Origin of the sequence: Cellulomonas hominis, from assembly GCF_014201095.1 — a bacterium.
GTDB classification, from domain to species: domain Bacteria; phylum Actinomycetota; class Actinomycetes; order Actinomycetales; family Cellulomonadaceae; genus Cellulomonas; species Cellulomonas hominis.
The window spans coordinates 1249842-1360258 of record NZ_JACHDN010000001.1 but is presented as its reverse complement, the minus strand read 5'-3'; the positions used below and the strand labels follow the sequence as shown (position 1 = coordinate 1360258).

Annotated in this window: 130 protein-coding genes and 1 pseudogene (2 of these 131 cut by a window edge); 101 read left to right on the top strand and 30 right to left on the bottom strand. The window is 75.1% G+C overall.

Translation table 11 applies throughout. From position 1 onward, the window contains the following. Window positions 1-1126 carry the 5' portion of an NAD-dependent malic enzyme gene (locus HNR08_RS06480; protein ID WP_146840389.1) on the bottom strand. It extends 314 nt beyond the left edge of the window, so 1126 of the gene's 1440 nt are visible here — the first part of the coding sequence; the start codon lies at window positions 1124-1126; its stop codon lies beyond the left edge, outside the window. A gap of 145 nt (window positions 1127-1271) precedes the next feature. On the opposite strand from HNR08_RS06480, the gene HNR08_RS06475 reads away from it, so the two are divergent. After that, window positions 1272-2123 carry a Fic family protein gene (locus tag HNR08_RS06475; RefSeq protein WP_276509382.1) on the top strand — a complete coding sequence of 284 codons (852 nt, stop codon included), beginning with the start codon at window positions 1272-1274 and terminating at the stop codon, window positions 2121-2123. 14 nt (window positions 2124-2137) lie between these two features. Here the strand turns inward: HNR08_RS06475 and HNR08_RS06470 are convergent, their stop codons facing one another. The 3 genes from HNR08_RS06470 to HNR08_RS06460 all read right to left on the bottom strand — a co-directional run bounded on the left by HNR08_RS06470 (window position 2138) and on the right by HNR08_RS06460 (window position 6700). Continuing rightward, window positions 2138-3727, bottom strand: a complete 1590-nt coding sequence (locus HNR08_RS06470; protein ID WP_146840388.1) for a class I adenylate-forming enzyme family protein — start codon at window positions 3725-3727, stop codon at window positions 2138-2140. A gap of 71 nt (window positions 3728-3798) precedes the next feature. Further along, window positions 3799-5076: an L-lactate MFS transporter gene (locus HNR08_RS06465; RefSeq protein WP_146840387.1), complete on the bottom strand. Its 1278-nt coding sequence runs from the start codon at window positions 5074-5076 to the stop codon at window positions 3799-3801. A gap of 67 nt (window positions 5077-5143) precedes the next feature. Further along, on the bottom strand, window positions 5144-6700 hold the full coding sequence (locus HNR08_RS06460; protein WP_146840386.1) for an acyl CoA:acetate/3-ketoacid CoA transferase: 1557 nt from the start codon (window positions 6698-6700) through the stop codon (window positions 5144-5146). Window positions 6701-6891: 191 nt separating this feature from the next. On the opposite strand from HNR08_RS06460, the gene HNR08_RS06455 reads away from it, so the two are divergent. Genes HNR08_RS06455 through HNR08_RS06435 form a run of 5 tightly spaced genes read left to right on the top strand, consistent with a single transcriptional unit; the run spans window position 6892 to window position 11431 of the window. After that, a complete protein-coding gene (locus HNR08_RS06455) occupies window positions 6892-8034 on the top strand; it encodes an acyl-CoA dehydrogenase family protein (protein ID WP_146840385.1) in 1143 nt (380 codons plus the stop codon). A gap of 46 nt (window positions 8035-8080) precedes the next feature. Then, a complete protein-coding gene (locus HNR08_RS06450; protein WP_146840384.1) occupies window positions 8081-8857 on the top strand; it encodes an electron transfer flavoprotein subunit beta/FixA family protein in 777 nt (258 codons plus the stop codon). A gap of 32 nt (window positions 8858-8889) precedes the next feature. Then, entirely contained in the window at window positions 8890-9831 is a 942-nt protein-coding gene (locus tag HNR08_RS06445) for an electron transfer flavoprotein subunit alpha/FixB family protein (RefSeq protein ID WP_146840383.1), read from the top strand. A gap of 5 nt (window positions 9832-9836) precedes the next feature. Further along, the gene (locus tag HNR08_RS06440) at window positions 9837-11150 is read left to right on the top strand and encodes an FAD-dependent oxidoreductase (RefSeq protein ID WP_146840382.1); all 1314 of its coding nucleotides are present in this window, start codon (window positions 9837-9839) and stop codon (window positions 11148-11150) included. Continuing rightward, window positions 11147-11431, top strand: a complete 285-nt coding sequence (locus HNR08_RS06435) for a ferredoxin family protein (RefSeq protein ID WP_210737440.1) — start codon at window positions 11147-11149, stop codon at window positions 11429-11431. The genes HNR08_RS06440 and HNR08_RS06435 overlap by 4 nt, the downstream gene beginning before the upstream one ends. Here HNR08_RS06435 and HNR08_RS22255 read toward each other — a convergent pair. Beyond that, window positions 11389-12180, bottom strand: a complete 792-nt coding sequence (locus tag HNR08_RS22255; RefSeq protein WP_221286318.1) for a TetR/AcrR family transcriptional regulator — start codon at window positions 12178-12180, stop codon at window positions 11389-11391. The two genes, HNR08_RS06435 and HNR08_RS22255, sit on opposite strands and share 43 nt — an antisense overlap. A 382-nt stretch (window positions 12181-12562) precedes the next feature. After that, a complete protein-coding gene (locus HNR08_RS06425) occupies window positions 12563-13444 on the bottom strand; it encodes an HAD family hydrolase (protein ID WP_146840380.1) in 882 nt (293 codons plus the stop codon). Between the two features lie 466 nt (window positions 13445-13910). On the opposite strand from HNR08_RS06425, the gene HNR08_RS06420 reads away from it, so the two are divergent. Then, window positions 13911-14612: a CpaE-like family protein gene (locus tag HNR08_RS06420; protein ID WP_146840379.1), complete on the top strand. Its 702-nt coding sequence runs from the start codon at window positions 13911-13913 to the stop codon at window positions 14610-14612. Continuing rightward, complete coding sequence (locus HNR08_RS06415) at window positions 14609-15556, top strand: TadA family conjugal transfer-associated ATPase (RefSeq protein ID WP_338075782.1); 948 nt, start codon at window positions 14609-14611, stop codon at window positions 15554-15556. Before HNR08_RS06420 ends, HNR08_RS06415 begins: the two co-directional genes overlap by 4 nt. Here the strand turns inward: HNR08_RS06415 and HNR08_RS06410 are convergent. From HNR08_RS06410 to HNR08_RS06400, 3 genes are read right to left on the bottom strand one after another with little or no spacing between them, the layout of a single operon-like run. Beyond that, window positions 15553-17058 carry a recombinase family protein gene (locus HNR08_RS06410; RefSeq protein ID WP_146838550.1) on the bottom strand — a complete coding sequence of 502 codons (1506 nt, stop codon included), beginning with the start codon at window positions 17056-17058 and terminating at the stop codon, window positions 15553-15555. The two genes, HNR08_RS06415 and HNR08_RS06410, sit on opposite strands and share 4 nt — an antisense overlap. Before the next feature lie 16 nt (window positions 17059-17074). Further along, entirely contained in the window at window positions 17075-17491 is a 417-nt protein-coding gene (locus HNR08_RS06405) for an ImmA/IrrE family metallo-endopeptidase (protein WP_146838548.1), read from the bottom strand. Window positions 17492-17516: 25 nt separating this feature from the next. Next, window positions 17517-17924: a hypothetical protein gene (locus HNR08_RS06400; RefSeq protein ID WP_146838546.1), complete on the bottom strand. Its 408-nt coding sequence runs from the start codon at window positions 17922-17924 to the stop codon at window positions 17517-17519. A 78-nt stretch (window positions 17925-18002) separates the two neighbouring features. On the opposite strand from HNR08_RS06400, the gene HNR08_RS06395 reads away from it, so the two are divergent. From HNR08_RS06395 to HNR08_RS06360, 8 genes are read left to right on the top strand one after another with little or no spacing between them, the layout of a single operon-like run. Further along, entirely contained in the window at window positions 18003-18275 is a 273-nt protein-coding gene (locus tag HNR08_RS06395; protein ID WP_146838544.1) for a helix-turn-helix domain-containing protein, read from the top strand. Next, entirely contained in the window at window positions 18272-18583 is a 312-nt protein-coding gene (locus tag HNR08_RS06390) for a hypothetical protein (RefSeq protein ID WP_146838542.1), read from the top strand. Before HNR08_RS06395 ends, HNR08_RS06390 begins: the two co-directional genes overlap by 4 nt. Beyond that, on the top strand, window positions 18580-18906 hold the full coding sequence (locus HNR08_RS06385) for a hypothetical protein (protein ID WP_146838540.1): 327 nt from the start codon (window positions 18580-18582) through the stop codon (window positions 18904-18906). The genes HNR08_RS06390 and HNR08_RS06385 overlap by 4 nt, the downstream gene beginning before the upstream one ends. Then, window positions 18903-19214 (top strand): hypothetical protein, encoded by a 312-nt coding sequence (locus HNR08_RS06380; protein ID WP_146838538.1) that lies wholly within the window; start codon window positions 18903-18905, stop codon window positions 19212-19214. The genes HNR08_RS06385 and HNR08_RS06380 overlap by 4 nt, the downstream gene beginning before the upstream one ends. Continuing rightward, the gene (locus tag HNR08_RS06375) at window positions 19211-19375 is read left to right on the top strand and encodes a hypothetical protein (RefSeq protein WP_183834878.1); all 165 of its coding nucleotides are present in this window, start codon (window positions 19211-19213) and stop codon (window positions 19373-19375) included. The genes HNR08_RS06380 and HNR08_RS06375 overlap by 4 nt, the downstream gene beginning before the upstream one ends. Next, window positions 19372-19542 (top strand): hypothetical protein, encoded by a 171-nt coding sequence (locus HNR08_RS06370; RefSeq protein ID WP_183834876.1) that lies wholly within the window; start codon window positions 19372-19374, stop codon window positions 19540-19542. The genes HNR08_RS06375 and HNR08_RS06370 overlap by 4 nt, the downstream gene beginning before the upstream one ends. Next, entirely contained in the window at window positions 19539-19898 is a 360-nt protein-coding gene (locus tag HNR08_RS06365; RefSeq protein ID WP_146838536.1) for a hypothetical protein, read from the top strand. Before HNR08_RS06370 ends, HNR08_RS06365 begins: the two co-directional genes overlap by 4 nt. After that, a complete protein-coding gene (locus HNR08_RS06360) occupies window positions 19895-20173 on the top strand; it encodes a hypothetical protein (protein WP_146838534.1) in 279 nt (92 codons plus the stop codon). Before HNR08_RS06365 ends, HNR08_RS06360 begins: the two co-directional genes overlap by 4 nt. A 14-nt stretch (window positions 20174-20187) precedes the next feature. Here the strand turns inward: HNR08_RS06360 and HNR08_RS06355 are convergent, their stop codons facing one another. Further along, window positions 20188-20712, bottom strand: a complete 525-nt coding sequence (locus HNR08_RS06355) for a hypothetical protein (protein ID WP_146838532.1) — start codon at window positions 20710-20712, stop codon at window positions 20188-20190. Between the two features lie 95 nt (window positions 20713-20807). Here HNR08_RS06355 and HNR08_RS06350 point away from each other — a divergent pair, with 95 nt between their 5' ends. From HNR08_RS06350 to HNR08_RS06170, 37 genes and pseudogenes are all read left to right on the top strand, one after another. Then, window positions 20808-21386 carry a hypothetical protein gene (locus HNR08_RS06350; RefSeq protein WP_146838530.1) on the top strand — a complete coding sequence of 193 codons (579 nt, stop codon included), beginning with the start codon at window positions 20808-20810 and terminating at the stop codon, window positions 21384-21386. Beyond that, window positions 21383-22951, top strand: coding sequence for a DNA-methyltransferase (locus HNR08_RS06345; protein ID WP_146838528.1), 1569 nt, complete (start codon window positions 21383-21385; stop codon window positions 22949-22951). Before HNR08_RS06350 ends, HNR08_RS06345 begins: the two co-directional genes overlap by 4 nt. Further along, window positions 22948-23193 (top strand): hypothetical protein, encoded by a 246-nt coding sequence (locus HNR08_RS06340; protein WP_146838526.1) that lies wholly within the window; start codon window positions 22948-22950, stop codon window positions 23191-23193. The genes HNR08_RS06345 and HNR08_RS06340 overlap by 4 nt, the downstream gene beginning before the upstream one ends. A gap of 3 nt (window positions 23194-23196) precedes the next feature. Next, a complete protein-coding gene (locus tag HNR08_RS06335; RefSeq protein WP_146838524.1) occupies window positions 23197-23970 on the top strand; it encodes a 3'-5' exonuclease family protein in 774 nt (257 codons plus the stop codon). Next, on the top strand, window positions 23967-24272 hold the full coding sequence (locus tag HNR08_RS06330) for a hypothetical protein (RefSeq protein WP_146838522.1): 306 nt from the start codon (window positions 23967-23969) through the stop codon (window positions 24270-24272). Before HNR08_RS06335 ends, HNR08_RS06330 begins: the two co-directional genes overlap by 4 nt. A 776-nt stretch (window positions 24273-25048) precedes the next feature. Next, window positions 25049-25267 (top strand): annotated as a pseudogene (locus HNR08_RS06325) (DNA translocase FtsK); the annotation flags it as partial. A gap of 32 nt (window positions 25268-25299) precedes the next feature. Then, window positions 25300-25563: a hypothetical protein gene (locus HNR08_RS06320; RefSeq protein ID WP_186812771.1), complete on the top strand. Its 264-nt coding sequence runs from the start codon at window positions 25300-25302 to the stop codon at window positions 25561-25563. Continuing rightward, window positions 25560-25730 carry a hypothetical protein gene (locus HNR08_RS06315; RefSeq protein ID WP_183834874.1) on the top strand — a complete coding sequence of 57 codons (171 nt, stop codon included), beginning with the start codon at window positions 25560-25562 and terminating at the stop codon, window positions 25728-25730. The genes HNR08_RS06320 and HNR08_RS06315 overlap by 4 nt, the downstream gene beginning before the upstream one ends. Continuing rightward, window positions 25727-26023 (top strand): hypothetical protein, encoded by a 297-nt coding sequence (locus HNR08_RS06310; RefSeq protein WP_146838516.1) that lies wholly within the window; start codon window positions 25727-25729, stop codon window positions 26021-26023. Before HNR08_RS06315 ends, HNR08_RS06310 begins: the two co-directional genes overlap by 4 nt. A 106-nt stretch (window positions 26024-26129) precedes the next feature. After that, window positions 26130-26723 (top strand): HD domain-containing protein, encoded by a 594-nt coding sequence (locus tag HNR08_RS06305; RefSeq protein ID WP_146838514.1) that lies wholly within the window; start codon window positions 26130-26132, stop codon window positions 26721-26723. Then, window positions 26723-27205: an ASCH domain-containing protein gene (locus HNR08_RS06300; RefSeq protein ID WP_183834872.1), complete on the top strand. Its 483-nt coding sequence runs from the start codon at window positions 26723-26725 to the stop codon at window positions 27203-27205. Before HNR08_RS06305 ends, HNR08_RS06300 begins: the two co-directional genes overlap by 1 nt. Before the next feature lie 35 nt (window positions 27206-27240). Next, on the top strand, window positions 27241-27684 hold the full coding sequence (locus tag HNR08_RS06295; protein WP_183834870.1) for a hypothetical protein: 444 nt from the start codon (window positions 27241-27243) through the stop codon (window positions 27682-27684). Continuing rightward, complete coding sequence (locus HNR08_RS06290; protein WP_146838510.1) at window positions 27684-27911, top strand: hypothetical protein; 228 nt, start codon at window positions 27684-27686, stop codon at window positions 27909-27911. Before HNR08_RS06295 ends, HNR08_RS06290 begins: the two co-directional genes overlap by 1 nt. Then, window positions 27911-28219, top strand: coding sequence for a hypothetical protein (locus HNR08_RS06285; protein ID WP_146838508.1), 309 nt, complete (start codon window positions 27911-27913; stop codon window positions 28217-28219). Before HNR08_RS06290 ends, HNR08_RS06285 begins: the two co-directional genes overlap by 1 nt. Next, on the top strand, window positions 28216-28623 hold the full coding sequence (locus tag HNR08_RS06280) for a VRR-NUC domain-containing protein (RefSeq protein ID WP_246803091.1): 408 nt from the start codon (window positions 28216-28218) through the stop codon (window positions 28621-28623). The genes HNR08_RS06285 and HNR08_RS06280 overlap by 4 nt, the downstream gene beginning before the upstream one ends. Then, the gene (locus HNR08_RS06275; protein WP_146838506.1) at window positions 28620-28955 is read left to right on the top strand and encodes a hypothetical protein; all 336 of its coding nucleotides are present in this window, start codon (window positions 28620-28622) and stop codon (window positions 28953-28955) included. Before HNR08_RS06280 ends, HNR08_RS06275 begins: the two co-directional genes overlap by 4 nt. Then, window positions 28952-29920 (top strand): hypothetical protein, encoded by a 969-nt coding sequence (locus HNR08_RS06270; protein ID WP_183834868.1) that lies wholly within the window; start codon window positions 28952-28954, stop codon window positions 29918-29920. Before HNR08_RS06275 ends, HNR08_RS06270 begins: the two co-directional genes overlap by 4 nt. Next, the gene (locus tag HNR08_RS06265) at window positions 29917-30096 is read left to right on the top strand and encodes a hypothetical protein (RefSeq protein WP_183834866.1); all 180 of its coding nucleotides are present in this window, start codon (window positions 29917-29919) and stop codon (window positions 30094-30096) included. The genes HNR08_RS06270 and HNR08_RS06265 overlap by 4 nt, the downstream gene beginning before the upstream one ends. Further along, window positions 30093-30518 (top strand): hypothetical protein, encoded by a 426-nt coding sequence (locus HNR08_RS06260; RefSeq protein WP_183834864.1) that lies wholly within the window; start codon window positions 30093-30095, stop codon window positions 30516-30518. Before HNR08_RS06265 ends, HNR08_RS06260 begins: the two co-directional genes overlap by 4 nt. Before the next feature lie 172 nt (window positions 30519-30690). After that, on the top strand, window positions 30691-31641 hold the full coding sequence (locus HNR08_RS06255) for an HNH endonuclease (RefSeq protein WP_183834862.1): 951 nt from the start codon (window positions 30691-30693) through the stop codon (window positions 31639-31641). A gap of 46 nt (window positions 31642-31687) precedes the next feature. Then, complete coding sequence (locus tag HNR08_RS06250) at window positions 31688-32728, top strand: hypothetical protein (protein ID WP_146838502.1); 1041 nt, start codon at window positions 31688-31690, stop codon at window positions 32726-32728. Window positions 32729-32830: 102 nt separating this feature from the next. Beyond that, the gene (locus HNR08_RS06245) at window positions 32831-33160 is read left to right on the top strand and encodes an HNH endonuclease (protein ID WP_146838500.1); all 330 of its coding nucleotides are present in this window, start codon (window positions 32831-32833) and stop codon (window positions 33158-33160) included. A gap of 194 nt (window positions 33161-33354) precedes the next feature. Beyond that, window positions 33355-33690, top strand: coding sequence for a hypothetical protein (locus tag HNR08_RS06240; RefSeq protein ID WP_146838498.1), 336 nt, complete (start codon window positions 33355-33357; stop codon window positions 33688-33690). A gap of 68 nt (window positions 33691-33758) precedes the next feature. Then, window positions 33759-34151, top strand: coding sequence for a hypothetical protein (locus HNR08_RS06235; protein WP_146838496.1), 393 nt, complete (start codon window positions 33759-33761; stop codon window positions 34149-34151). Then, a complete protein-coding gene (locus tag HNR08_RS06230; RefSeq protein ID WP_146838495.1) occupies window positions 34096-35691 on the top strand; it encodes a terminase in 1596 nt (531 codons plus the stop codon). Before HNR08_RS06235 ends, HNR08_RS06230 begins: the two co-directional genes overlap by 56 nt. Beyond that, on the top strand, window positions 35688-37118 hold the full coding sequence (locus tag HNR08_RS06225) for a phage portal protein (RefSeq protein WP_246803090.1): 1431 nt from the start codon (window positions 35688-35690) through the stop codon (window positions 37116-37118). Before HNR08_RS06230 ends, HNR08_RS06225 begins: the two co-directional genes overlap by 4 nt. Next, entirely contained in the window at window positions 37102-37842 is a 741-nt protein-coding gene (locus HNR08_RS06220) for a VG15 protein (protein ID WP_146838494.1), read from the top strand. Before HNR08_RS06225 ends, HNR08_RS06220 begins: the two co-directional genes overlap by 17 nt. Window positions 37843-37912: 70 nt before the next feature. Continuing rightward, window positions 37913-38398, top strand: coding sequence for a hypothetical protein (locus HNR08_RS06215; protein ID WP_146838492.1), 486 nt, complete (start codon window positions 37913-37915; stop codon window positions 38396-38398). A gap of 24 nt (window positions 38399-38422) precedes the next feature. Then, window positions 38423-39337 (top strand): phage major capsid protein, encoded by a 915-nt coding sequence (locus HNR08_RS06210; protein WP_146838490.1) that lies wholly within the window; start codon window positions 38423-38425, stop codon window positions 39335-39337. After that, entirely contained in the window at window positions 39337-39627 is a 291-nt protein-coding gene (locus HNR08_RS06205) for a DUF7302 family protein (RefSeq protein WP_146838488.1), read from the top strand. Before HNR08_RS06210 ends, HNR08_RS06205 begins: the two co-directional genes overlap by 1 nt. A gap of 15 nt (window positions 39628-39642) precedes the next feature. Then, a complete protein-coding gene (locus tag HNR08_RS06200) occupies window positions 39643-40137 on the top strand; it encodes a hypothetical protein (RefSeq protein WP_146838486.1) in 495 nt (164 codons plus the stop codon). Continuing rightward, window positions 40134-40472, top strand: a complete 339-nt coding sequence (locus HNR08_RS06195; RefSeq protein WP_146838484.1) for a hypothetical protein — start codon at window positions 40134-40136, stop codon at window positions 40470-40472. Before HNR08_RS06200 ends, HNR08_RS06195 begins: the two co-directional genes overlap by 4 nt. A gap of 8 nt (window positions 40473-40480) precedes the next feature. Then, a complete protein-coding gene (locus HNR08_RS06190; RefSeq protein ID WP_183834860.1) occupies window positions 40481-40831 on the top strand; it encodes a hypothetical protein in 351 nt (116 codons plus the stop codon). Continuing rightward, the gene (locus HNR08_RS06185; RefSeq protein WP_183834858.1) at window positions 40828-41259 is read left to right on the top strand and encodes a minor capsid protein; all 432 of its coding nucleotides are present in this window, start codon (window positions 40828-40830) and stop codon (window positions 41257-41259) included. The genes HNR08_RS06190 and HNR08_RS06185 overlap by 4 nt, the downstream gene beginning before the upstream one ends. Next, window positions 41256-42011 (top strand): phage tail tube protein, encoded by a 756-nt coding sequence (locus HNR08_RS22620; protein ID WP_183834856.1) that lies wholly within the window; start codon window positions 41256-41258, stop codon window positions 42009-42011. Before HNR08_RS06185 ends, HNR08_RS22620 begins: the two co-directional genes overlap by 4 nt. Before the next feature lie 85 nt (window positions 42012-42096). Further along, entirely contained in the window at window positions 42097-42612 is a 516-nt protein-coding gene (locus HNR08_RS06175; protein WP_146838480.1) for a DUF7426 family protein, read from the top strand. 65 nt (window positions 42613-42677) lie between these two features. After that, on the top strand, window positions 42678-42833 hold the full coding sequence (locus tag HNR08_RS06170; RefSeq protein ID WP_183834853.1) for a hypothetical protein: 156 nt from the start codon (window positions 42678-42680) through the stop codon (window positions 42831-42833). On the opposite strand, the gene HNR08_RS06165 is transcribed toward HNR08_RS06170, so the two are convergent. Further along, window positions 42821-43114 (bottom strand): hypothetical protein, encoded by a 294-nt coding sequence (locus tag HNR08_RS06165; RefSeq protein WP_146838478.1) that lies wholly within the window; start codon window positions 43112-43114, stop codon window positions 42821-42823. The two genes, HNR08_RS06170 and HNR08_RS06165, sit on opposite strands and share 13 nt — an antisense overlap. 32 nt (window positions 43115-43146) lie before the next feature. Between HNR08_RS06165 and HNR08_RS06160 the strand changes: the two genes are divergently transcribed. Genes HNR08_RS06160 through HNR08_RS06120 form a run of 9 tightly spaced genes read left to right on the top strand, consistent with a single transcriptional unit; the run spans window position 43147 to window position 51923 of the window. Beyond that, window positions 43147-46251 carry a tape measure protein gene (locus tag HNR08_RS06160; protein ID WP_146838476.1) on the top strand — a complete coding sequence of 1035 codons (3105 nt, stop codon included), beginning with the start codon at window positions 43147-43149 and terminating at the stop codon, window positions 46249-46251. Beyond that, window positions 46251-47093: a hypothetical protein gene (locus HNR08_RS06155; protein WP_146838474.1), complete on the top strand. Its 843-nt coding sequence runs from the start codon at window positions 46251-46253 to the stop codon at window positions 47091-47093. The genes HNR08_RS06160 and HNR08_RS06155 overlap by 1 nt, the downstream gene beginning before the upstream one ends. Next, window positions 47093-48301 (top strand): hypothetical protein, encoded by a 1209-nt coding sequence (locus HNR08_RS06150; RefSeq protein WP_146838472.1) that lies wholly within the window; start codon window positions 47093-47095, stop codon window positions 48299-48301. The genes HNR08_RS06155 and HNR08_RS06150 overlap by 1 nt, the downstream gene beginning before the upstream one ends. Then, window positions 48294-49223 carry a hypothetical protein gene (locus HNR08_RS06145; RefSeq protein WP_146838470.1) on the top strand — a complete coding sequence of 310 codons (930 nt, stop codon included), beginning with the start codon at window positions 48294-48296 and terminating at the stop codon, window positions 49221-49223. The genes HNR08_RS06150 and HNR08_RS06145 overlap by 8 nt, the downstream gene beginning before the upstream one ends. Window positions 49224-49242: 19 nt before the next feature. Then, entirely contained in the window at window positions 49243-49833 is a 591-nt protein-coding gene (locus tag HNR08_RS06140) for a hypothetical protein (RefSeq protein WP_146838468.1), read from the top strand. Next, window positions 49833-50717, top strand: a complete 885-nt coding sequence (locus tag HNR08_RS06135) for a M15 family metallopeptidase (protein WP_146838466.1) — start codon at window positions 49833-49835, stop codon at window positions 50715-50717. Before HNR08_RS06140 ends, HNR08_RS06135 begins: the two co-directional genes overlap by 1 nt. Window positions 50718-50731: 14 nt before the next feature. Continuing rightward, complete coding sequence (locus HNR08_RS06130; protein WP_183834851.1) at window positions 50732-51166, top strand: hypothetical protein; 435 nt, start codon at window positions 50732-50734, stop codon at window positions 51164-51166. Between the two features lie 5 nt (window positions 51167-51171). Next, window positions 51172-51507: a hypothetical protein gene (locus HNR08_RS06125; RefSeq protein WP_146838462.1), complete on the top strand. Its 336-nt coding sequence runs from the start codon at window positions 51172-51174 to the stop codon at window positions 51505-51507. Further along, complete coding sequence (locus HNR08_RS06120; protein WP_183834849.1) at window positions 51504-51923, top strand: hypothetical protein; 420 nt, start codon at window positions 51504-51506, stop codon at window positions 51921-51923. Before HNR08_RS06125 ends, HNR08_RS06120 begins: the two co-directional genes overlap by 4 nt. 60 nt (window positions 51924-51983) lie before the next feature. On the opposite strand, the gene HNR08_RS06115 is transcribed toward HNR08_RS06120, so the two are convergent. From HNR08_RS06115 to HNR08_RS06100, 3 genes are all read right to left on the bottom strand, one after another. Beyond that, window positions 51984-52487: a DUF6941 family protein gene (locus HNR08_RS06115; protein WP_146838460.1), complete on the bottom strand. Its 504-nt coding sequence runs from the start codon at window positions 52485-52487 to the stop codon at window positions 51984-51986. Between the two features lie 483 nt (window positions 52488-52970). Further along, a complete protein-coding gene (locus HNR08_RS06105) occupies window positions 52971-53447 on the bottom strand; it encodes a PIN-like domain-containing protein (RefSeq protein WP_276509370.1) in 477 nt (158 codons plus the stop codon). Next, window positions 53362-54030, bottom strand: a complete 669-nt coding sequence (locus HNR08_RS06100; RefSeq protein WP_183834845.1) for a DUF433 domain-containing protein — start codon at window positions 54028-54030, stop codon at window positions 53362-53364. Before HNR08_RS06100 ends, HNR08_RS06105 begins: the two co-directional genes overlap by 86 nt. A 148-nt stretch (window positions 54031-54178) precedes the next feature. Here HNR08_RS06100 and HNR08_RS22615 point away from each other — a divergent pair, with 148 nt between their 5' ends. Then, window positions 54179-54373 (top strand): ANTAR domain-containing protein, encoded by a 195-nt coding sequence (locus HNR08_RS22615; RefSeq protein ID WP_183834843.1) that lies wholly within the window; start codon window positions 54179-54181, stop codon window positions 54371-54373. Here HNR08_RS22615 and HNR08_RS06090 read toward each other — a convergent pair. Further along, on the bottom strand, window positions 54370-54696 hold the full coding sequence (locus tag HNR08_RS06090) for a hypothetical protein (RefSeq protein ID WP_146838452.1): 327 nt from the start codon (window positions 54694-54696) through the stop codon (window positions 54370-54372). The genes HNR08_RS22615 and HNR08_RS06090 overlap by 4 nt on opposite strands. Window positions 54697-54818: 122 nt before the next feature. Here HNR08_RS06090 and HNR08_RS06085 point away from each other — a divergent pair, with 122 nt between their 5' ends. The 8 genes from HNR08_RS06085 to HNR08_RS06050 all read left to right on the top strand — a co-directional run bounded on the left by HNR08_RS06085 (window position 54819) and on the right by HNR08_RS06050 (window position 59055). Then, the gene (locus HNR08_RS06085; protein WP_146838450.1) at window positions 54819-55208 is read left to right on the top strand and encodes a hypothetical protein; all 390 of its coding nucleotides are present in this window, start codon (window positions 54819-54821) and stop codon (window positions 55206-55208) included. Window positions 55209-55237: 29 nt separating this feature from the next. Further along, window positions 55238-55525, top strand: a complete 288-nt coding sequence (locus HNR08_RS06080; RefSeq protein WP_183834841.1) for a P-loop NTPase family protein — start codon at window positions 55238-55240, stop codon at window positions 55523-55525. Continuing rightward, complete coding sequence (locus HNR08_RS06075; RefSeq protein ID WP_146833704.1) at window positions 55522-56310, top strand: hypothetical protein; 789 nt, start codon at window positions 55522-55524, stop codon at window positions 56308-56310. The genes HNR08_RS06080 and HNR08_RS06075 overlap by 4 nt, the downstream gene beginning before the upstream one ends. Further along, window positions 56303-56845, top strand: a complete 543-nt coding sequence (locus tag HNR08_RS06070; protein ID WP_146833707.1) for a type II secretion system F family protein — start codon at window positions 56303-56305, stop codon at window positions 56843-56845. Before HNR08_RS06075 ends, HNR08_RS06070 begins: the two co-directional genes overlap by 8 nt. Before the next feature lie 163 nt (window positions 56846-57008). Continuing rightward, the gene (locus tag HNR08_RS06065; protein ID WP_146833710.1) at window positions 57009-57263 is read left to right on the top strand and encodes a DUF4244 domain-containing protein; all 255 of its coding nucleotides are present in this window, start codon (window positions 57009-57011) and stop codon (window positions 57261-57263) included. Between the two features lie 59 nt (window positions 57264-57322). Then, window positions 57323-57640 (top strand): TadE family type IV pilus minor pilin, encoded by a 318-nt coding sequence (locus HNR08_RS06060; RefSeq protein ID WP_210737514.1) that lies wholly within the window; start codon window positions 57323-57325, stop codon window positions 57638-57640. After that, complete coding sequence (locus HNR08_RS22240; RefSeq protein WP_146833713.1) at window positions 57637-58152, top strand: Rv3654c family TadE-like protein; 516 nt, start codon at window positions 57637-57639, stop codon at window positions 58150-58152. The genes HNR08_RS06060 and HNR08_RS22240 overlap by 4 nt, the downstream gene beginning before the upstream one ends. Window positions 58153-58221: 69 nt before the next feature. Next, the gene (locus HNR08_RS06050) at window positions 58222-59055 is read left to right on the top strand and encodes a MerR family transcriptional regulator (protein WP_186812752.1); all 834 of its coding nucleotides are present in this window, start codon (window positions 58222-58224) and stop codon (window positions 59053-59055) included. A gap of 127 nt (window positions 59056-59182) precedes the next feature. Here the strand turns inward: HNR08_RS06050 and HNR08_RS06045 are convergent, their stop codons facing one another. Together HNR08_RS06045 and HNR08_RS22610 are read right to left on the bottom strand one after the other, a co-directional pair. Then, window positions 59183-61894, bottom strand: coding sequence for a DEAD/DEAH box helicase (locus tag HNR08_RS06045; protein WP_146833719.1), 2712 nt, complete (start codon window positions 61892-61894; stop codon window positions 59183-59185). A 41-nt stretch (window positions 61895-61935) separates the two neighbouring features. After that, window positions 61936-62697 carry a FadR/GntR family transcriptional regulator gene (locus tag HNR08_RS22610; protein WP_246802924.1) on the bottom strand — a complete coding sequence of 254 codons (762 nt, stop codon included), beginning with the start codon at window positions 62695-62697 and terminating at the stop codon, window positions 61936-61938. A 255-nt stretch (window positions 62698-62952) separates the two neighbouring features. On the opposite strand from HNR08_RS22610, the gene HNR08_RS06035 reads away from it, so the two are divergent. The 12 genes from HNR08_RS06035 to HNR08_RS05980 all read left to right on the top strand — a co-directional run bounded on the left by HNR08_RS06035 (window position 62953) and on the right by HNR08_RS05980 (window position 75806). Beyond that, window positions 62953-65130, top strand: a complete 2178-nt coding sequence (locus HNR08_RS06035; RefSeq protein ID WP_146833722.1) for a right-handed parallel beta-helix repeat-containing protein — start codon at window positions 62953-62955, stop codon at window positions 65128-65130. After that, the gene (locus HNR08_RS06030; RefSeq protein WP_146833725.1) at window positions 65127-66287 is read left to right on the top strand and encodes a mandelate racemase/muconate lactonizing enzyme family protein; all 1161 of its coding nucleotides are present in this window, start codon (window positions 65127-65129) and stop codon (window positions 66285-66287) included. The genes HNR08_RS06035 and HNR08_RS06030 overlap by 4 nt, the downstream gene beginning before the upstream one ends. A 46-nt stretch (window positions 66288-66333) precedes the next feature. Further along, on the top strand, window positions 66334-67278 hold the full coding sequence (locus tag HNR08_RS06025; protein WP_146833728.1) for an aldo/keto reductase: 945 nt from the start codon (window positions 66334-66336) through the stop codon (window positions 67276-67278). Window position 67279: 1 nt separating this feature from the next. After that, on the top strand, window positions 67280-68248 hold the full coding sequence (locus HNR08_RS06020; protein WP_146833730.1) for an amidohydrolase family protein: 969 nt from the start codon (window positions 67280-67282) through the stop codon (window positions 68246-68248). Between the two features lie 136 nt (window positions 68249-68384). Beyond that, on the top strand, window positions 68385-69083 hold the full coding sequence (deoC, locus tag HNR08_RS06015) for a deoxyribose-phosphate aldolase (protein WP_146833733.1): 699 nt from the start codon (window positions 68385-68387) through the stop codon (window positions 69081-69083). Next, window positions 69073-70035 (top strand): ribokinase, encoded by a 963-nt coding sequence (locus tag HNR08_RS06010; RefSeq protein WP_146833736.1) that lies wholly within the window; start codon window positions 69073-69075, stop codon window positions 70033-70035. The genes deoC and HNR08_RS06010 overlap by 11 nt, the downstream gene beginning before the upstream one ends. A gap of 22 nt (window positions 70036-70057) precedes the next feature. Further along, on the top strand, window positions 70058-70561 hold the full coding sequence (locus tag HNR08_RS06005; protein ID WP_146833739.1) for an RbsD/FucU domain-containing protein: 504 nt from the start codon (window positions 70058-70060) through the stop codon (window positions 70559-70561). A 1-nt stretch (window position 70562) separates the two neighbouring features. After that, window positions 70563-71339: an HpcH/HpaI aldolase family protein gene (locus HNR08_RS06000; RefSeq protein ID WP_146833743.1), complete on the top strand. Its 777-nt coding sequence runs from the start codon at window positions 70563-70565 to the stop codon at window positions 71337-71339. Window positions 71340-71467: 128 nt separating this feature from the next. Then, on the top strand, window positions 71468-72769 hold the full coding sequence (locus HNR08_RS05995) for an MFS transporter (RefSeq protein WP_146833746.1): 1302 nt from the start codon (window positions 71468-71470) through the stop codon (window positions 72767-72769). 141 nt (window positions 72770-72910) lie between these two features. Continuing rightward, window positions 72911-73678, top strand: a complete 768-nt coding sequence (locus tag HNR08_RS05990) for a LamB/YcsF family protein (protein WP_146833749.1) — start codon at window positions 72911-72913, stop codon at window positions 73676-73678. Window positions 73679-73697: 19 nt separating this feature from the next. Next, a complete protein-coding gene (locus HNR08_RS05985; RefSeq protein WP_146833752.1) occupies window positions 73698-75371 on the top strand; it encodes a 5-oxoprolinase subunit B/C family protein in 1674 nt (557 codons plus the stop codon). A 96-nt stretch (window positions 75372-75467) separates the two neighbouring features. After that, entirely contained in the window at window positions 75468-75806 is a 339-nt protein-coding gene (locus HNR08_RS05980; RefSeq protein WP_443092510.1) for an STAS domain-containing protein, read from the top strand. A gap of 77 nt (window positions 75807-75883) precedes the next feature. Here the strand turns inward: HNR08_RS05980 and HNR08_RS05975 are convergent, their stop codons facing one another. The 4 genes from HNR08_RS05975 to HNR08_RS05960 form a co-directional block, all read right to left on the bottom strand. After that, a complete protein-coding gene (locus tag HNR08_RS05975) occupies window positions 75884-76129 on the bottom strand; it encodes a hypothetical protein (RefSeq protein WP_183834839.1) in 246 nt (81 codons plus the stop codon). Continuing rightward, window positions 76126-76575, bottom strand: coding sequence for a sigma factor-like helix-turn-helix DNA-binding protein (locus tag HNR08_RS05970; protein WP_183834837.1), 450 nt, complete (start codon window positions 76573-76575; stop codon window positions 76126-76128). Before HNR08_RS05970 ends, HNR08_RS05975 begins: the two co-directional genes overlap by 4 nt. 75 nt (window positions 76576-76650) lie before the next feature. Continuing rightward, entirely contained in the window at window positions 76651-77793 is a 1143-nt protein-coding gene (locus tag HNR08_RS05965; protein ID WP_146833758.1) for a hypothetical protein, read from the bottom strand. Then, entirely contained in the window at window positions 77790-78323 is a 534-nt protein-coding gene (locus HNR08_RS05960; RefSeq protein WP_146833761.1) for an RNA polymerase sigma factor, read from the bottom strand. Before HNR08_RS05960 ends, HNR08_RS05965 begins: the two co-directional genes overlap by 4 nt. A gap of 192 nt (window positions 78324-78515) precedes the next feature. Here HNR08_RS05960 and HNR08_RS22605 point away from each other — a divergent pair, with 192 nt between their 5' ends. Continuing rightward, window positions 78516-79298: a diguanylate cyclase domain-containing protein gene (locus HNR08_RS22605; protein WP_146833763.1), complete on the top strand. Its 783-nt coding sequence runs from the start codon at window positions 78516-78518 to the stop codon at window positions 79296-79298. On the opposite strand, the gene HNR08_RS05950 is transcribed toward HNR08_RS22605, so the two are convergent. The 6 genes from HNR08_RS05950 to HNR08_RS05925 all read right to left on the bottom strand — a co-directional run bounded on the left by HNR08_RS05950 (window position 79295) and on the right by HNR08_RS05925 (window position 85026). After that, on the bottom strand, window positions 79295-80644 hold the full coding sequence (locus HNR08_RS05950) for a hypothetical protein (protein ID WP_146833766.1): 1350 nt from the start codon (window positions 80642-80644) through the stop codon (window positions 79295-79297). The genes HNR08_RS22605 and HNR08_RS05950 overlap by 4 nt on opposite strands. Beyond that, window positions 80641-81171, bottom strand: a complete 531-nt coding sequence (locus HNR08_RS05945) for a sigma-70 family RNA polymerase sigma factor (RefSeq protein WP_146833769.1) — start codon at window positions 81169-81171, stop codon at window positions 80641-80643. Before HNR08_RS05945 ends, HNR08_RS05950 begins: the two co-directional genes overlap by 4 nt. A 105-nt stretch (window positions 81172-81276) precedes the next feature. Next, a complete protein-coding gene (locus HNR08_RS05940; RefSeq protein WP_146833772.1) occupies window positions 81277-82497 on the bottom strand; it encodes a hypothetical protein in 1221 nt (406 codons plus the stop codon). After that, on the bottom strand, window positions 82497-83036 hold the full coding sequence (locus tag HNR08_RS05935) for an RNA polymerase sigma factor (RefSeq protein WP_146833775.1): 540 nt from the start codon (window positions 83034-83036) through the stop codon (window positions 82497-82499). Before HNR08_RS05935 ends, HNR08_RS05940 begins: the two co-directional genes overlap by 1 nt. 89 nt (window positions 83037-83125) lie before the next feature. After that, entirely contained in the window at window positions 83126-84499 is a 1374-nt protein-coding gene (locus HNR08_RS05930; protein ID WP_183834835.1) for a hypothetical protein, read from the bottom strand. After that, entirely contained in the window at window positions 84496-85026 is a 531-nt protein-coding gene (locus tag HNR08_RS05925) for a SigE family RNA polymerase sigma factor (protein ID WP_146833778.1), read from the bottom strand. The genes HNR08_RS05930 and HNR08_RS05925 overlap by 4 nt, the downstream gene beginning before the upstream one ends. Window positions 85027-85265: 239 nt before the next feature. Between HNR08_RS05925 and HNR08_RS05920 the strand changes: the two genes are divergently transcribed. Genes HNR08_RS05920 through HNR08_RS05910 form a run of 3 tightly spaced genes read left to right on the top strand, consistent with a single transcriptional unit; the run spans window position 85266 to window position 88689 of the window. Further along, window positions 85266-87563 carry a sodium-translocating pyrophosphatase gene (locus tag HNR08_RS05920; RefSeq protein ID WP_146833781.1) on the top strand — a complete coding sequence of 766 codons (2298 nt, stop codon included), beginning with the start codon at window positions 85266-85268 and terminating at the stop codon, window positions 87561-87563. Between the two features lie 44 nt (window positions 87564-87607). Then, the gene (locus HNR08_RS05915) at window positions 87608-88033 is read left to right on the top strand and encodes a hypothetical protein (protein ID WP_146833784.1); all 426 of its coding nucleotides are present in this window, start codon (window positions 87608-87610) and stop codon (window positions 88031-88033) included. Beyond that, entirely contained in the window at window positions 88033-88689 is a 657-nt protein-coding gene (locus tag HNR08_RS05910; RefSeq protein WP_146833978.1) for a histidine phosphatase family protein, read from the top strand. The genes HNR08_RS05915 and HNR08_RS05910 overlap by 1 nt, the downstream gene beginning before the upstream one ends. Here HNR08_RS05910 and HNR08_RS05905 read toward each other — a convergent pair. Further along, entirely contained in the window at window positions 88640-89311 is a 672-nt protein-coding gene (locus tag HNR08_RS05905; RefSeq protein WP_221286317.1) for a YrhK family protein, read from the bottom strand. The two genes, HNR08_RS05910 and HNR08_RS05905, sit on opposite strands and share 50 nt — an antisense overlap. Next, window positions 89308-90720 carry a glutamate decarboxylase gene (gene gad, locus HNR08_RS05900; RefSeq protein WP_146833787.1) on the bottom strand — a complete coding sequence of 471 codons (1413 nt, stop codon included), beginning with the start codon at window positions 90718-90720 and terminating at the stop codon, window positions 89308-89310. The genes HNR08_RS05905 and gad overlap by 4 nt, the downstream gene beginning before the upstream one ends. A gap of 82 nt (window positions 90721-90802) precedes the next feature. Between gad and HNR08_RS05895 the strand changes: the two genes are divergently transcribed. The 14 genes from HNR08_RS05895 to mmsB all read left to right on the top strand — a co-directional run bounded on the left by HNR08_RS05895 (window position 90803) and on the right by mmsB (window position 109938). Continuing rightward, window positions 90803-92362 carry a DUF7059 domain-containing protein gene (locus HNR08_RS05895; RefSeq protein ID WP_146833790.1) on the top strand — a complete coding sequence of 520 codons (1560 nt, stop codon included), beginning with the start codon at window positions 90803-90805 and terminating at the stop codon, window positions 92360-92362. Between the two features lie 717 nt (window positions 92363-93079). After that, the gene (locus HNR08_RS22230) at window positions 93080-94324 is read left to right on the top strand and encodes an efflux RND transporter periplasmic adaptor subunit (RefSeq protein WP_276509339.1); all 1245 of its coding nucleotides are present in this window, start codon (window positions 93080-93082) and stop codon (window positions 94322-94324) included. Then, on the top strand, window positions 94317-95054 hold the full coding sequence (locus tag HNR08_RS05885; protein WP_146833793.1) for an ABC transporter ATP-binding protein: 738 nt from the start codon (window positions 94317-94319) through the stop codon (window positions 95052-95054). Before HNR08_RS22230 ends, HNR08_RS05885 begins: the two co-directional genes overlap by 8 nt. Next, window positions 95051-96283, top strand: coding sequence for an ABC transporter permease (locus tag HNR08_RS05880; protein ID WP_146833796.1), 1233 nt, complete (start codon window positions 95051-95053; stop codon window positions 96281-96283). Before HNR08_RS05885 ends, HNR08_RS05880 begins: the two co-directional genes overlap by 4 nt. A gap of 29 nt (window positions 96284-96312) precedes the next feature. After that, entirely contained in the window at window positions 96313-97200 is an 888-nt protein-coding gene (locus HNR08_RS05875; protein WP_146833799.1) for a DUF5666 domain-containing protein, read from the top strand. Then, a complete protein-coding gene (locus tag HNR08_RS05870) occupies window positions 97193-99202 on the top strand; it encodes an efflux RND transporter periplasmic adaptor subunit (protein ID WP_146833803.1) in 2010 nt (669 codons plus the stop codon). Before HNR08_RS05875 ends, HNR08_RS05870 begins: the two co-directional genes overlap by 8 nt. Before the next feature lie 156 nt (window positions 99203-99358). Beyond that, window positions 99359-100207, top strand: coding sequence for a pyrroline-5-carboxylate reductase (gene proC, locus HNR08_RS05865; RefSeq protein WP_146833806.1), 849 nt, complete (start codon window positions 99359-99361; stop codon window positions 100205-100207). Window positions 100208-100215: 8 nt separating this feature from the next. Beyond that, window positions 100216-101250: a LacI family DNA-binding transcriptional regulator gene (locus HNR08_RS05860; RefSeq protein ID WP_307724243.1), complete on the top strand. Its 1035-nt coding sequence runs from the start codon at window positions 100216-100218 to the stop codon at window positions 101248-101250. A 362-nt stretch (window positions 101251-101612) separates the two neighbouring features. Continuing rightward, on the top strand, window positions 101613-103232 hold the full coding sequence (locus HNR08_RS05855; protein WP_146833812.1) for a xylulokinase: 1620 nt from the start codon (window positions 101613-101615) through the stop codon (window positions 103230-103232). Between the two features lie 45 nt (window positions 103233-103277). Continuing rightward, complete coding sequence (locus tag HNR08_RS05850; RefSeq protein WP_146833815.1) at window positions 103278-104027, top strand: L-ribulose-5-phosphate 4-epimerase; 750 nt, start codon at window positions 103278-103280, stop codon at window positions 104025-104027. Next, on the top strand, window positions 104024-105532 hold the full coding sequence (gene araA / locus HNR08_RS05845; protein WP_146833818.1) for an L-arabinose isomerase: 1509 nt from the start codon (window positions 104024-104026) through the stop codon (window positions 105530-105532). The genes HNR08_RS05850 and araA overlap by 4 nt, the downstream gene beginning before the upstream one ends. Window positions 105533-105969: 437 nt before the next feature. Then, on the top strand, window positions 105970-107115 hold the full coding sequence (gene chvE / locus HNR08_RS05840; protein WP_146833988.1) for a multiple monosaccharide ABC transporter substrate-binding protein: 1146 nt from the start codon (window positions 105970-105972) through the stop codon (window positions 107113-107115). Window positions 107116-107221: 106 nt separating this feature from the next. Next, a complete protein-coding gene (gene mmsA, locus HNR08_RS05835; RefSeq protein ID WP_146833821.1) occupies window positions 107222-108760 on the top strand; it encodes a multiple monosaccharide ABC transporter ATP-binding protein in 1539 nt (512 codons plus the stop codon). Next, window positions 108757-109938: a multiple monosaccharide ABC transporter permease gene (gene mmsB, locus HNR08_RS05830; protein WP_146833824.1), complete on the top strand. Its 1182-nt coding sequence runs from the start codon at window positions 108757-108759 to the stop codon at window positions 109936-109938. Before mmsA ends, mmsB begins: the two co-directional genes overlap by 4 nt. Window positions 109939-110013: 75 nt before the next feature. On the opposite strand, the gene HNR08_RS05825 is transcribed toward mmsB, so the two are convergent. Continuing rightward, window positions 110014-110417: the 3' portion of a magnesium and cobalt transport protein CorA gene (locus HNR08_RS05825; RefSeq protein ID WP_210737216.1), read on the bottom strand. The gene runs 625 nt beyond the window's last position; the window shows 404 of its 1029 coding nt (coding positions 626-1029); the start codon falls outside the window, past its right edge; its stop codon occupies window positions 110014-110016.

Sequence of the window (110417 nt, the reverse complement as noted above, 5' to 3'; positions counted from 1 at the left end):
GCCGTGCGGCGACGACCGGGTCCACCTCCGGCCGGGGGTTCGCCAGCGCGAACACGATCGCGCCCGGTGCCATGCCGGCGACGTCCTCCTCGGTGACGATGTTCGGCGCGCTCACCCCGACGAACACGTCCGCCCCCGCCAGGGCGCCGCCCAGCGGGCCCGTCACGCCGCGCGGGTTGGTGTGCGCGGCGATCCACGCCAGCTCCGGCGACTCCAGCGGGCGGCCGGCGTGCACGATGCCGTCGATGTCCGCGACCACCACGTCCCGGACCCCGGCCGCGAGCAGCAGCTTCAGCACGGCGGTCCCGGCCGCGCCCGCGCCGGACAGCACCAGCCGCACGTCCTCGATCCGCTTGCCGACCACCTTGAGCGCGTTGGTCAGCGCGGCCGTCACGACGATCGCCGTCCCGTGCTGGTCGTCGTGGAACACCGGGATGTCCAGGCGCTCCCGCAGCCGCCGCTCGACCTCGAAGCACCGGGGTGCCGAGATGTCCTCCAGGTTGATCCCCGCGAACACGGGCGCGACCCGGACCACGGTCTCCACGATCTCGTCGACGTCCGTGGTGTCCAGGGCCAGCGGGAACGCGTCGATGCCCGCGAACCGCTTGAAGAGGGCCGCCTTGCCCTCCATCACCGGCAGCGCCGCCAGCGGCCCGATGTCGCCGAGCCCGAGGACCGCCGTGCCGTCCGTGACGACCGCGATGGTGTTCCGCTTGATGGTCAGCCGGCGGGCGTCGTCCGGCCGGGCCGCGATCGCCTCGCACACCCGCGCGACGCCCGGCGTGTACGCCATCGAGAGGTCGTCGCGGTTGCGCAGCGGCACCTTCGACTCGATCGAGAGCTTGCCGCCGAGGTGCATGAGGAAGGTCCGGTCGCTGACCCGCTCGACGTCCACCCCGGGCAGCGCGCCCAGCGCCGCGACGATCTGCACGGCGTGCTCCTCGCCGCTGGTCGCGCAGGTGACGTCCACGGTGATCCGCTCGTGCCCCGAGGCGGTGACGTCGAGCGCCGTGACGATGCCGCCGGTCTGCTCGATCGCGGACGTCAGCTCGGACACGGCGGTCGGCCGGGCCTCGACGTGCAGGCGGGCGGTGATGGACGACGAGACGCTCGGGGTGGAGACCATGGGGCCAGTGTGGCGCGGATCACGTCGGGACGCCCGCAGCGTCCGGCGGCGACGCGGAGTGGACGGTTTGAACCGACACGCGTGCGGCGTGTCCGCTCGGACCTTCCACTCCGGCGTCGTCGGCCCGGCTCGTAGGGTGGCCCGCGTGACCGCCGACCCCCTCGCCCCGCTGCTCGACCTGCCCGGCGTGGGCGACGCCGTCGACCGGGCGCGGGCCGCGTGCGAGGAGCTGCGCTGGCACGAGGCGTTCCGCCGCCGGTGGCGCGAGGTGCGCGCGGAGGCGGACCTGCGGGCCGCCCGGGCGAGCGCCGCCGCGGACGGCGCGCGGGTGCCGCTGGACGCGCTGCGGGCGGTCGCCACCGGTTCGCCGGCGCCGGGCGGAGCGGACGCCGACCTCGCGGCGGGTGCCCTGCGGGCCACCGTGCTCGCCGGGCGCTGGCGGCCGGACCTCGGCGCGCGCTCGGCCCCCGCGCTCCCGCCGCTGGGCCAGGTGCTCGCCCGGCTGCACACCGCCGCCGCCGCGGGCCGGACCCCGGACGAGGACCTGGGCCGGGTGCGCGGCGCGGGGGTGGCGCCCGGGGACCTCGGCGGCCTCGGCCCGGCACCGGGCGGCGCGGAGGCGGCCGCGCGGCTCGCCCTGCTGACGCGGACGGTCGAGGCCACCCGCGCGCCCGCCCTGCTGGTCGCGGCCGTCGTGCACGGCGAGGTGCTCGCGCTGCGCCCGTTCGTCGCGGGCAACGGCGTGGTGGCGCGGGCGGCGGCGCGGCTGCTGCTGGCCGCGCGCGGGCTGGACCCGACCGGCGCGGTCCTGCCCGAGGCGGCGTGGGCCGCGGCGCTGCCGCCGTACCTGGCGGGCGCGGCGCGGTTCGCCACCGGGACCCCGGACGGGGTGGCCGCGTGGGTGGCGGGGTACGCCGACGCGGTCGTGGCCGGCGCGGGCGAGGCCCGGGCGGTCGCGGACGCGGTGCTGGCGGGGCGGCTGACGCCGGCGGGCTGAGGCCCGGCCCGGCCTCAGGCGTCGGCGCCGAACCGCGCGTGCTCCGCCCCGGCGCCGGCCGCCAGCTCCCGCACCCCCGCCCGGTCGACCTTGCCCGTCCCGGTCGCGGGCAGCGCGTCGACCAGCACGAGCCGCCGCGGCAGCTTGTGCCGCCCGATGGTCCGGGCCGCGTACGTCCGGAGGTCGGTGAGGTCCGGCACGGTGCCGGGCGCCGGGACGACGACGGCCGCGACCGTCTCGCCCCAGACCTCGTCCGGGACGCCGACGACGGCGCACTGCCCGACGCCGGGGCAGCCGTCGAGCGCGGCCTCGACCTCGGCCGGGTGCACCTTCTCCCCACCGGTGTTGATGACGTCGCCGATCCGCCCGCGGATCCGGTAGGCGCCGTCGGCGTCCCGCACCGCGACGTCACCGGTGCGCAGCCAGCCCGGCTCGGGGAACGCCCGGGCGGTCGCCTCGGGGTCGCGCCAGTAGCCGGCGGTCACCTGCGGGCCGGACACCCAGAGCTCGCCCGGCTCCCCGGGACCCTCGACGTCGGCGCCGGTGCGCGGGTCGACCAGGCGCAGGCGGACGAACGCGAGCGGCTGCCCGACCGTCGTGCCCCGGTCCGCCACGCGGTCGCGCGGGACGCAGGTGCACGCGGGGGCGGTCTCGGTCATGCCCCAGGACTGCTGCAGCGGGACGCCGCGGTCGAGGAACCGCCGGAGCAGCCCGGCGGGGAGCGGGGCGCCGCCGACCAGCGCGGTGCGCAGGCTCGACAGGTCGGTCGCGTCGAACCACGGCGACCGGGCCAGCGCCGCGTACATGGCGGGCACGCCGAACAGCGACGTGACGCGGTGCCGGGCGACGTCGGCGAGGACGGCGTCGGCGTCGAAGGCCCGCCGGACCACGACGGTGCCGCCGGTGCCGAGCGTGCGCAGCGCGAGCCCGTTGAGCCCGCCGATGTGCGACATCGGCGCGACGGCGAGCGTCGTCCCGCCACGGCCCGTGCCGAAGGCCGCGTCCGCGCCGAGCGCGCTCCACCACAGGTTCGCGTGTGTGAGCCGCACCCCCTTCGGGCGGCCCGAGGACCCGGAGGTGAACAGCAGCAGGGCGGTGTCGTCGGGGCGGGCGCGGTGCCGCGCCGGGGCGCCCGGGTCGCCCGCCGCGAGCAGGGCCGACCACGGCTGCCAGCCGGGCCGGGGCTCGGGCGGGCCGGCCAGGGGGTCGTCGTCGACCTGGACCCGCAGGGCGCCGGCGGCGCCGGGCCAGGCGTCGGCGTCCGCGACGTGCGCGGGCTCGGCGACGACAGCCCGGGGCGCACACCGGTCGAGGAGCGCGGCGAGCTCCGCGGCCGAGGCGCGGAACCCGAGCGGCACCGCGACCGCCCGCAGCGACGCGCACGCGAGCAGCGTCTGGAGCAGCGACGCCCCGTTCCGCCCGACGTGGGCGACCCGGTCCCCGGGCGCGACCCCCGCGACCCCGAGGGCGTCCGCCAGCGCGCGCACCGTCGCCGCGAGCTCGCCCGCGCGCGTGACCGTCGTGCCGTACACCAGGCTCGGCGCGGCGGGGTCGTGCACCGCCACCTGCTCGAGCGCGGCGGCGGTGCTCAGGTCGACGGGCATCGGCTCCTCCGGTACGGGTCGGCCGGCCCGGCCCACGGGGGTGGGGGCCGGGCCGGCCGGGCTTGCGTGGACTAGCGCGCGGCCGCGGGCGCCGGCGCCGGTGCGGCGTCCGCCGCGGCGGTCATCCGCGCGAGGTGCGTGCGCTGGATCCCGCGGAACGCGGTGGCCAGGCCCACGCCGACCAGCGCGAGGACGATCGCGATGACGAACGGGACCGTGAAGTCGCCGCCGCGCTCCGCGGCCATGCCGGACGCGAGTCGCGGGGCGAAGAACGCGGACACCGAGTACGCGACGAACACCATGGCGTAGTTGACCCCCTGGTAGCGGGGGCCGAAGTTCGTCATGGTGAGCGCGGGGAACACGCCCATGACGCCGCCGAAGCAGAGCCCCAGGCCGATGATGCCGACCGCGAACCCGGCCGTCGAGGACACGAGCACGAGCACCAGCAGGCACAGGGCGACGACGCCGTAGATGATCGTCAGCGCGGTGGTGTAGCCGAGCCGGTCGGACACGGCCCCCCAGAGCACGCGGCCCAGGGCGTTGCAGGCGGAGTACACGGAGACGAACACGGCGGCGGTCGCGGCGGTCAGGCCGAACATGTTCTGCCCGATCGGCGACGCGTTGGACGCGATCATCAGGCCGGAGAACGCGCCGAACGCCATCATCACGAAGATCGCCCAGAACGCCGGGGTGGCCAGCGTGCGGCGCCACGGCACGGCGAGCGCCGGGCGGCCGGCGGGCGGCGTCCAGCCGGCGGGGACGAACCCGACCGGGGCGGCGCGCAGGAACAGCGAGGCGACGACGACCACGACGGCGTACGCGGCTCCCATCCAGACGAACGCGGACCGGACGCCCGGGCCGGCGATGATCGCGTTCGCGACCGGTGCGGCGATCACGGACGCGGCACCCATGCCGCCGGTGATGAGGCCGGCGGCCAGGCCGCGGCGGTCCGGGAACAGCTTCATCGTGTTGCCCAGGCAGCCGGAGTACGCCAGGCCCTGGCCCAGGCCGGCGAGCAGGCCGTAGGACAGGTAGAGCGCCGTCAGCGACGTGGCCGCGCCGGTCAGCGCGAACCCGGCGGCGAACATGAGGCCGCCGGTCAGCACCAGCCAGCGGGTCCAGCCCCGGTCGGTGAGGATGCCGCCGACGATCATCGGGATCGGGCCGACCGCGGCGTTGATGGTGAACGCCATCATCACCTGCGGCATGGTCCAGCCGTGGGCCTCGCTGAGCGGGCCGGCGAGCACGGAGAACGCGTAGATCGCACCCGTGCACATCAGCACGGCGACCGAGGACCAGAGGACGGCCCAGCGGTTGATCGAGGGGGTCGACGACGTCGTCGAGGTCATGGCGGTGGTGCCTTTCCGGCGAGAGGGGTGACGCGGGAGAGGTGGTGCGGGTGGTGCGGGAGGCGGGTCAGCCGACGAGGTCGGCGAGCCCGCCCCACTTCTCGGTGAACAGCCCGGCGGGCATGGTCCGCAGGTCGGGGGCGACGTCGGGCACGAAGTCCATGAGGTCGAGCACGTCGCGCTGCAGGTCGATCCCCGGCGCGATCTCGGTCACGGTCATCCGGCCGTCCCGCAGCTCGAGGACGGCGCGCTCGGTCACGTACCGCACGCGCTGGCCGGCCCGGGTCGCGACGGCGCCGGAGAAGGTGATCTGCTCGACGTCGGCGAGGAACTTGCGCGCCCGGCCCTCGGTGACGATCCGCAGCGTGCCGTCGACCACCTCGGTCTCCAGGCCGCCGGCGGTGAAGGTGCCGGCGAACACGAGCGTGCGGGCCGACTGCGAGATGTTGATGAACCCGCCGCAGCCCGCGACCCGGCTGCCGAACTTCGACACGTTGACGTTGCCGTGCGCGTCGGTCTGCGCGAGGCCGAGCACGGCGACGTCGAGGCCGCCGCCGTCGTAGAAGTCGAACTGCGCGTGGTGGTCGACCAGCGCCTCGGGGTTCCAGGCGTGGCCGAAGTCCTTGAGCCCGGCGGGCACGCCGCCGACCGCGCCGGCCTCGGTGGTCCCGAGGATGACGTCGCTGACGCCCTCCTCCGCGGTGACCGAGCCGACGTCGCACGGGATGCCGACGCCGAGGTTGAGGACCGCGCCGCGGCGCAGCTCCATGGCCGCGCGCCGGGCGATCACCTTGCGCTCGCCGAGCGGGATGGACGCGACGGACGACAGCGGGACGCGCAGCTGGCCGGAGAACGACGGGTTGTAGTGCGTGTTCTCGGTCTGGAAGTGGTTCTCCGGCTCGGAGACGACGAGGTAGTCGACCAGCAGGCCCGGGACCTTGACGTCGTTCGGGTCGAGCGAGCCGGCCTCGGCGACGGACTCGACCTGCGCGATGACGATGCCGCCCGAGTTGTGCACGGCCTGGGCGATCGGCAGGACCTCCATCTTGAGGCCCTCCTTGCTCAGGGTGAGGTTGCCGTGCGTGTCGGCGACGGTCCCGCGGATCAGGCCGACCTGGATCGGGAACGACGGGTAGAACAGCCACTCCTCGCCGGCGAGCTCGACGACCTGGACGTAGTCCTCGGTGGTGCACGCCGACATCCGCGCGCCCTCGACCCGCGGGTCGACGAAGGTGCCGAGCCCGACCTTGGTGATGACGCCGGGGCGGTGCGCGGCGATCTCCCGGTAGAGCTGGGTGATCACGCCCTGCGGGAGGTTGTACGCCTCGACCGCGTCCTCGGAGATGAGCTGCGCGAACGCGGGGGAGGCGATCGCGATGCCGCCCATCCAGCGCCGGACCAGGCCGCGGTGGCCCCAGTGGCTCATGCCCTTGTCGCGCCGGTTCCCGACGGCGCTCGCGTGCACGACGTGCAGGCCGTGCGGGGCGCCCGTGGCGAGGAAGCGGCGCTCGACGGCGGCCATCGTCTCCTCGTTGACGCAGGACAGGCCGAAGCCGGACAGGGCGACGGTGGCGCCGTCCGGGATCAGGGCGGCGGCTTCCTCGGCGGTGATGATCTGGGCCACGAGCGGACTCCTTCGTCGGCGGTGAACTGCTGCGCCGACTATTTCGGACTCGGACAGTCGGAAATTGGGACCATCGTCCCCGGACGGGCGCCGGAGGCCGCCGCACGATGGTGCAGCGCGGGCGACCACCGCCCCGCCCGCCCCGGTCGCGACGACGCGCGCCGGCGCCACCACCAGGAGGGTGCAGCACCATGGACTTCGGCCTGACGGACGAGCAGGAGCTCCTGCTCTCGAGCCTCGACGACCTGCTCGAGCGCGAGTGCCCCGAGTCGTACATCGCGGAGCTCGACGCGACGCACACGCCGCCGACGGCGTTCCGCAAGGCCCTGCACGAGGCCGGCTTCGCGTCGCTCGGCTTCCCCGAGGAGTACGGCGGCACCCCCGTCGACGCCACGACGCTCGTGCTGCTCGCCGCGCGGGTGGCCCGGCAGGGGCTGAACAACGGCTACGGCCTCGAGCTGCTGCAGGCGATGGACATCCTCGAGTTCGGCTCCGAGGAGCAGAAGCAGGAGATCCTCGGCCTGCTGGCCTCCGGCGACGTGCCGTTCGCGCTCGGGTTCACCGAGCCCGGCGCCGGCTCGGACAACGCCGCCATGGCGTGCACCGCGGTGCACCACGACGGCATGGTGACCTTCAACGGCACCAAGACGCTGATCACCAACGCCCTGCAGTCGAAGTACCTGCTGCTCATGGCGAAGGACCCGGCCGTCGCGAACCCGCGCGAGGCGATCTCGATGTACCTGGTGCCGATGGACGCGCCCGGCCTGTCGACGAACCGGCTGGAGAAGATCGTCTGGCACATCTCCGACTCCTGCGAGATCTTCCTCGACGACGTCACGCTGCCCGAGTCCTGCCTGGTCGGCGTCAAGGGCGCCGGCTTCAAGCAGCTCATGCGGAACTTCGAGATGGAGCGCCTCGTCATCGCCTCGCAGTGCTGGGGCCTGGCCGAGTGCGCCTACGAGGACGCCGCGACGTACGCCGCCCAGCGCGTGCAGTTCGGCAAGCCGATCGGCCAGTTCCAGCTGATCCAGCAGAAGCTCACGGACATGGCCATCAAGGTCGAGAACATGCGGAACTTCGTGCTGCGCACCGCCTGGATGCTCGACCAGGACGTCCCGCTGAAGAGCCAGGGCGCCATGTGCAAGCGGTACTGCGCGATGGCCGCGTTCGAGGTCGCCGACGAGGCGATGCAGGTGTTCGGCGGCGTCGGCGTCACGGTCGGCACCCGCGTCTCGCGCCTGTGGCGGGACATCCGCGGCCACCGGTTCGGCGGCGGCACCGACGAGATCATGGTGCACATCGCCGGCCGGCAGATCGTCAAGGACCACAGCTGAGCGCCCCGCGCCCCCAGCCCTGACCCCCCGCCCGGAGGAGAACCCCATGAAGATCGTCGTCGCCTGCAAGTGGGCGCCGAACCCCCAGGACGCCGAGGTGCGCCCGGACGGCACCGTCGACTGGAGCCGGTCCAAGAGCGCCGTCAGCGAGCACGACCCGGTCGCCTTCGAGGTGGCCCGCCGGCTCGCGGACGCCACCGGCGGCGAGGTCGTCGCCCTGTCCGTCGGGCCGGCCGCGGCCGACACCCCGCTGGCCCGCAAGGCGATGCTGTCCCGCGGCGCGGACCACCTGGTCCTCGTCGCCGACGACGCGCTGGCCGGGTCCGGCAGCACCGGGACGGCGGCGGCGCTCGCCGCGGCGGTCCGGTCGATCGGCGACGCGGACGTCGTGCTCACCGGGCCGGAGTCCGTCGACAACGGCGACCGGCAGGTGCCGATGACGCTGGCCGGGTTCCTCGGCTGGCCCGCCCTCGGCGGGGTCTGCGACGTGCAGGCCGCCGACGGCGGGCTCGTGGTCGAGCGCGCCACCGACCGCGGCGTGCAGGTGCTCGACGTGTCCGGCCCGGCCGTGCTCGCGGTCGCCGCCGACGCCGTCGTCCCGCGCGTCCCGGGGATGAAGGACATCCTCGGCGCCGCCAAGAAGCCCACCGACGTGCTGCCGCTCGCCGGCCTCGACGTGCCGGCGCCGGCAGCCGTCGCCGAGATCGTCGGCACCGCCCGGCCCGCGCCCAGCGCGCGCGGCCGGCACGTCATCACCACCGCCGACCCGGCCGCCGCGGCCGCCGAGCTGGTCGACGCCCTGCGCGCCGCCGGCGCGCTGTGACCGCCGGCCCCCGGCGAGAAGGAGCAGAGACGATGAACGAGAGCACGCAGGACGTCCTGGTGCTGGTGGACGGCGACGTGGCGGTTGCGGGCCCTGTCGCGGTGGCCCGCGCCGCCGCGTCGCACGGCGAGGCGGTCGTGGCCGTGGTCGCCGGGACGCGGGCGGTGGCCGACGCGGTCGCCGCGTCCGGCGTCGACCGGGTGCTGTGGCTGGGCGAGCCCGGCGACGGGGTGCCGGTCGAGGCGCAGGCTGCCGCGGTCGCCGAGGTGGTCGCGGGAGCCGCGCCGCGGCTGGTCGTGGCCGCCACGCGGGACGCGGGCCGGGCGCTCGCGGGAGCGGTGGCCGCGCGGTGCGGCGCGCCCGTGCTGACCGGCGCGACCGAGGTGGGCATCGCCGGCGACGCCGTGGAGGTGCGCCGGGACGTGCACGGCGGCATCGCGGTCCGCACCGAGCGGGTCACGGGTGGGCCCGCCGTGGTGACGGTCGCACCGGGCGGGGTCGCCGCCCCGGCGTCCGCGGTGCCGGTCGAGGAGGTCGTCACCACGGCGCCGGCCGCCGCCGTGCGGGTCCGCGAGGAGCGGGCCTCCGGCCGCGCCGCCGTCGACCTCGGCGGGGCACGGGTCGTCGTCGGCATCGGCCGCGGGCTGAAGGCGCGCGAGGACCTGGCCGTCGTCGAGCGGCTGGCCGCGGCGCTGGGCGGGGAGGTCGCCTGCTCGCGGCCGCTCGCGGAGGGCCACGACTGGCTGACCAAGGACCGCTACATCGGCATCTCCGGCCAGCACGTCGCCCCGGACCTGTACGTCGCCGCCGGCATCTCGGGCCAGGTGCAGCACATGGTCGGCGTCGCGGGCGCGAAGGTCGTCGTCGCGATCAACTCCGACGCGGACGCGCCGATCTTCGCGCAGTGCGACCACGGCGTCGTCGGGGACCTCTACGCCGTGCTGCCCGCGCTCGCCGCGGCCCTGGAGGCCTGAGCAGCATGGCCGACGATCCCGACTTCGACGTCGTGGTGGTGGGGGCCGGCCCGGCCGGCTCCGTCGCCGCGCACCGGCTGGCGTCCGCCGGCCTGTCCGTCGCGCTGATCGAGCGCGGCGAGGCGCCCGGGTCCAAGAACCTGTCCGGCGGCGTGCTGTACGGGCGCGTCCTGGACCAGGTGCTGCCCGGGTTCGCCGACCAGGCGCCCGTCGAGCGCCGGATCACCCGGCACGTGACGACGTTCCTCACCCCGGACTCGGCGGTGTCGCTCGACTACGCATCGCAGCGGCTCGCCGAGCCGGTGAACGCCGTCACGGTCCTGCGGGCGAAGTTCGACCCGTGGCTCGCGGAGCGTGCCGAGGAGGCCGGGGCCTACCTCATGCCCGGGGTCCGGGTCGACCAGCTGCTCACCGAGCCCGGGTCGACGCCCGGCTCGGTGCGCGTGCTGGGCGTGCGGGCCGGGGAGGACGAGCTGCGCGCCCGCGTCGTCGTGGCGGCGGACGGGGTCAACTCGTTCCTCGCCCGGGAGGCCGGGCTGCGCGCGAAGGAGCCGCTGAACCACCTCGCGGTCGGCGTGAAGGCGGTCGTCCGGCTGCCCCGCACCGTCATCGAGGACCGGTTCGGGCTCACCGGCGACGAAGGCGCCGCGCACGCGCTGGTCGGGGACTGCACGCGCGGCGTCGGCGGCGGGGCGTTCCTCTACACGAACGCCGAGTCGCTGTCGGTCGGGGTCGTGCTGCGCCTCGACGACCTCGTGGCCTCCGGGCACACCGCCGCCGGGATCTTCGAGCACCTGCTCGAGCACCCGGGGCTCGCCCCGTACCTGCGGGGCGGCGAGGTCGTCGAGTACGGCTCGCACCTCGTGGCGGAGGGCGGGCTGGCGATGCTCGGCACGCTCGCGACCGACGGCCTGGTCGTCGTCGGCGACGCCGCGGGGCTCACCATCAACTCGGGCCTCACGGTCCGGGGGATGGACCTCGCCATCGGGTCCGGGATCGCCGCCGGTGACGCCGTCGCCGAGGCCATCGGCGCCGGCGACGTCACCGCCGCCGGGCTCGCGGGCTACCGCCGGCGGCTCGACGAGGGCTTCGTCGGGCGCGACCTGCGCACCTACGCCAAGGCGCCGAAGTTCCTCGAGCGCCCCCGGATGTACGGGGCGTACGGCGAGCTCGCCGCCGACCTGTTCCACGACGTGTTCAGCCTCGACACCACGCCGCGCAAGCACCTCGCGGCGGTCGCCCGGACGGCCCTCGGGCGGTCCGGGATCGGGATCCGGACGGTGCTCAGCGACGGATGGGCGGGGGTGCGTGCCCTGTGAAGGCGCAGACGATCCCGGAGCGGCTCGGGGCCAACCGGTACGAGGTCGACGAGGAGGAGTCCCACATCGTCGTCGACCAGGAGCTCTGCCGGACCACCGGCACGGGGAAGCGGATCATCGCCGTCTGCCCCGCCGGGGTGTACTCGGAGCGGGACGGGCAGATCGACGTCGAGTACGCCGCGTGCCTGGAGTGCGGGACGTGCCTGGCGGTCGCGGCGCCCGGGGCGCTCACCTGGCGCTACCCGCGCGGCGGGTTCGGGGTGCGGTTCCGGGAGGGCTGAGCCCGGGGTGCGGGCTCGGGGGCTCCGCTCGCCGCCGCCGCGGGTGCCGTGGCGGCGGCGAGCTGCAGGTCCACCATGCGCTCGAGGTACGCCGGCATCGTCGAGCGGACCCGGTCGAGCAGGTGCGGCGGCGTGACCAGGACGTGCATGAGCACCGAGCCCTCGATGGCGTCCAGCAGGTGCACGGCCGACGTCCCCGGCGGGAGCTCCCCCTCGCGGATCGCCCGCTCGACGCGCTGCCGCTCGCTCAGCACGAACCGCGTGATCGCCTCGTGCCGGACGTCCGCGAGCGGGACCGGGAACGCGCGCGCCTCGACGTAGAGGCGGAGCATCGCCAGGCCGTCCTTGCCGAGGTAGAGGTCGGCGCGGCGCTGGGCGTGGGCGACGAGGTAGTCGCGGAGGGAGTCGGCGGGGTCGGTGGCGGCGTCGTCGGCGGCCGCGGGGGCGGCGTCGGGGGCGGCCGCGGGGGCGGGGTCGGGGGCGGCTGCGGGGTCCGCCGTGGGGTCGGTGGGCTGGTCGGCGGGCTCCGCCTGCACCTGGCGCAGCGCGTCGGCGAGCATCGCGGCCTTGTTCGGCCACCGCAGGTACAGCGACGACTTGCCGACCCGCGCGCGCGACGCGACCTCGGCGATCGTCAGGCCGGTCCAGCCCTTCTCACCGAAGACGTCGAGCACCGCCGCCAGCGCGCGCTCCTCCAGGTCGGGCGCCCGGGGACGCCCCGGGGGGCGCTGGTCGTCCGGCGAGGTCACCCGTCGGAGGGTAGTCGCCGCGGGCGCCGGGCGAGGACGTGGTCCGGTCCGTGGCGGACCCCGGACACGGACGACGGCGCCCGGTGGGGGACGCCGTCGCCGAACGGGACGACCGCGAGGGTTATCAGGCGTGCACATGGTCAGTCGATGCGGGATCGAGCCCGTTCGACGCGTCCTATGCGTGGACGGATCGCGCGTGGGTTCCCTCGGGTCGTTCAGTTGTGCTCCCCATCACACCCCAGCGCCTCGGGTGGGGGAAGAGCGGGCGGCGAACTCCCAGGTGGGCGGGCCGGTCCGACCGCATCGTGAGAACCGAGTCCGCGACCCGGACCGCCGCCGGGCGGAATGCGACGTTTGTCCTGGTGGTGGCGGGCCGGCGACGTCAGGCCGGACGGCGCCGGAACCACCAGGCGCCGGCGAGCGCGCCGACGACCAGGGCCAGCGCCACGGCCGCGGCGAGCTCGGCGCGCGGGCCTGCGGCGCCCGTCAGCTGGCGGAGCCGGACCGGCCGTCGCCGCGCCCGCACCAGCACCTGCCGCCGGAACGTCACCGTCGACCAGCCGCGCTCCGCCGCCATCCGGCGCAGCGCCCGGTCCGGGTTCACCACGAAGGGATGGCCCACGGCGGCGAGCATCGGGGCGTCGGTGGCCGAGTCGGTGTACGCCGAGGACGCCGCCAGGTCGTACCCGCGCCGGCGCGCGAGGTCCCGCATCGCCTCCGCCTTGGCCTCGCCGTACGCGTAGAACGCGATCTCGCCGGTGTACCGCCCGTCGGCCACCGCCATCCGGGACGAGATCACCTCGTCCGCCCCGATGAGCCCGGCGATCGGCCGCACCAGCTCGTCGCTCGACGCCGAGACGACGACCACGTCGTGCCCGGCCGCGTGGTGCTCCGCCACCAGGTCGAGCGCCTCCGCGTACAGCACCGCGTCGATGGCCTCGTGCAGGCTCTCGGCCACGATCGCGGACACCCGCTCGACGTCCCAGCCGGTCACCATCGCGGACAGCTGCGCCCGCACCCGCTCCGTGCGGCCCTCCGTGGCCGACCCGAGCAGGAACGCGATCTGCGCCCCCGCCGACCGCACCATCGCCCGGCGGCTCAGCAGGCCGCCCACCAGGAACGGGCGCGCGAACGCCGTCGCCGCCGACGTGGCGATGACGGTCTTGTCCAGGTCGAAGAACGCGGCCGGCCGCAGCGGCGGGCGCGCGTCGTCGGGCGTGGCCGGCGGTCCGGGGGTGTCCGGCGCGGCGGGGGTGTCGGTCATCGGGACGGGGCCTCCTGGGTCGAGCGTAACGAGCCGCGGGCCGCCTGCCCGCTCGGGGAGCGGGCACCGACTCCTCCACAGGCGCGCCGGGCGTGCGCGGTCCCCAGGGGCGGGGCGCCGCGGCTGGTGGGGGATGCGGGGGCGGGCGAGGGTCGGGGCGGTGGTGGACCGGCCGGGCGGGGTCGGCGCGGGGAGCGTGGTCGACGGGACGAGGAGGCGGCGGATGCGGGACGGACGCGGGGCGTCGGGCGGAGGACGGCGGAGCGCGGGCGGAGGGCGGCACGGCGCAGGACCCGCGGGGGACCACCGGCCGGTCCGGGGCGGCGTGCTGCGCCCGGACGGCCGTTCGGGCGGGGACGGACCACCGCGAGCGGACGGCCCACCCGGCGGGGACCGCCGCCTGGGCGACGACCGCTCGCCGGGCGACGACGCCCCGCGCACCGGCGGCGTCCGCGGTGCCGACGGCGTGGGCGTCGTCGGGGTGGTGGGCGCCCGCGGCGGTGCCGGGGCGACCACGCTGGCCGCCGTGCTCGCGCGGTCGCTCGCCCGTCGCCGGCCGACGGTCCTGGTGGAGGCGGGCCCGGGCCCGTCGCTCGACACGGTGCTCGGCCTGGAGGCGCATCCCGGGCTGCGCTGGCCCGACCTCACGGGCGCGCGCGGGGCGGTCGACCCCGCGCTGCTCGCCGGGAACCTCATGCGCTGGGGCCGGTGCGCCGTCCTGCCGACCGACGACGACCGGCCCGGCCCGGCGCCCGCGGACGCCCTGCCCGACGTCCTCGCGGCGCTCGCGCGGGCCTACGCCTCGGTCGTGGTCGACCTGGACCGGACCGCCGTGCTGGCGGGGGGCGACGGTCCGGGCGCGCGGGCGCCCCTGGCCGCGTGCCGGAGCGTGCTGCTCGTGACGCCCCGCGACGTGCCGGCGGTCGCCGGCGCGCGGCTGGTGCGTGACGCCCTCGCGGACCGGGTGGCGGGCGTCGGGCTCGTGGCGCGCGGTCCGGCTCCGGGCGGTCTCGGCCCGGACGAGGTGGGCGCGGCGCTGGGGCTGCGGGTCGTCGGGTCGCTGCCGTGGGTGCGCGGGCTGGGTGAGGCGGTCGACCGCGGCGTGGGCCCCGTGCTGCCGGGGGCCGTCGCGCGCGAGGTCGGCCGGATCGCGGAGCGTCTGCGGTGACCGCGGTGACCGCGGTGACCGCGGGGCCCGGGACGCCCGGTGCACCCGGCGCGCTCGACGTGCTCGGCCTCGCCGGGCTGGTCCGCCGCCGGCTCGCGGAGGAGGGCGGCCCCGTGACGGCCGAGCGGGTCGCGGCAGCCCTGCGGGACAGCGGCCGGGTGCTCGGCAGCGCGGCGCTCGCGGAGGTGGAGCCGGCCGTCCGCGCGGAGATCCTGGGCGCCGGACCCCTGCAACAGCTGCTCGACGACCCCGAGGTGACCGACGTCCTCGTGAACGGACCGGGCGAGGTCTGGGCGGAGCGTGCCGGGCGGCTGGTGCGCGTCCCGGTCGACCTGGGCGACGCGGCGCGGGTCCGCGAGCTGGCCGTGCGGCTCGCGGCCGCGGGCGGTCAGCGGCTCGACGACGCGCGACCGGCCGCCGACGCCCGGCTGCCTGACGGCACCCGGCTGCACGCGGTGCTGCCGCCCGTGGCCGACGGCTGCACGCTGCTGTCGCTGCGGGTCGTGCGGCACCGCGCCTTCACGCTCGGCGAGCTCGTCGGCAGCGGCATGCTGGCGCCGCAGGTCGCGGACGTCCTGCGCCGCCTGGTGCGCGCCCGCGCGAACCTGCTGGTCTCCGGGGCGACCGGGACCGGGAAGACCACGCTCCTGTCCACCCTGCTGTCGTGCGCCGACCCCGGGGAGCGCATCGTCTGCGTCGAGGAGGCCGGCGAGCTCGCACCCCGGCACCCGCACGTCGTCCGGCTGCTCGCCCGGCGCCCGAACGTCGAGGGTGCCGGCGGCGTGGACCTCGCCGACCTGGTGCGGGAGTCGCTGCGGATGCGCCCCGACCGGGTGGTCCTCGGGGAGTGCCGCGGCGCCGAGGTCCGCGAGGTCCTCGGGGCGCTCAACACGGGGCACGACGGCGGCTGCACCACCGTGCACGCGCGCAACCTCGGTATCTAGTCCCGGGGGATGGGCCGCGTCGGTTCCGGGCTCGGCTCCCACGCCCCGACGATGCGCACGTCGCACCCGCGCGCGCCTTCGCGCCGGACGACCCACACCGTGCACAGACCGCGCAGCATCGGCGCGAGGTCCTCGGCCGGCGCCGACCCCCACGTCTCGAGCAGGCGCGCCGCCGCCATGGCGTGATCCGCGCTCGCGGAGGCGCGCCGGATGAGCCGCTCGAGGGTGGCCTGCGCGGCGCTCTGCTCGGCGACGAGCGCGTCGCGCGCCGCCTCGTAGGCGGACGTCGGCACGATCCGCCGCGCGTGGTCCACGGTGAGCTGCGCCAGCGCGCGGGCGGCGTCCGTGACCGCCCGTGCCGCCCGCTCCGCCTGCACCTGCGCCGCGGCGGACGACTGCTCGGCGCTCGCGGACGCGGCACCCATCTGCGCCTCGACGGTCGAGAGCCACGCCACGACGGCGGCCTCGGCCACGGAGTACCTGACGGACGAGCGCCGGCAGCCCGCGCGCAGGCACGAGAACCTGGGCGCCTGGGTCCCCCGCTTGCGGGTCTTCTCCCGCTCGTAGGTCAGTGTGTACCCGCACGCTCCGCAGCGGGCGACCCCGGACAACGGCGTAGAGGCGCGCCGGTGCCGCGGTGCGATGGTGGTCCGGTCGGCCCGGGCGTCGAGGTAGGCGTCCCACGTCGCGGTGTCGATGACCGCCGTGTGCGCGCCGGGCAGGTAGGTCCGCTGCGGGCAGCGGCCGACGTCGGTCCCCGCGGGGTGCCGGTCGGTGCAGTCCGGGTCGTGCACGCGCAGCAGCCCGGCGCCGAAGCCGCTGTCGAGCATCCGGCCCAGGGTGTCGTGCGAGTACAGCCCGCCGCGGCTCGTGCGGATGCCGAGCGCGGTGAGCCACGTGCACAGCGCCCGCAGCCCCGCGCCGGCGGAGTACCGGCGGTAGGCCTCCGCCAGGATCGGCGCGGTCTCGGGGTCGGGCTCGAACCGGCCGTCGTCGCCCGGCCGGTACCCGAAGCGCTGCCCGCCCGAGTGCGGCAGCCCGGCCCGGCGCCGGCGGGCGATCGTGGCCTTCCATCCCTCGCCGATGGCCTCGGCCCGGTAGGCGTGCATCTCGGCGAGCATGCCGCGCTGAAACCGGCCCGCCGCCGTCGTCTGGTCGATCGGCTCGGTGGCCGACTCGATCCGCCCGCCCGCGGCCTCGACCTGGTCGAGCGCGACCGCCCACCGCAGCCGGTTGCGCGCGGTGCGAGACAGCTCCCAGACGACGATGACGTCGACCTCGCCCGCCACGACGCGCGCGATCGCGGCGTCGAGCCGCGGCCACCACGCGGACCGAGCCCGCGACCCGGACTCGTCGATCCCCTCGATCGTGTCCACGACCTCGTACCCGCGCCGGGCGCAGTGCTCGCGCGTCGCGTCGCGCTGGAGCTCCGGCGCGATCATCCCCTCGCGTTCCTTGGACACCCGGATGAGGAGCAGCGCCCGCTCGGCGCGCTCCGGCACCGCCCGAAGCCGGGCATCAGCCCGCGACACGCAGATCCCGCCCTCGCTGCGTCGGGATCCCGGCCCGGAGCGCGTCCGCACGCCACGTCTCGACGACGCTCGCCGTCACCCCGAGCTCGCGCGCCAGCGCCCCCGGGTGCGGACCGACCAGCCGCTCCGCCGCGGCGTAGGCCGACGGCGAGATCAGCAGCCGCGCCCCGTGCCGGTCCGCCAGGCGCTCGCGGTGCTCGTGCTCGCGCGGGTCATCGGTCCAGGTGTGCCCGTAGTGCGCGTGCCCGAGCTCGTGCGCGAGCGTGACGCGCTGGACGGTCTCGGTCCGGCGAGGGTTGAGCAGGATCAGCCCGCTCGAGTGGTACTCACCGGCGCGCCGGCCGAGGTCCCGCCACGCGACCCGCACCCCTCGCTCCGTCGCGAGGGCAAGCAGCTCCTCCATCACGACACCGCCCCCTGAACGACCACTAAGGCTGGTCCTGCTGCGCCTCGACCTCGGCGTCCGGGTCGTACCCCTCAGCCGGGTCCGACGCCGCCGGGTTCAGCGTGATGAGCTTGTCGATCTCGTCATCCTCGGAGCGCCCGCGACCGAACGGCAGCACGGTGGCCCCGGCCGCCGCGCGCTCCTCGATCCGCCGCTCCGCCTCGCGCATGACCTCTCCGAGTGACAGGCCGAGCACCTGGGCGATCGCGCCGAACTCGCCGATGCTCGCCGGCGGCGGCTCCTGCCGAAGGATCTTGCCCAGGCGGTTCATGGACATCTCGGCGCTCGCGGCCATGGTGCGCCGGTTCATGCCGGACTTCTCGGCTGCTGCGAGCAGCAGGAACGCGACCTCGCGGTCGAGGTCCCGGATCGGCTTAGCGGATGTAGCCACGTGCCAGAACGTACCCATTTGGGTTCACGGGCGCAACCACCTTGACGCCTGGACCTGGATGGGTTCATTCTGTCCGCCATGCAGATGAACCCATCCAGGTCCAGGGCTCTGGACGCGGCGGTCGCCGCGGAGGTTCGCGCCGAGATCGCCCGCCGCAAGCCGGACATCACGCTCCGCGACGTCGCCGAGCAGATCGGCGCCCGCCGCGCCTCCCTCACCGCGAAGGTCAGCGGCCGCATCCCCTTCGCCCCGGCCGAGCTCGACGCGGTCGCCCAGGTGTTCGGCCTGACGGCGTCGACCTTCGTCCTCCGGGCCGAGGCCGCCTGCGCCTCCACCAAGGCGGCGTCGTGAGCCGCCGTCCGGCGTCCGCGGCGCCGGGCCGCCCCACGCGCGACGAGGTGATCGCCCGCGCCGACGCCCGATTCTCGGCGATCGTCCGCGAGCAGGACGCCCTCTCGATCGAGGACGCCGCGCGCGCCGCGCTCTGGCGCGGCGGCCCGTCGTTCGAGTCGATCGTCGAGCACCTGGCCGCGGTCCGCGACGCCCGGGCGCGCCGCGCTCGCGGCGAGCACGTGCCGCCGATCCCGCCCCTGTCGATCGAGCGCGCCGCGCGCATGGACGCCGCACGTGTCGCCCGCACCCCGGCGGTGGCGGCATGAGCGCCCCGGCCCTGCAGGCCGCGGTGTGGCCGCAGGACGCCCTCGTGCCCGCCGCCCGGGCCCGGGCGGCGCGGCACATCGCGGAGTCGCGCCGTCGCCGCGGCGAGCGCCGTGAGCACCCGATGGTGACGTTCGGCCGGGCGATGGACTGGGCGGCCCGCGACGCGGCCCGCGCGCTGCTCGGCGACGCCTACGGCGGGAGCACCCTCGACGCGATCGTCGACGCGATGGCGTTCGCCGAGCTCGACTCGCGGCAGCGCGCCGCCGAGGCCCGCTACCTCGCGACGCCGTTCGAGCAGCTGCACCCTCGGCGGTCGTCGTGACCGCCCCCCTGACGCGCTGGGCCGGGGAGGTCCTTCCCCCTGCGGCCGCCCCGGCCCGGCGTGACCGCGCGGCGCTGCGTGCCCGCTCGTGGCCGGCACGCGCCCTCGCCGCGGTGGTCGACGTCGTCCTCGCCGCGGTCGAGATCCGGGTGCTGCCGCTGCTGGACGCGCTGGCGGAGCGGGCCGGAGGCGGGCCGGTCTCGCGCCACCCGCGGCACCGCGCCGTGTCCTACGTCGAGCAGCTCGAGCGCGACCTCGCCGCCGCCGACTTCTCCCTGCCCGCCTACCTCGCCAGGGGTGTCCGATGAGCCACGAGTTCCCGAGCTACCACCGCGACTGGGCGCTGCCCGCCGCGGAGCCCCGTGAGCCCGCCGCGTCCCGCCCGGGCGTGAAGGTGGCGGTCCGCGCCGTCGCGCTCGTGGCGCTCGTGTCGGTCGGCGTCGTGTTCGTGCTGGCGGTGACCCGGTGATCCGCGTACTCGTCGTGTGCCTCGTGGCTGCGCTCGCGCTGGTGGTCTGGGTCGTGCTGGACCCGACGCCGTCGCTCGACGGCGCGGTCCTGCCGCCGGCGCTGGTGGTCGTCGCCGTCGCGCTCGTGGTGGCGTCGCACGCCGAGCGGACGCGGGGTCGGCCGTGAGCGCCGCGACCGCGAGCCGCGCGGCCGTCGTCGAGACGACGCTTCTCGACCTGACCGGCGACACCCCGGCGGCCCGGTTCCTTCACGTCATCGAGTCGATCCCGCCCCGGACCCGGTTCACGGTGAACGACATCAGGCACCGCCTCGACGCGGCCGACGTCCCGAACGCGATGCGAGGCGGCCTGATCTCGGCGGCGAAGTCGGCCGGGCTCATCGAGTTGTCGACGATCTCGGCGTGGGGTCAGCGGTACCCCGAGCGCGTCCCGTCGACCGGCGGGTCCGCGAAGCGCGCGACGGTCTGCGTCTACCGCCGCACCAGCCCCGACGCCGACCCGGCCACCGGCGGCGCGTCGTGAAGGGCCAGCGGACCCGGTGCGCGTCGTGCGGCGCCGAGGTCGTGCTGGTGCTCGTCATCCCCGAGCTCCCCTCCCGGTCCGGCCGCAGGCGCATCCCGCTCGACCCGACCTACGACCCGGCGACCGCCGTCCAGCGCCCGTCGCACGCCCTTCCGATCGCGGGCACCACCTGCCGGCCGATCACCACCGACCACCCGCTCATGCCCCACGAGCGCCCCGCCATGACCCACTTCGCGACCTGCCCGTCGCGCCACACCCCGGAGGTGACCTGGTGAATGCCGCGAAGGCCTCAGCGCCGCCACCACCACCGGTGTCGCGCGCTCGGTTGCGGGACTGCCTCCGGCGCCTCACCGAGCTTGCGCCGCAGCACGACGATCCAGGCCAGAACCTTGGTGTAGTCGTGATCCTTGCGAGCCGCGCGGACCTCGAAGCCGAACAGGGCGAACACGGCGAGATAGGTCCCCATCGACACGCCCATGATCATGCGCGCGCCGTCGGGCGCCTCGGCCTGCGTCTCTCCCGTCAGGAGGAGGTAGACCAGCACGGCACCGATGACCACGAGATTGATCATCGCGGTGATCTGAAGGATCCGACTCGCCCGCCGCATTCTGCGAGCGGTCGGCTGCGCGTCACGGACCGCCTCGAGTGCATCGATCTGGAGTTGCAGCGCGAGCGCTTCGTGTCCTCGCCCCGGCGGCGTCTGGTCGAGCAGCTCGCGGTGCCCTGCAGGCTTGCTCGGGCTGTAGCGCCTGACGAGCAGTCCGGCGAGCGCGATGAGGATCGGCACGGCTCCGGAGACGAGTGGTTCGATCACGGATCGGGATGCTGCCACGACGGCGCTCCCCTTCGCGCCGGGTCGAGTCCCGTTCGCTCGAACGGACGCCGCTACGCCCAGATGGCGGTGACCCGATGACCGCCCTGACGCGCCGCGAGCAGGCGCTGCTGCTCGACACCATCGGCCCGGGCTGGATGCTCGCATGGATGCTGCTCGACGACGCCGGCATTGACCACGTCCGAGCGAGCTGGCTCGGCGGGCACGTCCGGTCGCTCCGCTCGGGGATCGCCGACGACGGCCGCACCTTCTTTCAGGTCGGAAAGCGCGGGGTCGCGATCGGGAAGATCGAGCCGGAGCCCGCGGCGTTCGTGGCGGCGGAGACCATCACCTGGGCGAGCATCCGTGCCTACCGGGCGTCGGTCCCGGCTTCCGTGATGGCGGAGATCGCCGCCGCGCGCCGGGCGAGCGCCGAGCACGCCTACACGTCGTACCCGAAGTTCGAGCCCCCAGCGGACCCGGCCGCCTACTCCGACGCCTACTTCGAGCACCAGCGCGCGCTCGCTGACCCCTGGTACGCCGAGTCGAATCGCCTCACGCGCGCACTCGCCGACGCAGTGCTCCGCGCGTTCCCCCTCGCCGCCGCCCCCGTGGCTGACGACGAGCCGCTCGACCTTCTCGCGCTCCTCGCGCAGCTTGAGGGGGTGCCTGCATGACCGCCCCGTACTTCGCCGACGAGCACGTCACGCTCCACCACGGCGACTGCCTCGACGTCCTGCGCGAGCTCCCCGACGCGAGCGTCGACGCGGTCGTGACGGACCCGCCCTACGGCATCGCGTTCATGGGCAAGGCCTGGGACCAGCCCGGGGAGTTCGGGTCGCAGCGGCGCAACGGCCAGCCGGCCGTCCATGCCCGTGAGGCCGGACGTGACCGCGCGCAGAGCGGCGACACCGGCGCGATGGACGCCGGCCGCTACGACCTGTCGCAGCACGCGATGCGGAACTTCCAGCGGTGGTGCGAGGCATGGGCCACCGAGTGCTTGCGGGTGCTCAAGCCGGGCGGTCACTTCCTCGCGTTCGGCGGTTCTCGCACGTGGCACCGGCTCGCCGCGGCGGTCGAGGATGCCGGGTTCGAGATCCGGGACTCGATCGCGTGGCTGTACGGGTCGGGATTCCCGAAGTCGCTGGACGTCGCCAAGGCGATCGAGCGTTCGCAGGACTCGCGCCTGGTCGAGGAGTACCGGTTCACCGAGTGGATGCGCACCACCGGCCTCTCGGCGCGCCAGCTCGACGAGGCGACCGGCACGGTGATGGGCACGCACTACCTCACCGCCGGCGCACAGCCCGCGATCCCGACGGCGCCCCTGTTCGAGAAGATGCGCGGTCTCCTGCCGGAGGTCCCGGCGTGGGTCGAGCAGGTGATCGCGGAGCGGGAGGCGGCCAAGGCCGAGTCGCGGGGCCGCAACGAGGGCGTCCGTGATCGCTTCCTCGCGACGCTGGGAGACGACAGGGATCGCCCCGGCGCCACGAACCCCGCCGCCGAGGCCTGGCAGGGCTGGGGCACCGCCCTCAAGCCGTCGTTCGAGCCGATCGTCGTGGCCCGCAAGCCGCTCGCCGGCACGGTCGCGGCGAACGTGCTCGCCCACGGCACGGGGGCGCTGAACATCGACGCGTGCCGAGTCGCGACCACCGAGGACCGCTCGCGTCCGCCTCGGACCCCGAACGCGATCCTCGGCGGGGGGAAGGGGACCAACCTCACAGCGAGCGAGTCGAACCCGATCGGCCGCTGGCCCACGAACGTCGTGCTCGACGACGACCAGGCCGCCGAGCTCGACCGGCAGACGGGCGTGCTCACCTCCGGGAAGATGCACGCCGGCCAGGCCCGCAAGGGCCGCCAGGGGCAGGTCTACGCCGACATGGCCCCCGACGCGGTCCGCGCCGACACCTACGGCGACTCCGGCGGCGCGTCCCGCTTCTTCCCGGTGTTCCGGTACGAGGCGAAGGCCTCGACGTCGGAGCGGCCGCGCGCCGGCGAGGTCATGCACCCCACGGTGAAGCCGCTGGACCTGATGCGCTGGCTCGTCCGCCTCGTCACCCCGCCGGGCGGCGTGGTGCTCGAGCCGTTCGCCGGGTCGGGGACGACCGCTGAGGCGTGCGTCGTCGAGGGGTTCCGGTGCATCGCGATCGAGCGCGAGGCCGACTACCTGCCGCTGATCGTCGGGCGGCTGTCCAAGCCGATCCAGATGGGCCTCGGCCTGGACTTCGGGGAGGCCACGGCATGACCGCCCTCCTGCCCGTCGGCCTCGACCCCCGCGCCGTCGTGCCCCTGCTGGACCTGCCCGGCCTGCTGCTCGCCCCGACCGGCGGCCCCGAGCACCAGCTCGCCCGCGTCGAGTCGTTCCCGTCCGTCGAGCCCGGCGCCGCGGACCTCGACCTCATCCGCTGCCGCTGCGCCGGCCTGTTCACCACCGCGGCGTTCGAGCTGCACCGCAACGACCTCCACCCCGACGACGAGGAGCACTGACCCATGACCGCACCCCTGGTGTTCGTCGACACCGAGACGACCTCCCTCGCGGACGACCGCCGCGCGTGGGAGATCGCGATCATCCGCGTCGAGCCTGACGACGTCACCCGCGTCGGGCGCGGCATCACCCTGTACGTCGCCGACGTCGACCTCAGCCGCGCCGACGCCCAGGCCCTCGCGATCGGCCGCTTCTACGAGCGGCACCCCCGCTACGCCGACACCCCGAAGGACCCGCGCGTCCCGATGAGGACCCCGGCGCTCGCGGCCGCGCGGCACGAGCGCTCGGTCGTCGTGGCCCCCGAGCGGGAGGTCGCGCGGCTGGTCGAGCGGTGGACCCGCGGCGCGATCGTGGTCGGCTCGAACCCCGGGTTCGACACGCGCGTCCTCGCCTCGATGCTCCGGCACCACGGGCTGACTCCGGCGTGGCACTACCGGCCGATCGACGTCGCGACGCTCGCGGCCGGGTACCTGTACGGCTGGTTCGGCGAGGTCCCGTTCGACGGCCCGGGCGTCCTGCCGGCGACGACCGTCGACGTGGCGACCTTCGCGGACGCTCGGCCGGTGCGCCAGGTCGTGGAGCCCTGGCAGCTCGACACCCCGTGGTCGTCCGAGGCGCTGTCCCGCGCGGTCGGTCTGCCGCCTGCGCCGGAGTCCGAGCGGCACACGGCGATGGGCGACGCCCGGTGGGTGCAGCGCCTGTACAACCTGATCACTCGCGGCCAGGTCATCCCGGCTCTGCCGGCCGCTGAGGCCGAGCCTGTCGGCGGTGCGGCGTGAGCGCCGACGGCACGATCGACGTCCCGGTCTACCTGCAGGTCGAGCCCCGTGACCGCGGGTATAGCTTCGAGACGGGTCGCCACGACGGCACCGCCCGGTCGGCCGCCGTCGTCGCCACGACGGCGAAGCGACCCGCGAAGCCCCGGCCCGGCACGGTCACGGTGAAGGTGACCCTGCGCATCCCCGCCGCGGCGTTCGAGCCGCTGCGCCCCGAGGCCACCGTCGTCATCCCGACCGACCTCACCAACCCGCACCCGGTCGAGGTCGAGGCGCAGGACGCCACGGACGGCGGTGCGGCGTGAGCTCGCTCATCGTGGACCTCGCGGACCTGCGCGCCGCGCTGCAGGCGGTCATCCCGCACGCGTCCCGCGACAAGGACGACCCGTTCCTGCGGCGGGTGCGCCTGACGCCGTTCGGCGTGAACGTCGAGGTCTCCGCGACGGACCGCTCGACGATCGGCCTGGCCGTGGTCTCGCTGCTCGAATCTGACGGCGAGGGCGACGTCGTCGACCTGCACCCGGACGAGGTCGCTCAGGTCCTGACCGTGTTCCCGGCGCCGGCCCGCGGCGAGGAGTCCGCTCTGCGGATCGCGACGACGGACGCCGAGGTGACGTTCACCGATGTCGGGGGCCTGCTGGACGGCAACTCGCTGACCCTCGCGCGGATGACCCCCGAGGAGACGTTCCCGGACCTGCGCCGCATGTTCGCCGGCCGCCTCGAGGGTGCCGACGTCACGGGTGAGGCCTGGTTCCAGTCCGAGCACCTCAAGCGGTTCGCCGCCGCGCAGCGCGCCTACGGACGACCCCTGATCTTCGACCGCGTCCCCGAGCCCGCCCGGATCTGGCGGATCTCGTGCGGCGAGTCGTTCCTCGGCCTGCTGACCCAGGTCCGCACCGATGAGGACGCGACCATCGAGGCGAAGCGGTGGCGTGAGGCGTGGATCGAGCGCCTGGGCGTCGACCCGGTGTCCCGGTCAGCGGGCGTCGAGCTGCGCGAAGCGGGCGGCGTGTACGTCCTGACCGACACCGGCATCACCCGCGTCACCCCGGAGGGTCACGACGACGAGGAGACCGCCCGCCTGGTGCAGGCCGCCGAGCTCGTGATCCGCACCCAGCACGGGTCCACGGCCATGCTGCAGCGCAAGCTCCGCGTCGGCTTCGCCAAGGCCGGGCGACTCATGGACCTCCTCGAGGCCAACGGCATCGTCGGCCCGGCCGAGGGCTCCAAGGCGCGCCCCGTCCTGGTCGCCCCGGACGACCTGGACGCGGCGCTCGCGGCCCTGCGCGGTACATCGTGAGGCGCGCCCCGTCGCCGCGGGACTACGAGCGGATGACCGAGCGCGTGCGGGTGGCGGCCGCGGAGATCGCCGAGCACCAGGCACGCACGCTCGAGGCGGCGCGCGACCGGCTCACGGGTGCGGACTGGCTCCGGCCGCTGCGCGCCGGCGCGGAGGCCGAGCGGCGCGCCGCTGCGGCCCGCCACGCCGAGGACACGCCCGAGACCTGCCGCGACCGCGTGCTGCTCGCGCACCTCGAGGCGGAGGCCGTCGCGTGCAGGAAGCACCGAGCCGCCCGGACCCGGAGGGCGTCGTGATCTTCGACGAGCCGATCCCGGTCGAGTGCGGGAAGTGCGCGCCGTCCACGGCGACCGGCGCCCGCCCGAAGTTCACCGACACCCCCGACGGCCGCCGCGCCCACGCGAGGGTCTTCGGCCACATGCCCGACCACGTCCACCACGACCCGAACGGAGCGACCCGGTGATCGGACACGACCTCACGCCGATGGAGGCCTACGGCCGCCGCCTGTTCGGCATCGACGCCCCCGAGGAGCAGCCGGAGCAGCCCCGCACCACGACCGTCCTCCTCGTGCACGTCGACCTGGCCGCGCTCGAGCAGGCCCAGCGCGACGTCGCCCTCGTGGCCGACGTGGCTGGTCGCTTGTTCGCCCGGCTGAACCGCCGTCTGCGCCGCCTCCGCACGCGCGTCTACGAGACGCCCGAGCGCTCGCAGATGCACGCCGCGTACCGGGCGAAGACCCGCCGGCGGCACCGGTGACCGCCGCGCCGTCGCCCCTGCGCTGGTCGTGCTCGCACCCCGGCTGCAGCGCGACGAGCCCTCTGCACACCCACACCCCGCGCCCGACCAGGAAGAGGAACCGCCGATGACCACCGACCCGATCACCGAACCGGGATGGTCCCGTGGTGCGTGGATGCAGACGCACTCGGGGCGCCGGTTCTACCCGATGGACTCCGTGCCGGCCGACGTCGACCCCAAGGACATCGCGCACGCCCTGTCGCTGCTGTGCCGGTACAACGGCCACGTCGACCGGTTCTACTCGGTCGCCGAGCACTGCGTGCTGATGAGCGAGTATGTCGAGGAGCACCACGGCCCCGAGCTCGCGCTGTGGGCGCTGCTGCACGACGCGACCGAGGCCTACGTCGGCGACATGATCCGGCCCCTGAAGGTCCACATGCCCGCGTACCGGGAGGCCGAGGACCGGGTGATGTGGACGATCGCGTACCGGTTCCGCCTGCTCCGCCCGGGGCAGGCGACGGCCGAGCTCCCGCCCGAGGTCAAGGAGGCCGACTCCCGGATCCTGCTGACCGAGCGCGCCGCCCTGATGTCCGCCACCGCCGAGCCGTGGGACGTCGAGCACCTCGACCCGCTGCCCGTGCCCGTGACCGGCTGGTCGCCGGACCTCGCCGAGGTCCTCTACGCCGAGCGGCTGAGCGAGCTTCTCGCGGGGCGTGCGTGATGCGCGTCCTGACCGTCCGCCAGCCCTGGGCGTGGGCGATCATCCACGCCGGCAAGGACGTCGAGAACCGGGTCCAGACGCTCGGGCCCTACCGCGGTCCCGTGGCCATCCACGCGGGCCTCGGCGAGGTCGACCGGAACAACGACGCCAGTCGCGCACTCCGAGCCGCGCACGGCACCGAGGCGCCGACGCAGCTCCACTTCGGCGCGGTGATCGGCGTCGTCGACCTCACCGACGTGCACCACGACAACACGGTGCGAGGAGCGAGCCTGCACTGCTGCTCGGACAGCGACTGGCACGGGCGTGACCCGCGCTGCCCCGGCATGTGCTCGCCGTGGGCGATGGCCGACCACCACCACCTCGTCCTCGCGAACCCGCGCCCGCTCGCCCGCCCGATCCCGCACCGCGGCGGCCTCGGCCTCCGCCGTGCGCCGGCCGACCTCGTCGCCGCGATCACCGAGCAGCTCGGGGCGGTGGCGTGATGACCTTGGTGGAGACCTTGAGCAGGAGCACGCCCGTGGCGCGCACCGAGCACCCGTGCTCGATGTGCGGGCGCACGATCCGCCCGGGCGAGCGCTACCACCGCTCGTCCCAAGTCAACGACGGGCACGCCTACACCTGGCGCAACTGCGCGCACTGCGAGGTGCTCTCGGAGCTGCTGTGGTGGCTCGACGTCCCGGACCCCGACTACGGCCTCGGCGCGGACGACGTCTCCGAGTGGGAGCCGGAGACCGCCGCCCACCTTCGCCTCAAGGCGCTGTGGGACCGGGGCTGGACCCGCAAGGACGGCGCCCTGCACCCGGTCCCGCGGATCGTGCGGTGCCGCGTGTTCCACCCGTGGCGCGAGATCCCGAGCTGGTTCCAGTGGCACCTGGACCAGGGCGCCGACACGAGCCACTGGGTGCGCGGCACATGGTCGCGCCCAGTGCTCGCCGTCCGCTTCGACGAGGAGCCCGCCTGATGGCCGGCGACCCGACCCTCGCGCACGCCTACGCCGAGGCGCTGCGCCTGTACGCCAGGGACATCACGACGATGGCGCTCGCGGCCGAGTGCGGCACCCGCGACGACCACGCCCGGGCGGCGCTCCGGACGTCGGCGACGTGGCAGAACGAGGTCGAGCCGGCCCGCCGCGCGTGGGAGCTCACGGTCCCGGTCGACTACGAGATCAGCAAGGACCGGGAGGGCTGATGGGCGCGACGGAGAAGCGCGCCGCGGCGTTCCACCCCGGGTCGGGCCCGGGCGGCGCCTCGATGCCCGAACCGAGGGCAGCCACGAGCAGGCTGTGGTCGCGCGTGGCCGCGGCCGCGTGCGGTGTGGCCGTGGCGCTCGCGGCGATCGCGCTGGCGTGGACCGGTCGGTGGGTGTGGGCGGCGCTGCTGCTCGCGGTGTCCTACGCGGTGGGCTGGCTTCGCACGACCTGGGCGTACACGGCCTGGTCCGCTCGTCGGGCACGCCGCCGGTCGGCGAGGCGTACCGCGCGCCGGAGCCTGCTGTGACGGCCCGCCCGCGCTCCGCGGCGTTCCACCCCGGGTCGGGCCCGGGCGGCACCCTGACGACCGCCGAATACGCCGCCGTCCAGGCCGCCGGGATGCGCGAGGCCGACCTGCAGGCCCGGGTGCTGGGCCACGCCCGCGCCCTGGGCTGGCTGGCGTACCACACGCACGACTCCCGGCGCTCGCGGCCGGGGTTCCCGGACCTGGTGCTCGTGAGCGAGCGCAGGGGCCGGGTGCTGTTCCGCGAGCTGAAGACCGAGAGCGGGCGCCTGTCCGACGACCAGCGGACGTGGCTGCGCGCGCTCACCGCGGCCGGGCAGGACGCCGCCGTCTGGCGGCCGGCCGATCTGCTCGCGGGCCGCGTCCTGCACGAGCTGACCAACGACACGAAGGAGCACCGAGCATGAGCACCGCCGAGCACCCGAACCCGCCGCTCCCTCCGCTGACCGCCGAGGACTTCACCAGCGGATCGGGCTACACGTTCCGCGGCGTCCCGGTCATCGAGAACGAGGACGGCACCTACGCCTACACCTTCGGCCACGTCGACCCGGAGACGTTCGCCGCCGCCGTCAGCGACTACGACCGGGAGGTGGCGGGCGAGGACGAGCCGACCGACGCCGACTCCGTCGACCACCGCTACGCGATCACCACCGTGGGGCCGCCCGAGTGGTGGATGACGTGGAAGGACGTCACCGCCGAGACCCCCGGCTCCTTCCCGATCACGGTGGTGTCACGATGACCGCCGACGGCACGAACCCGGTCGTGCGCGCGGGCGTGGTGGAGACGGTGGAGCAGCTCGACGCGCTGCCGTCGTACACGGTCGTGATCGCCAGCCGCACCGGGGAGGCGTGGCAGCGCGGCAACCCGATGGCCGAGGGGTGGCACCTCGCGGGCGGTGACATCTGCGACTACGGCACCGGCGACTTGGTCAAGATGCTCCCCGCCACGATCGTCTACCGCCCCGACGCCCCGCAGCCGGCCACGACGGACGAGGGCCTGGTCACCCGGGCCGAGGTCGAGCGGATGCTCGCCGAGCAGAGCGAGATGGATCGCGCGATGCACGAGGCGTACCGGCCCGAGGTCGTCGCCGAGGTCGCCGTGCACCTGTCCGAGGGGGCCGACTGGGACGCCGTCGCGAAGTGGTGCGGCGGGACGATCTGCACCGGTCAGGAGCCGTCGGGCGAGTACGTGTCCGACATGCACATCCCCGGCGTCGGGACGGCGTGGCAGGGAGCGTGGATCGTCCAGCGGCACGACGGGACGTTCGCGATCCGCGCGGAGGTCGCGGGACCGTCCGAGGCGTCCGTCGCCGCGCTGACCGCCGGTGCCGGGGAGGCGGTGGACCGGGAGGCGCTGGTCGATCTGATCGCTCCGGTGCTGCACGACGACGCGGCCCGGCCGCACGCGTATCGGTCGTACCCGGAGTGCTGCGCTGCGGTGACGAACACCGGGCAGTCGTGCCTCGGGAGGACGCGCCTCACGGCGGGCAAGGTGGCTGACACTGTCCTCGCCGCCCGGGGTGACGCCGCGCCGAGCGTGACCCCGGCACTGCGGGAGCGTCGCCTCCGGGCGTGCGTTGAGCGATGGCCCGAGGCCGAGACCGGCGAGTACAACCCGTCGTGCTGCCGGTTCCCGAAGTCGTGCAGCGCCACGGTGTACGACCCCGAGATGGTCGCAGACGACGACCTGGAGGTACGGCCGTGACCGGCCCCGCCCCGATCCTCGGCTGGGTGCTCATCGCGCTGCTGCTCCTCGGCATCTACATCGGCTTCGCCCGCGCCGTCGGGTCGCGCACCGCCGTCCTGATGGCGTTGAGCCACCTCGCCGTGCTCGCCGTCGCCGTGCTCGCCGCCCACCTCATCCTCGGAGGACCGGCATGAGCGCCGGCCAGCCGGCGGTCTCCGCCGCCCGCACCAGTCAGCCGGCCACAAGGGAGGAGGTGCTGTGCGCGCGGTGCGCGGTCGGTGTCGACGCGGAGCGGGTCGCCGAGGTGACCGCGGTCCTGTCCGCCGCCACGCAGCTCGTGCTGGTGAGCGCGATGCGGCCCGAGGAGGCCATCCGGTCGACCGTGGCCGCCCTCGCTGTCACGCCCGAGTCCCACAAGGCTCCTACCTTGTGCGACGCCGCACAAGGCCGCGACCTCGTCCGCGAGCGCCTCGCCGCCGCCGAGGAGCTGCGCCAGGACATCGGCCGCATCTCGGCCCGGCGCGCCGACGGCGTGACGACCTCGGCTCTGGCCGTGGCGCTCGCGGACGCGGGCTGGGTGAAGGTCCCGCTCGCCGAGTCCTCCGAGGGGAGGTGAGCGAGATGCCCAAGGACGAGACGACCGACCGCCCGCGGGGCCCGCAGCGGTGCGGGTCGTGCGACGGCGTGATCAACCTGGCGACCGGCGAGTGCCGGTGCTCCGACTAGAACGACGAACCATCCCGCAGGCCGGCGCACGCGCCGTCTGCTGCAACTGAGAGGGCGCCCTGGTGGGGTTCTTCCAACTGGACGACAAGGTCTGGGCGGGGCCGAAGTTCGAGGAGCTGCTCGAGCAGGTCGGCCCGGCCCGGGCCGCCGAGGCGATGGGCGTGTGGTCGCTGGCCGGCGCCCGCTGCCGGCACTCGGGGTTCGACGGCCTGATCTCGGAGTCGATGCTCGTCCGCATCTGGGGCGAGCGCCGCATGGTGCGCCGCGCCGCGCAGGCGCTCGTCGAGGTGCGGTTCTGGCACGCCCCGGGGCACGACTGCGAGCGCTGCCCGCAGCCGGAGAAGGGGTCGTGGGTGTTCCACCAGTGGTTCCAGTTCCGCTACCCCACGGGCGAGGCGGAGAAGGTCGCCGTCGCCAAGCGCAAGGAGCTGCGCGACGAGGCGATCGTCGAGGCCGTCTGGGCCCGCGACACCGACCCTGCGACGGGCAAGACGCCGTGCCGCTACTGCGGCCGCGACGTCGCGCGCCCGCGCCACGGGGGCAACCGCAAGACCGAGCTGCTCGGCACGCTCGACCACGTCGACCCGGCGCTCGCGGACGGCGCGAGGAACCTCGTCGTGGCGTGTTCTGAGTGCAACCAGCGCAAGGGTCAGCGGCCGCCGGAGCGTGCCGGAATGACGCTGCGACCTGCACCGACGCGCGTTGCTGAGAACGCTGTTCAAGATCACGGATCAAGTTCCGGCGGTGTGCCCCCCGCGGGCGCGCCCGCGGGGGCGCGCCAGGCGGGGGCTGGGGCGGGGTCGGGTGTGGGTGTCGGCGGGGCGGGGTCGGGCGTGGGCCGGGCAGGGGCTCCGCCGCCGACCGGGGTGCCCGAGGCCGGCTACGGAGGTGGGTCGCCGTGGAAGGGCCACCGCGGACGCGCTCCGGCGCAGCACCTGATCGACGAGGCGACCTGCCCGACCCACCACGAGCCGAGGCCCTGCAGGAAGTGCCACCTGGGAGCGACGCCATGACGACCACGACCACAGCAGCAGCAGACCTCGACGGGAGCACCGACCGATGACGAGCACCGCCCACGTCCACGAGTGGGTCCGCGACGAGCAGCACGACGGCGATCGCGCCTGGGCGTGCACCGAGTGCGAGCAGACCTGCGCGCCGTGCGGCACGTGCGGTCGGCCGTCGGGCTCGTCGCTGCTGCTGTGCCCAGGCTGCGAGAAGCGCGCCGGCGAGATGCTCGACGGCATCGCGCACGCGCTCGACCTGTACGAGCCCGACCCGCGCTCGCCCGTGAAGTCGCCAGGCAACATGCGGCTCGTGCCCGCCGGGCCGCCCGGAGCGCTCAGCTCGCCCGACGAGATCGAGTCCGCGCTGTGGTCGTGGGTCGCGCACTGGGCCGAGTACACCGGCGCCGACAACGCCGCGGCGCTGGACTACCTGCGGTCCCGGCACGTCTGGGCGGCGCACAACCCGGAGGCGAGCGCGTGGCCGGACTACCTCGAGGCGATGCGGGCCCTGCGGGCCGCCGCCCGTCGCATCGCCGGCCTGATGCCCCGACGGCTCGCCGAGCCGTGCGTGCACTGCGGCGGCGACGTCGTGCAGGACTGGGCCGACCGGTCGTGGATGCCCCACGAGGACGGGCTGTCCGACACCGTGCGGTGCCTGCGCTGCCGCACGACGTGGAACGACCGCACGCACTGGCACGACGTCACGGTCGAACACCTCGCCGCGCTGCCCGGCCTTCGCCCCGGCTCGCTCATCACGCTCGCGCACGCCCGGCTGATCTGGCCGAGCGTGCCCGCCGGCACCATGCGCCAGTGGGCGAAGCGGTGGCGCGATGAGGGCGACGAGGCGATCGAGCGGGCCCGGTACTGGTGGGAGCTGCGCTGCGCCCACGAGGCCGGCCGCCGCCCGGCGCTCGTGGGCCCGGACTGGGCCGGGCCGGGAGAGCCGCCGGACCTGCCCGGCTGGCTCCCGCAGCGCGGCACCCGCGACGGCGTCGCGGTGTACCGCGCCGGGGACCTGCTCGCCCTGGTCGCCCGCTGGGAGGAGGCTCGCGCGCGCCGCGCACCCCGGACCTCGCACGAGGCGGCGGCCACCTGATACCGTGCGTAACGCGTAGGGCGTCATCGGCGTACCCGCGAACAGACGACAAGGCCCGGACCGGGACACGGTTCGGGCCTTCGTCGTGTCGGGGAGGTCGCGATGGTCGCCAGCCGCACGGGCAGCACGGCCTACCTCCGAGCTCGTCGGATCGTTCTGACGAGTGCGCGCCGGCAGGGCCTGACGCACTGCCCGGGCTACACCGACGAGGCCGGGGTCTACCACCCGTGCGGGGTCGAGCTCGACTACGTCACGCCGCTGCTGGACAACTCGGCCGAGACCGACCACATCGTCGAGTACCGCCACGGCGGGACGGACGACCCCAGCAACCTCCGGGTCCTGTGTCGCTGGCAGAACCGCGAACGCAGCCGTGAGCGCGCGCCGGTTGCCGTCGCCCCGCCGACCGACTTCCCCGTCTCGCAGGACTGGTGACCCGCGCCGCCGGCCGGCGCCGGCGGCGGGGGTGGGGAGGGTCCCCCCTCGGGGCCAAGGGGGCCCGCCCCCCCGGGGATAGCGGGATCTCTCCCCGCGGGCCGTGGGTGGTTGCGTCCGCGTTTCGTCCGCGTTCTTCCAGGTCAGGGCGCATGCGGTCTGGTCAGCGGCTTCGGTGCGAGAGGGGCGAGCACATGGACGACGGGGAGCGCGCGGAGCGCAGGTTCCGACGCAAGGTCGGTCAGGCGCTGATGGCGGCGCTCGAGGCGGTGCCGGAGATCCGGCCGATGCGGTGCACGATCCACGACCAGGCCCTGTCGGACTGCACGGCCGAGGACCACGAGTGCACGGTGCTCGACGCCGAGCCGTACCCGACGGCGCTGCTGACCGGGTTTGTCGTCACCGTCCAGTTCAACGTCCCGAAGCCGGACCCCGACCACGACCCGACCGAGGGTGCTGCGTTCGTCGCGCCGGACCAGCCCCGCGCGACCACGCTCGGCCTGCTGGCGCTCGCGGGCGAGGCGCTGTGAGGCGCTGAGGAGGTGCCCCGGTGTCACGGACTCCGCCGCCTCGTCGGTGTGCGCTGTGCGGCGGGCCGATGCCGACGCCGAAGGGCACGGGCCGGATGGCGAAGTACTGCTCGGTCGACTGCCGGCGCCGCGCGAACCGCGGGGCCCCGCCGCGCAACCCGGCGACCGAGGCCGCCCGAGCGCCCGCACAGCCCGCCGAGGCGGTCCCCGCCATCTCCGCCCCGCTCGAGGTCCCGGGCACCGGCCGGCGCCTGGACTACCTGCAGCGCCACCGCGACCGGCTCGACCGGCTGCTGGAGAACTGCCCCGCCGACAAGATCGTCCCGGTCTCCAAGGAGTTCCGCGACGTGCTGAACGAGATCGAGACGCTCACGGCCACGGCGCCGCCCGAGGCAGGGAGGCCAGATGAGCCCAGCGGTGGCGGGGCGGGACGTCGATCGTTCGACCCTGCCGCTATCTGAGGTCGCCCGGCACGTTGTGATCCCCGAGGGGATCGTCGACACGCTGTGGTTCCAGGTCGAGGAGCGGTGTCGGGAGTTCGGCGACACCTTCGACACCTGGCAGGACGGTCTGGGGCAGGTCATCCTGGGGTTGCGCGAGGACGGGACGTGGGCCGCGACGGTCGGCGGGGTGGTCATCGCGATCCCGCGGCAGGTCGCCAAGACGTTCATCGTGGGCCGCATCGTGGTGGCGCTGTGCACGATCTTCCCGGGACTGACGGTGCTGTGGACCGCGCACCGCGGCCGCACGTCGACCAAGACGTTCGAGTCGCTCAAGGCGATGGTGCGCCGGCGAGCGGTCAAGCAGCACCTGCAGCCGAGCCGCAACGACGGCATCCGGGGCACGAACGGCGAGCAGGAGATCCGGTTCCGCAACGGGTCGGTGATCATGTTCGGCGCCCGCGAACAGGGCTTCGGGCGCGGGTTCGACGAGGTCGACATCGAGGTGTTCGACGAGGCCCAGATCCTCACCGAGAGCGCGCTCGAGGACATGGTCCCGGCCACGAACCAGTCGCGGTGGCGCCACGGCGCGCTGCTGTTCTTCATGGGCACCCCGCCGCGACCGCGCGACCCGGGCGAGGAGTTCGCGAACCGCCGCAAGGACGCGCTCGCCACCAAGCCGGACGACGTCGTGGTCACCGAGGCCGGCAACACCCTGTACGTCGAGTGCTCCGCGGACCCGGACGTTGGCCAGCCTGGCGGGCCGAGCCTGGACGACCCGGAGCAGATCAAGAAGGCGAACCCGTCCTACCCGCACCGCACGCCGCCGATGTCGGTGGCGCGGCTGCGCGCGAACCTCAAGTCCGACGACTCGTGGCGCCGTGAGGGCCTGGGCGTCTGGGACGAGGACACCGCGGCGACCGTCATCAAGTCCTCGCAGTGGGGCGACCTCGCGATCGACGCCGACATCGCGCCGACCGAGGGGCCGGTCGGCTACGGCGTGAAGTTCTCCGCCGACGGCGAGCGGGTCGGCTGCGGTGTCGCCCGCCTGGCGGAGGACGGCAGCGAGCACGTCGAGGCCCTCGGGGTCGCGCGCACGTCGGACGGCACCGCGGCGCTGGTCGCGTGGCTCGCGGCGCGGGCTCACCTCGGGCGGATCCTGATCGACGGCAAGGCCGGCGCCGGGGACCTGCTGAACGAGCTGCGCGCCGCGGGGGTGCCCCGCCGGCGGGTGGCCGTCATGACCACCGACGAGGCGATCACCGCGCACACCGGGTTCCTGCGGGCGGTGCACGAGGGGTCGCTGACCCACATCGCGCAGCCGGGCCTCGACGCCGCCGTCAAGATCGCGGGCAAGCGGAAGATCGGCCAGGCCGGCGGCTGGGGTTGGCAGGCCGTCACCTCGGACGGCGACGTCACGGCGCTGGACGCGGTGACGATCGCCCGGCATGCGGTGGTCACCGACAAGCGCGCCGCCGCCGCCGGGCGCGCACCGAGCGGCGGGCGCACCGCCGGCGGCAACAGGACGAGCGGACGACGGGCGGGGGTGGTGGTGTCGTGACCTCGCAGATGATCCGCCTCCCCGGCCTGGACGACGACGACGAGCGCGCGCTGAACCACCTGGTGGAGCAGCTCGACCGGCACCAGGGCACGAACCGGCTGCTCGACGCGTACTACGACGCTGAGCGGAACATGCGCAAGATGTTCGGCGGCGTCGTCCCGCAGCAGTACTACCGGCTGGGTCTGGCGCTGGGCTGGTCGTCGAAGGGCGTCGACGCCCTGGGGCGGCGCTGCAACCTCGAGCGCATGGTCTGGGCCGATGGCGATCTCGACTCCTCCGGGTTCCGCGAGGTCTGGGACGGCAACCGCGTCGAGTCCGAGGTCGACCAGGCGATCACCGACACGCTGGTGCACGGCCTGTCGTTCGGCGTCGCCTCTAAGGGCGGGGAGGGCGAGCCTGGCGGGCTGCTGCACTTCTACTCCGCGGTCGACGCCACCGGCGACCGGAACCCCGTCACGCGCCGGCTCGACAACCTGCTGATCGCGCGCGAGCGCGGCGAGCAGAACCGGATCACCGCGCTGTCGCTGCTGCTGCCCGGCCGCACGATCGCCGCGGCGATCGACGGCGGCAGGTGGAAGATCCTGGACGAGTCGGAGCACAAGTTCGGGGTGCCGGCCGCGCCGCTGGTCTACCGCCCCCGCCTGCGCCGCCCGATGGGCCGCTCCCGGCTCACGCGCCCCGTGCGGGGCCTGCAGGACGCCGGCGTGCGGGCCCTCGTGCGCCTCGAGGGGCACATGGACATCTACGCCTACCCCGAGTTCTGGATGCTCGGTGCGGACCCGTCGATCTTCAAGAACCCCGACGGCACCGCGATGGCCGAGTGGATGCAACGCCTCGGGCGGATCAAGGGCATCCCCGACGACCAGGACCTCCTCAAGGAGGAGAACCCCCTGGCCCGGGCGGACGTCAAGAAGTTCGACGCCGCGTCCCCGGCGCCGCACCTGTCGGCGCTGAACGTGTACGCCAAGGCCTTCGCCCGGGAGCTGTCGCTGCCGGACTGGTCGGTCGCCCTGACCGATGTGGCGAACCCGACCAGTGCCGAGGCCTACGACGCCGGCCAGCACGAGCTCATCGCCGAGGCCGAGGGCACGATCCGCGAGCTCACCCCGGCGCTGCGCCGGCTGGTGCCGATCGCGATGGCGATGCAGTCCAACATGGACACCGTCCCGACGCAGTGGTCGTCGATCGACGCGCAGTGGCGCGACCCGCGCTACCAGTCCCGCGCTGCGCAGGCCGACGCAGGGTCGAAGGCGCTCGCGGCGGTCCCTGAGCTCGCGCAGACGGAGGTCGGGCTCGAGCTGCTCGGCCTGACCCCGCAGCAGATCGAGCGGTTCCAGTCCGAGCGGCGCCGGGCGCGCGGGACCGCGACGATCGACGCGCTGCTCGCCGCGGCCCGGCAGGGCGGCACCGGTGGTCTCGCAGGCTGACGGCGAGCGGCTCCGGCAGGTCCAGATCGCCGTCCGCAAGCTCGTGCGCCGCGAGCTGACGGCGTTCTTCGACTACCTGAACCTCTCGCGCCCCGAGGCCGCGCGGGACGCGCTGCTCGAGTTCGTGCCCTACCTGGTCGAGAAGTACGGCGACTCGGCCGCCGCGATGGCCGCCGACTGGTACGACGAGCTGCGCGCCGCGGAGAACGTCCCAGGACGGTTCCGGGCCCTGGCGCAGCCCTCGCCGTACCTCGACGGCGTCGAGGGGACCGTGCGGCGCGCGGCCGGCTCGCTGTTCACCGACACCCCCACGGCCGCCCTGGGCGTCCTGCTCGGCACCACCGAGAAGTACGTGCTGGCCGCCGCTCGGCAGACCATCACGACGTCCGCCGACCGGGACCCCCGCGCGAGCGGTTGGCGGCGGATCACCCGGGCCGGCGCCTGCGACTTCTGCGTGCTGCTCGCCGGGCGCGGTGCGGTCTACAAGGAGCACACCGTGCACTTCGCGGCGCACGGCGGCGCCACCGGCGGGGAGTGCAACTGCGCGGCCGTCCCGGACTGGGACCCCGACGCCCCCGAGGTCGACGTGAAGCTCTACGAGGCCTCCGTGCGCACAACCGCGTGGCGCCTGGCGGCAGCCCGCGGCGACCAGCGCGCCGTCGAACGTCTCGCGCAGCACAACGCGCTCATCCAGCGCGCGATCGCCGAGTACGTCACCCACTGACCTCCCCGCGCTCGTGCGGGGGTACGCCCACGCGTGGCGGTCAACACGCGGTCACCAGGAGGAAGCAGCGATGCCCGATCTCGACAACCCCGAGGGCGGCGACAAGGGCGCCAAGGCCTACGTCCCGCCGGCCACCCAGGCCGACCTCGACGCGATCATCGGCAAGCGGCTCGCCCGTGCCGAGGCCCAGTTCAGCGACTACGACGACCTCAAGGCCAAGGCGGCCCGCCTCGACGAGATCGAGGAGGCCAACAAGACCGAGGCCCAGAAGGCCGCCGACCGGATCTCCGCCGCGGAGGCCGAGGCGGCGTCGGTCCCGGCCAAGGTCGCCGACGGCCTGCGTTCGGCGCTCGTGTCGCTCGGCGTGGTCCCCGAGGACCGAAAGGTGCTGCTCACCGCCACCGACCCCGATGCCCTGCTCGAGCAGGTCAAGGCGATCCAGGGCATCAAGAAGACCGGCGGACGCGACGCGCTCGCCGGGCGTACCCCTTCCACCCCCGGCGGGGCGGACCCGAAGCGTGAGTGGCTTCGCGGGCTGACCGGCCGGGACGACTGATACCAGAGCCCTGAGGAGGCAGCCGTGGCAACCCTGACCACGAGCGACGTCACCCTGCCCACGCAGATCGTGGACGGGATCGTCACGAAGACCAAGACCGGATCGACCATCGCCGCGCTGTCGGGCCAGGAGCCCATGCGGTTCGGTGACGTCACGATCGTGACGTTCGACGACGACCTGACTGCGGAGTTCGTCGAGCAGGGCGGGGCGAAGTCCGAGGACGACGCCAAGCCGTCGAGCGTGGTCGCGAGCCCGCACAAGGCCGTCGTGAACTTCCGCACCAGCGACGAGTTCCTGATCGCCGACGAGGACTACCAGCTCAAGATCCTGGACGAGTTCGAGGACAAGTGCGCGCTCGCCCTGGCCCGCGGCCTGGACCTGGGTGCGTACTTCCGGATCAACCCGCGCACGGGCACCGCGATCACCTCGTGGACCAACTACCTCAACGCGACCACGAACCGCGTCGAGATCACCGCCGACTCCAAGCCCGACCTCGACTTCGAGGCCGCCGCGGGTCTGGTCATCGGGGACGGGTACCGCCCGACCGGTGCGGCCTTCGACCCGTCCTACGCCTGGACGCTGTCGACCGCCCGCTACAACGACGGCCGCAAGAAGTACCCCGAGCTCGGCCTCGGCGTCGACCTGTCCGCGTTCGAGGGCCTGGCGGCCTCGGTGTCCAGCACCGTGTCCGGCAAGGCCAAGGACGGCGACGCGACCGACAACAAGGTCCGGGCGATCGTCGGGAACTACCAGCAGGGCATCCGCTGGGGCGTGCAGCGCACGTTCCCGTTCCGGATGCTCGAGTACGGCGACCCGGACAACACCGGGCGCGACCTGGCCGGCCACAACGAGGTCCTGTTCCGTGCGGAGGTCATCTTCGCCTGGCACGTCTTCGTCGACCAGTTCGCGGTCATCGAGGACAAGGTGGCGAACGCCTGATGGTCCGCCTGATCGCGCCGAACGGCGCCACCGTCAACGTCTCCGACGACAAGGCCAAGCGCCTGCTCGCGGGCAGCGGCTACAAGAAGCCGACCACCCGCAAGACCGCCGACAAGCCCGCCGGCACCTCGCCGCACAGCAAGCTCAAGGTCGAGGACCTCAAGGCGGAGATCGCGCGCCGCAACGAGGGCCGCGAGCCGGACGCCCTGCTGTCCGACGAGGGCACCAAGCCCGAGCTCGTCGCGGTGCTCGACGCCGACGACGCGGCCGCCGCCGGCACCGTCGACTGACAGGAGGCGGTGAGGATGGGCAAGTTCATCACCCCCGAGGACCTCGTCCCGTTCGCGACCATCGCGCCCGCCAAGGCGGACCAGATGATCGCGGACGCCGAGGCCCAGGCCATCCTCACCGCCCCCTGCATCCCCGAGCTGACCGTCGCGCCGGCGGGTGAGTCCGGCCCGAACAAGGCTGTGCGCGAGGCGAAGCTCGCCGCCGTGAAGGGCATCCTGCGCGGGGCGATCCTGCGCTGGAACGAGGCCGGAAGCGGCGCGATCCAGACGCAGATCGCAGGGCCGTTCTCCCAGACCACCCAGTACCAGGGTCGCCGGGCGATGTTCTGGCCGACGGAGATCACCGACCTGCAGAAGGTCTGCGCGACCGGCGAGAAGCCGAGTGCCTTCGCCGTCGACACCGCTCCGGCCTCAGGCGGGCACCCGCCGTGGTGCTCGCTGATGTTCGGCGGCACGACGTGCTCCTGCGGCGTCAGCATCGCCCGCGAGCCGATCTACGAGCCGTGGTGACCGCCATGGACTTCACCCCGCTGCCGGACTGGGCCGCCCCGCACATCGTGCGGATCCGCCCCTACCTCGGCCGGTCCTCCACCGGCCCGGTCTACGGTCCCGCGCGTGACGTGCGGGCGTTCGCCATGGACGAGCGCAAGGTCGTGCGCGACCGCACCGGCGCTGAGGTCGTGTCCGAGTCCGAGGTGCACGTCGACTTCGACCAGGACGTCCCGACCGACTCCTTGGTCACCGTGTGGCCCGGCACCGGGCACGAGCGCGAGGCGCGGGTCATCACCACGTCCCGGCACCACCACCCGACGATCTGGTCGTACCAGACCCTCTCGCTGACGTAGGGGGCGCTGTGGCCGACGACGTCCGGATCACGTGGAACGGGGCGCAGGCCAAGCAGCAGATCCGCCGCGGCGCCGCCCGCGGGGTCCGCCGCGCCGGACAGGACGTGCTCGACGCGTCCCTGCGTGTCGTCCCGCGCGAGGACGACGAGCTCGCCAGGTCCGCCGCCCTCGATGTCGACGACACCGACCTCGTCGCGGCCGTCTCCTACGACACCCCCTACGCCGTGCGCCAGCACGAGGCGCTGAGGCTGCGCCACGACCGCGGCGAGACCGCGAAGTACCTCGAGCGGCCCTGGCGGGCGTCGCAGCGCACGACCGCCCAGACGATCGCCGCCGAGATCCGCAAGGAGACGCAGTGAACACCGTCCGGGTCAGCCACGTCCTGCGCGGCATCGCCGCCCACCTGCACGCCGCCGGCGTCGGCGTCTGGACCGGGCCCGAGGAGGTCGCCCCCGCCGGCAAGACCCTCATCGCGCTCAAGCGGCTGCCGCCGTCTCCGGACCGCGCCCTCGCGATCAGCGTCTACGACCTCGACCTGGACGTCGAGCTCCCGAACACGGGGGTGATGGTCCAGATCCTCTCCCGCGCGCCCGGTGCCGCGGACGAGGTGGACGACCTCGCCGACGACGCACTCGAGGCCATGCACGCCGTCCACCACGCCACCTGGGGCGCACTGCGCGTCGCTCGGTGCGTGCACGAGTCGACCGCCCCTCTGGGCGCGGACGGCAACGGCCGCGAGGAGCGGTCCGACAACTACCGCATCGTCACCCAAGGAGGCACCCCGTGAGCACCCCCACGACCGAGATCGGCTTCTCCTACGAGTACGCCGTCGACGTGAACCTCGCCCTGCCGGGCCAGCCGGACAACTGGCAGCCCATCCGCTTCATCTCCGCGGTGGACCCGCAGGTCACGTCCGTCACCCAGGACGGCGCGACCTACGACGACAACGGTGCCCCGCACCCGATCAAGACCTCGGAGTCCTGGACGCTCGGGTTCACCGTGCAGGCGCACCGCCTCCCGGACGGCACGTACCTGCCCGAGCTCGAGCGCATCCTCGCCCTGGCCGGTCCCGAGGCCGTCGGCAACGCCGCGTCCGGGGTGTTCCGGTGGTACGACGACCCGGTCGGCGCCGAGCCGAACCCGGACGAGGCGTACCAGGGCACCGGCACCGTCGCGGTCACCCGCCAGAACACCGGCAACGACCAGATCGGCGGCTGGACGGTCACCGTCACCGGCCAGGGTCGCCGCCAGCGCATCGCGAACCCGTCGACCGCGTCGTCCGGCGCCGTCCCGACGATCGCGTCCGTGCAGCCGTCCGGCGCCGCCGCCGCCGAGCTGGTGACCATCACCGGCACCGGGTTCGGGTCCGTGACCGGCGCCGCGGGCGTGAAGTTCGGGTCGGCCAACGCCGCCGACTACGAGGTCGTCTCGGGCACGAAGATCGTCGCCTCCCTGCCGGCCGGCTCGGCCGGCTCGGCGCCCGTGACGGTCACCTCGCCCTCCGGGGCCTCCACCCCGGCGGCCTACACCCGGGCCTGACCGCCCCAGACCGCGCGCGGGGCCGGCACAGCCGGGTCCGGCCCCGCGCGCTCCACCCGGCTACCCGGCACGCAAGGAGACCGCCATGGCCCTCAAGGACCTCACCGACTACCTCGACCCCGACCTCGAGATCGCGTACCGCGGGAAGACGTACACCGCCCCGCCGCCGGACAAGGACACCGGCCTCAAGCTCGCCGCCGTCAACGCGATGGGCGTGGCCGTGTACTCCGCTGCGCTCGAGGAGTGCCCGACGTGCGGCCGCAAGGGCTCGCCGGAGGTCCCGGCCGACACGCTCGCGGTGATCGAGTCCATCAAGGACAAGGACGTCGCCGAGCTCGCTCTCGGGGCCGCGCACGCCGAGATGGTCGCCGACGGCGTCCCGGGCCCGCACATCGACCGGTTCGGGCTGTACGCCCTGTACTACTGGACGATGGGCGAGGAGACCGCCGACCAGATCTTCGCGGCCCAGCACGGCGGTGGTGCCACGGGGGGAGCCACCTCGGGGTCTTCGACGTCGCCGCGTGGGCCCCGTTCGGCGTCGGCGAACCGGACCCAGCGACGGGCATCTACCCGCGGTACCGGGGCGTCCCGGCGGAGCTGAAGCCGAAGCACACCCGTCAGCCGGACGGCCCCCGCATCGGCTGGCGGGAGATCCTCGACCACTGGGTGCTCGTCGACGTCGACCTGTCCGACGCCGGCTACGACCTCCACGACCCGGGCCTGGTCCGGCCCTGGCCGTGGTGGCGCGAGCGCATCTGGGCGCTCCTCAGCGCCGACACCCGCCTCAGACGGGCGCTGAGCCCGGACCGTCAGCCGCAGTAGTCCCGGGCCTCAGCGGGGCTGCTTCCGAGCATCGACTGGGTCAGCTCGCAGACGTTCCTGTCGTGGTCCCGCTTCGCCTTGATCGCCGGGAACGCGATGAGCGCCGCGATCGCGAGCACGCCCACGACAGCCCAGAACGCGAGCCAGCGGTTGCCTCGGCGCACCTTCTCGGCCGCGCGCTCCCGCTCGGCCGCCTCGGCCAGCTCGACCTGGCGACGTAGGAGCGCGAGCTCCTCGTCCCGCCGGTCGAGGTCCGGCCCCTCGCCCCCTGTGTCGGTCATGGCGCACATCCAACCACCTGGAGGAGGCGTCCGTGGCTCTGACCGTGGGTGAGCTCGTCGCGTACATCCGGGCGGACGGCCAGCAGTTCGACCAGCAGGTCGACCAGTCGGGGCAGAAGTTCCAGGGTCTCGGCCGCCTGGTTCAGGCCGGCACGAAGGTGCTCGCGACCTCGTTCGTCGCCCTGACCACGGGCGCCGCGGCGATGGGCGCGGCGGTGTTCAAGATCGGCGCGGACTACAACCGGCTGCAGCAGTCCAGCCGTGCCGCGCTGACGACCCTGCTCGGGTCGGCCGAGGCCGCGAACGCCCAGATGGACAAGCTCGACGAGTTCGCGCGCAACAGCCCGTTCGCCAAGCAGGTGTTCATCACCGCCCAGCAGCAGCTCCTGGGCTTCGGGGTCCAGGCGGAGAAGGTGCTGCCGATCCTCGACGCCGTGCAGAACGCCGTCGCGGCGGTCGGCGGGTCGAACGAGCAGGTCTCGCAGGTCACCTACGCCCTGTCCCAGATGCAGGGGCAGGGCAAGCTCACCGGCGAGACTCTGAACCAGCTTGGCCAGTACGGCATCGACGCCGCCGGCATCTTGGGTGCCGCGCTGGGCAAGACCGGCGCGGAGATCCGCGAGCTCGCGTCCAAGCCCGGCGGCATCCCCGTCGACGAGGTGTGGGACCCGCTCGTGGCCGGCCTCATGGAGCGGTTCGGCGGTGCGACCGCGAACATCAAGCTGCAGATGGACGGCGCACTCGACCGGATCAAGGGCGCGATCCGCGACATCGGCAGCGTCATCGCCACGCCGTTCATCGACCCCAAGGGCGGCGGCCGGGCGGTCGAGTGGGCGAACAAGGTCGCCGACGCCCTGCGCGCGCTCGAGACCAAGGCGAAGCCGCTCGTCGCCCTGCTCGTCGACCGCTTCACCCCTGCGCTCGACTCCGTCACCCCGGCACTCGACAAGGTCCGCGGGCTCATCAACACCTGGGACCTGTCCAAGGTCAACGGCCAGCTCGACACCCTCACCGGCTACACCCCGCTCGTCGCGGCCGGCTCGGCGTCGCTGTACGCCTACGGCACCCAGAACATCCCGATCCTGAGCAAGCTCGGGCTCAGCATCAACCCCGTCGTCGCCGGCGTCGCTGCCCTCATCGCGACCTCACCGGAACTGCGGGCTGCCGGGGGCGCCTTCCTCGGCGCGCTGCAGCCGCTCCTCCCGATCGCTGGATCCCTCGCCAAGGCGCTCGCGGACACCGCGATGGTGGCAGGCCGCGAGCTCGCGCCGGCCGCCCGTGACCTGCTCCTGGCGGCCGCCGACCTGGCAGTGCGCGTCGGCACCGACCTGTCCCCGGCGCTGCTGGGTGTGGTTCGAGCGGGCGCCCCGGTGGCCGAGATGCTCGCCGAGGTCGTGTCGTGGATCTCCGAGATCCCGACCCCGGTGCTCGTCGCTGTGACCGCGTTCGTCGCACTGTCCCAGGTCCGCGAGCCGCTCGAGGGGGCGTTCTCCACGCTGCGCGGGGTCATCTCCGCGTTCAGCGAGAACATGGAGGCCTCCCGTGGTGTCGCGCAGGCGCTCGGGCGTGAGGTCTCTGGGGTCGGCACGCTCTCGATCGCGGCTCAGGCCGGTGTGAGCACTCTCGGAGCCGCGCTCAAGACGGCGTTTGTGTCGAACGCCGTCGGGCTCGCCATCACGGGGATCTCCGCGGCCATCAGTGTGTTCATCGGACACCAGGCTGCCGCCAGACAGCGCGTGGACGATTTCAAGAGCTCGCTCGACGAAGCGACGGGGGCGATCACCGAGAACACGCGCGCCGTCGCCTACAACGGCCTCGAGCAGAGTGGGGTGATCGAGAAGGCTCGCCAGCTGGGCGTCAGCCTCAAGGACCTCGTCGATGCTGCGATCGATCCGACGAGCGAGGGCTACCGACGCCTCGCCGAGCGCGGTCGCGAGGCGAACGCCGAGCTCAAGGCCGCCACCGACGCTCACGGAGCCAACGCGGGAGCGATCAAGCCGGTCGTCGACGCGAACGAGTCGCTGTGGGAAGTCCTCCGAGCGGTGGGAGTCCAGCAGGATCAGGTCGCTGAGTCGCAGGCCGCCTGGCGCGCGGAGCAGGACGCGGGCCTCCACGCGACTGACGACCTCGCCGGGTCGGTGGTCAACCTCAACGAGAAGCTGCAGGAGCAGATCCAGACGCAGAAGGACGCCGCCGGCGTCGCGATGTCGCTGCGTGAGGCCCAGATCGCGCAGACCGAGTCGCAGAAGGCCGCGACCGACGCCGCGGCCGCCGGCGCGCAGGTCGCCCGCGACCAGTCCGGTGCGGTCGACCTGAACGCGGAGTCGACGATCGCCGCGGACAAGGCGCTGCTCGACCTGGCCGCACGAAACGCGCAGGTCACCGAGGCGATGACGAAGCAGAACGCGACGAGCCAGGAGCTCTACGCGACGACGGTGCAGCAGCGCGACGCGTTCATCAACACGGCCACCTCGATGGGCTACACCCGCGAGGAGGCGTCGAAGCTCGCGACGCAGTACGGGCTCATCCCGCAGACCGTGACGACGAAGGTCGTCGCGGAGACCACCGAGGCGAGCGGCGCGGTCACGCGGATCGTCGAGTCGCTGAACAACATCAACGGCAAGACGTACCGGGCGGTCGTCCGGGTCGACACCCAGGGGAACACCACGGTGACGACAGGCCTCGGGAACATGATCGCCCAGGCCGACGGTGGGTTCTGGCCGGTGGGCATGCGGGTGCGCCCGATGGCCGGTGGCGGGGTGCTCAGCCGGCAGGCGCAGTTCGCTCCGGCCGGCTCGAACATCCTGTGGGCGGAGGACGAGACGGGCGGGGAGACGTACATCCCGCACGCCCTGTCGAAGCGCGCTCGCGCCACGGAGTTCCTCGACGCGACGGCCCGCGAGTTCGGGTACCGGCTCATCCCGGCGAACGTCCAGCCACGCGCGAACGGCTCGACGGCGGCACCGGTGGAGCCGGTGCCGGCCGCCGGTGGTTGGTCGCGGGCCGATCTGGACTACCTGGCCGAGCGGATCGGGCAGGAGGTCCTGGCCGGCGCCCGCGACGTGTCCGCGCTGACCCTGTCCGCTGCACGGCGCGCCGCCGAAGGCTCGCGCACGACGTCGGGGGTGGTGCGCTGATGGGCCTGTCGCTCGAGGTGCTGCCGGACACCGGGGCCCCGCAGGTCGGGATCACGGTGACGGGGCTGCCGTCGGGGTCGCCGTCGGTGGTGACGGTCGAGCGGTCGACGGACGGCGTGCGCTGGGAGGCGGTGCGCGGTGCGCTGCGAGAGCAGGTCACCGGGTCGGACTTCTTCAGGGACTTCGTCCCGCCCCTGAACGTCCCGGTGACGTACCGGCTGTCGACCTCGGCCGCCGTGACGGGTTCGACGGCCGCGACGATGACCGTTCCGTCCGACTGGGCGTGGCTGCAGGACCCGCTGAACCCGCGCGCCGCGGTCGCCGTGTCCTGGCACCACGGGGACGACGCGATCCGGCTGCTGTCGCGGACCGCAGCGACGATCGCGCGGCGGCAGCCTGCCGACGTCGTGCGGGTGCAGGGCGCGCGGCTGCCCGTGGCGTCGCTGGGGGTGCGTCAGGCCCCGTCCGGGGTGCTGCTGCACCTGCAGGCGCTCGCCGCGGCGCAGGGCGCGCTCGTGAAGTCCCTGCGCGACCTGTTCGAGACGGCGGGGACGGTCGTGGTGCGGGGGCTGCCGCCGGAGCTCCCGATCGACCCCGTCGCGCACGTCATCGCCCCGGACCTCGACGACTCCGCGGTCGTCGGCGGCGTCCTGGGCAACAACGAGTGGCGGTTCGAGGTCACCCAGGTCCGCGGACCGTCCCCGAAGATCGCCGTCCCGTGGTGGACCTACGACCAGGTGCGGGCGCTGTGGACGGCGCACACCTACGCGCAGGTCCTGGCGGCCCGGCCAGGAGACACGTACCTCGACTGGCTGCGCGACCCGACCCCGGAGGCGTCCTGATGCTGCCTGGTGGCGAGCTGCTGACCGACGAGGTGACCGGCACGACCTCCGGCGACCGCGTCGAGGTGAACATCTGGCGCGGCGGCGCGCTCGTCGCGGGCGGACTCGAGGTGTCGTCCTGGTCGCTTGACTGGGACGCCGACCGGCAGGTCCAGGGGCAGGCCACGATCGAGGTCGCGGACCCCGACGGCGAGCTCTCCCCGTGGGGCATGGGCGACCCCCTCGCCCCGGGTGGGTCCCGCGCGCAGCTGACGTGGGTGTCGGGGTCGTCCGACGTGCGGGTGCCGGTGGGCTGGTGGCGGCTGCGCCGCGCCGTGCCGGCCGAGCAGTGGCGACTGCGCTCGGTGATGGACACGACCGGGACCCGCACGGTGACCGCGGGCCGGGTGCCCGGCGGCGGGTCGGTGTCGGTGCGTGCCGACGAGCTGACGTGCATCCCGGCGAACCTCGACCGGCTGGACGCCGAGGGGCAGCCACCGGCGGGCTCGCGGTGCCTGTCCGAGGTCGCCCGGCTGCTGCGCGACATCATGCCCGTGGTCGTCTCCCCGGCCGTCGTCGACCGCGACGTGCCGTCCTCCCTGGTCTACGGCGAGGGACGGATGGACGCCGTGGAGGACCTGCTCACGCAGGTGGACGCGGTGTACCGGATGGGCGGCGACGGGTCGCTGCAGGTGCTGCCCGCGGCCCTGGGGGCGCCGGTCTGGACGATCGACGGCGGCGACGAGGGCGCGCTGATCAACGTCTCCCGGGCGCTGTCCGACGAGGGCGTGTACAACGCGGTCACCTCGACCGGGACGTCAGCCGCCGGCGAGCCTCTCGTCGGGCGGGACTGGCTGCGCGCGGGCCCGCTGAAGTGGGGCGTCACCGAGCCCTACGGCAGGGTCCCGGCGTTCCACCGGTCGATCGCGCAGACGGCGGCCGGGGTTCAGTCCGACGCGGTCGCCCGGCTGGCGTCGCTGTCCCGCTCGGGGCAGATCGACCTGCCGGTGGTGTGCCTGGCGCACCCGGGGATCCAGCTGCACGACGCGGTCACGGTCGTGCCGGCCACGATCGACGGCGACGCGCCGCTGGTGGGGCGGGTGGTGCGCAAGCGCATGGCGTCGGCCGCCGACGGGATCCCCGCCAAGAGCATGGACCTGACGGTGCGGGTCTCCGTCGAGGCGCTCGAGGTGATCGCCGCGCGGGTCGCTGGGCGACGTCGTGGCTGAGACCCCGGTGCGGGTGTCGGCGGGCACCGTCACGACCGCCGGCGGCGCCAGGGTGGTGGTGCTGGACGACGGGACCCGCCTGACACCGCTGTGGCCGGCGATGGTCGTGCTCGTCGACGGCGACCGCGTGCAGGTCGTCCTCGTCGACGGCACGGCCGTCGTCGTCGGGCCGGTCGTGCCGACCCCGCGGCCGATCTCCGGGAGCATCGCCGGGGCCGCCTCGTCCGGGCTGATCCCGGTGACCACGACGGCCGGGACCGTCCAGGCCCGCTACGCCGGGACGGCACCGGCGATAGGGACGCTCGTCGGGCTGGTCTGGCAGGGCGGCGGCGCGCCGCCGTTCCTGCTGCCCGGGACGCTCGCCCCAGTGTCCACTGACCCGCAGCCGCCGCCGGACGTCCCGGCGCCGCCGCCGTCCGGCCCGGACTCCGGGACGCTGCTGGTCACCGCCCAGGGCTCCGGGTCCTGGCGCACCGGCGGGTGGGGGTGGGCGTCCTCCACTGACGTCGTGCAGGGCGGGTCGCCCTACGTCTCCCAGGACTCCCGGGGCGGCTGGTGGTACGGCGACAAGGCCCGCGCCCTGACCGGCCGCACGATCACCGGCTGCCGGGTCCGGCTTGGGGCACGCCTGCGCATCGGCTCCTACAACGCCGCCGCGGTGGTGCACCTGTACCGGACGACGGACGGCTCCCGCCCTGGCGGCGAGCTGAACCGCGTCGCCGGCCCCTACGACGTGACCCTCGCCGCCGGTGCCGGTGCCGGGTGGACCCCGCTCCCGGCGTCCGTCGGTCAGGAGCTCGTCGACTCCGGCGGGGGCCTGGCGATCGCCGGCAGCCCCTACGTCGGGCTCGTCGGCGTGGGCGCTCCGCAGGACGGCAAGGACCCCGAGTCCGGGCAGGTCGCCCTCGACTGGACCCGCTGAGCGGGCAGGAAGGAACCCCATGGCCACCACCGCATCCGGGCTCATCGTCCCCGCGGGCTCCGACCCGTTCGACCCGCAGGGCGACATGGTCGACCTCGCGAACAGCTTCCGCTCCCGCATCCGGGTGCCCGTCGCGAACCAGACCGCGCGCGACCTGCTGCTGTCCCAGATCGACTGGTCGCCCACCGGCGGTCAGCCGCTGCGGGTGACCCGCGGTGACACCGCCGCGCACGAGCACCACGACGGCATCGACTGGCGCACCACCTGGCTGCCCGATGCCGTGGCGACGTTCACCGTGAACGGCAACTGGCTCGTCTCGGGCGTGCCCGCGATCATCCGCAAGGGCCTGACCTGGTACGCGTCCATCACGCTGACCCAGAAGAACGCCGGCGCGGTCTCGTCGGGCACGACCGAGATGGGCACGATCAGCACGGAGGCCCGGCACACGAGCGGCGGCGTCTACTACGGCGCCGCGAAGGTCGTGTTCCCGGACGGCCCGTCGCTCTCGATCTACAACCGCGCGAACGGCAAGGTCGAGATGCACATGCCCGCCTACACCGGCAGCACCAGCACCGTCTTCCTGATCGCCCTGCAGTGGCCGGCCGTCTGATGGCCACCTCGCAGAACGGCTGGCCGGTCATCACGTCCGGGTCCTCCCCGCTGCTGGTCGCGATCCCCAAGATCGTCGGCCGCGTCCGCGCCGGCGACGTCGCCACCGTGCTCGCCTACCTCGTCGCACGGTTCGACGCGGAGGTCGAGGACGTCGACGCCGGACGCGACGACTGGGGCTACGCCTTCCGCCCGATCGCCGGGCAGGCGTCCGGCTACTCGAACCACGCCTCGGGCACGGCGCTCGACCTGAACGCCACCCGCCACGTCCTCGGCCAGCGCGGGACGTTCACGCCCGCGCAGGTCGCCGCTCTGCGCCGCATCCTCGCCGACCTCGGCGGGGTCGTCCGCTGGGGCGGGGACTACACCGGACGTGCCGACGAGATGCACTTCGAGATCGTCGCCTCCGCGGCCCGGGTGGCGGCCGCCGCCGCGCGCATCCGCGGCGGCCAGCTCGTCACCAACCCCGGCCAGGGCGGCGGCCAGATCCCGAGCGCACCGAGCCTGACCGCACCCATCCCGATCGAGGAGGACGTCATGAACGCCGACCAGGAGGCCAAGCTCGACAAGGCCGCCGCCGACGCCGCGGAGGCCCGGCGCATGCTCGGCGTGCTGCTGGGCTGGCAGCCCGCCCAGGGCCCCGAGGGCGACGCCGTCGGCGACCTGCGGCTCGCCCCGCGCGAGACCCGGCGCATGCTCGGCGTGCTGCTCGGCTGGCAGCCGCCCCAGGGCCCGGAGGAGGCCGCCCTGCAGCGGCTCTACGGCGGGCAGCCGCCGACGGTCGACATCGACGAGTCGGCGCTCGCGGAGTCCATCGCCGCGGCCATCCCGGCCGACCTCGCGGGCGCCGTCGCGGACGAGCTCGCCAAGCGCCTGGCCGGCTGATGTCCGCCGCCCGCATGACACCTCGGGCGCGCGCGTACATGACGATCTGCGCGCTGCGGCACCTGCTGCTCGGCCTGATGTGCGTCGTGCGGCCTGGGGACTTCACCTCCCCGTCCTACGACGGCGTCAAGGCCGTGCTGCCGGTCCCGCCGGACGCCGCGCTGATCACCTGGGGCGTCGCGTTCGTGCTCGTCGCGCTCGTCGCGGTGCACGCCGCGGTCACCGGCAGCGAGGAGTCCGCACGGCACGCCCTGACCGGGTCTGTGGTGGTGACCGCGATGTGGGTCGGCGGGTTCGTCTGGTCCATCCTGACCGGCTCCCTGGTCGGTTGGTCCGGGGTCATCGTGTGGACGGCGCTCGCGGCCAAGGATCTGACCATGCTGCGCGACCCGCTGCGCAACCCGTTCGAGGACCTCATCCGGACGGACCCCGCCGGCACCGAGGGGTGACGCCCGTGGCACAGCAGCTCGACCCCGCGCTCGCCACTGTCCTCGTCGCCGCGATCGGTGCCCTCGGCACGTGGCTCGCGGGCCGCGCGACCCGCGCCGGCCGCGCCCGCGAGCAGAAGCTCCAGCAGGCCGCCGAGCGGCGAGCCGAGCGCGACGACCAGTTCGAGTACATGAAGGCCTCGCGCGCCGCGGCGATCGAGGACGCCGAGCGTGAGCGGGCGGCCGCCGACCGGTACCGCATCGAGCGCGACGCGTCCGACGCCCACAACGCCGTCCTCATCCAGGCGCTCATCGCCTGCGGCCAGCCCGTCCCGCCACGACCCACCGGAGGAACCCCATGAGCACGCCCCTGCCCGCTGTCCGTCCCACCGCCGGCGCCACGTCGCTCGGCGACTACGGCGCGTCCCTGCTGCGCACCGCGGTCCCGGCCGCCTGGGGCACCGTCGTGGCCGCGGTGGTCGCCTGGCTCGCCCCGCGCCTGCCCGGCGACGTCGGCGACGCCCTGACCACGCTGCTGCAGTCCGAGGTCGCGCTCGGCCTGCTCGTCACCGTCGCGATCGCCGTCTGGTACGCCCTCGCCCGCCGGCTCGAGCCGCGCCTGCCCGACTGGCTCACCCGGCTCGTGCTCGGCTCCGCCGCAGCCCCGACCTACGCGCGCGTGACCGACGACGGCGCCGCGGTGGTCACCTCGCTCGACGGCCAGGTCCACGTCGGCTACCTGCCTGCCGACGACGAGCCGCGCCACCGCGCCGAGTAGCACAGGCTCAGCTCACCACAGCGCCCCGCCCGACCTCGGCCGAGCGGGGCGCTCCCGGGCCTAGCCGAACGGCAGAACGCCCGGCAGAGCCTGGATGGCGCGGAAGTGGAGCCGGTGCATCTCGGTGCCATCGATCGAGACGACGAAAGCGAACAGCCCAGGCTTCTCGAGCGGGTACCCGTCGATGTTGAGTGCGAACGGGATCAGCTGGGCGTCCCCCGGCATGATCCCCGGCGGCCGCCCCATCTGGAACTGGGCCTCGATAGCCATGGGCGCTCCGAGCGCGTCGCCGGCGCCGGGGGCGGGTGCGCCGAGGGGAAGCTGCTGGCCGTCCTCGGCCTCGAGATGGATGGTGAGCTTGTGGTTCTGGTTCGTCGCCGAGTAAGGGACAGCGACGGAGAGAGCGATCCCGATGCGGGGGAGGTTGGCCGGGAAGGCGGGCAGATGCAGCATGTTCCAGCCGCCACCCTGGACGTACAGCTTGCCCTCGGCCGAGACGGCCGAGTCGCAGAGCCATCCGGTCACGGTGAACTCGGTGATCGCGTTGCGAGAGGTCGGTGCCACGGTAGTGCTCCTCTGGGTTCGACGAACGGGTGCGTATGACAAACCGTACTCCTCCCGGGCGCTTGTGTATACGCCTGAGCGGTAGTTGTATGACAGTCACCCGAACCGAAAGGGAACTCCTATGAACGCTGCTGCGCGAGGCGCGGTCCTGTCGCTGCGCCTCTCTGAGTCCGAACAGAAGACGCTGCGGGCCGCCGCTGACGCTCGAGGCACAAGCGTGTCCGACATGGTGCGCGCGCTGGTGGCGAAGGAACTCGCCCCCACCGCTCGCTCCGCACGTCTCGCCGTGACGGCGTCCGGACAGCCCGCGAGCTCGGCCGTCGGTCAGGGCGTCTTCTGGCAGGCGCAGCCCGTGACGGGGAGCCGTGGCACGCCTGGTGGGCTCGTCACGACCTCGTCGCTCACCTCCTAACGGGCCTCACGCCTCAGGCACGCGACCGCGCCCCCGTCCCTCCTCCGGGAGGGCGGGGGTGCTTCGTCGCGTCACGGGATGTCGTAGGTGATGGTGTCGTCTGGCCTGAGGCGCCAGAAGCACGGTCCGGGCCGGCGGGCTCTCCGGAGGATCCGAAGGAGGTGGCGGCCGAAGATCAGAGCGCGTCCGTCGCGGGTCTGCTGTGCGTTCGCGATGCAGAACACCTTCGCGCCGTGCTCCAGCAGCGCTGCACGCTCGTGCTCCACGGAGATGATCGCGGGGTTGGCCGTGAAGACGATGTACCCGTGTCGCGCGGAGTCGCGCAGCCACTCGGTGTCGGGGATGTGCTGACCGTCGTCGGGGTACACGTCCCGGAGCGTGAGTACGTTGAAGCCGAACGTTCGCAGACCGCGCGCCATCCCCGGGGACAAGCACCGGTCGAGCAGGATCGCCGGCGCGTGCTTACGTGACCGTTGCCAACCAGTCGAGGAGTTCGTTGACCTGTTCGACTTCGGCCCGGCTGAGCGCGTAGTCGATCGCGACTGCATCGATGTCTTCCCCTGCGGACAGCGCACCGGCGACGGCGAAGACCGGCACTCGGTTACGCGTGAAGCTCATCCGACCAGCGTTGTAGCGCGGGTCGATGGTGACTTCGAACGGTGTGAACTCCTCGACCCGGAAGGCCTCGACGAAGCCGTCCGGCCCGATGATCAACGGGCGCAGGTGCTGGTTCAGAACCTCGCGCCATGCACCCTGTCGGTCTCGCAGGCGCACGAGCCCCTCGTTGTCCTCGAAGAACGCGTCGGTGCCGTCGGTGAAGAGCTTCGGGGAGGCCATGGCGTACTCGTCGCCGTACTCGCGGCGGACGTACTCGGCGGCGCTCCGGGCCTGCTGCATGGACATGCCGCCCTGACGCAGCGCGTTCAGCGAGGCGGCCTCGGCGATCCCCACGAGCGGGATGGAGAAGCGCCCGTGGCTACGTGCTGTGTGCACCAGGGGCGCCCGGCCGTTCGTGGGGTGCGCCCAGGACGTAAGTCGCTCCGGCCGAACGCGCACCAGGTTCGCGACCTCGCTACGGGAGGCGATCGCTGAGGAGATCCGGGGGTCACGGTGCAGCAGCGCTGCGCTCATGGGACCCCCCTCCTTCCGCCTCGGTGACAGGTTCAGCATGACAGGTGGCCGGCTGTCGCGGGCGCAATCTGCCGCCGGTACGCAACGGCCTGTCCCACCGCACGGAGCGCGGCTACGTTGGTCTGGCCGGGACTCGGTGGTGGTGGTCGTGGACGACGGACCGATTGTGCTCCCGGACGAGCCCGCTGCGCGCCGAGATGTCGACCTCGCGGTGGGCGTGGTGATGCAGCGGCAGGGCTGCGACGCCGACACCGCGCTGAGGGTGCTCGCAACGATCACCATGTACCGCGGGCTCGCGGTTCACGAGGCGGCGCGCCTCGTGCTCGATATGGTCGCTGACTAGTTCAGTCCCGAGGTCGCCAGCACCCGGCCGTAGTACCGCGGACGCACGAGGTCGGGGCTCGCGACCCAGTCACCCTGGACCGTCAGCCCGCCTACCTCAAGGTATCGCTGCGTGACGTGCAGGACCTCCGCCTCCTCGGGCATGTGCAGGTGGTGGTGACCGAGCGGCCGGCCGGCGAGATCAGTGAGGCCGAGGGTCCAGTTCACGCGCCCGGTGTCCGTGGCTGTCCCGTCCAGGATGACCACCCGTGCCGCACCGCCGAACGGGGAGGCCGTCAGGTGGTCGAGCCTCGACACGAGCGGCCCCATGCCCCTGCAGTCCACGGCAACCCTCCGCCGCTACTCGCTTCGTATCGGCCAAGCCAAGCCCACGAAGCCTGTCACGGCAAGGGTTCGCCGGGGTGATCTCGACCCGCGGTCGCGCGACGCCTGACAGGCTGGTCCACATGGACCGCGACGACCCGCCCGCCGAGGCGTGGCTGACCGCCGACCCCGCGAGCGAGTGGTGGCCGGCGCTCCCGAGCCGTGTCAGCCCCGCGAGCGACGATGACGGGATGGACCTGCGCCAGAGAGTCCCGGGCGGCATGTCGCGCGTGCGCGCCGCCGTCCCGCTGCTGAACGCAAGGCCGGTCCCGAGCGGCGTGCACCACGACGTCGACCACCCGATCCCCGTCACCGTGACGCTGCGGTGGGAGACCGGCGACGAGCAGCTCGACACCGAGGCCGTCGAGTGGTGGGGCGCCGGCGACGCCGCCGTCGTGCGGGTCCGGATGATGGACCTGCGGGTGATGACCGGGGCCGTCTGGTTGCCGGCGGCGGACGTCCGGCGGCGGTGAAGATACCGAGGTAGAGCGCGTGCACGACCGTGCACGCCAACGCCGCGCAGGACGTCCCGGCGCGGCTCGAGGCGCTCGGGGCGCTGGCCGGCCTGTCCCGTGAGGCGCTCACGGCCCAGGCGGCCAGCGCGATCCACGCCGTCGTGCACCTGCGCCGGGAGGCCGGGCGGCGCCGGGTGTCCGAGGTCGCCGTCGTGGAGCGGTCCGTCGGCAGCGCGGGGCTCGTCGTCCGGCCTGCGCTCGCGGTCGCGTCCGACGGCCGGGTGACGGCCGGGCCCGGCTGGCCGGCGCTCGCGGCGCGAGCCGGCGCGGCGTGACCCCGGGCGACCTGCTGCTCGCGGGCGCCGTGGGCCTGGCGGCGCACCTGGCCGGCCGAGCGACCGGCCCTGCTCGTGCGCGGGTGCGGACGCGGCGCGACCGCGGCTCGCCGCCGGGCCGGGGGCGAGCGTGGGCTCGGGTCCGCCGGAGGCCGCGCAGCGACCCGACAGCCGCCCTGGCCGTCGCGGTGACGGCCGTCGCGGCCGAGCTCCGCGCGGGGCGGTCCCCGGGGGGTGCCTGGCGCGCGGCGCTCGGCGTCCCGGTCGGCGGCGACGGCGTGCCGGACGCCGACGACGTGGTCGCCGCGGTGGGCGGGCGGCCGGGTCCGGGCGGGTGGCCCGCGGCCGACGGGTTCCCCGCCGTGCGCGCCCGGCCCGCGCGTCGTCCGGCCGCCGGCGCGGCCCGGGTGGAGCGGCACGTCCTCGCCGTCCTCGCGGCGACCCGGCTGGCGACGTCGATCGGCGCGCCCCTGGGTGCCGTCCTCGAGTCGAGCGGGCGGACCCTGGCGGCCGACGCGGACGCCGAGACCGCCGTCCGCGCCGCGCTCGCCGGTCCGCAGCAGACCGTCACCCTGCTCACGTGGCTGCCCGCGGCGGGTCTCGGGATCGGCACCCTGTTCGGTGCCGACCCGCTGGGGGTGCTGCTCGGCGGCGGCCTCGGCAGCACGGCGGGGTTCGCCGGCGCCGGGCTCACGGTCGTGGGCCGGTGGTGGGTTGCCCGCATGGTGGCAGCGGCGCGTGACGCGGGTGACCGGGCCTCGGGCGGCGGCGGTCGCGGTGGCTGAGCCGCTCCTGGTCGCGCTCGTCGTCGCCGCGACCCTCCTGCTGCGCCCGCCGTCACGCCGGCCGGACCCGTGGACGCGTCGCCGCGCCGGTCCGACGCCCGCGGCCCACGCCGAACCCGACCACGTGGCGGTGGTCGACCTGCTCGCGGTCGCGGTCGAGGCCGGCGCGAGCGTGCCGCGGGCGCTCGAGGCGGTGGGCGTCGCGCTGGGCGGCCGAACCGGCGCCGACCTGGAGCGCGCGGGCGCGGCGCTCCTGCTCGGGGCGAGCTGGCCCGCGGCCTGGGTCCACGCGCCGTCGCTCGGGCGTGCGCTGGCCGGGATGGCGCCCGCCTGGGACTCCGGCACGGCCGCAGGCCCGGCGCTGCGCACGGCCGCCGCGGAGCTCCGCCGGCACCGCGACCGCGCCGCGCGCGAGGCTGCGGGTCGGCTCGGCGTGCGTCTGGTCCTGCCGCTCGGGCTGTGCTTCCTGCCCGCCTTCGTCCTCATCGGGCTGGTGCCGGTCCTGGTCTCGCTCGCGCGGTCGCTGCTCGGGTGACGGCGGAGATGCGCACGATCACGCCTCACCGAGTCCTCCACAGGGCTCGGGCACGTGCGTCGTCCCCAGCCGGCGCGGTCGCGGCGGGTCGCCACGCGGGTGTGGCGGGCACCGTCGTCGTCAGGCGCCGGCACCCGGCCGGCACGAACCCAGGAGGTCCCCGATGAGCCTGCACCGCACCCGGTCCCGGAACCCCCGCGGCGTCACCCGGACACTGCTCCGACTGCGCGACCGCGCCCTGACGGGCCTGCGCGCCCGGTCCGCCGGTGCACCGCGTGACGCCGGCATGGCGACCGCGGAGTACGCGATCGTCCTCATCGCCGCGGTCGGCTTCGCGACCCTGCTGGTGGCGATCCTCAGCAGCGGCGAGGTGCGCGAGATGCTCGTGTCGCTCGTCCGCGGCGCGCTGTCGGTGTGAGCGGTGACGTGCGCGCCGTCCGGAACCGGCCGCACCGCGCGGATCGGGACCGCGGCGCCGTGACGGCCGAGTTCGCCGTGCTCCTGCCCGTCGTCGCGCTGCTCGTCGGCGCGGTGGTCGCCCTGACCGCCAGCGCCGCGATCCAGCTGCGCTGCGCGGACGCCGCCCGGGCGGGAGCGCGCGCGGCGGCCCTCGGCGACGGCGACGCCGATGTCCTCGCGGTCGCCCGGCGGGTCGCGGGGTCCGGCGTGCAGGTCGCGGTGGGCCGGGACGACGGCTGGGTGGTCGTGACCGTCGAGTCGACCGTCGGTCCCACGCTCCCGCTGGTCGGCGGGCTGACGGTCCGGGGAACGGCGACCGGCCGGACGGAGCCGTGAGCCCGCACGCGCCGGGGTGGACCGCCCGGCGGGGCTCCGGTGCTCGGCCCGGTCGCCGGCCCGGTACCGGGCCAGGTGGGTCACGCGGAGCTCCAGCGAGCGCGTGGGCCGCTTCCGGGACCCGCCCGCCTCCCGGCGCCGGCCCCGCCGCCCCGCCCGGCCACGAGCCGGACCGCGGCTCGGGCGCCGTGCTCGTCATCGCCCTCGTCGCGGTCTCCGTCCTGCTCGCGGCCGCCCTGGGCCTGCTCGTCGCGGCCCAGGGCGCTCGCGGCCGGGCCCGGACGGCAGCGGACCTCGGCGCGCTCGCGGCATCGGAACGCCTGCTCGCCGGGGCAGGCGACGGGTGCGGCCTCGCCGGGGAGGTGGCCGCGCGGAACGGCGCGACCCTGCAGGCGTGCACGCAGCACGGCGGCGCCGTCGTGACGGTGCGGGCCGCGGTCGCCCTGCCCTGGGGGACGGCGGTGGCGGAGGCCCGGGCGGGGCCCCGCGGAGCGTCCGTGGCCTCCGGGTGACGGCCAGGGTTCCGGCCCGTGGTCCCGGGGCTGGACCCTCACACCGTGTCAGGGTGTGGGCTCATGGACATGACCCGATCCGAGGCGCGGCTCTTCACCATCGGGGAGTTCTCCCGGCTGGCGCGGATCAGCGTGCGGATGCTCCGGCACTACGACGACCGGGGCCTGCTGCCGCCGGCCTCCGTGGACGCGTCGAGCGGGTACCGCTTCTACGCCCCGGGGCAGCTGCACACCGCGGCGCGCATCTGCGCCCTGCGGGACGCAGGCTTCCCGATCGCGGAGATCGCCCGGCTCCTGCCCGTGCTCGACCGCCCCGCGGTCGTGCGGCAGGCGCTGGACGACCAGCGGGACCGGCTCCTCGCCGACGCGGAGGACGTGCGGCGGCGCATCGAGCGGGTCGACCACCTCATCACCACCCTGGAGGAGTCCGCCATGTCCATCGACGTCCGTCGCACCACCGTGCCCGCCATGACCCTCGCCGCCCTCCGCGACGTCATCCCCACCTACGCCGACGAGGGAGCGCTCTGGCAGCGCCTGCAGCCCGCCTTCGCCGCGTCAGGTGCCGTGCCCGCGCCCGGTGGTGCCGTCGGCGCAACCTTCTACGACGAGGGCTACCAGGAGCGCGACGTCGACGTGGAGATCTGGATCGAGGTCGCCGAGCCGTTCGCCGACACCGACGGCCTCCGCTGCGTCGAGGTGCCGGCGCGCGACGTCGTGGCGGCCACGTCCACCGGTCCGTACGAGCAGGTGAGCGGCGTGACCGCCGCGCTCGGTGACTGGATCGCCGAGCACGAACTGGAGATGGACGGGCCGATGTTCGACGTGTACCGCGTCGGCCCGGGCACCGAGCCCGACCCGGCCCGCTGGGTCACGGACGTCTGCCAGCCGGTCCGCTCCCGCTGACCCCACCCGAGCGGCGCCCGTCGACGGTGGTCGGCGGGCGCCGCCGCGTGACCCGGGGGACTCCCGCGACCGGGTCGGCACCTCGTGCACCCCGCCACCGGGCGATCCCCGACATCACCACCCGCCGCTACACCGAACCACCGTTCCCGCCACCGTCCGGCGCGTGCTCCAGGACGGCGTCGAGCAGCCGCACCGCCGCGGCCTTCTCGAGCGGGTTGTTGCCGTTCCCGCACTTCGGGGACTGCACGCACGCCGGGCACCCGGTGCGGCAGGGGCACGTGGCGATGGCCTCCCGGGTGGCCCGGAGCCACGTGGCCCCGAGGGCGTAGCCGCGTTCGGCGAACCCGGCGCCACCGGGGTAGGCGTCGTGCACGAACACGGTGGCCTGCTCGGTGTCGACGTGCAGGGCGGTGGAGACGCCGCCGAGGTCCCAGCGGTCGCAGGTGGCCAGCAGCGGCAGCAGCCCGATGGAGGCGTGCTCCGCCGCGTGCAGCGCCCCGGGCGCGGTCTCGACGGTGACGCCGGCGCGTTCGAGCACCTCGGCGGGCGCGGTCCACCAGACGGCCGTCGTGGGCAGGGTGCGGGCGGGCAGGTCGAGCAGCTCCGAGCCGAGGACCTCCATGTCGGGGATGCGCTTGCGCTGGAAGCTCAGCACCTGAGTGGTGACGTCGACGGCGCCGAACCCCCACGTCACGGGGCCCCAGCGGCGCTCGGAGGTGGTGGACCGGATCTCGGTGGACGTGACCCAGCGGGCCCAGGTGCCGTAGTCGACGTCGCGGCGGTCCACGAGGGCGACACCGTCGTCGAGGTGCAGCGCGTCGACGACGTAGGTCGCGCCCTGGTGCACGTACACGGCCCCGGCGTGCACGGTGGAGTCGGCGGCGGCGGAGTCGACGGTGCCGAGCAGGCGGCCGGTCGCCGACTCGACGACGCGGACCGGGTCGCCTCCGGTGCCCCGCAGGTCGGTCAGGCGGGCGGCCTGCTCGGCGTGCGTCCAGTACCAGCCGGACGGCCGTCGGCGCAGGGCCCCGCGGCCGACGAGGACGTCGAGCAGCTCGCGGGTGCCGGGGCCGAACAGGTCGAGCTCCTCGGCGCGGATCGGGGTCTCCGCGGCGGCGGCGCACAGGTGCGGCGCGAGCACGTAGGGGTTGCCCGGGTCGAACACCGTGGCCTCGACGGGCGCGTCGAGCGCGGCCTCGGGGTGGTGCACGAGGAACGTGTCGAGCGGGTCCTCGCGGGCGACCAGGACGACGAGCCCGTCGGCTCCCGCGCGGCCCGCGCGACCGGCCTGCTGCCACAGGGACACGCGGGTGCCGGGCCAGCCGGCGATGACGACGGCGTCGAGGCCGGAGATGTCGACGCCGAGCTCGAGGGCGTTCGTCGTCGCCAGGGCGCGCAGCCGGCCCGTGCGGATGGCGTCCTCGAGGGCGCGACGCTCCTCGGGCAGGTACCCGCCGCGGTAGGCGGCGACGGCGGCGGCGAGCCCGGGGTCGACCTCGCGCAGGTGCTCGCGGGTGACGGTCGCGACCGACTCGGCGGCGCGGCGGGACCGGGTGAACGCGAGGGTCCGGGCGCCGGCGGCGGTGAGGTCCGCGAGCAGGTCGGCGACCTCGGCGGTGGCGGACCGGCGCGGGCGGTCGGGGTCGTCGGCGACGAGGTCCTCGCCGGTGCCGAGCGGGCCGGAGCCCTCGCGCGCGGGGCCGATCGTGCCGGCGTCCGGGCCGGGTGCCGGCGCGGCGGTGCGCGCGGTGGGGTCGTCCGCGGGGCGGTCGGCCGACCGCGCGTCCGTCCGCCCGTCCACCTCGGCGCCCGGCGCGCTCCCGGCCCCGCCGCCCGGCGCAATCCCCGCCCCGTCGCCCGGCGCGTCCCCCGCTCTGGCGCCCGCCCCGCCCCCGCCCCGGTCCACGTCCACCGGCGGCTCGTCCAGCGGCAGCGCCCAGGGGTCCTCCTCGGGCAGCAGCCCGCTCCACGGGCCCTCCGCGGCGGGCACCTCGGGCGGCTGCCACAGGGCGACGGTCTTGCGTCCGGCGGGGGAGGCGTCGTCGGCGACGGACACGACGTCCTCGGGCCGGACGCCGATGAGGCGCGCGGCGCTGACGGCGGGCTCGGCGGTGGTGGCCGACGCGAGCAGGAACACGGGGTCGGCGCCGTAGGTCCCGGCGAGCCGCCGCAGCCGCCGCAGGACGGCGGCGACGTGCGCGCCGAACACGCCCCGGAACGCGTGGCACTCGTCGAGCACGACGTACCGCAGGGAGCCGAGCAGCCGGGCCCAGCGCCGGTGCTGCGGGAGCAGCGCGAAGTGCAGGAAGTCGGGGTTGGTGAGCACGACGTCGGCGTGCTCCTGCACCCACCGCCGCTCCTCCTGGGCGGTGTCGCCGTCGCAGGTGGCGACGCGCAGGTCCCGCAGGCCGGCCGAGCCGATCAGCCGGTCCAGGGCGTGCCGCTGGTCGGCGGCCAGGGCCTTGGTGGGGCACAGGTAGAGCACGGAGCCGCGGCGGGTCACGGACTCGATGCGCCCGGGGTCGAGGGTGCGGGCGGCGGCCTGCGCGCGGACGGCGGACAGCGACGGCAGCCAGAACGCGAGCGACTTGCCCGACCCGGTGGACGTGGACAGGACGGTGTGCCGGCCGGACCAGGCGGCGTCGGCGGCGTCGGCCTGGTGCCGCCACGGGCGCTCGACGCCGAGGGCGCGGTACCCGGCGACGAGGTCGGGTTCGGCCCAGGCGGGCCAGTCGGCGGGGGTCCCGGGGCGCGCGGGCAGGTGCCGCACGTGGGTCAGCCGGTCGGCGCGCCGCCCGGAGGCGAGCAGCACGTCCAGCAGCTCACCGGTCCCCACCACGGCACCATCCTCGCCCCTGCGCGGGGGGCGTGCGTGCGGGGTCAGCCGGCGTCCGGGTCGCGCGGGCGCCGGCGGGCCCAGGACCCGAGGATGTGCGCGCGCATCGCGCGGGCGGCGGCGTCCCCGTCGTGCTCGCGGAGGGCCGCGAGGATCGCGAGGTGGTCGGCGTGGGTGGCCTCGGTGTGCGCGCGGTCGGGGCGGCCCTGGTACTGCGCGACGTCGAGCGCCTTGCCCTGGATGCCGTTGACGACGGCCCGGCCGAGGCGGTTGCCGGAGGCCCGCATGATCCGGTCGTGGAAGACGACGTCCTGCCGGGCGTACTCCTCGGGGTCGTCGATCAGCGCGCCCATGGCGTCGAGCACGGCGGCGAGGTCGTCGGCGTCCTGCTCCGACAGCGTCCCGGCGGCGGCGGACGCCATCTCGCACTCGAGCGCGGTCCGGGTGGCGATGAGGCTGTCCAGGAACTCGAGGCGGTCGTCCCGCAGGTAGAGCGCGGCCAGCACCATCGGGTCGAGCAGGTTCCAGCGGTCCTCGTCGAGCACGATCGTGCCGCGGCCCTGCTGGCTGGAGACGAGGCCCTTCTCGGCGAGCGCGGTGGTGGACTCGCGGACGACGGTGCGGCTCACGCCGTACAGCTCGCCGAGGGCGCCCTCGGGCGGGAGCGCGGTGCCGGCGGGGTAGGTGCCGGTGACGATCGCGGTGGTCATCGACTCCGCGACGGAGGTGACGAGCCGGGGGCGGACCCGCGGGGCGGGGGCTCCCGGTCGCGGGGGTGCGCCCGGGGGCGCCGCGTCGGTCGGCACCGGCCGATCGTAACGGGGCGGAGCGGCCGCCACGGCCGGTCGGCGGGCCGGTCCGCGGACAGGTCAGCGAGCCACCCGCGGCCTCCTGGGCCCTTCGACCCACGCCGCACGGCACCGACCCGGAGCTGTGATCCAGATCACTCATAAGACGTATGATGAATCCTTGACCGGCCCGCCGCCGCCGCGCCAGAGTGGCGACCACGACGCCCCGACCGGGGCTGCGCACGGACCGCGAGGGAGCGAGGTGACGACGGCGTGACCACCCTGACCCGGATCGAGCTGCACGCGAGCCCGGCGGGCTCCCCGTACGGCGACGGCTCGGCCGGCTACCCGGTGCGCACGCTCGACGGCGCCCTCCGGATCGCCCGCGAGCGCCGAGCCGCCGAGCCCGGGACGCCCGTCGTCGTCTGGCTGCACCGGGGCGACTTCGTCCTGACCGCGACGCTGGAGCTCGGGCCCGGGGACGACGGCACGACGTTCGCCGCCTGGCCCGAGGACGAGGGGGCGGTCACGGTCTCCGGCGGCGCGACCGTCACCGGCTGGACGCCCGACGTGTTCCGCGGCCGCCCGGTGTGGACGGCGCCCGCCCCCGCGACCGGCGGCCGGTCGCTGTACGTGGCCGGCGAGCGCCGCGAGCGCCCCCGGTTCCCCGCCGCCGGCGAGCTCCGGGTCGCCGGCCAGGACGGGCTCGACCTCGACGCCGACCTGGTCGCGACGCTGTTCGACGGCGCCGACACGTTCACCTACGCCGAGGGCGACCTCCCGGAGCTGCTGGACCCCGAGGGCGTCGAGGTCGTCGTCCCGCACTACTGGATCCAGGAGCGGCTGCCCGTCGCCGAGGTCGACGCCGACCGCCGGCGCATCCGGTCGCCGTACCGGAGCATCCTCGCCCTGCGGGACGGCGACGCCCCGCGGTTCGCCCGGTACTGGCTGGACGGGGTCGTCGACGACCTGGGCCTGGTGCCCGGCCAGTGGTACCTCGACCGGCGCGGGGTCGTCCCGACGGACGCGCACCCCGACGGGGCCGGCGAGCCCGTGCTGCTGTACGCGCCGCGCGCCGGCGAGGACCCCGCGACGCTGACCGCCGTCGTCCCCGGCACCGGCGTGCTCGTCGCGGTGCGCGGCGACGAGCACGCGGGCCGGCCGGTGCGCGGCGTGCGGTTCGAGGGCGTGGCGTTCCGGTACGCGGACTGGCCGCAGGCGCCGAGCGCCAGGCCGCCGTTCCAGATGCGCGAGGACCCGGTGCTCCCGGACGTCGCCTACGCGAGCGACCCGCAGGCCGCGGCCACCGTCCCGGGGGCGGTCGAGCTGACCTTCGCGCGGGACTGCGCGCTGGTGGACTGCACGGTCGAGCACGTCGGCGGCTACGGCGTCCGGCTGGGCCCGGGCTGCCGCGGCGTGCTGGTGTCCGGCTGCACGCTGCGCGACCTCGGCGCGGGCGGCGTGTCCTGCGGGGGCGACGCCGACCCGGCGGCTCCGGGCGCCAACCGGTGCAACGAGATCTCCGACAACGAGATCGCGTCCGGCGGCCGGGTGTACCCGCACGCCGTGGCGGTGCTGCTGCGGCACGGCGCGTCGTCGGTCGTGGCGCACAACCACGTGCACGACTTCTTCTCCACCGCGATCGCCGTGGGCTGGCGCTGGGACTACGGGCCGAGCGCGTCCGCGGACAACCTCGTCGTCGGCAACCACCTGCACGACCTCGGCCAGGGCCGGCTCGACTGGTTCGGCGCGATCTACACGCTCGGCGTCTCGCCCGGCACGGTGCTGCGGGGGAACCTCGTGCACGACGTGCGCGCGGCGTCGTTCGGCGGCTGGGGTCTGCTCATCGACCCGGCGACGTCGCACGTGGTCGTCGAGGACAACGTCGTGCACTCGGTGTCGTCGGAGTGCCTGCACGTGAAGTCCGGGCGGGAGAACCTGGTCCGGCACAACGTCTTCGCCCTCGGGGGCACCGGCCTGGTCTCGCTGGCCGTGCCGGAGGAGCACGTCGCCGCGACCCTCGCGCACAACGTGCTGGTCGCCGACGGCGTGCCCGCGTTCGCGGGGGCGCCCGGGTCGGCGTCGGTCCGCGACCTGGCCGCCCGCCGCGGCGGGCTGCGCAGCGAGCTCAACCTCGTCTGGGACGTGCGCGGCGACGCCGTGCTCGCCGCCGACGGCGAGGTCGGGCCCGACGGCGCGTGGGTCACGACCGACCGCGCCGACGACGCCTGGCGCGCGAGCGGGCGGGACGCGCACAGCGTCGTCTCCGACCCCGGCCTCGTCGTCGGACCGGGCGGCGCGCTCCGCCTGACCGACGGCGCCGCCGCCGCTGCCGCCGTCGGCTTCGACCCGGCCCCCGCGCCCGCGCCGGGCCCCCGGCCCGCCGCCGACCGTCCGCACCCGGGCCGCGCCCGGGCCACCGTCTACCGTCCGACAGAGGTGCACGCATGAGGATCACGGGCTACCGCAGCCTGACGACCGTCCACGACTGGGGCCACCCGGTCGGGGACGCGAACGGGGTGATCGCGGACGGCCTGACCGAGGTGCCCGTGCTCCTGGTCGAGACCGACGCGGGCGTCACCGGCGTGGGCCTCGGCCCGCACCCGGGCGTCGAGCGGGTGTTCCCCGCAGTCGAGGGCGAGGACCCGCGCGCGGTGACCGCCCTGTACGACCGGATGCTCGCGCACGTCTTCAAGACCGGGCACACCGGGTCGGTGTTCGGCGCGGTCGGCGTGCTCGACATGGCGCTGTGGGACCTCAAGGCCAAGGCCGCGGGCGAGCCGCTGTGGCGGACCCTCGGCGCCCGGGACCGGTTCGTGCCCGGGTACGCGTCCTGCCTCGAGATCGCCGTCCCCGACGAGGACCTGCCCGCGCTGTGGGCGCCCTGGGTCGAGCGCGGGTTCACGGCCGTCAAGGTGAAGGGCGGCACGGACCTCGACCGGGACGTCGCCCGCCTGCGGCTGGCCCGCGAGGTGTTCGGCGGGGCCGTCATGCTCGACGTCAACGAGTCCTGGACCCGCAAGCAGGCCGTGCGGCACGTCGCCCGGATCGAGGAGGAGCTCGACCTCACGTGGGTCGAGGAGCCCGTGCGCCGCTGGGACGCCGAGGGCCACGCCGCCGTCGGCCGCGGGGTGCGCGCGTCCGTCGCCACGGGGGAGAACCTCACCGGGCTGGAGCAGTTCCGCCCGCTGCTGGCCGCCGGCGCGGTCGACGTCGTGCAGACCGGGTCCTGCTGGGGGCTCACGCACTTCCTGCGGGTCGCGACCCTGGCGCACGCCCACGACCTGCCGGTCAGCCCGGTGGGGTACAACGCCGAGCCCGTGGCCGCGGCGGCCGCCGCCGTGCCGAACCACCTGGTGACCGAGGTCCAGGACCTCGTGCCGCCGCTCGGCGTCGGCGTGGACCACCTCATCGCCGACGGCGGTGTCGTCCTCGGGGACGCGCCGGGCAACGGCCTGACCGTCGACGAGGACCTGATCCGCCGCACCCGCGACTCCGGGCGGTGGGCGGCCCCGGCCGGCCCGCACGTCCGGCCCGCCGACGCCGGGCTCCGCCTGACCGCCGCCCCCCGATCCGTCCCCCGACCCGCCCCGCTGCTCGCGCTCTGAGCGCCGCCCCGGGCACCCACCCCCCACGACAGCGAAGGAGCTCCTCGTGCAGACCCGACCCCTCGGCCGCACCGGCCTCGACGTCCCCGTCCTCAGCCTCGGCGCCGCGCCGTTCGGCGACGTGTACGGCGACATCACCCAGGACGACGCCGACGCCACGATCCGCGTCGCCCTCGAGCAGGGCATGAACCTGGTCGACACGTCGCCCTGGTACGGCCAGACCCGCTCCGAGATCGTGCTCGGCCGGGCGCTGCGCGGCATCGACCGCGACGCCTACGTGCTGACCACCAAGTGCGGCCGGTACGAGCCCGGGGCGTGGGACTTCTCGGCCGAGCGGATCCGCCGCAGCATCCCCGAGAGCCTGGAGCGCCTCGGCCTCGACCACATCGACCTCATCCAGTGCCACGACATCGAGTGGGGTGACGTCGACCAGGTGGTGCACGAGGCGCTGCCCGTGCTCCGCGAGCTCCGCGACCAGGGCCTGGTCCGGCACATCGGGATCACCGGCTACACCCTCGACCTGCTGGAGCGGATCGCGGTGCAGGAGGAGGTCGACTCCGTCATGACGTACTGCACCTACAACCTGCAGGACCGCCGGCTCGCGGAGACGGCCGCCCGCCTGGAGCAGCACGGCATCGGCGTGTTCAACGCCTCCCCGCTGCACATGGGCGCGCTCACGACCAAGGGCGCTCCGGAGTGGCACCCGGCGTACCCCGAGGTGCTCGCCGCCACCCGGACCGTCTCGGACCTCTGCCGCGAGGCCGGCACGACGATCGAGGTGCTGGCGATGCAGTTCGCCCTGGACCTGCCGGAGGACACCGGCATCTCCACCACCGTCGTCGGCACCGCGAACCCGAAGAACGTGCTGCGGAACGCCGCGGTGCTCGGGCAGCGCCCCGACCCGGAGCTCGTCGCCCGCGTCGAGGAGGCGTTCGGGCCGTGGCTCAACGTCGGCTGGGACGTGCCGAAGCCCGCGGTCGCGGGGGCCTGACGTGCGGACCGTCGTCGACTCCCACGTGCACCACTGGGACCCCGAGCGCCTGGCCTACCCGTGGCTGGACGAGTTCACGCGCCTGCGCCGGCCGTACCTGCCGGAGCACCTGGCGGCGGACGCGGCGGGCCTCGGGGTCGCGGGCGTCGTGCACGTGCAGGCGGACTGCCGCCCGGACCAGGCGCTCGCCGAGGTCGACCTCGTCGCCGCCCTGGACGCGCCCGTGCCGGTGCTCGGCGTCGTGGCGTACGCGGGCGTCGAGCGGGGCGCGGCCGTGGCCGACGAGCTCGCGGCGCTCACCGAGCGTCCGCTCGTGCGGGGGATCCGGCGGTCCACCCAGAACGAGCCCGACGGCGTCCTCGGCTCCGCGGCCTACCGCGACGGCCTCGTCGAGGTCGCCCGGGCCGGGCTCACCGCCGACCTGTGCGTGCGCGCGGCGCAGCTGCCCGAGGTGGTGGCCGCGCTGCGCGACGTGCTCGACCGCGAGCCCGGGCTGCGCGTCGTGCTCGACCACGCGGGCAAGCCGTCGATCGCCGACGACGTGACCGGCACGGGCCGCACCCGCGCCGCGTGGCGGGCCGACCTCGCCGACCTGGCCGCGCTGCCCGGCGTGGTGTGCAAGGCGTCCGGGCTCGTGACCGAGGCCGACTGGGACGCCTGGACGCCCGGGCAGGTGCTGCCGTACCTGGCCGACGTGCTCGACGTGTTCGGGCCGGGCCGGGTGCTGTTCGGCAGCGACTGGCCGGTGCTCACGCTGGCCGCCGACTACCCGCGCTGGCTGGCCCTGGTCGCCGGTGCGGTCGAGCCGCTCGGCGACGCCGCCCTCGACGCGGTGCTCGCCGGGAACGCCGTCCGGACCTACCGCCTGACCGTGCCCGCGCGGCCCGCGCCGCCTGCGCACCGGGCGCACCCCGCGGACCCCGCGCACCCCGCGCACCCCGCGAGAGACGGAGCCGCACCCCGCCCCTAGCCCCCGAGCCCGCCGGGCGAGCGCCCCCCGTCCACCGCCGGCCCCGTGCCGCCGGTGGCGCGGCCGGGTGCGCCCTCGACCCGGCACCCCGCACCGCCCGCACACCCCGCAGAACCCCGCACCCAGGAGAACGCTCGTGATCGACTTCCAGGACCGCGCCCAGGTCGCCAAGGCCATCCAGTTCACCAACGTCAACCCGAACCTCACCCGCGCCGAGGTCACTCGGCACATCGAGACCTGCGCGACCTACGGCTTCGACGCCGCGATGATCGCCCCGTCGTACTGCGCGCTCGGCAAGCAGATCCTGGCCGGCACCGGCGTCAAGGTCGCCACCACCCTCAACTTCCCGCAGGCCAACGACACGCTCGGCATGAAGATCGCCGCCCTGCGCGAGCTCGCGAGGACCGGCGCGGACGAGTTCGACTTCCCGCCGAACCCGGGCCTGCTGGTCGGCGGCGAGGTGGACGCCTACGCCGAGGAGCTGCGCGAGGTCGCCCGCGTCGCGCACGAGGAGGGCCTGGTCCTCAAGGCGATGCTCGAGTTCGGCTTCCTCACCGACGAGCAGAAGGCCCTCGCCTCCCGGCTCGCGACCGAGGCCGGCATCGACTGGATCAAGAACTCCTCCGGCTGGGGCGTCGGCGGCTGCGCCGCGACCGTCGAGGACGTGCGGATCCTCGTCGAGAACACGCACGCCCCGACCCGCGTGAAGGTCTCCGGCAAGGTGAACTCGCTCGAGAAGATGCGCGAGCTGTTCGAGGCCGGCGCGGAGCTGGTCGGCACGTCCTCGGCGACGCAGATCGTCGACGGCCTCGTGGGCGACGCCGATGCCTACTGAGGCCGGCGCCCGCGGCGCCCGCGGCACCCGTCCGGCCCGGGTCTGCGTCCTCGGCTCCTACGCCGAGGCGCTGGTGCTCACCGCGGACCGGATCCCGCAGCCGGGGGAGACCCTCGTCGGCCGGGACTACCGGCAGACGTACGGCGGCAAGGGCTCGGACATGGCCGTGCAGGCGGCCCGGCTCGGTGCGGACGTCGCGTACGTGGGCGTGGTCGGGGACGACGCCTTCGGGCGCGGGTTCGCCGACCTCATGCGGGCCGAGGGCGTGGACACCACGCACCTGCGGGTCACGGACGAGCGGCCCACCGGCGTCGGGATGATCATCAAGGACGTCCGGGCGCGGAACGTGATCGTCGTCGACATGGGCGCGAACGAGCTGTTCGGGCCGGACGACGTCGACGCCGCCGCGCCCGCGATCGCGGCCGCCGACGTCGTGCTGGCGCAGCTCGAGATCCCGCTCGGCACCGCCCTGCACGGCCTGGCCGCCGCCCGCGCGGCGGGGGTCACGACGGTGCTCAACCCCGCGCCCGCCGTGGACCTGCGGGACGTCGACCTGTCCGCGGTCGACGTCCTCACCCCGAACGAGACCGAGGCCCGGCTGACCGTCGGGCTGCCCCCGGACTCGCCCGTGCCGAACGCGGAGATCGCCGAGCAGCTGCTCGCCCGCGGCGCCCGCGCGGTCGTCATGACGCTCGGCGAGCACGGGGCCGAGGTGTTCACCGCCGCCGGCTCCACCCGCGTCCCCGCGCACCGCGTCGACGTCGTCGACTCCAACGGCGCCGGCGACAGCTTCAACGCCGGCCTGAGCGTCGCGCTCGGGGAGGGCCGCGACCTCGCCGAGGCGGCGGCGTTCGCCGGCGCGGTCGCGGGCCTGTGCTGCGAGGAGTGGGAGACGGTCCCGTCCTACCGCACCCGCGCGCAGGTCGAGCAGTTCCTGGCCGGACGGCCCTGACCCCCACGAGGAGGACCCACCCATGCAGCCCCACCGCATCCTGCACGCGGACCTGGCCCGCGCGCTGGCGACGCTCGGGCACACCGACGTCGTGCTGGTGACCGACGCCGGGTTCCCGATCCCGGCCGGCGCGCACGTCGTCGACCTCGGCCTGACCGCCGGGACCGTCGACGTGCTGACCATCCTGCGCACCCTGCGGGAGCACCTGTTCGTCGAGGAGGTGCGCTTCGCGCCCGAGGTGAAGACCCGGTACCCGTCGCTCTACGCGGAGGTGCAGGACGTCTACACCGGCTCGGGCGCCGCGTTCGTGGCGGCCCCGCACGAGGAGCTGATCGAGACGTGGGCGCCCCGCGCCAAGGTCGTGATCCGTTCCGGCTCGCTCACCGCGTGGGCGAACTTCGCCCTGGTGGCGTCCACGGACCCGTTCGCGTGGTTCCGCGACGACGAGGGCGTCGAGCCGCTGCCGCTCTACGTCGAGCGCCGCCGCCGGATCACCGAGGGCGTCGTGCCCGAGCTGGAGGTGTGACATGACGCTGAAGGAGCGCTGGGCCGCCGGTGAGGCGGTCACCGGCATCTGGGGGTCGATCGGCGACCCGGTGGTCCTCGAGATCGAGGCGCGGGCCGGGTACGACTACGTCACCGTCGACCTGCAGCACGGCTTCAACACGTGGGCCTCCCTGCCCGGGACCCTGCGGGTGCTGCGCGGCACGGGCGCCGCGGTGCTCGTCCGCGTCCAGTCCTGCGACCCCGTGCAGATCACGCGGGCGCTCGACCTCGGCGCGGACGGCGTCGTCGTCCCGATGATCGAGTCCGCCGACGAGGCCCGCGCCGCCGTCGCGGCCGTGCGGTACCCGACCACCGTGCCCGGTGCCGTCGGCGGCACCCGGAGCTACGGGCCGGTCTGGGCGGACCACGACACCCTCGCGGGCACCGGCCCGCTCGGGGACGACAAGGTCTGCGTGCTGCAGATCGAGACCGCCCGGGCGCTCGCGGCCATCGACGAGATCGTGGCCGTCCCCGGCGTCGACGTCGCCTACGTCGGGCCGTACGACCTCGCGCTCAGCAGCGGGCTCGGCGGCCGGACGTACCGCGACAGCCCGGAGATCGCCGCGATGGTCCAGCGCGTGCTGGACGCCGCCGCGGCCGCCGGGGTCGTCGGCGGCATGCACTGCGACGGGCCGCCGATGGCCGGCGAGTGGCACCGGCGCGGTGCCGGGATGCTCACCGTCGCGCTCGACACCACCGTCGTCCGCGAGGCCCACCAGGCGCTCGCGGCCGCCGCCCGGCAGGCCGTCACCGGCTGACCTGCACCACCCGCACGTCCCAGCACCACCGCACCGCCCCGTGATACACACCCCCGTGTTGGGGGACGCAGTACCGGTCGCCGCCACTGCCGACGTCGACCTCGCCCCGGACAGAAGGACCTCTCCGCATGGCTACTGACACCGCCGCCGTCACCGTCGACTCGCAGTCGGGACGTCCGGTCTACAACCTGAGCAAGGCGCTGCACCGCCGGCTGATCTGGACGCTCTCCGGCAACTTCCTGTTCCTGCTCGCGCTCTACAACGCGGTCATCTCGGTGTTCCTGCCCAACACGGTGCAGAAGATCACCGACGCCGCGGAGGGCGGCGGCGACAAGGTCGTGGCGCTCGCGACGATCATGACGGTCTCGTCGTTCCTCACGATCTTCGCCCAGCCGCTCGCCGGCGCGATCTCCGACCGGACCCGGTCGCGGATCGGCATGCGCGCGCCGTTCATCCTCGGTGGCTCGTTCGTCGGCGGCGCCGCGATCGCGATGCTCGCCCCGCAGTCCTCGATGCTCGGCATCGGCATCTTCTGGGTCATCGCCTCGGTGATGCTGAACGTGATGAACGGCCCGCTGGCCACCGTGCTGGCCGACCGGGTCGAGCCGCAGAAGCGCGGCGTGGCCTCCGGGTTCATCGGCGCCGCCCAGACCGGCGGCGGGACGCTCGGCATCATCTTCGGCGGCTGGATCGCGAACAAGAACCTGCCGCTCGGCTACGTGATCTTCGGCGTCGGCATCTTCCTGGTCTGCCTCGTGTTCGTCGCCGCCAACCGCGAGCCGTCCACGAAGGACATGGTCGTCGAGCCGTTCTCCTGGAAGCAGTTCTTCTCGCAGTTCTGGGTCAGCCCCCGCAAGCACCCGGACTTCGGCTGGGCGTTCTTCGGCCGGTTCTTCATGTACCTCGGGTACCAGGGCGTCGTCGCCTACCAGCTGTACATCCTGCGCGACTACATCGGGCAGTCGGACACCCAGTCGAACATCACCATCGGCCTGATGTCGACGATCCAGCTCGTCACCCTGATCCTGTCGTCGGTCGTCTCCGGCTACCTGTCCGACAAGTTCCAGGCGCGCAAGCCGTTCGTGTTCATCTCCTCGGTGATCATGGCCGCGTCGTACGTCGTGCCGCTGCTGTGGCGCACCGAGACCGGCATGCTCGTCATGGCCGCCGTGCTCGGCCTCGGCTACGGCTGCTACATGTCGATCGACATGGCGCTCATGACCCAGGTGCTCCCGAACAAGGGCGCCAACGCCGGCAAGGACATGGGCGTGCTGACCATCGCCACGAACCTGCCGCAGATGCTCACCCAGCCGCTCGTCGCGATCCTGCTGGCCATCTCGTCCGGCAGCTACGTGATCATCTTCGTCTGGGCGATCATCCTGGTGTTCAGCTCGGCGTTCATGGTGATGCCGATCAAGTCGGTGAAGTAGCGGGCTGCCCGACTGCCCCGCTGCCCGCGGCGCACCCACCGAGTGGAGAGTTCTGCCCGACACGCCCGGCGTGTCGCGTCGGAACTCTCCACTCGGCGTGCGCGGGGGCGTCCGGGGGCGGCGCAGCGGCAGGATGGGGCCGTGCACATCGACCTGAACTGCGACCTCGGCGAGGGGTTCGGGGTCTGGACGCTGGGGGAGCCCGGCACCGACGACGCCCTGCTCGAGGTGGTCACGAGCGCCAACGTCGCGTGCGGGTTCCACGCGGGCGACCCGGCGATCATGGCGGCCCGGTGCTCGACGGCGGCGGCCCGGGGCGTGGCGGTGGGCGCGCACGTCGGCTACCGGGACCTGGTGGGCTTCGGCCGGCGGCGGCTCGACGTGCCCCCGGACGTGCTGCTGCAGGAGGTCGCGTACCAGGTGGGCGCCCTGCAGGCCGTGGCCCGGACCGTCGGCGCGCGCGTCGGGTACGTGAAGCCGCACGGCGCGCTCTACAACCGGGTCGTGCACGACGAGGAGCAGGCGCTGGCCGTCGTCGCGGGCGTCGCCGGCACCGACCCGGGCCTCGCGCTGATGGGCCTGCCGGGGTCGGCCGTCCTGCGGCACGCCGAGGCCGCCGGGCTGCGGACCGTCACCGAGGCCTTCGTCGACCGGGGCTACCGCGCCGACGGCACCCTCGTCCCCCGCGGACGGCCCGGCGCGCTGGTCACCGACCCCGAGGAGGCCGCGGCCCGAGCGGTGCGGATGGTCCGGGACGGCGTCGTGGCGAGCGTCGACGGCGGGGACGTGCCCGTGGTGGCGGAGTCGCTGTGCGTGCACTCGGACACCCCCGGCGCGGTACCGGTCGCGCGGGCCGTGCGCGCCGCGCTCGAGGCGGCGGGGGTCGCGCTGCGGCCGGTCGCGCCGTGACGGCACCGGCGCCGGCGCGATGACCGTGCGCGTGGTCGCGTACGGGGACGACGCGCTGCTCGTGGACCTGCCCGGGCTGGACGCGGTGCGGGCGCTGGACGACGCGCTCGCGGCCCGGCCGCCCGCGGGGGTGGTGGACGTGGTGCCCGCCGCGCGGACGGTGCTGGTGCGGTTCACCGGTGCGGCGGCGGCTGCGCGCGGGGCCAGGGGTGTGGCCGCGGAGGCCGAGCGGGCCGCGGCTGCCTCGGGGGCGCGGCGCGAGGAGGGTGCGCGGCCCGGGGAGGCTGCGCGGCCCCGGGAGGGGGCGCGGCGCGCGGCCGGGGCGGTGGTCGAGCTGCCCGTGCGCTACGACGGGCCCGACCTCGCCGAGGTCGCCGCGCTCACCGGGCTGACGGAGGCCGAGGTGGTCCGGCGGCACGCGGCGGCGACGTACACGGTGGCGTTCGGCGGGTTCATGCCCGGGTTCGCGTACCTGACCGGGCTGGACCCCGCGCTGCACGTGCCGCGCCGGGCGACGCCGCGCGAGCGGGTGCCGGCAGGTGCCGTGGCGGTCGCGGGGGAGTACGCGGCGGTCTACCCGGCGGCGACCCCGGGCGGCTGGCGGCTGCTCGGGACGTGCGACGTGCCGTTGTTCCACGTGGATCACGACCCGCCGGCGCTGCTGCGGCCCGGCGTGCGGGTGCGGTTCGTGCCGGTACCGGGTGGTCCAGTGCCGGGTGGTCCGGTGCCGGGCGATCCGGCCGACCCCGCCCCGGCGCCCGCGACGGTCGCGTCCGCGGCGTCCGCGGCGTCCGCGGCGTCCCCCGCGCTGCCGCCGCCGGCCGGGCGCGCCGTGGTCGAGGTGCTCGCGCCCGGTGTGCTCACGCTCGTCCAGGACGCCGGCCGCCCCGGCCTCGCCGCGGTGGGGGTCGGCCGCTCCGGCGCCGCGGACCGGGGCGCGCTCCGCCTCGCCAACCGCCTGGTGGGCAACCGTGCGGACGCTGCCGTCCTCGAGGTGCTGCTCGGCGGGACCGAGCTCACGTTCCCCGCCGGGGGCGTCGTCGCGCTCGCGGGCGCGGAGGTCCCCGCGTGGGTGGGCGCCCGGCCCGTCGCCCCGCACACGGCCACCCGGGTGCCTCCGGGCGGGGCGCTGCGCCTCGGGCACGCCACCCGCGGCCTGCGGGTGACCGTCGCGGTGCGCGGCGGGGTGGCCGTGCCGCCGGTGCTGGGGTCCCGGGCGGCCGACCAGCTCTCCGGGATCGGCCCCGCGCCCCTGCGGGCGGGCGACGTGCTGCCGGTGGGTGCGGACGTCCAGGACGCCGCGCAGCCCTGGCCGGACCCGCCGCGCGCGTGGCCGGCCGCCGGCGAGCCGGTGGTGCTGCGGGTGCGTCCCGGGCCGCGGCTCGACCGGTTCCCGCCCGGCGTCCTCGACCGGCTGTGCGCGACGCCCTGGACGGTGACCCCCGCGAGCAACCGGGTGGCGGTGCGGCTCGACGGCCCGCCGCTGCCCCGGCTGGACCGCGGCGAGCTGCCGTCGGAGCCGCTGGTGCCGGGCGCGGTGCAGGTGCCGCCCGACGGGCTCCCCGTGGTGTCCGGCGCCGACCACCCGGTGACCGGCGGCTACCCGGTGCCGGCGGTCGTCGAGGCGGCGTCGGTGGACGCCGCGGCCCAGCTCCGGCCCGGCGACGCGGTGCGGTTCGCCCCGGCGGGCTGACCGCCGGCGGACACGCGTGAGCACGGACACGCCGACGGGGGGCGCGTGCTCTGCTTGAATAGCGCCCAGGCGAGGGGAGTGCAGGTGGACGTGAGCGTGGCCAGCAGGACCGTCGAGGGCCGGACGGTCGTCGACGTGACGGGCGAGATCGACGTGTACACGGCGCCCGCGCTGCGGGAGAAGCTGACCTCCCTGGTCGACGCGGGCCACGTCGACCTCGTCGTGAACCTCACCGAGGTGCGGTTCATGGACTCCACGGGCCTCGGGCTGCTCGTGGGGATCCTCAAGCGGGTCCGCGGGCTCGACGGCCGGCTGCAGCTCGTCATCGACTCCGAGCGGCTGCTCAAGGTCTTCCGGATCACGGCGCTGACCCAGGTGTTCACGATCCGCGAGACCGTGGACGAGGCGCTCGCGGACGTCCCCGCCGAGGGCTGACCCCGCTCAGGAGGTGCTCGGCCGCCCCTGGCCGACGACCTGCTGGACCACGCCGTCGCGCACGTCGACCCAGAGGTTCAGGGCGTCGGCCCGGACCCCGCCGGGGCCGGGACGTCGGCCGCGTCGCCGCCGCGCCAGTCCGCCAGGGTGCTGCCGGTGAGCGCCAGCAGCCCGGCCGTGGCCAGCGCCCCGCCCGCCGTCGCGCCCCCCAGCACGGCGCGCCGGCGCCGCCGCCGGGAGAGCACCGCCGCGACCGGGACCTCCGGCGCGTCGGCGAGCGCGTCCGACTCGATCTGCGCGAGCACCCCGGCCAGCGGCCTCACGCCCGCACCTCCGCGGCCTCGGCCGGGGATCCCATGCGCAGGCGGGCGTCCGCGAGGTGGCTGCGCACCGTCCCCGTGCTGAGGTCGAGCAGCCCGCCGATGCGGTCCGGGGGCAGCCCGTCCAGGTCGTGCAGTACCACGCACACCCGCTGCGCGGGCGGCAGCGCCAGCAGCGCCTCGTGGGCCGGCGTCCGCGCGGCCGCGTGGGCGTGCGGGCCGCGGCGTCGCCGGCCGGCGGCCACCGCGACGAGGAGCGTCCGGCGCACCTCAGCCTCCGCGGTCGCGGGGTCCGCGGCGGCGCGCGGGCGCAGCACCGTCCGCACCAGGGCGTGCTGCACGAGGCCCTCCGCCTCGGGCAGGTCCCCGGTCAGCAGGTACGCGTACGCGACCAGCGCCCGGCCGCGCTCGCGCGCGACCGCCTCGATCGTCTCGTCCCCGTACGCCACCGCGGTCCTCCTGTCGGCCCTGCCCCTACCCGTCATGACGGACGAGGGCCCCGGAACGTTGCCCCCGGCCGGGCGTCAGGGGAGGAACTGCCCGACGAGCTGGACGACCACGCCGTCGCGCACGTCCACCCAGAAGTCGGTGGACGGCGCCTCGGGCGCCGTTCCCCGGCACCGCGCCGCCATCTCGGCCTCAGCGCCGGCGTCGAGCGCCAGCACCTCCGGGAACGGCAGCACGGCGCACGAGCCGACGACGGTGACGTCCGGCGCGACGGGCACCGTGCGCACGCGCTCGGACTGGTTCTCCACCAGGAAGCCGAGGGGCAGGTCGGGGTCCTCCCGGCCGGCCGCGAGCTCGGCGGCGACGACCTCGTCCCGGGAGCGCACCTGCAGGACGTCGACCGTGACGGTGCGCGCGCCGGGGTCGGCGCCGGTGACGGTCGCGAAGTAGTCGCCGTCGGGGAGCAGGTCGCCCGGACCGGGGTCGTCCGGGGCGTACTCGCCGCCCTCCACGAGCGCGAACCGGTCCACGGACGGGTCGACGAGAGGGCGCGCCGCGGAGGTCGCCGCGGGCGGGACGTCGAGGTCCACGGGGTCGGACACGGCGATCCCGTCCGGGGTGCGGACCGCGACGACCGCGCGGTAGGCGCCCGCCGGCAGGCGATCACCGGCGCACGCCGCCGGAGCGCCGGACAGCGCCAGGGTCGCCGCGTCGCCGTCCCGGCCCCACGCACCCGCGTCCCGCGCCGGGAGCAGCGCGACCACGTGGCCGTCGTCCCCGTCTGCGAGCACCGCGAGCACCGCGGTGTCCGGGTCGGCGGCCGGCAGGTCGGTGGCGCCCGCTCCGGTGACGACCGCGCGGGCGACGACGTCACCGTCGGCGTGGCCCTCGACGGCTGCGACCTCGACGGTCAGGGACAGGTCGTCGCCCGCAGCCACGGTGTCGCCGCACACGGGCCACGCCCGGAGCGGTGTCGTCGGGGCGGCCGTCGTCGGGAGGGGATCCGGCGCGGCGGGTGCGGGGTCCCAGCGCGCGACGCCGGCGCCCACGAGCGCCACGGCGCCGACCGCGGCCAGGGCGCCTCCCGCGCCGACACCCCGGACGACGGCGCGCCGGCGCCGGCGGCGCCGGACGATCCGGTCGACGGGAAGGGGCTCGGTGCCGTGCCGGATGTCGTCGGCGATGTCGCCGAGGGCGCGGACCAGGTCGTCGTCGTTCACCGCACGTGCTCCTCGTCGTCGTGGGCGGGCCGGCCTGCTGTCACCGTGAGGGCGGGTCCCAGCCGGCCGCGCGCCTCCGCCAGGTAGCGCTTCACGGTGCCGGTGGACAGCCCGAGCTCCGCGACGACGTCGGTCACGGTCATGTCGTCCACGTACCGCAGCACCACGCACGCGCGCTGCCGGGGCGTGAGGAGCGCGAGGGCGGCCTGCACGTCGCGCCGCGCCGTGGCCGCGTCGGCCGGGTCGGGCGCGGTGCGGTCGGCGTCGGCCGCGAGCCGCGGCAGGGCGTCCAGCCAGCGGCGGCTGCGGCGCCGCGCGTCCAGGTACGTGGTGAGCACCGTGCGCCGGACGTAGCCCTCCGCGGTCCGCAGGTCGACGCCGGCGCGCGCCCGCAGCACCGTCTTCACGAGCGCGTCCTGCACGAGGTCCTCGGCGTCCCGCCGTGACCCGCTCAGCAGGTAGGCGTACGCCACCAGCGCCGGCCCGCGCTCGCGCGCCAGCGCGGCGATGACCTCGTCCCCGTGCGCCACCGTCGGTCCCTTCGTCGTCGGACAGCCTCCACCTGCTCCGACGCCCGGGGTCGCCGGCCGGTTGTGGCGTCACGCGGACGGCCCAGTGCGCGTCCCCCGCGGGCCGGCCGGTCCGTGAACACCTGCCGAACATCCGCGGACGGGGGCCGCCGCCGGGCGGGCGGGGCCGGCGCGGGCCGCGAGGATGCGGCGGTGCCTGACGACGTCGACCTGCTGGTCCGCACCTCCCGCGCCGTGGGCGGCGTGCGCCGCACCGTGGGCGAGATCGCCGTCCCGGTGGCGGTCGTGGACGCGGACGTCCCGATGAGCGAGGTCGAGGTGCTCTTCCGCTCGCCGCACCTGCCCTGCCTCGCCGTGCAGGCGGCCGGCGGCGCGATCGGCATGGTGTCGCGCACGCGCTTCACCGACGCGCAGACGGGGCGGCTGGGGTTCGGGCGGGCGGTGCTGGCGCGGCGCCCGGTCGCCGAGGTCGCGGACTGGACGCCGCTGGTCGTCGCGGAGGGCACCGGCGTGGTGGAGGCGGCGACGCGCGCGATGGAGCGGTCGGGGCCGACCCGGTACGACGACGTGCTCGTGCGGTCCGGCACGTGGGGCGCGGTCGCGACGTCCGACCTGGTCCGGTCGCTGGTGGCGGCGCTGTCGGAGCGCACCCTGCACGACCCGCTGACGCGGCGCCCGGGCCGCGAGCTGGTGCTGCACACGCTGCGCAGCTGGGTGCCGCTGCTGCGGGGCACCGCCCGCCGGCTGCTGGTCGTGCAGGCGGACGTCGCCGGGCTCGCGCGGGTGAACGTCCGGCACGGCGCGGACGCGGGGGACGCGGTGCTGCGCGCGGTCGCCGACCGGCTCGCGGCGGCGCTGCCGGAGGGCAGCCTGGTCGGCCGGACCGGCAGCGACGAGTTCACCGCGGACGCGGACGGGCTGCTGCGCGAGGCGCAGTCGCAGATGCTGGCCCGCAAGGAGGCCGGGCGCGGTTAGGGCACCACGAGCGTGGCCGGCTCGCTGACCAGGGTCGGCCGCGCCGCCTCGCGGTCGTCCGGCATCACCATCACGACGACGGCGACCTCGTACGTGCCGGCGGGCAGCGGGCTGCCGTCGCACGACGGGATGCTGGACACCGAGGTGGTGATCGGCACGGCGGTCCCGGTCGCGAGGAGCGGCCGCCAGTCCCCCTCGAAGACCGGCTCCTGGCCGACGACCACGCCGTCCCGGGACACGACGAGCCAGGGCGCCGTCAAGGAGAAGCCGAGCCGGCCGCCACCGCCGTACCGCAGCGTGACCTCGGTCTGCGCGAGGTCCGCCGGCGCGAGCACCGCGCCGGCGTGCTGCCAGTCGACCACCAGCGGGCTCGCGGGGTCGGGCACCGGGGCCGGGCCGGAGCACTCCGGGGCGTCCCGCGGGACGAGCGCGGCGGGGGCCGCCCCGCTCCCCGGCGCGGGCGCGACGGTCTCCGCCGTGCCGGTGACGGTGAACGCGACCGGCGCCCCCACCGCCGTCGCCCGGGTGCCCACCGTCGCGACCGCCTCGTCCGCGGACAGCCACTGGCCGGGGCCGGTGGTGGGCGCGTCCTCGGAGTCGCCCAGGTCGGCGACGTCCGCCCACGGCACGAGCTGGTACTCGCCGGCGGGCAGCGGCGCACCGGCCGACACCCCGGGCTGCCCGTCCGCGGCGCACACCGCGAGCGGGAGCCAGTCGGCGGTCCACCGGAACTCGCCCTGGTGGCCGGCGCGCAGGTCCCAGGAGTCGTCGCCGCCGAGCAGGCCCGTGCCGACGACGACGCCGTCGCGGACGACCGCGAGCCGCGGCCCGGACGAGGGCACCGCGGAGAACTGCGGCCCCGACCCCGACGCGGCGTCGACCCAGCCCTGCACCTCCAGGCTGCTGCCCGCCGCGGCGGTGGTCGTGGTGAGCCGCGCCACGGCCTCGAACCGGCCGTCCACCGGGTACGGCGTCGCGGCGCCCGCGAGCGAGCCGCACGTGCCGAACGACGCGGACGGGTCGCCGGTGGGCAGCACCACGCCGGGCGGCTCGGGGGTGGCGCTGGGCGTGGCGCTCGGGGTCGGCGCCGGGGTGGTGACGGTCGGCGTCGGCGTCGGGGCCGCCGGCTGCGGCGCGGGCTCCGGCGCCAGCGCGAACCCGCCGAGCGCCAGGCCGGTGACGGCGGCCAGCCCGCCCGTGGCGAGCGCGGCCGCCCGCACGCGCCGGCGCCGGCGCACGCGCCGGACGGTGGGGACGAGCAGGACGTCCCCGTCGGCGCCCGCGCGGTGCGCGGCGGCAGCGCCGGCGGCGAGGTCCCGCAGCGTGGCGTCGAGATCGCGGCTCATCGCGTGCCCCCGTTCGTGGTCGGCAGGTCCTCGGCGGCGAGCGCCGTCGGGCCGAGAAGCGGTGCCAGGGCCTGGTTCGCGTCGTGCAGGTACCGCTTGACGGTGCCCTCGCTCACGTCGAGGCGGTCCGCGACCTCGCGCACCGCGAGGTCCTCGTAGAAGCGCAGGACGACGCAGGCCCGCTGGCGGGCGGTCAGGTGCGCGAGCGCGGCCAGCACCGCGTCGCGGTCGTCCGCGCCGGCCTGCAGGTCGGCAGAGCGCTCGGGTGCCGCGACCAGGTGCTGGACGTCCCGCCAGCGGTGCGCGCGCCGCCGGCCGTCGACGAAGGCGTGCAGGATGCACCGGCGGACGTACGCCTCCAGCCACTCGACGTCCCCGCCGCCGCGGCGCCGCGTCCACGTCCGGACGAGCCCCTCCTGCACGAGGTCCTGCGCGGCGGCCAGATCACCGGCGAGCAGGTAGGCGTAGCCCACCAGCGCGTCGCCGCGTTGCCGTACGAAGCCCTCGAGCTCCCGTTCCCACGACACGCCGTGGCCTCCTCACGCCGGGCCTGCACCATCCTGTCGCCCACCCAGACGCCCGGGGGGCGGCGGACGTTGGTGCGTTCACCCGTCCGGCGCAACGGTGCGACGTCAGCCCCGCGTCACCCGGTAGACGAGCGTCGTCCCGCCGTCCTCCCCGGGGAGCTCCTGCACGTCGATGCCGACGCCGCGGCCCCGGGCGGAGATCCCGTCCGCGGTCCCGCCCCACTCGGTCAGGTCCGTGCGCACCCAGCGGTCCGCCGAGCCGACGGCCCGGGTGCCGGCCACCCGCTCGGCGGCCGCGACGGCCTCCTCCTGCACGAGGGTCAGCTCGGGGTCCACGCCGCTGAACCGCACCCACGAGCCGGTCGATCCCTGCGGCACGCCGAGGGCGTCCGCCGCCCGCTGGAGCGCGTCGGTGCCGTGCACCTCCACCGTGACCTTCCAGCCGCCGGTGCCGGCCGTCACCGCGTCGATCACCCGCGTACCCACCAGCGGCACCGCGTCGAGCGGGAAGTCGGCCGGCAGGTTCTCGGCGCCGGCGGCGATCGGCGCCTCCTCGGGCAGCAGCGTGACGGGCACCGGCGGCGAGACCGCGAGGTGCGCCGCCCCGTCCTCGGCGCGCTCGAGCCGGGCGACGGCGCGCAGCGTGTACTCGCCCGCGGCGGGGACGGCTCCGGCCAGGCCCTCCGATCCGGTGCCCGGGCAGGCGCGGAGCGTCCCCGTGCCGGCCGTCTCCCGCTGGGCCTCGGTCAGCATCCCCGCGGTGGTGTCGTCGGAGGACACGACGACCGCGGCGCCGTCGGCGACCGCGACGACCACCTCGTCCCGGACGAGCAGGATCGACGAGCCGACGAGCTCCTCCGTCGGGGCCTCGGCGCCGGCGTCGGCGGGGACGTCGAGCCAGACCGGCACCTCGCCGCCGAGAGAGCGCCCCACGAGCTCGCCGCCGTCGACGTCCACGCCGGGCAGGCCGAGCGACAGGTCGACGCCTCCGGAGGTCACCGCCAGGCCCGCGACGGCCGCGCCGCACAGGTCGGAGTCGCTCGGTTCGACGGGGGCGGCGGCCGGCGCGCTCGTGCCCGCCGGACCCCCCGGTCCCGCGGCGGCCGGCGGGTCTCCGGTGCCCCCCCGCTGCGCGGCGAGCGCGCCGAGCCCGACGACGCAGGCCGCGCCCGCCCCCACGGTCGTGCGCGCGACCGCGCGGGCCGTGCGGCGGCGGCGCACCCTCGCGTGCAGCGCGGCCAGGCCCGCCGTGCCGCCGAGGGCGCGCGGGTCGTCCGGGGCGCCGTCGACGGCGTCGCGCAGCGCCCGCTCCAGGTCGAGGGTCATCAGAGCCTCCCGCTCGGGGTCAGGTCGATCTCGTGGTCGGGCACGGCACGCACCGGGCCGAGCAGCTGCTCGAGCGCGGCGACGCCGTCGTGCAGGTACCGCTTCACCGCGCCGTCGGACACGCCGAGGCGCCGGGCGATCTCGGGGACCGTCAGGTCGTCGTAGAACCGCAGCACCACGGCGGCGCGGAGCCGGGGGGCCAGCCGCCCGAGAGCCACCTCGACGTCGGTGCGGTCGTCGGACGCCCCCTCGTGCCCCGGGTCCGACTCGGCGCGGGCCACCAGGTGCCGCACGCCCGCCCAGAGCCGTCGGCGCCGGTGGCCGTCCAGGTACGCGTTGAGGATCGCGCGGCGCACGTACCCCTCGACCGCCGCGGGCTCACGCAGGGAACCGCGGGCGCGGGCGAAGGTCCGGACGAGGGCCTCCTGGGTGAGGTCCTCGGCCTCCCGGGGGTCGCCGGTGAGCAGCGCGGCGTAGCGGACGAGGGCCGCCCCGCGGTCGCGGACCAGCGCGTCGAGCGCGTCCTCCCAGCTGGTCACGCCACCCCCTGCCCTCCGCGCGAGGGCGGCCGGACGCCGCCCTCGTCCCCCATGACGAGCGACGGTCCCGAACCGTTGCCCCTCGGCCGTCACTCCACGACGAGGGGGAACGGCTCCCCCCGGACCACGAGCTGCTGCCCGCCCGTCAGGTCGACGGTCCCGCCCGGCGACCGGATCTCCGCCGCGGTCATCGGCAGCACCGGGTGCACCGTGTACGTGCCCGGCGGGAGCGGTTGCTCTCCCAGGAACTCGCCCTCGCAGGCCACGAGGTCGGTCTCCTCCGGCACCGGCAGGGTGGCGCCCGTGCCGAGGTCGACGAACCCCCAGTACCCGTCGTAGTGCAGCCGGCTGCCGCCGACGACGACGCCGTCCCGCTCCATGAGGTACTGCACGCCCAGGCGGAGGTGCGCGCGCAGCCGGTCCGGGCCCAGGTACGTGAGGACGCCGGGCGCGCTCACCACCGCGCCGGGACCGGTCGACGTCGGCGGCGGGGCGTCCAGCGTCAGCGTCCGGCCGGTGTCCGAGACGACGGGAGCGGCGCCGCAGGCGGGCTCCGGCACGAGGGCCGCGTCCAGCACCGGCGCGGGCGGGGTCGTCGCGGGCGCCCCGGACGCGACCACGCTGAACGGCTCGGGGTCGCCGACGACCCGCACCCAGTCCGCCTCGTGCTGCGCTGCCAGCACCTCGAGCGGGGTGTCGAGCACCGCGGCGTCGTCGCCGAGCGGCAGCGCGAGCGCGGAGGTGACGACCTGGTAGTCCCCCGGGGGGAGGTCGCCGCCGTCCTGGCAGGAGGTGAGCGGCAGCGTGCCGGCGAAGTAGACGGCGTGGATGCCCGCCTCCGCGTAGTACGAGCCGTACCCCGCGGGGACGTCTCCGTACAGGTCGCCCCCCGCGACGACGACGCCATCCCGGAGCACCAGGACCTCGGGCCCCGAGTCCTCGAGCAGGCCGACGTTCGCCCCGGTGGGCTCCCAGTTCACGCTCAGCGCCCCCTGCACCATCGCGGACACCGGCAGCGGCTCGCCGACGTCGACCCGTTCGGCGCGGGGTCCCCCGGCCACCACCCACCGGTCGTCCCGCGGGGGAGCGGAGGCGAGCAGCGACCCGCAGGTGCCGAACGGCGCCGCCGGGTCGCCCGCGGGGAGCGCCGTCGCGGGGGCGGACGCGGTCGGGGTCGGGCTCGGGGAGGGGGAGGGGGTGGGGGACGGCGTGCGGGTCGGGCCGGGCGCGGCCGGCAGCGGCTCCGGGCGCTCCGCGAGCGCGGCGCCGCCCAGCACGAGCGCTGCGACGACGGCCAGCGCGCTCCCGCCCGCGGCGGCGACCCGGACGCGCCGCCGCCGTCCCGCGACGGCGACGACCCGCTCGGCGGACAACCCGGTCGCGGCCCGCAGGCGCGCGGCCTGCTCGTCGGCGCCCCGTCCCGCGAGGTCGCCCAGTGCGGCGTGCAGGTCGTGCTCGTTCATCGCCGGTCCTCCGTCCGCACCTCGACCGTCTCGGCGAGCGGTCCCGGCTCGCCCAGCAGCGCCCCGAGGCGCCGCGTCCCGTCCGACAGGTAGCGCTTGACCGCGCCCTCCGAGACCTCCAGCCGCGCCGCGATCCCGGCGACGGTCAGGTCGTCGTAGAACCGGAGCACCACGCACGCCCGTTCCCGAGGGGGCAGCCGCCGCAGCGCCTCGGCGAGGTCCACCGCGTCGTCGGTCGCTCCCGACCGGGCCGGCTCCGCGTCCGGCGCCGCGAACAGGTGCGCGCGGCCCTGCCACAGCCGCCGGCGGCGGTACTGGTCCAGGTAGGCGGTCAGCACCGCGGCCCGGACGTACCCCTCGAGCGACGTGATGTCGGTGCCGGCGCGTCGACGCGACCACGCCCGCGCGAGCGCCTCCTGGACGAGGTCCTGCGCGCTGTCGTGGTCACCGGTCAGCAGGCGGGCGTACCCCACGAGCGCCGGGCCCCGCTCGGCGACGAACGTCGTCACCTGCTCCTGCCACGCCACGCCGGCTCTCCTTCGTCCCGGACGATCCTGTCGTGGTGTGGGACGCGGACCTCGGCGGGAACGTTGGGGCGCGGCGGACGTTCACCCGGTCGGCGCAGCCGCCGCCGCGGCGCCGGGCGCGCGATCCGACCGCCCGGATCGGGCATCTGTGGCTACAGTGGCGTCCTCCACGCGGCAACGGGGCGGCGTGAGGTCGGGGGCGGCCGGGCGAGGCCGTTGCCCGTGTCCGAGGAGGATGCATGGTCGATCTCGGTCCGGCGAGCCTCGTGGTGGTCGCCGTCATCGCCGCCGTGGCGGTCGCCGCTCTGGTCGTGGCGGTGGTGCTCCGGCGGCAGGTCCTGGCGGCCGACGAGGGGTCGGCGGCGATGCGGTCCATCGCGGCGGCGGTCCAGGAGGGTGCGGCGGCGTACCTCAACCGGCAGCTGCGCACGCTCGTGCTGTTCGCGGTGGTGGTGTTCGCGCTGCTGTTCCTGCTGCCGGGCGACGCGGGGGTGAAGATCGGCCGGTCCGTGTTCTTCCTGGTGGGCGCCGGGTTCTCCGCCTCGATCGGGTACCTCGGGATGTGGCTGGCCACGCGGGCGAACGTCCGGGTCGCGGCGGCGGCGTCGCTGCCGGGGGGCCGGGCGGAGGGCGCGCGGATCGCGCTGCGCACCGGCGGGGTCGTGGGCATGTCCGTGGTCGGCCTCGGGCTGCTGGGCGCCGCGGTGGTCGTGCTGCTGTACCGGGGCGAGGCGCCGGCGGTGCTGGAGGGCTTCGGCTTCGGGGCCGCGCTGCTCGCGATGTTCATGCGGGTCGGCGGCGGCATCTTCACCAAGGCGGCGGATGTCGGCGCGGACCTGGTCGGCAAGGTCGAGCAGGGCATCCCGGAGGACGACCCGCGCAACGCCGCGACGATCGCGGACAACGTGGGCGACAACGTGGGCGACTGCGCGGGCATGGCGGCCGACCTGTTCGAGTCGTACGCGGTCACGCTGGTGGCGGCGCTGATCCTCGGCCGGGCCGCGTTCGGCGAGGAGGGCCTGGTGTTCCCGCTGATCGTCACCGCGGTCGGTGCGGTGGTCGCGGCGCTCGGCGTGCTGGTGACGCGGGTGCGCGGATCGGAGAGCGGGCTGGCGGCGATCAACCGCGGGTTCGCGATCGCGGCCGTCGCCGGCGCGGTGCTCGCCGCGGTCGCCGCGTTCGTGTACCTGCCGTCGTCGTTCGCGGCGTTCGAGGGCACCGCGGGGCTCGAGGACCACGGCGGCGACCCGCGGCTCGTGGCGGCGGCGGCCGTGGCGATCGGCGTCGTGCTGGCGGGGCTGATCCTCTGGGTGACCGGCTACTTCACGGGCACCACCTCCAAGCCGACGATCCACGTGGCCCGCACGTCGCAGACCGGCGCGGCCACGGTCGTGCTGTCCGGCATCGGCGTCGGGTTCGAGTCCGCGGTGTACACGGCCGGGATCATCGCCGCCGCCATCTGCGGCGTGTTCCTGCTGGCCGGCGGGTCGATCGCGCTGTCGCTGTTCCTCGTCGCGCTCGCCGGCTGCGGCCTGCTGACCACGGTCGGCGTCATCGTCGCGATGGACACGTTCGGCCCGGTGAGCGACAACGCCCAGGGCATCGCGGAGATGTCCGGCGACGTCACCGAGGAGGGCGCGCAGATCCTCACCGACCTGGACGCCGTCGGGAACACCACGAAGGCCGTCACGAAGGGCATCGCGATCGCGACCGCCGTGCTGGCGGCGACCGCGCTGTTCGGCTCGTACGCCGACGCGGTGGCCGGGGCGCTCGCGGACCTCCGGCTCACCGAGGTCCCGGGCGACATCGTGCTGGCGATGACCGACTACCAGGTGATCAGCCCGGTGACGCTGGTCGGGGTGATCCTCGGCGGGGCGACCGTGTTCCTGTTCTCCGGCCTGGCGATCGACGCGGTGACCCGCGCGGCCGGGGCGATCGTGTTCGAGGTGCGCCGCCAGTTCCGCGAGCACCCCGGGATCATGACCGGCCAGGTGCGGCCCGAGTACGGCAAGGTCGTGGACATCTGCACCCGCGACTCCCTGCGCGAGCTCGCGACGCCGGGCCTGCTCGCGGCGTCCGCGCCGGTGGCCGTCGGCTTCGGGCTCGGCATCGGCCCGCTCGCCGGGTTCCTCGCCGGGGCGATCGGCGCCGGCGTGCTCATGGCGGTGTTCCTCGCCAACTCCGGCGGGACCTGGGACAACGCGAAGAAGCTGGTCGAGGACGGCCGGTACGGCGGCAAGGGCTCGCCCGCGCACGCCGCCGTCGTCATCGGCGACACGGTGGGCGACCCGTTCAAGGACACCGCCGGCCCCGCGATCAACCCGCTCATCAAGGTGATGAACCTGGTCGCGCTGCTGGTGGCGCCCGCCGTGGTGGCCGTGAGCATCGGCGACGGCGCGAACCCGGTGCTGCGGCTGACCATCGCGGTGTTCGCGGCGCTGGTCGCGTTCGGCGCGGTGATCGCGTCCCGGCTGCGGGCCGCGCGGGTCGACGAGGAGGCGCGGCTGGAGCGGGAGGTGCGGCTCCCGGCGTCGTGAGCCCCGCCTCGACCCTGCCGCGGGAGTCGGGCAGGCTGGGGGTCATGACCCCACCGCGCCGCGGCGTCCGCCGTGCCCTGTCCGTCCTGGCGGCCGGAGCGCTCGCCCTGCCGCTCGCCGCGTGCTCCGGCGGGGACGCCGACGCGTTCTGCTCCGAGGCGGAGGAGGCGTTCGCGAACGTGGACGCCACCGGGGCGCTCGGGGACGACCCGGAGGCGTTCGCCGACGCGATCGCCGAGCAGCGCCAGGGCTTCGAGTCGATCGAGCCGCCGGACGAGATCGCCGACGCGTGGGCCACGTTCACCGCGACGTTCGCCGAGCTCGACGACGCGCTGCAGGCCGTCGACACCAGCGACCAGGAGGCCGTGAACGAGGCCCTGGCGGGGTTCTCCGGGTCGGCCGACGGCGAGGAGCTGTCCGACGCGTCCGACCGGATCGGGACCTACCTGACCGAGAACTGCGAGGCGTGATGCGGCTGCACCTGGTCCGGCACGGGCAGACGGGCTCCAACCTGGTCCACGCCCTCGACACCGCGGCCCCCGGGGCCCCGCTGACGGCGGAGGGGCGCCGGCAGGCGCGGGCGGTCGGCGAGGCCCTCGCGGGTGAGCCCCTGGACACCGTCTACGCGTCGCACCTGGACCGGGCGCGCGCGACCGCCGCGGAGGTCGCCCGGCCGCACGGGCTCGACGTCACCGTCCGCGAGGGCCTGCGCGAGGTGCTGGCGGGCGACCTGGAGATGCGGACCGACCCCGCGTCCGTCGAGCAGTACCTGCGCACGATGATCGCCTGGGCGTCCGGGGACCTCGGTGCGCGGATGCCGGGCGGGGAGTCCGGGCGCGCGACGCTCGACCGGTTCGACGCGGTGGTCGACGAGATCGTCGGCACCGGCGCGGACACCGTCGCCGCCGTCAGCCACGGCGCGGTGATCCGGCTGTGGGCGATCACCCGTGCGCGCAACCTGCACGCCGGCGCCCCCGTGGTGCAGGTCCTGGAGAACACCGGCGTCGTCACGCTCGAGTCCGACGGCCCGGGCGGCTGGACGGTCACGCGCTGGATGGACGAGACCGTGCCGCACGTCAGCCCGGCGCCCGGCGACGGTCCCGGCGGGGCGCCGCTGCCGGTGTGACGGACGCGGGCAGCAGCGCGGCGCCGGCCAGGAAGGCGACGGCGCCGAGGAACGTCCCGAGGTTCACCAGCGCGAGGTTCGCCGGGTCCGTGGTGTCCCCGACGTACCGCGCCGCGACGGCCGCGATCCCGAAGGCCACGGACCCGGCGAGGTTGAGCGCGGCGACCCACCAGGCGGCGGACCGCGGCCGGGCCCCGCGCCGCGCCAGCGCGTACGCGATGCCGCTGGCGACGAGGAAGCAGACCGACCCGTAGACGTCCGGCGCCCACACCAGGCGCCGTGCCTCCGGCTCCGCCAGGTCCCGGGTCGCGGCGAGCGTGCTCACGTTGAAGCACACCGTGCCGACCAGCTGCACCCACCCCGCCAGCCGGTCCCACCGCAGCGCGCGGTCCGTGCCCGCCAGCTGGAGCGCGGCGGCCGACGTGAAGAACACCGACCCGACGACGAACGTCCACGCCACCGCCGGCCCGGGCAGGTCCGCGACGTAGCCCGGCAGCGAGCCGAGCGCGAAGCACACCGAGCCGGCGCCGAAGAGCACACCGATCCGCACGGCGGCGGCCCGGGCGTCGCGCGTCGCGCCCGGGTCCGCCGCTGCGCCGGGGTCCGCCGCGGCCCCCGTCACGGGTGGTGCAGGCCCGTGCGCGCCTTGCCCTGCGCCGCCGCGTGCCCCGGGGAGGTCCACAGGTCGGCCTTGACGTGCGTGCGCGGCGCGGGCGGCGGCTCGGCCGTGAGCTGCTCGTACGCGAGGTCGAGGTCGCGCAGCAGCTGGTCGATCATCGGCCGGCTGAGGTCGAGCCGGACCACGACCCGCATGAGGTGCACGTCCTCCGCGTCCGGCGGCAGGCTGTACGCCGGGACGATCCAGCCGTGCTCCCGCAGGCGCGCGGACAGGTGGTAGACGTCGAAGCCGGGGTCGCCGACGAGCCGGAACGTCACCACGGGCTCCGCCAGCCCGGGGTTGAGGATCTCGAACCGGCCGCTCGCCGTCAGCGCCTCGTTGAGGTGCCGCGCGTTGGCGAGCATCGTCTCGACGATCGCGGTGTACCCCGCCCGGCCGAGCCGCAGGAAGTTGTACATCTGCGCCTGGATCATCGCGGAGCCGCGGGAGAAGTTGAACGTGTACGTCGGCTGCGCGCCGCCGAGGTAGTTCACGCTGGACACCAGGTCCTCCGGCAGCCGGGAGGCGTCCCGGAAGATCAGCCAGCCGACGCCCGGGTACACCAGGCCGTACTTGTGCCCGGACGCGTTGATCGAGGCGACCTGCTCCAGCCGGAAGTCCCACCGCAGGTCCGGCTCCGCGAACGGCGCGACGAACGCCCCGCTCGCGCCGTCGACGTGCAGCGGGACGTCCCAGCCGCGCTCCCGCTTCAGGCGCACGAGCAGCGCGTCGATCTCCTCGATCGGGTCCGCCTCCCCGATGTGTGTCGTGCCGAGCACCGCGCCGACCGCGATGGTGTTCTCGTCCACCCGCTCCTCGACGTCGGCGGCCGTGATAGTGAACCGGTCCGGCCGCATCGGGATCTCGCGCATCTCGACGTCGAAGTAGTTGGCGAACTTGTCCCAGACCACGTGCGTCTCCGCGCCGAACACCACGTTCGGGCGGTCCGTCGGCAGGCCCGCGGCCTCGCGCCGGTGCTTCCACGCCCGCTTGTGCGCGAGCAGGCCGAGCATGATCGCCTCCGACGACCCGATCGTCGCGACGCCCACGACCCGCTCGGGGTCCGGGGCGTGGAACAGGTCGCCGAGCATGTGCACGCACGCCTCCTCGACCAGCGAGGACACCGGGTACTCCTCGTGGTCGATGTGGTTCTTGCGCAGCGTGTCGTGGATCAGCGCCTCGGCCTGCGGCTCCATCCACGTCGTGACGAACGACGCCAGGTTCAGCGTCGCCGTCCCGTCGAGCATCAGCGCGGTGTGCAGCAGCTCGTACGCCTCGTCCGGGTCCATCCCGTCCTTCGGGAAGGTCGTCCGGTCGAAGTGCCGGCGGAAGCTCGCGCGTCCGTGGATCGGGATGCCGTCGGTGCTGCTCATCGTGCCCCCTCAGGTCGTGACGTCGTCGTCGCCCGGACCGTAGCAAGGGCGCCTCGCACGGCCGATCGGGGAGGATGGGGCGGTGCCCTCCCACCCCGCCGACGCGCCGCACACCGACCCCGCCCTGACCGCCGCCCTGCGCGCGGACCTCGCCGCCGCCGGGTTCACCGTGCCCGGCGTCGAGGACCTGCTCGGCCCGGTCGCCGCCGCGGCGCTGCACCGCGAGGAGCCCGCACCCGCGCTGCTGGCCACCGAGGCCGCCGGGTCCGACCCGCGGGCGGCGCTGGTCCGGGCGTTCGTCCTGGGCGAGGCCGTGCCCGCGGCGCGCCTCGCCGCCGCGCTGCCCGCCCTGGGGGTCGCCGGGGCCGAGCGCCTCGGGCTGGTCGAGGCCGCGGGCGCCGGTCCGGACGACGCCGTGCGCGCCCGGGTCGACCTGCGGCCGTACGAGGCCGTCGACGGCGCCGGGACCGTCGACTGGTGGATCGCCTCGGACCTCGGGGAGCTCGCGACCGGCGGGGCGCTGCGGACCGACCACGTCCTCGGCGTCGGCGGGGCGTCCACGACCCTCGCGCAGGTCACCGTGCGGGAGCCCGTCGGGCGGACGCTCGACCTCGGCACCGGCTGCGGCATCCAGGCGCTGCACGCCGCGCGGCACTCCGGGGCGGTCGTCGGCACGGACATCTCGGAGCGCGCGCTGGCGTTCGCGCGGTTCAACGCGGCGCTCGCCGGGGTCGAGGTCGACCTGCGGCCCGGGTCGATGCTGGAGCCCGTCGCGGGGGAGCGGTTCGACCTCGTCGTGAGCAACCCGCCGTTCGTCATCACCCCGCGCGCCGCCGAGGGTGTGCCGACCTACGAGTACCGGGACGGCGGGCGCACCGGCGACGCGATCGTCTCCGACCTCGTCACGTCGGTCGGCTCCGTGCTCGCCCCCGGGGGCGTCGCGCAGCTGCTCGGCAACTGGGAGGTCCGCCGCGGCGAGTCCTGGGACGAGCGGGTCGGGGCGTGGCTCGACGCGTCCGGGCTGGACGGCTGGGTCGTGCAGCGCGAGCTCCAGGACCCCGCGCAGTACGCCGAGACCTGGATCCGCGACGGCGGCACCACCCCCGACCGGGACCCCGCGGCCTGGCGCGCCCGGTACGCCGCGTGGCTCGCGGACTTCGCGTCCCGGGACGTCGAGGGCATCGGGTTCGGCATCGTCGTGCTGCGCCGGCCGGCCCGCGACGTGCCGCCGGGCGCGCGGCTGCGCCGGCTCGAGGAGGTCACCGGCACGGTCCGGCAGCCCCTCGGCCCCGCGATCGGCGCGAGCCTCGCCGCGCACGACCGGCTCCGCCACCTCGACGACGCCGCCCTGGCCGCCGCGCGGCTGACCGCGGCCCCCGACGTCACCGAGGAGCGGTACCTGCGCCCCGGCGACGCGGACCCGCAGGTCGTGCTGCTCCGGCAGGGCGGCGGGTTCGGCCGGACGGTCCAGGTCGGCACCGCGCTGGCCGGGCTGGTCGGGGCGTGCGACGGGGAGCTCGCGGTCGGGCAGATCGTCGGGGCGCTCGCGGCGCTGCTCGGCGTGGACGGCGGGGCCCTGGCGGCCGAGCTGCTGCCCGAGGTCCGCGGCCTCGTCCAGGACGGTCTGCTCCTGCCGGCCTGACCCGCGCGCCCCCGCGCGCCCGCCGCTCCCTCGCGCTGATCCGCCGCCCGCCGCCCGCCGCCCGCCGCTCGCCGCCCGCCGCTCGCCGCTCGCCGCTCGCCGGCCCTGCGCCGCCCGCCGCTCCCTCGCCCTGGTGCTCGCGCGCGCCCTCGCGCTCGCCTGACCGGCTCGCCGAGATCGGCGCCTCGCACCGAGATCGGTCGCGGGGACGACCGATCTCGGTCCGGACGACCGATCTGGGCGGTGGGCTGCGTGCACGCCGTGCACCCGGCGCAGTCCGCGGGTCCCGCGCGCGCCGTGCTCGACGTCACGGGGTCGAGCGTCCACCGCGCCGCGTCGACACCGCGTACCCCGCGTGCACGCGTCCCCCCGAGCCCCCCCTTGTCGGACCGTGGACACCTGGTACCTCCGCGCCACGGTGTCCACGTCTCCGGTAGACGTCCCTGGCCCGCGCTCGTGCACACCGTGTTCACGCCTCGTCTCTCACGCCCCACGGCCGCGGGCCTGACGCCTGACGCCTCCCGCCCGCGCCCGACGCCCCTATGCCCGACGCTCCCAAGCCCGACGTCACCCAGCCCGACGTCACCCAGCCCGACGTCACCGAGCCCGACGCACCGCACCGGGCCCCCGCGCTCAGGCTGCGCACAGGTGGGTGCTACGACCGCTCCAGGCGCCCTCCCTACGGTCTGACCAGCCGCGATACCGCGCTGGATCGTCGTGAGGGAGAACATGCTGTCGCTGTGGAGGCGCGCCCGCTGGGTGCGGGTGCTGACCCTGGTGCTGATGGTCGGCGTCGCGGGAGCGGGCGGGTACCTGCTCGCGCTCCGGGAGGAGCCGGCGCAGGCCGCCACGACCCCGGAGTCGACGACCACCGCGGTCGCCGCGAGCCTGACGACCATCCAGAGCTCGGTGTCGGCGTCCGGCACGCTCACGCCGTCGGTGCAGGAGGACGTGTCCTTCGACGTGTCCGGCACGGTGACCTCGGTGGACGTGGCCGCGGGCGACACGGTGGCGGCGGGCCAGCAGCTCGCGACCGTGGACACCCTCCAGCTCGACGCCGCACTGCTCGCCGCGAAGGCCGACCTGGCGAGCGCCCAGGCCTCGCTGTCGGACGCGCAGGACGAGGCGGACGGGTCGAGCGCGTCGGACGCGCAGGTCACGGCGCTGGCCGCGCAGGTCGACGTGGCGCAGGCGGCGGTCGAGGACGCGGAGGCCGACCGGGCCGGGGCGACGCTCACCGCGCCCGTCGCGGGTCTGGTCACGGCCGTGGGCCTCGAGGTCGGGGACGCGGTGTCCGGCGGCTCGTCGAGCGGCGCCGGGCCGGACGGCTCGTCCACGGGCAGCAGCACCGGGAGCACCGGGAGCACCGGGACGACCACGGCGCAGTTCACGATCGTCGGCACCGACGCCTGGCAGACCGCGGTGACCGTCGGCGAGTCCGACGTCGCGCTGATCGAGGTCGGCGACCAGGCGGAGATCACCGTCGACGGCGCCACGGACCCGGTGTACGGCACGGTCGCCGAGATCGGCCTGCTGTCCACCAGCACGTCCGGCGTCGCGGCGTACCCGGTGACCGTGGAGGTCACCGGGTCCCCGGAGGGGCTGCACGACGGCGAGTCGGCGGACGTGGAGATCGTCTACGAGCGCCGCACCGACGTGCTCACCGTGCCCACGGCGGCGGTGACCACCGAGGACGGCCGGTCCGTCGTCACGCAGGAGGGTGCGGACGGCGAGCAGGTCACCACGGAGGTCACCGTCGGCGCGACCTCGGGCAACCTCGTGGAGATCACCGCGGGGCTCGCCGAGGGCGACGAGGTGCTGGTCACCGCCTTCAGCCCGCGGTCCACCGGCTCGGCCGACAGCGACGAGCAGGGCGGCCAGATGCCGCAGTTCTCCGGCGAGATGCCGGACTTCTCAGGCGGCTTCCCGGGCGGGCAGATGCCGGGCGGCGGCAATGGCTGAGGCCGTGCTGGACCGGGCCCCCGCGACGGCGGCCGACGAGGGCGCCCCGGTCATCGAGCTCGCGGGCGCCCGCAAGACCTACCGCACCGGCAGCATCGAGTTCGAGGCGCTGCGCGGGGTGGACCTGAGCATCGACGCGGGCGAGTACGTCGCGATCATGGGGCCGTCCGGGTCCGGCAAGTCCACGCTGATGAACATCGTCGGCTGCCTGGACGTGCTGACCGCCGGGACGTACCGGCTCGCGGGGGAGGACGTCGGGGACCTGGACGAGGAGGACCTCGCGGAGGTCCGGAACCGCCGGCTCGGGTTCGTGTTCCAGCAGTTCCACCTGCTGCCGTCGCTGCCCGCGTGGCGGAACGTCGAGCTGCCGCTCGTGTACGGCCGCGTGCCGGCCGCCGAGCGCCGCGCCCGGGCGGTCGCCGCCCTGGAGCGGGTCGGGCTCGGCGACCGGCTGGACAACCGGCCGGGCGAGCTGTCCGGCGGCCAGCAGCAGCGGGTCGCCGTGGCGCGGGCGCTGGTCGGCGAGCCGGCGCTGATCCTCGCGGACGAGCCGACCGGCAACCTCGACTCCGCCTCCACCGAGGACGTGCTGGCCCTGCTCGACGACCTGCACGCCCAGGGCCGCACCATCGTGCTGATCACCCACGAGCTCGAGGTCGCGCAGCACGCGCGCCGGATCGTGTTCGTGCGGGACGGCCTCATCCAGTCCGACGAGGTGAACCCGCGATGACCTGGTCCGAGACCCTGCGCACCGGCTGGTCGGCCGTGCGCGGGCACAAGCTCCGCTCGCTGCTGACGGTGCTGGGCATCCTCATCGGCATCGCCGCGGTGATCCTCACCGTCGGGCTCGGCCTCGGCACGCAGAAGGACGTCAGCGAGCAGATCAGCTCGCTCGGCTCGAACCTGCTGATCGTCACGCCCGGGTCGTCGACCGACTCCGAGGGGGTGCGCGGCGGCTTCGGCAGCGGCGCGACCCTGACCCGGTCCGATGCGGAGGCGCTGGCGTCCTCGGTGAACGCCCCCGACGTCGGCGCGGTCGCCCCGGAGAAGGAGACGACCCTGTCGGTCGAGGCGAACGACACGAACTGGACCACCAGCGTCGTCGGCACCACGGTCGACTGGCCGGAGGTGCGCTCCCGGACGGTCGCGTCGGGCGAGTTCTTCACGGCCGAGGACGACGCGGACGGCGCCGCGGTGGCGGTGGTCGGCGCGACGACCGCCACCGAGCTGTTCGGCACCACCCGCGTCGTCGGGCAGCAGGTCACGATCGCCGGCACGCCGTTCACGATCGTCGGCGTCCTCGCCGAGGCGGGGTCCAGCACGGACAGCGACCTCGACGACGTGGTGGTCGTGCCGCTGACCACCGCCGCGGACACCGTGTCGGGCGGACTGACGCGCAGCTCGCTCACGACGATCTACGTGCAGGCGGCGTCCGCCGACCAGCTCTCCGCCGCCTACCAGGAGGCGCAGACGCTGCTGCTGAACCTGCACGGCATCACCGACGCGGACTCCGCGGACTTCACGATCGACAGCCAGGACTCCCTGGTCAGCACCGCGACCTCGGTCTACCGGACGCTCACCGTGCTGCTCACCGGCATCGCGGCGCTCTCCCTGCTGGTCGGGGGCATCGGCGTCATGAACATCATGCTCGTGTCCGTCACCGAGCGGACCCGGGAGATCGGGCTGCGCAAGGCGCTCGGCGCCCCGCCGTGGGCCATCCGCCGGCAGTTCCTGGTCGAGGCCGCCGTGCTGGGCCTGGCCGGCGGCGTGCTCGGCGCGGTGCTCGGCATCCTCGCCGCGACCCTGCTGCCCGGCGTGCTCGACACCTCGATCGTCGTGTCCGGCGCCGCCGTCGCCGGGTCCGTGGCGGTCGCCCTCGCGATCGGCCTGGTGTTCGGCGTCTACCCCGCCACCCGGGCCGCGCGGCTCGCCCCCATCGACGCGCTGAGGTCCGAGTGACCCGCGCGACCACCCCCCGGAGGAACGACATGACCCCCACCCCCGCCCGCCTGGCGGCGCTGCCCGCCGCGGTCGCGCTGCTCGCCCTGCTGTCCGCCTGCACCGGCTCGGGCTCCGACGACACCGCCGCGACCGCGGAGGCCAGCCAGGCGCCCGCGGCAGCCCAGGACTCCGGCCGCATGCCGGGGGGCGGCGGCGTCACCGGCGAGATCGCCGCGGTGTCCGACGCGCTGCTCCAGGTGCAGGGGGACGACGGGCAGACGGCCGTCACCTGGGACGACGCGACGACGATCACGCAGACCGTGGCGGGCGCGCTGTCCGACGTCGCCGCGGGGTCCTGCGTGGTGGTCTCCGGCGCGGACGACTCCGGGACGGCCGCGACCTCCGTCGCCGTGACGGCCGCGGAGGACGGGTCGTGCGCGGGCGGCTTCGGCGGGGGCGGCGGTCAGCGGCCCGACGCCGGGGACCTGCCCGAGGGCGCGGACCTGCCCGACGGGATGCCGACCGACATGCCGTCCGGCGGTCCCGGCGGGTCGATGCCGGACGGCGCGCCCACCGACCTGCCCGAGGGCGGGTTCGGCGGGTCCGCCGTGACGGCGGGGCTGGTCACGGCCGTCGACGGCACGACGATCACCGTCGAGCAGACGGTCCCCGGCGCCGACGACGCCACGACCACCACGGTCACCGTCGACGACGCCACCACCTACACAACCACCGTCGCCGCCGACGCGTCCGCGCTCGCCGTGGGCCGGTGCGTCGCCGCGCAGGGCGAGGCCGACGACTCCGGCAAGGTCGCCGCGACCTCGCTGACCGTGTCGGACGCCGGCGACGACGGCTGCTCCACCGGGTTCGCGCGCCGCGGCAGCGGGATGCCCGGCGGGGCGCCCGGCCAGGACGAGGAGGCCGCCGATGCGTGACAGCCTGCGCCGGCTCGCCCGCCGCCGGCTCCGGCCCGCCGCCCCGGCGTCGCCGGCCACCGCCCGGGCCGCCCGTCGCACCCGGCGGCGCCGGCTCGTCGTCGGCGGGACCGCGGGAGCGCTCGCGCTGCTGCTCGCCGGCGGCGGGGTCGCGTTCGCGCTCGGCCGCTCCGGCGGGCCGGGGTACCGCACCGCGACCGCCGAGCTCGGCACCGTGGAGCAGACCGTCGACACCACCGGGACCGTCGCGTCCGCGGGGCGCGCGGACCGGTCGTTCTCCGTCGCCGGCACGGTCGGGAGCGTCGCCGTCGCCGTCGGGGACACCGTCGCCGCGGGCCAGGTGCTCGCGTCGCTCGACCCGGCGTCGCTGCAGGACGCCGTGGACGAGGCCGAGCAGGCGGTCGCGGACGCGCAGCAGCGGCTCGAGGACGACATCGCGTCGCAGACCTCGACGAGCACGTCGTCGTCGAGCGCGTCGTCGTCGTCGAGCTCGTCGTCCTCGTCGTCGGCGGGGGGCGCGACGACGGGCGCCGTCACCCCGGACACCGGGACCTCGGGCGGCACCGGCGGCTCGAGCGGCTCCGACGGCTCCGGCGGCTCCGGCGGCGGGGCGACCGACCCGGCCGTGACCGCCGCGGTCGCCGCCGTGACCGCGGCGCAGCAGGCGCTGCTCGCGCAGCACGAGACGGCCCGGGCGGCGCTGGCCACGGCCACCGACGCCGTCGCGGCGGCGCAGGACACCTGCCAGGTGTTCCTCGAGCTCGACCTCGGCGGCGAGACGCCCGACGCGACGACGCCGGACGCCACGAAGACGGCGGACGCGGAGGGCGTCGCCGCCGACGAGGGCACCGGCACCGCCACGCCGGGCACCGAGGAGCTCGCCGCGTGCCAGGACGCGACGTCCGCGGTGCTCGCCGCGCAGACCGCGGTCGACGAGGCGCAGACCGCGCTGGCGTCGCTGGCGACCGACCTGGACGCCGCGGTGCTGGAGGCGCTGCGGGCGCTCGCGGCGGCCTCGGGGGCGTCGGGCGCGTCGGGGGGCTCGGGGACGACCACGCCCGGGGCCACGACCGAGCCCGGCACGACCACGCTCGCGGACACGGGCACGACGGCCACGACCGGCACGGACCAGTCCGCGACCGCGCAGACCGCGACCGGCGCCCCCACGACGGGCGGCACCGGCGGCACCGGCAGCACGGGCGGGGCCGGCGGCAGCACCGTCGCGTCGGCGGCGGACCTGCTCGCCGACCAGGCCGCGATCGACCAGGCCGAGGCGGACCTCGCCGTGGCGCAGAGCGCCCTCGGGATGGTCGACCTCACGACCCCGATCGCCGGCACGGTCGCGTCCGTCGCGATCGCCGCGGGCGACGCCGTCGAGGCATCCTCCACGACGTCGGTGATCACGGTCCTGGGCGAGGACGGGTACACGGTGTCCACGACGGTGTCGCTCAGCCAGGTGGACCTGGTCGAGGTCGGGCAGAGCGCGCAGGTCCGCGCGGGCAGCACCGACGAGGAGCTCACCGGGACCGTGACCGGCATCGGCCTGCTCAACGCGTCCACGACGTCGTCCGACCCCTCGTACACGGTGGACATCGCGCTCGACCCGAGCGACGCCGCGCTGTTCGACGGCTCCTCCGCGCAGGTCTCCATCGCCGTCGCGGCGTCCGACGCGACGCTCACGGTCCCGTCGTCCGCCGTGCACCTGGACGGCGGCACCGCCACCGTGCAGGTGCTGCGGGACGGGACGGTCGAGGAGGTCGAGGTCGAGCGCGGGGCCGTCGGCCCGGAGCGCACCGAGATCGCCGACGGGCTGGCCGAGGGCGACGAGGTCGTCCTGGCGGACCTCGGCCAGGCGATGACGACCGACGACGCGACGTCCGGCACGGGGCTGTCCGGGCTGGGTGGGTCGTCGGATCAGGCCCCTGATCAGGTCAGAGGCGGCATGATGGTCCCGGGCGGTCAGACCGGTGGCGGCCAGATGATGGCCCCGCCGGGGTCCTGACCCGTCCCACCGGCAGCGCCCGGTCCGGTCCGCATCCCCCTGCTCGGACCGGCCCGGGCGCCTGCGCGTCCGCCCGGGTGCCGCGTCGGCCGGACTAGGCTCGCCCACCGACGGCCGGTGCGAGCGGCCGCGACCACCGGCACGAGGAGCGCGCGCATGTCCGACACCACGGCACGACCCCACGCGGCGGTCCTCGGCGGCGGCGTCATGGGCGAGGCCCTGATCACGGCGCTGCTCGCCGCGGGCTGGACGCCGGACGACGTCGACGTCACCGAGCGCTCCGCCGCCCGGGCCACCGAGCTGTCCGGCCGGTACGGCGTGCGCGCCGCCGACCCGAACGGCAAGGCCGCCTCCCGCGCCGGCCTGGTCGTGGTCGCCGTGAAGCCGCAGGTCGTCCCCGAGGTGCTCGCCGAGATCGCGCCGCGGCTGCGGCCCGGGACCCTCGTCGTGTCGGTCGCCGCGGGCGTGCCGCTCGCGGTCTACGAGGCGGCGCTGCCCGAGGGCACCCCGGTCGTCCGGGTCATGCCGAACACCCCCGCGCTGGTCGGCAAGGGCGCGAGCGCCATCGCCCCCGGCGCCCGCGCGACCGACGAGCACCTCGCGCTCACCGAGCGGGTGCTCGCCGCGACGGGCCTCGTCGTGCGGGTGCCCGAGAAGGACCTCGACGCCGTCACGGCGATCTCCGGCTCCGGCCCGGCGTACGCGTTCTACCTCATCGACGCGATGGCCGAGGCGGGCGTGCTGCTCGGGCTCACGCGGGACCTCGCGACGCGGCTCGCTGTGGCCACCGTGGAGGGCTCCGCGGCGCTGGCCGCCTCCACCGGCGACCACCCGGTGGTCCTGCGCGAGCGCGTGTCCTCGCCGGGCGGGACCACCGTCGCCGCGGTCGCCGAGCTCGACGCGCACGGCGTCCGCGCCGGGGTCGTCGCCGCCGCCCGCGCCGCGCACGACCGGTCGGCCGCCCTCGGTGCCGCCGCCCTCCCCGCCCCCGGCGCGGAGCGGTAGGACCCGCCGTGGCCGGCGCGCCGGCGGTCCGCCGTCCGCCCGCGATGAGCGACGTCGCCGTCCTCGCGGGCGTGTCGCACCAGACCGTCTCGCGCGTGCTGAACGACCACCCCAGCGTCCGGCCCGAGACCCGCGAGCGCGTGCTCGCCGCGATCGCCGAGCTCGGCTACCGCCGGAACAGCGCCGCCCGCGCCCTCGTCACCCGCCGCACCGGCGCGCTCGGCGTCGTCACCACCTCGTCCGCGCACCACGGCCCGACCAGCACGCTGCTCGGCCTGGAGAGCGCGGCCCGCGAGGTCGGCTACTGGGTGAGCGTCGCGGCGATCGACCGGTTCGACGCCGGGACCCTGCGCGGAGCCCTGGACCACTTCCTCGACCAGGCCGTCGAGGGCATCGCGATCATCGTGCCGCAGGTGGACGTCGCCGAGGCCGTCGCGGCGTCCGCGGCGCCGGTGCCCGTCGTGACCGTCACCTCCGGCGAGCCCGTGGAGCCCGGCGCCGAGCACGCGCGCATCGTGTCCGTCGGCGTCGACCAGCGCGAGGGCGCCCGCGCCGCGACCCGGCACCTGATCGGCCTGGGGCACCGCGAGGTCGTGCACCTGGCCGGCCCGCAGGACTGGTTCGACGCGCAGGAGCGCCTCGCCGGATGGCGCGAGGCGTGCGCCGCGGCGGGCGTCGGAGCCCCCGACCCGGTCGAGGTCGACTGGTCCGCCGAGTCCGGCTACCGCGAGGGCCTGCGCCTGGCCGACGCCGGGCTGCCGACCGCGGTGTTCGCGGCGAACGACCAGCTCGCTCTCGGGATGCTCCGGGCGTTCTGGGAGCGGGGCGTCCGCGTCCCGCAGGACGTGTCCGTGGTCGGGTTCGACGACGAGGCCGGCGCCGCGTACTTCGTGCCGCCGCTCACGACCGTCCGCCAGGACTTCCCGGCGCTCGGGTGCTCCGCGATCGCCGCGCTGGTCCGCGCCCTCGCGGGCGAGGAGGTCCCCCGCACGCTCCTCCCGGCCACCCTGGTCCCGCGCGCGAGCACCGCCGCCCCCCGCTGACCCCGCGCAGGCGGCGCGCCGGTCGCCCGCCCGCCCCGTGCCGCCCGGTTCGAGGCCGTGGCCCGTGCGTCCGGGGCGCCTTCCGGTCATCGGGGCACCCTGCGGCATGCCCCCGGTGCACGCCCCATGCCCCCTCGCCCGTCGCCGTCGCCCGGCGCCGGCGACGGGTGACCCGCGGCGGCCCGCGGCGGCCCGCGAGGCGCTGGCCTGCGGCGGTGCCGCCGGTGGCCGGGGCGGGTTGGCGCCGCGCCGTGTGAGCGCTAACATGAACAACGGTGACCGGCGCCGCGGACGGGTGCGCGCCGGACGGACGCACGCAGGCCCCGGGCAGCGCAGCCCGGCCGGAGGACGGAGCACACGCGATGGCGCAGGAGCAGCACGACGACGCCGCACGGGCGGCGGTCACGGCGATCACCGAGGGCCGGACCTCGCTCGGCATCGAGCTCGGGTCCACGCGGATCAAGGCCTGCCTGATCGGCCCGGACCACGCCCCGCTCGCGAGCGGCAGCCACGAGTGGGAGAACCAGCTCGTCGACGGCGTGTGGACGTACTCCCTGGACGCCGTGTGGGAGGGCCTGCGCGCCGCCGTGGCGGACCTGCTCGCCGACGTCGAGCGGCGGCACGGCGTGCGGCCGGGCGCGGCCGGGGTCGGCGCGATCGGTGTGTCGGCGATGATGCACGGCTACCTGGCCTTCGACGCCGCGGGCGAGCTGCTGGTGCCGTTCCGGACCTGGCGGAACACCTCGACGGGCCGCGCGTCCGCGGAGCTGTCCGAGCTGTTCGGCTACAACATCCCGCTGCGCTGGTCGGTCGCGCACCTCTACCAGGCGGTGCTCGACGAGGAGCCGCACGTGCCGCAGGTCGCCTCGTTCACCACGCTGGCGGGCTACGTGCACGAGCAGCTGACCGGCCGGCACGTGCTCGGGGTCGGCGACGCGTCGGGCATGTTCCCGGTGGACCCGGCGACGCGGGACTACGACGCCGGCATGCTCGCGCAGTTCGACGCCCTCGTGGCGCCGCGCCGGCCGGGGACCCGCCTGGCCGACCTGCTGCCGCAGGTGCTCGTCGCCGGGCAGGACGCGGGCGCGCTGACCGAGCGGGGCGCGGCGCTCCTCGACCCGTCCGGGACGCTGCGCCCGGGCACCCCGCTGTGCCCGCCGGAGGGCGACGCCGGCACCGGCATGGTCGCGACGAGCTCCGTCGCCCCGCGCACCGGCAACGTCAGCGCGGGCACGAGCATCTTCGCGATGGTCGTGCTCGAGCGGCCGCTGGAGCGGGTGCACCACGAGCTGGACCTGGTCACGACCCCGGCCGGTGACCTCGTCGCGATGGTGCACTGCAACAACGGCGCGTCCGAGCTGAACGCCTGGGCGGGCCTGTTCGGCGAGTTCGCCGGCGCCCTCGGCGCGACCGCGACCCCGGACCAGGTGTTCGGCACCCTGTTCCGCGCGGCGCTCGACGGCGACGCGGACGGCGGCGGCCTGCTGGCCTACAACTACCTGTCCGGCGAGCCGATCACCGGCCTCGACGAGGGCCGGCCGCTCGTCGTGCGGACGCCGGGCAGCCGCCTGACGCTGGCGAACTTCATGCGGACCCAGATCCTGTCCGCGTTCGGCACCCTCGCCCTCGGCATGCGGGTGCTCACCGGCGAGGGCGTCCAGATCGACGCGATGTTCGCGCACGGCGGCATGTTCAAGACAACCGGCGTCGCGCAGCGGCTGCTCGCCGCGGCCACGGGCGCGCCCGTCGCGGTCGGCGAGACCGCGGCCGAGGGCGGCGCCTGGGGGATCGCGGTGCTCGCGGCGTACCTCGGCGCGGCCGGGGAGCAGCCGCTCGACGCGTACCTGTCCGAGCGGGTGTTCGGCGACGCGGCGCTGGACGTCGCGCAGCCGGACGCCGGGGACGTGGCCGGCTTCGCCGCGTTCCTCGACCGCTACCAGGCCGGGCTCGCGGTCGAGCGCGCCGCCGCGGCCGCGATCTGACCCGGCACGTCCCGGCACCACCCCACGACCCCAGGAGGCCCCCGCATGTCCACCACCCTGGCCGACTACCCGGCGGAGGTGCGTGACGCCGTCGCGCGCACCCGCGAGGTGGTCTCGGCCCTGCACGCCGAGCTGCCGCGCTGGGAGCTGATCGTGTGGACGGCCGGCAACGTGTCCCAGCGCGTGCCGGTCGCCCCGGACGGCGCGCCGTCCGACGCGGACCTGTTCGTCATCAAGCCGTCGGGCGTGACGTACGACGAGCTCACCCCGGAGTCGATGGTCGTCTGCGACCTCGACGGGAACCTCGTCGACGGGACCCGCTCGCCGTCGTCCGACACCGCCGCGCACGCCTACGTGTACCGGCACATGCCGCACGTCGGCGGCGTCGTGCACACGCACTCGACGTACGCGACGGCCTGGGCCGCGCGCGCCGAGCCGGTGCCGTGCGTGCTGACGATGATGGCCGACGAGTTCGGCGGGGACATCCCGATCGGCCCGTTCGCCCTCATCGGCGACGACTCCATCGGCCGCGGCATCGTCGAGACCCTGCGGGACTCCCGCAGCCCGGCCGTGCTGATGCGGAACCACGGCCCCTTCACGATCGGCAGGGACGGCAAGGCCGCGGTGAAGGCCGCCGCCATGGTCGAGGAGGTCGCGCGCACCGTGCACATCTCCCGCCAGCTCGGCGAGCCGCTGCCGATCCCGCAGGAGCAGATCGACTCGCTGTACGCCCGGTACCAGAACGTCTACGGCCAGAGCGCCGCCGCCACGACCACGAAGGAGCAGGACGCATGACCAAGCCGTACGCCGACCGCGAGGTCTGGTTCCTCACCGGCTCCCAGGACCTGTACGGCGAGGACACCCTGCGCCAGGTCGCCGAGCAGTCCCAGGAGGTCGCCCGCGTCATCGACGCCGCCGGCGACGTGCCGGTCCGCGTCGTGTGGAAGCCGGTGCTCAAGGACTCCGGCGCCATCCGCCGGGCGGCCCTCGAGGCGAACGCCGACGACCGCGTGCTGGGCGTCATCACCTGGATGCACACCTTCAGCCCCGCGAAGATGTGGATCGCCGGCCTGGACGCGCTGCGCAAGCCGCTGCTGCACCTGCACACCCAGGCCAACGTCGAGCTGCCGTGGGACAGCATCGACATGGACTTCATGAACCTCAACCAGGCCGCGCACGGCGACCGGGAGTGGGCGTACATCGCGGCGCGCCTGGGCGTCGCCCGCACGACGGTCGTCGGCCACGCGACCAACCCGGCCGTCACGAAGCGGATCGGCACGTGGGTCCGCGCGGCTGCGGGCTGGGCCGCCACGCACGAGCTGAAGCTCGCCCGGTTCGGCGACAACATGCGCTACGTCGCGGTCACCGAGGGCGACAAGACCGAGGCCGAGCTGCGGTTCGGCGTCTCGGTGAACACGTGGGGCGTCAACGACCTGGTCGCCGCTGTCGACGCAGTGGCCGATGCGGATGTGGACGCGCTCGTCGCGGAGTACGAGGACCTGTACGACGTCGACGCCGAGCTGCGCCGCGGCGGGGACCGGCACGAGTCGCTGCGGTACGCCGCGCGCCAGGAGGCCGCCCTCGAGACGCTGCTGACGTCCCTGGGCGCCAAGGCGTTCACGACGAGCTTCGAGGACCTGGGCGACCTGCGCCAGCTCCCGGGCCTCGCGGTGCAGCGCCTCATGTCGAAGGGCTACGGCTTCGGCGCGGAGGGCGACTGGAAGACCGCCGTCCTGGTGCGCGCGGCCAAGGTCATGGGTGAGGGCCTGCCCGGCGGCGCGTCGCTGATGGAGGACTACACCTACGACCTCACGCCCGGCCAGGAGAAGATCCTCGGCGCCCACATGCTCGAGGTCTGCCCGTCGCTGACGACGTCGACGCCGAAGGTGGAGATCCACCCGCTCGGCATCGGCGGCAAGGAGGACCCGGTCCGCATGGTGTTCGACGCGGACCCGGGCGAGGCCGTCGTGGTGTCCCTGGCGGACATGCGCGACCGGTTCCGCATGACCGCGAACGTCGTGGACGTCGTCCCGCCGACGCACGAGCTGCCGAAGCTGCCGGTCGCCCGCGCCGTCTGGGAGCCCCGCCCCGACTTCGCCACGTCCGCGGAGGCCTGGCTGACCGCCGGCGGCGCGCACCACACGGTCATGTCGACCGCGGCGGGCGTCGAGGCGTTCGAGATCTACGCGGACATCGCCGGCACCGAGCTGCTGGTGATCGACGAGCACACCACGCGCCGCGGCTTCCGCGACCAGGTGCGCTGGAACCAGGTGTACTACCGGATCGCCCAGGGGTTCTGACCCCCGGCCCAGCACCGCGACGGCCCGTCCCCGGACTCCGGGGGCGGGCCGTCGCTGCGTTCACGTGGGGGCGGCTCCGGCGCGTCCCTGAGCCTGGCGCGGCGGCATGCGTCCGTGTTGAGTTTGGTGGTCGAACCCAGAATCGGCAGACGGGTGACGCGTCACCGTGCCGGGAAGACATGGGATGTGAGCGCGCACAACCTCGTTGACCTGCAGAGATGGACGTCGTGACCGGACCGTTGCGGACCGTTACGCTTCTGCAACCTGCGAGCCGAACCCTTGGCTTGACTTCCTGAACTCAAGCCCGGGAGAGTGTGCACGTGCTCGCCGGCGGCGGGGGACGTACCCCACCGCGCGGCGCAGGGCAGGGACGGGCGACGACGCTGTGCGTGCCCGCAGACGACGAGGTCAGCAACCCTCTCGAGGAGGAGAAGGACATGAAGAGCATCCGGTTCGCGGCTCTGGGCGGCGTTCTCGCGCTCGCCCTCGCGGCGTGCTCCGGCGGTGGCGCCGGCAGCAGCAGCGGCGAGGAGGGCGGCACCACCGCGGAGCCCAGCGACCAGACGATCGGCGTCGCGATGCCGACCGAGACCTCGGAGCGCTGGATCGCCGACGGCAACGCCGTGAAGAGCCAGCTCGAGGACCTCGGGTACTCGGTCGACCTGCAGTACGCGGCCGACGACATCCCGACGCAGTCGCAGCAGATCGAGCAGATGATCACGAAGGGCGTCGACCTGCTGATCGTCGCGTCCATCGACGGCACCGCGCTGGCCAACCAGCTGCAGTCCGCCGCCGACGCGGGCATCCCGGTCATCGCCTACGACCGCCTGATCCGCGACACCGAGAACGTCGACTTCTACGTCACGTTCGACAACTACAACGTCGGTGTCCAGCAGGCCACCTCGCTGCTCGTGGGCCTCGGCCTGCTCAACGAGGACGGCACGGACGGCGACGCCACCGGCCCGTTCAACGTCGAGCTGTTCGCCGGCTCGCTGGACGACAACAACGCCCACTTCTTCTTCGACGGCGCCATGGACACGCTCCAGCCGTACATCGACGAGGGCACCATCGTCGTGAAGTCGGGCCAGACCGACATCGAGCAGGTCGCCACGCTCCGCTGGCTGCAGGAGACCGCCCAGAAGCGCATGGAGGACCTGCTGACCTCCACGTACGCGGACGGCTCCAAGGTCGACGGCGTGCTGTCGCCCTACGACGGCATCTCCCGCGGCATCATCACCGCGCTGCAGAACGCCGGCTACGGCCCGGGCATCGACGCCGGCCTGCCGATCGTGACCGGCCAGGACGCCGAGATCGCCTCCGTCAAGCTCATCAACGACGGCGTGCAGTTCTCGACGATCTTCAAGGACACCCGCAAGCTCGCCGAGCAGGCCGTGGTCTCCGCGCAGGCGTTCCTCGCCGGCGAGGAGCCCGAGGCGAACGACACCGAGACGTACGAGAACGGCGTCAAGGTCGTCCCGTCCTACCTCCTGGAGTCGGACATCGTCTACGCGAACAACATCCAGTCGCTGCTGATCGACTCGGGCTACTGGACCGAGGAGCAGGTCGCGAGCGGCCAGGCCTGATCGCCTGACCCCCGCGCCACCCCCGCAGGACCGGCCGGCACCGCGCGTGCCGGCCGGTCCCGCGGCGGAGATCCATCGCCCGACGAACGAGGACGGTCGAGGCCGCATGAGCGACCACATCCTGGAAATGCACTCCATCACCAAGACCTTTCCCGGGGTCAAGGCTCTGCAGGACGTCAACCTGAACGTCACGCGGGGGGAGATCCACGCGATCTGCGGGGAGAACGGGGCAGGCAAGTCCACCCTGATGAAGGTCCTGTCGGGCGTGTACCCGCACGGCACCTACGACGGGGAGATCCGCTTCGAGGGGGAGACGGTCGAGTTCGGCTCGATCAACGACTCCGAGGCCAAGGGGATCGTGATCATCCACCAGGAGCTCGCCCTGGTGCCCTACCTCTCCGTCGCGGAGAACATCTTCCTCGGCAACGAGCGGGAGCGCCGCGGCTTCATCGACTGGAACCAGGCGAACTCCGAGGCGGCCGCGCTGCTGGCCCGGGTCGGCCTGGACGAGAACCCGGTCACCCCGATCGGCCAGCTGGGCGTCGGCAAGCAGCAGCTCGTGGAGATCGCCAAGGCGCTCTCCAAGGAGGTCAAGCTGCTCATCCTCGACGAGCCCACGGCCGCCCTGAACGACTCGGACTCCGAGCACCTGCTGGGCCTGCTCCGCCAGCTCAAGGCGCAGGGCATCACGTCGATCATGATCTCCCACAAGCTCAACGAGATCGCCGAGATCGCCGACTCCACCACGATCATCCGCGACGGCAGGACCATCGAGACGCTCGACATGGTCGCCGACGAGGTGACCCAGGAGCGGATCATCAAGGGCATGGTCGGCCGCGACCTCGAGCACCGGTACCCCGAGCACGTGTCGCACGTCGGCGAGGAGGTGTTCCGGGTCGAGGACTGGCACGTGGAGCACCCGACGCAGCCGGGCCGCGTGGTCGTCGACGGCGCGTCCTTCGAGGTCAAGGCCGGCGAGATCGTCGGCATCGCAGGCCTCATGGGCGCGGGGCGCACCGAGCTCGCGATGAGCATCTTCGGCCGCTCCTACGGCCGCAACATCTCCGGCAAGGTGTACCTGCACGGCAAGGAGATCTCCACCCGCTCCGTGTCGGAGGCCATCGACCACGGCCTCGCGTACGCCACCGAGGACCGCAAGACCTACGGCCTCAACCTCATCGAGGACATCCGCCGCAACATCTCCGCCGCCGGGCTGGGCAAGCTGTCCAAGGCCGGCTGGGTGAACGGCAACGAGGAGATCAAGGTCGCCGAGGAGTACCGGCGGTCCATGAACATCAAGGCGCCGACGGTCATGGCCCTCGCGGGCAAGCTGTCGGGCGGCAACCAGCAGAAGGTCGTCCTGTCCAAGTGGATCTACACGGACCCCGAGGTCCTGATCCTGGACGAGCCGACCCGCGGCATCGACGTCGGTGCCAAGTACGAGATCTACACCATCATCAACAAGCTCGCGGACTCCGGGAAGGCCGTCGTGGTCATCTCCTCCGAGCTGCCCGAGCTGCTCGGCATCTGCGACCGGATCTACACGCTCGCGTTCGGCCGGATCACGGGTGTGCTGCCTCGCGCCGACGCGACGCAGGAACGGCTGATGGAGCTCATGACGAAGGAAAGGGACACGGTTCGATGACGGCGGTCGAGGGCCTGCGGGACATCTTCACGAAGAACCTGCGGACAAGTGGTATCTACATCGCGTTCGTCGCGATCATCGGACTGTTCGCCGTCCTCACGGACGGGCTGCTGCTGTCGCCGAACAACGTCACGAACATCCTGCTGCAGTACTCCTACATCCTGATCCTCGCGATCGGCATGGTGATCGTCATCATCGGCGGGCACATCGACCTGTCGGTCGGGTCCGTGGTGGCGCTCACCGGGGCGGTCTCCGCGATCATCGTGATCAAGAACAGCCAGTCGTGGTGGCTCGGCATCCTCGCCGCGCTGGTCGTCGGCCTGGTGGTCGGCGCCTGGCAGGGCTTCTGGGTCGCGTACGTCGGGATCCCGGCGTTCATCGTGACCCTGGCGGGCATGCTCCTGTTCCGCGGCCTCACGCTGCAGGTGCTGAACAACGTCTCGCTGTCGCCGTTCCCGCGGGAGTACCAGCAGGTCGCCGGCGGCTTCCTCAACGGGCTGCTCGGCGGCCCGGGCTACGACGTGTTCACGCTGGTCGTCGCGGCGCTGGCCGTGGTCGCCTTCGCGTTCAGCTCGTGGCGGTCCCGCATGGGCCGCATCAAGTACCAGCAGGCCGTCGAGGCCATGCCGCTGTTCGTGCTCCGCCTCGTCCTGGTCGCCGCGGTCGTCATGGCCTTCGCCTGGCAGCTCGCGCACTCCCGCGGCCTGCCGATCGTGCTGATCATCCTCGCGGTGCTGATCCTGGCCTACAACATCGTCACCAACCGCACGGTGTTCGGCCGCCACGTGTACGCCATCGGCGGCAACCTCAACGCCGCGCAGCTGTCCGGCGTGAAGGTCAAGCAGGTCAACTTCTGGATCTTCGTCAACATGGGATTCCTGGCCGGTGTCGCGGGCGCGATCTACTCGTCCCGCGCCAACGGCGCCCAGCCGGGTGCCGGCAACATGTTCGAGCTCGACGCCATCGCCGCCTGCTTCATCGGCGGCGCGTCGACGACCGGCGGTGTCGGCCGCGTGACCGGCGCCATGGTCGGTGGCCTGATCATGGCCGTCATGTCGAACGGCATGCAGCTCATGGGTGTCCCGCAGTCGACCCAGCAGATCGTCAAGGGCCTCGTGCTCCTGCTGGCCGTCGCGTTCGACATCTTCAACAAGCGCCGCGCGGGCGCCGCTCGCTGAGCCACCGGCTCGAGTGGATCCACTCGTACGGGCACGCCGAGGCGTGCCGGTACGGGTGGATCCGCTGCGTCCGGGCTACAGCCAGCGGTTGCGCTTGAACGCCCGGTGCAGGCCGACGCAGGCGCCCGCGATCACCGCCAGGACCACGAAGTAGCCGTACCGGGTGCCGAGCTCGGGCATGTGCTCGAAGTTCATCCCGTAGATCCCGGCGACGGCGGTCGGCACCAGCGCGATGGCCGCCCAGGCCGAGATCTTCCGCATGTCCTCGTTCTGCCGCAGGGCCACGCGGCTCTGGCCCGTCGTGACCCGCGCGGTGTTCGCCTGGAGCACGTCGGTGAGCTGCCGGTCGATGACCTCGATCGCGTCGGCCGCGCGCAGCAGGTGGTCGAGCACGTCGCGGAAGTACGGCTCCGCGGCACCCGGCACGTGCGGGACCTCGCCGCCGGCCAGGCGCTCCAGCGGGCGCTGCAGGGGCAGCA

Bases quoted from the DNA above. Each gene is read 5' to 3' on its own strand.
- HNR08_RS06230 (WP_146838495.1), top strand. From the start codon at position 34,096: ATGAGCCCAGCGGTGGCGGGGCGGGACGTCGATCGTTCGACCCTGCCG.
- HNR08_RS06340 (WP_146838526.1), top strand. From the start codon at position 22,948: ATGACCGCCCTCCTGCCCGTCGGCCTCGACCCCCGCGCCGTCGTGCCC.
- HNR08_RS05940 (WP_146833772.1), bottom strand. From the start codon at position 82,497: ATGACCCTCGACCTGGAGCGGGCGCTGCGCGACGCCGTCGACGGCGCC.
- mmsB (WP_146833824.1), top strand. From the start codon at position 108,757: ATGACGGCGGTCGAGGGCCTGCGGGACATCTTCACGAAGAACCTGCGG.
- HNR08_RS06240 (WP_146838498.1), top strand. From the start codon at position 33,355: ATGGACGACGGGGAGCGCGCGGAGCGCAGGTTCCGACGCAAGGTCGGT.
- HNR08_RS05870 (WP_146833803.1), top strand. From the start codon at position 97,193: ATGCGTGACAGCCTGCGCCGGCTCGCCCGCCGCCGGCTCCGGCCCGCC.
- HNR08_RS06200 (WP_146838486.1), top strand. From the start codon at position 39,643: ATGGGCAAGTTCATCACCCCCGAGGACCTCGTCCCGTTCGCGACCATC.
- HNR08_RS06085 (WP_146838450.1), top strand. From the start codon at position 54,819: ATGGACCGCGACGACCCGCCCGCCGAGGCGTGGCTGACCGCCGACCCC.
- proC (WP_146833806.1), top strand. From the start codon at position 99,359: ATGTCCGACACCACGGCACGACCCCACGCGGCGGTCCTCGGCGGCGGC.
- HNR08_RS06320 (WP_186812771.1), top strand. From the start codon at position 25,300: ATGACCGAGCGCGTGCGGGTGGCGGCCGCGGAGATCGCCGAGCACCAG.
- HNR08_RS06140 (WP_146838468.1), top strand. From the start codon at position 49,243: ATGGCCACCACCGCATCCGGGCTCATCGTCCCCGCGGGCTCCGACCCG.
- HNR08_RS06375 (WP_183834878.1), top strand. From the start codon at position 19,211: ATGAGCCACGAGTTCCCGAGCTACCACCGCGACTGGGCGCTGCCCGCC.
- HNR08_RS05930 (WP_183834835.1), bottom strand. From the start codon at position 84,499: ATGAACGAGCACGACCTGCACGCCGCACTGGGCGACCTCGCGGGACGG.
- HNR08_RS06050 (WP_186812752.1), top strand. From the start codon at position 58,222: ATGACCCGATCCGAGGCGCGGCTCTTCACCATCGGGGAGTTCTCCCGG.
- HNR08_RS05855 (WP_146833812.1), top strand. From the start codon at position 101,613: ATGGCGCAGGAGCAGCACGACGACGCCGCACGGGCGGCGGTCACGGCG.
- HNR08_RS06290 (WP_146838510.1), top strand. From the start codon at position 27,684: ATGGCCGGCGACCCGACCCTCGCGCACGCCTACGCCGAGGCGCTGCGC.
- HNR08_RS06470 (WP_146840388.1), bottom strand. From the start codon at position 3,727: ATGCCCGTCGACCTGAGCACCGCCGCCGCGCTCGAGCAGGTGGCGGTG.
- HNR08_RS06270 (WP_183834868.1), top strand. From the start codon at position 28,952: ATGACCGCCGACGGCACGAACCCGGTCGTGCGCGCGGGCGTGGTGGAG.
- HNR08_RS06275 (WP_146838506.1), top strand. From the start codon at position 28,620: ATGAGCACCGCCGAGCACCCGAACCCGCCGCTCCCTCCGCTGACCGCC.
- HNR08_RS06130 (WP_183834851.1), top strand. From the start codon at position 50,732: ATGACACCTCGGGCGCGCGCGTACATGACGATCTGCGCGCTGCGGCAC.
- HNR08_RS06260 (WP_183834864.1), top strand. From the start codon at position 30,093: ATGAGCGCCGGCCAGCCGGCGGTCTCCGCCGCCCGCACCAGTCAGCCG.
- HNR08_RS06335 (WP_146838524.1), top strand. From the start codon at position 23,197: ATGACCGCACCCCTGGTGTTCGTCGACACCGAGACGACCTCCCTCGCG.
- gad (WP_146833787.1), bottom strand. From the start codon at position 90,720: ATGAGCAGCACCGACGGCATCCCGATCCACGGACGCGCGAGCTTCCGC.
- HNR08_RS06000 (WP_146833743.1), top strand. From the start codon at position 70,563: ATGACGCTGAAGGAGCGCTGGGCCGCCGGTGAGGCGGTCACCGGCATC.
- HNR08_RS06235 (WP_146838496.1), top strand. From the start codon at position 33,759: ATGCCGACGCCGAAGGGCACGGGCCGGATGGCGAAGTACTGCTCGGTC.
- HNR08_RS06250 (WP_146838502.1), top strand. From the start codon at position 31,688: ATGACGAGCACCGCCCACGTCCACGAGTGGGTCCGCGACGAGCAGCAC.
- HNR08_RS06440 (WP_146840382.1), top strand. From the start codon at position 9,837: ATGGCCGACGATCCCGACTTCGACGTCGTGGTGGTGGGGGCCGGCCCG.
- HNR08_RS05910 (WP_146833978.1), top strand. From the start codon at position 88,033: ATGCGGCTGCACCTGGTCCGGCACGGGCAGACGGGCTCCAACCTGGTC.
- HNR08_RS06285 (WP_146838508.1), top strand. From the start codon at position 27,911: ATGGGCGCGACGGAGAAGCGCGCCGCGGCGTTCCACCCCGGGTCGGGC.
- HNR08_RS05850 (WP_146833815.1), top strand. From the start codon at position 103,278: ATGTCCACCACCCTGGCCGACTACCCGGCGGAGGTGCGTGACGCCGTC.
- mmsA (WP_146833821.1), top strand. From the start codon at position 107,222: ATGAGCGACCACATCCTGGAAATGCACTCCATCACCAAGACCTTTCCC.
- HNR08_RS06135 (WP_146838466.1), top strand. From the start codon at position 49,833: ATGGCCACCTCGCAGAACGGCTGGCCGGTCATCACGTCCGGGTCCTCC.
- HNR08_RS05920 (WP_146833781.1), top strand. From the start codon at position 85,266: ATGGTCGATCTCGGTCCGGCGAGCCTCGTGGTGGTCGCCGTCATCGCC.
- HNR08_RS06450 (WP_146840384.1), top strand. From the start codon at position 8,081: ATGAAGATCGTCGTCGCCTGCAAGTGGGCGCCGAACCCCCAGGACGCC.
- HNR08_RS06385 (WP_146838540.1), top strand. From the start codon at position 18,580: ATGAGCGCCCCGGCCCTGCAGGCCGCGGTGTGGCCGCAGGACGCCCTC.
- HNR08_RS06300 (WP_183834872.1), top strand. From the start codon at position 26,723: ATGCGCGTCCTGACCGTCCGCCAGCCCTGGGCGTGGGCGATCATCCAC.
- araA (WP_146833818.1), top strand. From the start codon at position 104,024: ATGACCAAGCCGTACGCCGACCGCGAGGTCTGGTTCCTCACCGGCTCC.
- HNR08_RS06205 (WP_146838488.1), top strand. From the start codon at position 39,337: ATGGTCCGCCTGATCGCGCCGAACGGCGCCACCGTCAACGTCTCCGAC.
- HNR08_RS06305 (WP_146838514.1), top strand. From the start codon at position 26,130: ATGACCACCGACCCGATCACCGAACCGGGATGGTCCCGTGGTGCGTGG.
- HNR08_RS06100 (WP_183834845.1), bottom strand. From the start codon at position 54,030: ATGAGCGCAGCGCTGCTGCACCGTGACCCCCGGATCTCCTCAGCGATC.
- chvE (WP_146833988.1), top strand. From the start codon at position 105,970: ATGAAGAGCATCCGGTTCGCGGCTCTGGGCGGCGTTCTCGCGCTCGCC.
- HNR08_RS05885 (WP_146833793.1), top strand. From the start codon at position 94,317: ATGGCTGAGGCCGTGCTGGACCGGGCCCCCGCGACGGCGGCCGACGAG.
- HNR08_RS05880 (WP_146833796.1), top strand. From the start codon at position 95,051: ATGACCTGGTCCGAGACCCTGCGCACCGGCTGGTCGGCCGTGCGCGGG.
- HNR08_RS06010 (WP_146833736.1), top strand. From the start codon at position 69,073: ATGCCTACTGAGGCCGGCGCCCGCGGCGCCCGCGGCACCCGTCCGGCC.
- HNR08_RS06120 (WP_183834849.1), top strand. From the start codon at position 51,504: ATGAGCACGCCCCTGCCCGCTGTCCGTCCCACCGCCGGCGCCACGTCG.
- HNR08_RS06030 (WP_146833725.1), top strand. From the start codon at position 65,127: ATGAGGATCACGGGCTACCGCAGCCTGACGACCGTCCACGACTGGGGC.
- HNR08_RS06150 (WP_146838472.1), top strand. From the start codon at position 47,093: ATGCTGCCTGGTGGCGAGCTGCTGACCGACGAGGTGACCGGCACGACC.
- HNR08_RS06245 (WP_146838500.1), top strand. From the start codon at position 32,831: ATGGTCGCCAGCCGCACGGGCAGCACGGCCTACCTCCGAGCTCGTCGG.
- HNR08_RS05915 (WP_146833784.1), top strand. From the start codon at position 87,608: ATGACCCCACCGCGCCGCGGCGTCCGCCGTGCCCTGTCCGTCCTGGCG.
- HNR08_RS05995 (WP_146833746.1), top strand. From the start codon at position 71,468: ATGGCTACTGACACCGCCGCCGTCACCGTCGACTCGCAGTCGGGACGT.
- HNR08_RS06455 (WP_146840385.1), top strand. From the start codon at position 6,892: ATGGACTTCGGCCTGACGGACGAGCAGGAGCTCCTGCTCTCGAGCCTC.
- HNR08_RS05875 (WP_146833799.1), top strand. From the start codon at position 96,313: ATGACCCCCACCCCCGCCCGCCTGGCGGCGCTGCCCGCCGCGGTCGCG.
- HNR08_RS05950 (WP_146833766.1), bottom strand. From the start codon at position 80,644: ATGAGCCGCGATCTCGACGCCACGCTGCGGGACCTCGCCGCCGGCGCT.
- HNR08_RS06405 (WP_146838548.1), bottom strand. From the start codon at position 17,491: ATGGAGGAGCTGCTTGCCCTCGCGACGGAGCGAGGGGTGCGGGTCGCG.
- HNR08_RS06165 (WP_146838478.1), bottom strand. From the start codon at position 43,114: ATGACCGACACAGGGGGCGAGGGGCCGGACCTCGACCGGCGGGACGAG.
- HNR08_RS06215 (WP_146838492.1), top strand. From the start codon at position 37,913: ATGCCCGATCTCGACAACCCCGAGGGCGGCGACAAGGGCGCCAAGGCC.
- HNR08_RS06065 (WP_146833710.1), top strand. From the start codon at position 57,009: ATGAGCCTGCACCGCACCCGGTCCCGGAACCCCCGCGGCGTCACCCGG.
- HNR08_RS06425 (WP_146840380.1), bottom strand. From the start codon at position 13,444: ATGACCGACACCCCCGCCGCGCCGGACACCCCCGGACCGCCGGCCACG.
- HNR08_RS05985 (WP_146833752.1), top strand. From the start codon at position 73,698: ATGACCGTGCGCGTGGTCGCGTACGGGGACGACGCGCTGCTCGTGGAC.
- HNR08_RS06445 (WP_146840383.1), top strand. From the start codon at position 8,890: ATGAACGAGAGCACGCAGGACGTCCTGGTGCTGGTGGACGGCGACGTG.
- HNR08_RS06395 (WP_146838544.1), top strand. From the start codon at position 18,003: ATGCAGATGAACCCATCCAGGTCCAGGGCTCTGGACGCGGCGGTCGCC.
- HNR08_RS06465 (WP_146840387.1), bottom strand. From the start codon at position 5,076: ATGACCTCGACGACGTCGTCGACCCCCTCGATCAACCGCTGGGCCGTC.
- HNR08_RS06155 (WP_146838474.1), top strand. From the start codon at position 46,251: ATGGGCCTGTCGCTCGAGGTGCTGCCGGACACCGGGGCCCCGCAGGTC.
- HNR08_RS06175 (WP_146838480.1), top strand. From the start codon at position 42,097: ATGGCCCTCAAGGACCTCACCGACTACCTCGACCCCGACCTCGAGATC.
- HNR08_RS06105 (WP_276509370.1), bottom strand. From the start codon at position 53,447: ATGCAGTCGCGATCGACTACGCGCTCAGCCGGGCCGAAGTCGAACAGG.
- HNR08_RS06350 (WP_146838530.1), top strand. From the start codon at position 20,808: ATGACCGCCCTGACGCGCCGCGAGCAGGCGCTGCTGCTCGACACCATC.
- HNR08_RS06345 (WP_146838528.1), top strand. From the start codon at position 21,383: ATGACCGCCCCGTACTTCGCCGACGAGCACGTCACGCTCCACCACGGC.
- HNR08_RS06005 (WP_146833739.1), top strand. From the start codon at position 70,058: ATGCAGCCCCACCGCATCCTGCACGCGGACCTGGCCCGCGCGCTGGCG.